Annotated in this window: 114 protein-coding genes (1 of these 114 running past the window's edge); 57 read left to right on the forward strand and 57 right to left on the reverse strand. The window is 44.1% G+C overall.

What is annotated here, in order from left to right; translation table 11 throughout:
• Positions 1–2,207: VCBS domain-containing protein (locus tag MMA19_RS10580; RefSeq protein WP_240206183.1), on the reverse strand; the 2,207-nt coding region annotated here is incomplete at its 3' end.
• 238 nt (positions 2,208–2,445) lie between these two features.
• A complete protein-coding gene (gene gltS / locus MMA19_RS10585; protein WP_006069707.1) occupies positions 2,446–3,672 on the reverse strand; it encodes a sodium/glutamate symporter in 1,227 nt (408 codons plus the stop codon).
• Between the two features lie 318 nt (positions 3,673–3,990).
• Here gltS and MMA19_RS10590 point away from each other — a divergent pair, with 318 nt between their 5' ends.
• Both MMA19_RS10590 and MMA19_RS10595 read left to right on the forward strand, forming a co-directional pair.
• The gene (locus MMA19_RS10590; RefSeq protein WP_240206184.1) at positions 3,991–4,764 is read left to right on the forward strand and encodes a DUF4344 domain-containing metallopeptidase; all 774 of its coding nucleotides are present in this window, start codon (positions 3,991–3,993) and stop codon (positions 4,762–4,764) included.
• 20 nt (positions 4,765–4,784) lie between these two features.
• Positions 4,785–5,171: a DUF393 domain-containing protein gene (locus MMA19_RS10595; protein ID WP_240206185.1), complete on the forward strand. Its 387-nt coding sequence runs from the start codon at positions 4,785–4,787 to the stop codon at positions 5,169–5,171.
• Between the two features lie 37 nt (positions 5,172–5,208).
• On the opposite strand, the gene MMA19_RS10600 is transcribed toward MMA19_RS10595, so the two are convergent.
• Together MMA19_RS10600 and MMA19_RS10605 are read right to left on the reverse strand one after the other, a co-directional pair.
• On the reverse strand, positions 5,209–6,084 hold the full coding sequence (locus MMA19_RS10600; RefSeq protein WP_198559322.1) for an NAD(P)-dependent oxidoreductase: 876 nt from the start codon (positions 6,082–6,084) through the stop codon (positions 5,209–5,211).
• Between the two features lie 10 nt (positions 6,085–6,094).
• Positions 6,095–7,003 (reverse strand): LysR family transcriptional regulator, encoded by a 909-nt coding sequence (locus MMA19_RS10605; protein WP_124941611.1) that lies wholly within the window; start codon positions 7,001–7,003, stop codon positions 6,095–6,097.
• Between the two features lie 77 nt (positions 7,004–7,080).
• Here MMA19_RS10605 and MMA19_RS10610 point away from each other — a divergent pair, with 77 nt between their 5' ends.
• Positions 7,081–7,323: a DUF2798 domain-containing protein gene (locus MMA19_RS10610; protein WP_006069712.1), complete on the forward strand. Its 243-nt coding sequence runs from the start codon at positions 7,081–7,083 to the stop codon at positions 7,321–7,323.
• A 121-nt stretch (positions 7,324–7,444) separates the two neighbouring features.
• Here MMA19_RS10610 and MMA19_RS10615 read toward each other — a convergent pair whose 3' ends face one another.
• The 4 genes from MMA19_RS10615 to MMA19_RS10630 all read right to left on the reverse strand — a co-directional run bounded on the left by MMA19_RS10615 (position 7,445) and on the right by MMA19_RS10630 (position 11,257).
• Entirely contained in the window at positions 7,445–8,161 is a 717-nt protein-coding gene (locus MMA19_RS10615) for a YebC/PmpR family DNA-binding transcriptional regulator (RefSeq protein ID WP_006069714.1), read from the reverse strand.
• An 85-nt stretch (positions 8,162–8,246) separates the two neighbouring features.
• A complete protein-coding gene (locus MMA19_RS10620; RefSeq protein ID WP_006069715.1) occupies positions 8,247–8,456 on the reverse strand; it encodes a DUF3283 family protein in 210 nt (69 codons plus the stop codon).
• A 137-nt stretch (positions 8,457–8,593) separates the two neighbouring features.
• On the reverse strand, positions 8,594–8,794 hold the full coding sequence (locus tag MMA19_RS10625) for a hypothetical protein (protein ID WP_006069716.1): 201 nt from the start codon (positions 8,792–8,794) through the stop codon (positions 8,594–8,596).
• Between the two features lie 492 nt (positions 8,795–9,286).
• The gene (locus MMA19_RS10630) at positions 9,287–11,257 is read right to left on the reverse strand and encodes a replication initiator protein RctB domain-containing protein (protein WP_006069717.1); all 1,971 of its coding nucleotides are present in this window, start codon (positions 11,255–11,257) and stop codon (positions 9,287–9,289) included.
• 1,210 nt (positions 11,258–12,467) lie between these two features.
• On the opposite strand from MMA19_RS10630, the gene MMA19_RS10635 reads away from it, so the two are divergent.
• The 4 genes from MMA19_RS10635 to MMA19_RS10650 all read left to right on the forward strand — a co-directional run bounded on the left by MMA19_RS10635 (position 12,468) and on the right by MMA19_RS10650 (position 18,759).
• Complete coding sequence (locus MMA19_RS10635) at positions 12,468–13,685, forward strand: AAA family ATPase (protein WP_006069718.1); 1,218 nt, start codon at positions 12,468–12,470, stop codon at positions 13,683–13,685.
• Positions 13,686–13,691: 6 nt separating this feature from the next.
• Entirely contained in the window at positions 13,692–14,663 is a 972-nt protein-coding gene (locus MMA19_RS10640) for a ParB/RepB/Spo0J family partition protein (protein ID WP_240206186.1), read from the forward strand.
• Between the two features lie 79 nt (positions 14,664–14,742).
• The gene (locus tag MMA19_RS10645) at positions 14,743–16,779 is read left to right on the forward strand and encodes a GNAT family N-acetyltransferase (protein WP_240206187.1); all 2,037 of its coding nucleotides are present in this window, start codon (positions 14,743–14,745) and stop codon (positions 16,777–16,779) included.
• Between the two features lie 306 nt (positions 16,780–17,085).
• Complete coding sequence (locus tag MMA19_RS10650) at positions 17,086–18,759, forward strand: FapA family protein (RefSeq protein ID WP_240206188.1); 1,674 nt, start codon at positions 17,086–17,088, stop codon at positions 18,757–18,759.
• Positions 18,760–18,789: 30 nt separating this feature from the next.
• Here MMA19_RS10650 and soxR read toward each other — a convergent pair whose 3' ends face one another.
• Complete coding sequence (gene soxR, locus MMA19_RS10655) at positions 18,790–19,224, reverse strand: redox-sensitive transcriptional activator SoxR (protein WP_038227613.1); 435 nt, start codon at positions 19,222–19,224, stop codon at positions 18,790–18,792.
• A gap of 89 nt (positions 19,225–19,313) precedes the next feature.
• On the opposite strand from soxR, the gene MMA19_RS10660 reads away from it, so the two are divergent.
• The gene (locus MMA19_RS10660; protein WP_240206189.1) at positions 19,314–20,510 is read left to right on the forward strand and encodes an MFS transporter; all 1,197 of its coding nucleotides are present in this window, start codon (positions 19,314–19,316) and stop codon (positions 20,508–20,510) included.
• On the opposite strand, the gene MMA19_RS10665 is transcribed toward MMA19_RS10660, so the two are convergent.
• A complete protein-coding gene (locus MMA19_RS10665) occupies positions 20,504–20,842 on the reverse strand; it encodes a hypothetical protein (protein WP_240206190.1) in 339 nt (112 codons plus the stop codon). The two genes, MMA19_RS10660 and MMA19_RS10665, sit on opposite strands and share 7 nt — an antisense overlap.
• Positions 20,843–21,036: 194 nt before the next feature.
• Between MMA19_RS10665 and lpdA the strand changes: the two genes are divergently transcribed.
• The gene (lpdA, locus tag MMA19_RS10670; protein WP_240206191.1) at positions 21,037–22,446 is read left to right on the forward strand and encodes a dihydrolipoyl dehydrogenase; all 1,410 of its coding nucleotides are present in this window, start codon (positions 21,037–21,039) and stop codon (positions 22,444–22,446) included.
• Positions 22,447–22,531: 85 nt separating this feature from the next.
• Here the strand turns inward: lpdA and MMA19_RS10675 are convergent, their stop codons facing one another.
• Positions 22,532–23,578, reverse strand: a complete 1,047-nt coding sequence (locus MMA19_RS10675; RefSeq protein ID WP_240206192.1) for an alcohol dehydrogenase family protein — start codon at positions 23,576–23,578, stop codon at positions 22,532–22,534.
• A gap of 15 nt (positions 23,579–23,593) precedes the next feature.
• Positions 23,594–24,121, reverse strand: a complete 528-nt coding sequence (locus MMA19_RS10680) for a TetR/AcrR family transcriptional regulator (protein WP_240206193.1) — start codon at positions 24,119–24,121, stop codon at positions 23,594–23,596.
• 204 nt (positions 24,122–24,325) lie between these two features.
• On the opposite strand from MMA19_RS10680, the gene MMA19_RS10685 reads away from it, so the two are divergent.
• On the forward strand, positions 24,326–25,126 hold the full coding sequence (locus MMA19_RS10685; RefSeq protein ID WP_171389349.1) for a thioesterase family protein: 801 nt from the start codon (positions 24,326–24,328) through the stop codon (positions 25,124–25,126).
• A gap of 41 nt (positions 25,127–25,167) precedes the next feature.
• Here MMA19_RS10685 and MMA19_RS10690 read toward each other — a convergent pair whose 3' ends face one another.
• The 4 genes from MMA19_RS10690 to ulaR form a co-directional block, all read right to left on the reverse strand.
• Positions 25,168–25,980 (reverse strand): Cof-type HAD-IIB family hydrolase, encoded by an 813-nt coding sequence (locus MMA19_RS10690; RefSeq protein WP_240206194.1) that lies wholly within the window; start codon positions 25,978–25,980, stop codon positions 25,168–25,170.
• Positions 25,970–26,215, reverse strand: coding sequence for a hypothetical protein (locus MMA19_RS10695; RefSeq protein ID WP_006069730.1), 246 nt, complete (start codon positions 26,213–26,215; stop codon positions 25,970–25,972). Before MMA19_RS10695 ends, MMA19_RS10690 begins: the two co-directional genes overlap by 11 nt.
• 55 nt (positions 26,216–26,270) lie before the next feature.
• On the reverse strand, positions 26,271–27,338 hold the full coding sequence (ulaG, locus tag MMA19_RS10700) for an L-ascorbate 6-phosphate lactonase (protein WP_006069731.1): 1,068 nt from the start codon (positions 27,336–27,338) through the stop codon (positions 26,271–26,273).
• Between the two features lie 112 nt (positions 27,339–27,450).
• Positions 27,451–28,206 carry an HTH-type transcriptional regulator UlaR gene (gene ulaR, locus MMA19_RS10705; protein WP_006069732.1) on the reverse strand — a complete coding sequence of 252 codons (756 nt, stop codon included), beginning with the start codon at positions 28,204–28,206 and terminating at the stop codon, positions 27,451–27,453.
• A 365-nt stretch (positions 28,207–28,571) separates the two neighbouring features.
• On the opposite strand from ulaR, the gene MMA19_RS10710 reads away from it, so the two are divergent.
• The 7 genes from MMA19_RS10710 to MMA19_RS10740 all read left to right on the forward strand — a co-directional run bounded on the left by MMA19_RS10710 (position 28,572) and on the right by MMA19_RS10740 (position 34,500).
• Positions 28,572–30,332, forward strand: a complete 1,761-nt coding sequence (locus MMA19_RS10710) for a PTS ascorbate-specific subunit IIBC (RefSeq protein WP_006069733.1) — start codon at positions 28,572–28,574, stop codon at positions 30,330–30,332.
• A gap of 56 nt (positions 30,333–30,388) precedes the next feature.
• Positions 30,389–30,868, forward strand: a complete 480-nt coding sequence (locus tag MMA19_RS10715; RefSeq protein ID WP_006069734.1) for a PTS sugar transporter subunit IIA — start codon at positions 30,389–30,391, stop codon at positions 30,866–30,868.
• A 10-nt stretch (positions 30,869–30,878) separates the two neighbouring features.
• On the forward strand, positions 30,879–31,571 hold the full coding sequence (locus MMA19_RS10720) for an L-ribulose-5-phosphate 4-epimerase (RefSeq protein WP_240206195.1): 693 nt from the start codon (positions 30,879–30,881) through the stop codon (positions 31,569–31,571).
• Positions 31,572–31,575: 4 nt separating this feature from the next.
• Positions 31,576–32,397 carry a Cof-type HAD-IIB family hydrolase gene (locus tag MMA19_RS10725; RefSeq protein ID WP_006069736.1) on the forward strand — a complete coding sequence of 274 codons (822 nt, stop codon included), beginning with the start codon at positions 31,576–31,578 and terminating at the stop codon, positions 32,395–32,397.
• Positions 32,398–32,402: 5 nt separating this feature from the next.
• On the forward strand, positions 32,403–33,050 hold the full coding sequence (locus MMA19_RS10730) for a 3-keto-L-gulonate-6-phosphate decarboxylase UlaD (protein ID WP_006069737.1): 648 nt from the start codon (positions 32,403–32,405) through the stop codon (positions 33,048–33,050).
• Positions 33,051–33,059: 9 nt separating this feature from the next.
• Positions 33,060–33,938: an L-ribulose-5-phosphate 3-epimerase gene (locus MMA19_RS10735; protein WP_198559312.1), complete on the forward strand. Its 879-nt coding sequence runs from the start codon at positions 33,060–33,062 to the stop codon at positions 33,936–33,938.
• A 136-nt stretch (positions 33,939–34,074) separates the two neighbouring features.
• Positions 34,075–34,500, forward strand: a complete 426-nt coding sequence (locus MMA19_RS10740; protein ID WP_031493570.1) for a hypothetical protein — start codon at positions 34,075–34,077, stop codon at positions 34,498–34,500.
• Between the two features lie 16 nt (positions 34,501–34,516).
• Here MMA19_RS10740 and MMA19_RS10745 read toward each other — a convergent pair whose 3' ends face one another.
• A complete protein-coding gene (locus MMA19_RS10745; protein WP_240206196.1) occupies positions 34,517–34,975 on the reverse strand; it encodes a GNAT family N-acetyltransferase in 459 nt (152 codons plus the stop codon).
• Positions 34,976–35,138: 163 nt separating this feature from the next.
• On the opposite strand from MMA19_RS10745, the gene yegD reads away from it, so the two are divergent.
• Positions 35,139–36,491: a molecular chaperone gene (gene yegD / locus MMA19_RS10750; RefSeq protein ID WP_240206197.1), complete on the forward strand. Its 1,353-nt coding sequence runs from the start codon at positions 35,139–35,141 to the stop codon at positions 36,489–36,491.
• Between the two features lie 55 nt (positions 36,492–36,546).
• On the opposite strand, the gene MMA19_RS10755 is transcribed toward yegD, so the two are convergent.
• Positions 36,547–38,565 (reverse strand): alkyl sulfatase dimerization domain-containing protein, encoded by a 2,019-nt coding sequence (locus MMA19_RS10755; protein WP_240206198.1) that lies wholly within the window; start codon positions 38,563–38,565, stop codon positions 36,547–36,549.
• 106 nt (positions 38,566–38,671) lie between these two features.
• Between MMA19_RS10755 and MMA19_RS10760 the strand changes: the two genes are divergently transcribed.
• Positions 38,672–39,586 (forward strand): LysR family transcriptional regulator, encoded by a 915-nt coding sequence (locus tag MMA19_RS10760; protein WP_240206199.1) that lies wholly within the window; start codon positions 38,672–38,674, stop codon positions 39,584–39,586.
• A gap of 44 nt (positions 39,587–39,630) precedes the next feature.
• Here the strand turns inward: MMA19_RS10760 and MMA19_RS10765 are convergent, their stop codons facing one another.
• The 5 genes from MMA19_RS10765 to MMA19_RS10785 form a co-directional block, all read right to left on the reverse strand.
• Positions 39,631–40,971, reverse strand: coding sequence for an MATE family efflux transporter (locus MMA19_RS10765; RefSeq protein WP_006069744.1), 1,341 nt, complete (start codon positions 40,969–40,971; stop codon positions 39,631–39,633).
• A 97-nt stretch (positions 40,972–41,068) separates the two neighbouring features.
• A complete protein-coding gene (locus MMA19_RS10770) occupies positions 41,069–41,905 on the reverse strand; it encodes a helix-turn-helix domain-containing protein (protein ID WP_062456449.1) in 837 nt (278 codons plus the stop codon).
• Positions 41,906–42,337: 432 nt separating this feature from the next.
• On the reverse strand, positions 42,338–44,080 hold the full coding sequence (locus MMA19_RS10775; protein WP_240206200.1) for a methyl-accepting chemotaxis protein: 1,743 nt from the start codon (positions 44,078–44,080) through the stop codon (positions 42,338–42,340).
• Between the two features lie 203 nt (positions 44,081–44,283).
• Positions 44,284–44,988, reverse strand: coding sequence for a hypothetical protein (locus MMA19_RS10780; protein WP_006069748.1), 705 nt, complete (start codon positions 44,986–44,988; stop codon positions 44,284–44,286).
• A 78-nt stretch (positions 44,989–45,066) separates the two neighbouring features.
• The gene (locus tag MMA19_RS10785) at positions 45,067–47,817 is read right to left on the reverse strand and encodes an ATP-binding protein (protein WP_240206201.1); all 2,751 of its coding nucleotides are present in this window, start codon (positions 47,815–47,817) and stop codon (positions 45,067–45,069) included.
• A 170-nt stretch (positions 47,818–47,987) separates the two neighbouring features.
• Between MMA19_RS10785 and MMA19_RS10790 the strand changes: the two genes are divergently transcribed.
• Together MMA19_RS10790 and MMA19_RS10795 are read left to right on the forward strand one after the other, a co-directional pair.
• The gene (locus MMA19_RS10790) at positions 47,988–48,398 is read left to right on the forward strand and encodes a hypothetical protein (RefSeq protein ID WP_231892910.1); all 411 of its coding nucleotides are present in this window, start codon (positions 47,988–47,990) and stop codon (positions 48,396–48,398) included.
• A gap of 3 nt (positions 48,399–48,401) precedes the next feature.
• Positions 48,402–49,487 carry a porin gene (locus MMA19_RS10795; RefSeq protein WP_171389356.1) on the forward strand — a complete coding sequence of 362 codons (1,086 nt, stop codon included), beginning with the start codon at positions 48,402–48,404 and terminating at the stop codon, positions 49,485–49,487.
• An 80-nt stretch (positions 49,488–49,567) separates the two neighbouring features.
• Here the strand turns inward: MMA19_RS10795 and MMA19_RS10800 are convergent, their stop codons facing one another.
• A complete protein-coding gene (locus MMA19_RS10800) occupies positions 49,568–50,491 on the reverse strand; it encodes a DUF368 domain-containing protein (protein WP_171389357.1) in 924 nt (307 codons plus the stop codon).
• Positions 50,492–50,859: 368 nt separating this feature from the next.
• Here MMA19_RS10800 and phnF point away from each other — a divergent pair, with 368 nt between their 5' ends.
• The 13 genes from phnF to MMA19_RS10865 all read left to right on the forward strand — a co-directional run bounded on the left by phnF (position 50,860) and on the right by MMA19_RS10865 (position 61,939).
• Positions 50,860–51,555 carry a phosphonate metabolism transcriptional regulator PhnF gene (gene phnF / locus MMA19_RS10805; RefSeq protein ID WP_038227594.1) on the forward strand — a complete coding sequence of 232 codons (696 nt, stop codon included), beginning with the start codon at positions 50,860–50,862 and terminating at the stop codon, positions 51,553–51,555.
• On the forward strand, positions 51,556–52,002 hold the full coding sequence (phnG, locus tag MMA19_RS10810; RefSeq protein ID WP_062456436.1) for a phosphonate C-P lyase system protein PhnG: 447 nt from the start codon (positions 51,556–51,558) through the stop codon (positions 52,000–52,002).
• A 55-nt stretch (positions 52,003–52,057) separates the two neighbouring features.
• Positions 52,058–52,690, forward strand: coding sequence for a phosphonate C-P lyase system protein PhnH (gene phnH / locus MMA19_RS10815; RefSeq protein WP_240206202.1), 633 nt, complete (start codon positions 52,058–52,060; stop codon positions 52,688–52,690).
• The gene (locus MMA19_RS10820) at positions 52,690–53,799 is read left to right on the forward strand and encodes a carbon-phosphorus lyase complex subunit PhnI (protein ID WP_062456428.1); all 1,110 of its coding nucleotides are present in this window, start codon (positions 52,690–52,692) and stop codon (positions 53,797–53,799) included. Before phnH ends, MMA19_RS10820 begins: the two co-directional genes overlap by 1 nt.
• On the forward strand, positions 53,796–54,695 hold the full coding sequence (locus MMA19_RS10825) for an alpha-D-ribose 1-methylphosphonate 5-phosphate C-P-lyase PhnJ (protein WP_240206203.1): 900 nt from the start codon (positions 53,796–53,798) through the stop codon (positions 54,693–54,695). The genes MMA19_RS10820 and MMA19_RS10825 overlap by 4 nt, the downstream gene beginning before the upstream one ends.
• Positions 54,692–55,534 (forward strand): phosphonate C-P lyase system protein PhnK, encoded by an 843-nt coding sequence (phnK, locus tag MMA19_RS10830; RefSeq protein ID WP_240206204.1) that lies wholly within the window; start codon positions 54,692–54,694, stop codon positions 55,532–55,534. Before MMA19_RS10825 ends, phnK begins: the two co-directional genes overlap by 4 nt.
• A gap of 24 nt (positions 55,535–55,558) precedes the next feature.
• The gene (phnL, locus tag MMA19_RS10835) at positions 55,559–56,314 is read left to right on the forward strand and encodes a phosphonate C-P lyase system protein PhnL (protein ID WP_240206205.1); all 756 of its coding nucleotides are present in this window, start codon (positions 55,559–55,561) and stop codon (positions 56,312–56,314) included.
• A gap of 14 nt (positions 56,315–56,328) precedes the next feature.
• Positions 56,329–57,462, forward strand: coding sequence for an alpha-D-ribose 1-methylphosphonate 5-triphosphate diphosphatase (gene phnM, locus MMA19_RS10840; RefSeq protein WP_240206206.1), 1,134 nt, complete (start codon positions 56,329–56,331; stop codon positions 57,460–57,462).
• Positions 57,463–57,465: 3 nt separating this feature from the next.
• Positions 57,466–58,104 (forward strand): ribose 1,5-bisphosphokinase, encoded by a 639-nt coding sequence (gene phnN, locus MMA19_RS10845; protein WP_124941591.1) that lies wholly within the window; start codon positions 57,466–57,468, stop codon positions 58,102–58,104.
• On the forward strand, positions 58,104–58,871 hold the full coding sequence (gene phnP, locus MMA19_RS10850) for a phosphonate metabolism protein PhnP (protein WP_240206207.1): 768 nt from the start codon (positions 58,104–58,106) through the stop codon (positions 58,869–58,871). Before phnN ends, phnP begins: the two co-directional genes overlap by 1 nt.
• A complete protein-coding gene (locus MMA19_RS10855; protein WP_038227585.1) occupies positions 58,868–59,512 on the forward strand; it encodes a DapH/DapD/GlmU-related protein in 645 nt (214 codons plus the stop codon). Before phnP ends, MMA19_RS10855 begins: the two co-directional genes overlap by 4 nt.
• A gap of 307 nt (positions 59,513–59,819) precedes the next feature.
• Positions 59,820–60,587: a hypothetical protein gene (locus tag MMA19_RS10860; protein WP_107306139.1), complete on the forward strand. Its 768-nt coding sequence runs from the start codon at positions 59,820–59,822 to the stop codon at positions 60,585–60,587.
• Positions 60,588–60,667: 80 nt separating this feature from the next.
• On the forward strand, positions 60,668–61,939 hold the full coding sequence (locus tag MMA19_RS10865) for a DUF1254 domain-containing protein (RefSeq protein WP_240206208.1): 1,272 nt from the start codon (positions 60,668–60,670) through the stop codon (positions 61,937–61,939).
• A gap of 84 nt (positions 61,940–62,023) precedes the next feature.
• On the opposite strand, the gene MMA19_RS10870 is transcribed toward MMA19_RS10865, so the two are convergent.
• The 5 genes from MMA19_RS10870 to MMA19_RS10890 form a co-directional block, all read right to left on the reverse strand.
• Positions 62,024–62,962, reverse strand: a complete 939-nt coding sequence (locus MMA19_RS10870) for a LysR family transcriptional regulator (protein ID WP_240206209.1) — start codon at positions 62,960–62,962, stop codon at positions 62,024–62,026.
• A gap of 117 nt (positions 62,963–63,079) precedes the next feature.
• On the reverse strand, positions 63,080–63,643 hold the full coding sequence (locus MMA19_RS10875) for a DUF308 domain-containing protein (protein ID WP_006069768.1): 564 nt from the start codon (positions 63,641–63,643) through the stop codon (positions 63,080–63,082).
• A 63-nt stretch (positions 63,644–63,706) separates the two neighbouring features.
• Positions 63,707–64,324 (reverse strand): protein-methionine-sulfoxide reductase heme-binding subunit MsrQ, encoded by a 618-nt coding sequence (gene msrQ / locus MMA19_RS10880; protein WP_240206210.1) that lies wholly within the window; start codon positions 64,322–64,324, stop codon positions 63,707–63,709.
• A complete protein-coding gene (msrP, locus tag MMA19_RS10885) occupies positions 64,321–65,325 on the reverse strand; it encodes a protein-methionine-sulfoxide reductase catalytic subunit MsrP (protein WP_006069770.1) in 1,005 nt (334 codons plus the stop codon). The genes msrQ and msrP overlap by 4 nt, the downstream gene beginning before the upstream one ends.
• Positions 65,326–65,486: 161 nt before the next feature.
• Complete coding sequence (locus MMA19_RS10890) at positions 65,487–65,984, reverse strand: heme-binding protein (protein ID WP_006069771.1); 498 nt, start codon at positions 65,982–65,984, stop codon at positions 65,487–65,489.
• A 164-nt stretch (positions 65,985–66,148) separates the two neighbouring features.
• Between MMA19_RS10890 and MMA19_RS10895 the strand changes: the two genes are divergently transcribed.
• Both MMA19_RS10895 and MMA19_RS10900 read left to right on the forward strand, forming a co-directional pair.
• Positions 66,149–66,823, forward strand: coding sequence for a response regulator transcription factor (locus MMA19_RS10895; protein WP_240206211.1), 675 nt, complete (start codon positions 66,149–66,151; stop codon positions 66,821–66,823).
• Entirely contained in the window at positions 66,807–68,189 is a 1,383-nt protein-coding gene (locus tag MMA19_RS10900; protein WP_240206212.1) for a HAMP domain-containing sensor histidine kinase, read from the forward strand. The genes MMA19_RS10895 and MMA19_RS10900 overlap by 17 nt, the downstream gene beginning before the upstream one ends.
• 143 nt (positions 68,190–68,332) lie before the next feature.
• On the opposite strand, the gene MMA19_RS10905 is transcribed toward MMA19_RS10900, so the two are convergent.
• Complete coding sequence (locus MMA19_RS10905; protein ID WP_006069774.1) at positions 68,333–68,764, reverse strand: GNAT family N-acetyltransferase; 432 nt, start codon at positions 68,762–68,764, stop codon at positions 68,333–68,335.
• A gap of 251 nt (positions 68,765–69,015) precedes the next feature.
• On the opposite strand from MMA19_RS10905, the gene ahpC (MMA19_RS10910) reads away from it, so the two are divergent.
• On the forward strand, positions 69,016–69,573 hold the full coding sequence (ahpC, locus tag MMA19_RS10910) for an alkyl hydroperoxide reductase subunit C (protein ID WP_006069782.1): 558 nt from the start codon (positions 69,016–69,018) through the stop codon (positions 69,571–69,573).
• A 114-nt stretch (positions 69,574–69,687) separates the two neighbouring features.
• Here ahpC (MMA19_RS10910) and MMA19_RS10915 read toward each other — a convergent pair whose 3' ends face one another.
• The gene (locus MMA19_RS10915; RefSeq protein WP_006069776.1) at positions 69,688–70,395 is read right to left on the reverse strand and encodes a winged helix-turn-helix domain-containing protein; all 708 of its coding nucleotides are present in this window, start codon (positions 70,393–70,395) and stop codon (positions 69,688–69,690) included.
• An 87-nt stretch (positions 70,396–70,482) separates the two neighbouring features.
• A complete protein-coding gene (locus tag MMA19_RS10920; protein WP_171389368.1) occupies positions 70,483–70,827 on the reverse strand; it encodes an antibiotic biosynthesis monooxygenase in 345 nt (114 codons plus the stop codon).
• 376 nt (positions 70,828–71,203) lie between these two features.
• Between MMA19_RS10920 and MMA19_RS10925 the strand changes: the two genes are divergently transcribed.
• Complete coding sequence (locus MMA19_RS10925; protein WP_240206213.1) at positions 71,204–72,406, forward strand: alpha/beta hydrolase; 1,203 nt, start codon at positions 71,204–71,206, stop codon at positions 72,404–72,406.
• Positions 72,407–72,622: 216 nt separating this feature from the next.
• On the opposite strand, the gene MMA19_RS10930 is transcribed toward MMA19_RS10925, so the two are convergent.
• Complete coding sequence (locus tag MMA19_RS10930) at positions 72,623–73,117, reverse strand: YcxB family protein (protein WP_240206214.1); 495 nt, start codon at positions 73,115–73,117, stop codon at positions 72,623–72,625.
• 268 nt (positions 73,118–73,385) lie between these two features.
• On the opposite strand from MMA19_RS10930, the gene ahpC (MMA19_RS10935) reads away from it, so the two are divergent.
• Both ahpC (MMA19_RS10935) and ahpF read left to right on the forward strand, forming a co-directional pair.
• Positions 73,386–73,949: an alkyl hydroperoxide reductase subunit C gene (gene ahpC, locus MMA19_RS10935; RefSeq protein ID WP_197498246.1), complete on the forward strand. Its 564-nt coding sequence runs from the start codon at positions 73,386–73,388 to the stop codon at positions 73,947–73,949.
• A gap of 210 nt (positions 73,950–74,159) precedes the next feature.
• Positions 74,160–75,752 carry an alkyl hydroperoxide reductase subunit F gene (gene ahpF, locus MMA19_RS10940; protein ID WP_107306130.1) on the forward strand — a complete coding sequence of 531 codons (1,593 nt, stop codon included), beginning with the start codon at positions 74,160–74,162 and terminating at the stop codon, positions 75,750–75,752.
• Between the two features lie 60 nt (positions 75,753–75,812).
• Here the strand turns inward: ahpF and MMA19_RS10945 are convergent, their stop codons facing one another.
• Both MMA19_RS10945 and MMA19_RS10950 read right to left on the reverse strand, forming a co-directional pair.
• A complete protein-coding gene (locus MMA19_RS10945; RefSeq protein ID WP_240206215.1) occupies positions 75,813–76,784 on the reverse strand; it encodes a chromosome partitioning protein ParA in 972 nt (323 codons plus the stop codon).
• Positions 76,781–78,109 carry a sphingomyelin phosphodiesterase gene (locus MMA19_RS10950; RefSeq protein ID WP_239921627.1) on the reverse strand — a complete coding sequence of 443 codons (1,329 nt, stop codon included), beginning with the start codon at positions 78,107–78,109 and terminating at the stop codon, positions 76,781–76,783. Before MMA19_RS10950 ends, MMA19_RS10945 begins: the two co-directional genes overlap by 4 nt.
• Before the next feature lie 310 nt (positions 78,110–78,419).
• On the opposite strand from MMA19_RS10950, the gene MMA19_RS10955 reads away from it, so the two are divergent.
• Positions 78,420–79,352, forward strand: a complete 933-nt coding sequence (locus tag MMA19_RS10955; protein WP_124941576.1) for a triacylglycerol lipase — start codon at positions 78,420–78,422, stop codon at positions 79,350–79,352.
• A gap of 3 nt (positions 79,353–79,355) precedes the next feature.
• Positions 79,356–80,210, forward strand: coding sequence for a lipase secretion chaperone (locus tag MMA19_RS10960; protein ID WP_240206216.1), 855 nt, complete (start codon positions 79,356–79,358; stop codon positions 80,208–80,210).
• Positions 80,211–80,510: 300 nt separating this feature from the next.
• On the opposite strand, the gene MMA19_RS10965 is transcribed toward MMA19_RS10960, so the two are convergent.
• The 12 genes from MMA19_RS10965 to MMA19_RS11020 all read right to left on the reverse strand — a co-directional run bounded on the left by MMA19_RS10965 (position 80,511) and on the right by MMA19_RS11020 (position 91,842).
• The gene (locus tag MMA19_RS10965; RefSeq protein ID WP_006069788.1) at positions 80,511–80,744 is read right to left on the reverse strand and encodes a PapB/FocB family fimbrial expression transcriptional regulator; all 234 of its coding nucleotides are present in this window, start codon (positions 80,742–80,744) and stop codon (positions 80,511–80,513) included.
• Between the two features lie 54 nt (positions 80,745–80,798).
• Positions 80,799–81,545, reverse strand: coding sequence for an FMN-binding protein (locus MMA19_RS10970; RefSeq protein ID WP_240206217.1), 747 nt, complete (start codon positions 81,543–81,545; stop codon positions 80,799–80,801).
• Between the two features lie 9 nt (positions 81,546–81,554).
• On the reverse strand, positions 81,555–82,016 hold the full coding sequence (locus MMA19_RS10975) for a copper chaperone PCu(A)C (RefSeq protein ID WP_006069790.1): 462 nt from the start codon (positions 82,014–82,016) through the stop codon (positions 81,555–81,557).
• Positions 82,017–82,033: 17 nt separating this feature from the next.
• The gene (locus MMA19_RS10980; RefSeq protein ID WP_038231483.1) at positions 82,034–82,516 is read right to left on the reverse strand and encodes a TlpA disulfide reductase family protein; all 483 of its coding nucleotides are present in this window, start codon (positions 82,514–82,516) and stop codon (positions 82,034–82,036) included.
• A complete protein-coding gene (locus MMA19_RS10985; protein WP_240206218.1) occupies positions 82,506–83,180 on the reverse strand; it encodes an ABC transporter ATP-binding protein in 675 nt (224 codons plus the stop codon). Before MMA19_RS10985 ends, MMA19_RS10980 begins: the two co-directional genes overlap by 11 nt.
• A gap of 1 nt (position 83,181) precedes the next feature.
• Positions 83,182–84,318 carry an FtsX-like permease family protein gene (locus MMA19_RS10990; RefSeq protein WP_240206219.1) on the reverse strand — a complete coding sequence of 379 codons (1,137 nt, stop codon included), beginning with the start codon at positions 84,316–84,318 and terminating at the stop codon, positions 83,182–83,184.
• Positions 84,305–85,591: an ABC transporter permease gene (locus tag MMA19_RS10995; RefSeq protein WP_031493521.1), complete on the reverse strand. Its 1,287-nt coding sequence runs from the start codon at positions 85,589–85,591 to the stop codon at positions 84,305–84,307. The genes MMA19_RS10990 and MMA19_RS10995 overlap by 14 nt, the downstream gene beginning before the upstream one ends.
• Positions 85,592–85,593: 2 nt before the next feature.
• The gene (locus MMA19_RS11000; RefSeq protein ID WP_240206220.1) at positions 85,594–86,910 is read right to left on the reverse strand and encodes a Fe-S-containing protein; all 1,317 of its coding nucleotides are present in this window, start codon (positions 86,908–86,910) and stop codon (positions 85,594–85,596) included.
• Between the two features lie 176 nt (positions 86,911–87,086).
• Complete coding sequence (locus MMA19_RS11005) at positions 87,087–87,620, reverse strand: iron transporter (RefSeq protein WP_006069796.1); 534 nt, start codon at positions 87,618–87,620, stop codon at positions 87,087–87,089.
• 44 nt (positions 87,621–87,664) lie between these two features.
• Positions 87,665–89,617, reverse strand: coding sequence for an FTR1 family protein (locus tag MMA19_RS11010; RefSeq protein ID WP_240206221.1), 1,953 nt, complete (start codon positions 89,615–89,617; stop codon positions 87,665–87,667).
• Between the two features lie 446 nt (positions 89,618–90,063).
• The gene (locus MMA19_RS11015; protein ID WP_006069798.1) at positions 90,064–90,828 is read right to left on the reverse strand and encodes a hypothetical protein; all 765 of its coding nucleotides are present in this window, start codon (positions 90,826–90,828) and stop codon (positions 90,064–90,066) included.
• Positions 90,829–90,927: 99 nt separating this feature from the next.
• On the reverse strand, positions 90,928–91,842 hold the full coding sequence (locus MMA19_RS11020) for a LysR family transcriptional regulator (RefSeq protein WP_006069799.1): 915 nt from the start codon (positions 91,840–91,842) through the stop codon (positions 90,928–90,930).
• 162 nt (positions 91,843–92,004) lie between these two features.
• Here MMA19_RS11020 and MMA19_RS11025 point away from each other — a divergent pair, with 162 nt between their 5' ends.
• Entirely contained in the window at positions 92,005–92,865 is an 861-nt protein-coding gene (locus MMA19_RS11025; protein ID WP_124941568.1) for an SDR family oxidoreductase, read from the forward strand.
• A gap of 72 nt (positions 92,866–92,937) precedes the next feature.
• Here the strand turns inward: MMA19_RS11025 and MMA19_RS11030 are convergent, their stop codons facing one another.
• The 4 genes from MMA19_RS11030 to MMA19_RS11045 all read right to left on the reverse strand — a co-directional run bounded on the left by MMA19_RS11030 (position 92,938) and on the right by MMA19_RS11045 (position 94,901).
• Entirely contained in the window at positions 92,938–93,456 is a 519-nt protein-coding gene (locus MMA19_RS11030; protein WP_240206222.1) for a phosphoribosyltransferase family protein, read from the reverse strand.
• A gap of 3 nt (positions 93,457–93,459) precedes the next feature.
• Entirely contained in the window at positions 93,460–94,026 is a 567-nt protein-coding gene (locus MMA19_RS11035; protein ID WP_031493768.1) for a sugar O-acetyltransferase, read from the reverse strand.
• Positions 94,027–94,050: 24 nt separating this feature from the next.
• Positions 94,051–94,647 carry a sugar O-acetyltransferase gene (locus MMA19_RS11040; protein WP_088877859.1) on the reverse strand — a complete coding sequence of 199 codons (597 nt, stop codon included), beginning with the start codon at positions 94,645–94,647 and terminating at the stop codon, positions 94,051–94,053.
• Positions 94,648–94,733: 86 nt separating this feature from the next.
• Entirely contained in the window at positions 94,734–94,901 is a 168-nt protein-coding gene (locus MMA19_RS11045; RefSeq protein WP_006069804.1) for a hypothetical protein, read from the reverse strand.
• 202 nt (positions 94,902–95,103) lie between these two features.
• Between MMA19_RS11045 and MMA19_RS11050 the strand changes: the two genes are divergently transcribed.
• Together MMA19_RS11050 and MMA19_RS11055 are read left to right on the forward strand one after the other, a co-directional pair.
• Positions 95,104–96,864: an SgrR family transcriptional regulator gene (locus MMA19_RS11050; RefSeq protein WP_240206223.1), complete on the forward strand. Its 1,761-nt coding sequence runs from the start codon at positions 95,104–95,106 to the stop codon at positions 96,862–96,864.
• 95 nt (positions 96,865–96,959) lie between these two features.
• Positions 96,960–97,433, forward strand: a complete 474-nt coding sequence (locus tag MMA19_RS11055) for a peptide-methionine (S)-S-oxide reductase (protein ID WP_240206429.1) — start codon at positions 96,960–96,962, stop codon at positions 97,431–97,433.
• Between the two features lie 13 nt (positions 97,434–97,446).
• On the opposite strand, the gene MMA19_RS11060 is transcribed toward MMA19_RS11055, so the two are convergent.
• From MMA19_RS11060 to MMA19_RS11070, 3 genes are all read right to left on the reverse strand, one after another.
• Positions 97,447–98,109 (reverse strand): NAD(P)H-dependent oxidoreductase, encoded by a 663-nt coding sequence (locus MMA19_RS11060; protein ID WP_038227562.1) that lies wholly within the window; start codon positions 98,107–98,109, stop codon positions 97,447–97,449.
• Between the two features lie 124 nt (positions 98,110–98,233).
• The gene (locus MMA19_RS11065; RefSeq protein WP_240206224.1) at positions 98,234–99,439 is read right to left on the reverse strand and encodes a multidrug effflux MFS transporter; all 1,206 of its coding nucleotides are present in this window, start codon (positions 99,437–99,439) and stop codon (positions 98,234–98,236) included.
• Between the two features lie 21 nt (positions 99,440–99,460).
• The gene (locus tag MMA19_RS11070) at positions 99,461–99,892 is read right to left on the reverse strand and encodes a MarR family transcriptional regulator (RefSeq protein WP_240206225.1); all 432 of its coding nucleotides are present in this window, start codon (positions 99,890–99,892) and stop codon (positions 99,461–99,463) included.
• A gap of 278 nt (positions 99,893–100,170) precedes the next feature.
• Between MMA19_RS11070 and phnC the strand changes: the two genes are divergently transcribed.
• From phnC to MMA19_RS11095, 5 genes are all read left to right on the forward strand, one after another.
• Entirely contained in the window at positions 100,171–101,010 is an 840-nt protein-coding gene (gene phnC / locus MMA19_RS11075; RefSeq protein ID WP_240206226.1) for a phosphonate ABC transporter ATP-binding protein, read from the forward strand.
• Positions 101,011–101,052: 42 nt separating this feature from the next.
• Positions 101,053–101,976: a phosphonate ABC transporter substrate-binding protein gene (gene phnD, locus MMA19_RS11080; RefSeq protein ID WP_006069811.1), complete on the forward strand. Its 924-nt coding sequence runs from the start codon at positions 101,053–101,055 to the stop codon at positions 101,974–101,976.
• A 60-nt stretch (positions 101,977–102,036) separates the two neighbouring features.
• Positions 102,037–102,912, forward strand: coding sequence for a phosphonate ABC transporter, permease protein PhnE (phnE, locus tag MMA19_RS11085; protein WP_240206227.1), 876 nt, complete (start codon positions 102,037–102,039; stop codon positions 102,910–102,912).
• The gene (gene phnE / locus MMA19_RS11090; RefSeq protein WP_006069813.1) at positions 102,909–103,775 is read left to right on the forward strand and encodes a phosphonate ABC transporter, permease protein PhnE; all 867 of its coding nucleotides are present in this window, start codon (positions 102,909–102,911) and stop codon (positions 103,773–103,775) included. Before phnE (MMA19_RS11085) ends, phnE (MMA19_RS11090) begins: the two co-directional genes overlap by 4 nt.
• Before the next feature lie 359 nt (positions 103,776–104,134).
• Entirely contained in the window at positions 104,135–104,791 is a 657-nt protein-coding gene (locus MMA19_RS11095; RefSeq protein WP_240206228.1) for a Qnr family pentapeptide repeat protein, read from the forward strand.
• Between the two features lie 32 nt (positions 104,792–104,823).
• Here MMA19_RS11095 and MMA19_RS11100 read toward each other — a convergent pair whose 3' ends face one another.
• The gene (locus MMA19_RS11100) at positions 104,824–105,612 is read right to left on the reverse strand and encodes an IclR family transcriptional regulator (protein ID WP_006069816.1); all 789 of its coding nucleotides are present in this window, start codon (positions 105,610–105,612) and stop codon (positions 104,824–104,826) included.
• Positions 105,613–105,768: 156 nt separating this feature from the next.
• Here MMA19_RS11100 and pta point away from each other — a divergent pair, with 156 nt between their 5' ends.
• Entirely contained in the window at positions 105,769–106,818 is a 1,050-nt protein-coding gene (pta, locus tag MMA19_RS11105; protein ID WP_240206229.1) for a phosphate acetyltransferase, read from the forward strand.
• An 8-nt stretch (positions 106,819–106,826) separates the two neighbouring features.
• Positions 106,827–107,585: a sulfite exporter TauE/SafE family protein gene (locus tag MMA19_RS11110; protein WP_240206230.1), complete on the forward strand. Its 759-nt coding sequence runs from the start codon at positions 106,827–106,829 to the stop codon at positions 107,583–107,585.
• A gap of 69 nt (positions 107,586–107,654) precedes the next feature.
• Here MMA19_RS11110 and MMA19_RS11115 read toward each other — a convergent pair whose 3' ends face one another.
• Positions 107,655–109,385 carry a cobalamin biosynthesis protein CobT gene (locus tag MMA19_RS11115; RefSeq protein ID WP_240206231.1) on the reverse strand — a complete coding sequence of 577 codons (1,731 nt, stop codon included), beginning with the start codon at positions 109,383–109,385 and terminating at the stop codon, positions 107,655–107,657.
• Positions 109,378–110,367 carry an AAA family ATPase gene (locus MMA19_RS11120; RefSeq protein ID WP_088877884.1) on the reverse strand — a complete coding sequence of 330 codons (990 nt, stop codon included), beginning with the start codon at positions 110,365–110,367 and terminating at the stop codon, positions 109,378–109,380. The genes MMA19_RS11115 and MMA19_RS11120 overlap by 8 nt, the downstream gene beginning before the upstream one ends.
• Positions 110,368–110,635: 268 nt before the next feature.
• On the opposite strand from MMA19_RS11120, the gene xsc reads away from it, so the two are divergent.
• The 5 genes from xsc to MMA19_RS11145 all read left to right on the forward strand — a co-directional run.
• A complete protein-coding gene (gene xsc / locus MMA19_RS11125; RefSeq protein ID WP_006069821.1) occupies positions 110,636–112,447 on the forward strand; it encodes a sulfoacetaldehyde acetyltransferase in 1,812 nt (603 codons plus the stop codon).
• A 65-nt stretch (positions 112,448–112,512) separates the two neighbouring features.
• Positions 112,513–113,547, forward strand: a complete 1,035-nt coding sequence (locus MMA19_RS11130) for a putative sulfate exporter family transporter (protein WP_063602948.1) — start codon at positions 112,513–112,515, stop codon at positions 113,545–113,547.
• A gap of 28 nt (positions 113,548–113,575) precedes the next feature.
• Positions 113,576–114,388 carry an FRG domain-containing protein gene (locus tag MMA19_RS11135; protein ID WP_240206232.1) on the forward strand — a complete coding sequence of 271 codons (813 nt, stop codon included), beginning with the start codon at positions 113,576–113,578 and terminating at the stop codon, positions 114,386–114,388.
• A gap of 267 nt (positions 114,389–114,655) precedes the next feature.
• Positions 114,656–115,081, forward strand: coding sequence for a nuclear transport factor 2 family protein (locus tag MMA19_RS11140; protein WP_006069824.1), 426 nt, complete (start codon positions 114,656–114,658; stop codon positions 115,079–115,081).
• A 49-nt stretch (positions 115,082–115,130) separates the two neighbouring features.
• On the forward strand, positions 115,131–115,343 hold the start of the coding sequence (locus tag MMA19_RS11145; RefSeq protein WP_006069825.1) for an FAD-binding oxidoreductase. The gene runs 1,239 nt beyond the window's last position; 213 of the gene's 1,452 nt are visible here — the first part of the coding sequence; its start codon is at positions 115,131–115,133; its stop codon lies beyond the right edge, outside the window.

Below are 115,343 nucleotides of genomic sequence, written 5' to 3' on the forward strand. Positions count from 1 at the left end.
ACAGAAATGGTTTGAGTAACCACAGCACCCTGTTCGTCTTCAACTTGAACGGTAAAGCTCAAAGGAACTTCATCACCTTCAGCTAATGCTTCAACTGCATCCGCTTCATTATCAATTACAAAGCTCCACAAGCCATCACTTGTGATATTAAATGTACCGTACTGACTGCTAACATCACCTACTGGACTCCACGTTAAGTTTGAGGAATCCACATCCGTCGCTGAAAGTTGACCACCTGTACTTGGTGCTCCGACATCCTCAGTACCATTGTCAAAATGTCCGGACTCCCTTACTTCACCTTCTGTAACGAGCTCAGAGTCCAATACTGGCTTATCATTGGTGCCTTTTACTGTGACAGAAATGGTTTGAGTAACCACAGCACCCTGTTCGTCTTCAACTTGAACGGTAAAGCTCAAAGGAACTTCATCACCTTCAGCTAATGCTTCAACTGCATCAGCTTCGTTATCAATTACAAAGCTCCACAAGCCATCACTTGTGATATTAAATGTACCGTACGGGTTGCTAACATCGCCTGCTGGACTCCACGTTAAGTTTGAGGAATCTACATCCGTCGCTGAAAGTTGACCACCTGTACTTGGTACTCCGGTATCCTCAGTACCATTGTCAAAATGTCCGGACTCCCTTACTTCACCTTCTGTAACGAGCTCAGAGTCCAAGACTGGCTTATCATTGGTGCCTTTTATGGTGACAGAAATGGTTTGAGTAACCACAGCACCCTGTTCGTCTTCAACTTGAACGGTAAAGCTCAAAGGAACTTCATCACCTTCAGCTAACGCTTCAACTGCATCAGCTTCGTTATCAATTACAAAGCTCCACAAGCCATCACTTGTGATATTGAATGTACCGTACGGGCTGCTAACATCCCCGACAGAGCTCCACGTTAAGTTTGAGGAATCCACATCCGTCGCTGAAAGTTGACCACCTGTACTTGGTGCTCCGGCATCCTCAGTACCATTATCAAAATGCCCAGACTCTCTTACTTCACCTTCTGTAACCAATTCTGAGTCAATTACTGGCTTATCGTTCGTACCTTGGATATTGATAACAATCGTTTGAAAGACATCGACACCTTGGTCGTCAGTGACTTTGACTTTGAATTCAAGAGAAGTTGATTGCCCTTCTCGTAAGGCTTGAACTTCATCTGCTGTGTTATCAAGTTCAAATGTCCAAAGGCCGGCTTCTGTAATCGAAAAATCACCATATGCTGAAGACACATCTCCGTCTTCTGACCAAATCAAACTTTCGGTTGGAGAGTCAACATCTGTGGCGTTCAACTGCCCGCTCACCGATGCTGTTCCTGTGTTCTCTGAACCGTCATCATTGTGTCCAGCTTCAACAATGTCGCCACTAATTTCGCTATTTGCACTGATTACTGGTTTATCGTTGGTGCCACTAATGGTGATTACAACTGGCTGCGAGGTAGAGGAGTTTAGGGGATCAGTGACTTGAACGGTAAAGGAGAGTGTTACGGTATCATTGACGTTTAAAGCTTGTGTGGCATCGGAATCATTATTTAAACGGAAGGTCCATTGCCCATTATCGGAGAGCTCGAATTCACCGTAGTCAGATAGATTGTCCGGAGTAGAAGTCACATTCCAGGTCAACGTTCCATCGTCAAATTCGAGGTCAGTAGCTAAAAGCTGACCTGTCAGCTCAGCAGTACCGTCAAAATCACTACCGTCGGAGTTATGGCCTGCTTCCACAGCGTTTCCAGCTAAGGCTTCACTAAGAATTTGCGGAGCTGAGTTGACGAGTACCTGAAGGAGAGTATTAGATTGTGTTGCGGTTAGACCTTGCGCTTCTAAGCCAGAGGTGTCGAACTGAGTTTGAGCGAGAGTTTGCGAACTATCACGTTCTATAGCGCCAGTGGTCGTTGGGCTTGATCCATTCGCTTCGCCTGCTGCAGTAGCTTGTTCTTCATTTTGAGTTGGGTCTTCTCCGGCCTCAATGGCAGCGATGATTTCTTCGGCATCTATATCAGATACATCGATCTCTTGGCTTTCACCCTCTTCTTGAATCAATACAAGGTCTAAGTCTTCGCCTACTTCTGCATCGTTCAAAACGTTGATCACAACGTCTCCCGGTCTTGGTTCCGTTCCTTCCGGAAGAATGGTGAGTTTTCCTTGAGCATCTATTACTAACGTACCAGACACTTTTGCCAACCCAAATAGAGACAACGCACTCATGATCTACTCCTTGAATTGCTTCCGACGCCAGGAAACAATATCTTTTATCAGTTCTAGCCAGCCTTGCTTGCGCGAATGGACATACTAGCCCAAGCTCGAAATTTTACTTTTATTTTACATTTAGATATCAGATTAGTTGACGAAATGAAACTTTTTGGGGAAGTATTTTTCGTTTGTCTCAAAAACGAAAAAAGTCTCGCAAATACGAGACTTTTTGATGAATGATTTAAGCTTAATCTTAGCCGATTACAGTGATAAATCCTTGTAAGATGATTAGGTTCACAATATCAATGAAAAACGCTCCCACAATAGGCACTACCATAAAGGCTTGAGGAGATGGACCGAATCGATTAACAATAGACCCCATATTCATAACCGCTGTCGGCGTAGCCCCTAAACCAAACCCACAGTGGCCACCGGCTATAACCGCTCCATCATAGTTTTTGCCCATCACTCTAAACGTAATGTAATAAGCAAACAGCCCCAAAATAACCGATTGAACAGACAGTATGATTAAGAAAGGAATAGCCAGATCAAAAATGTTCCACAGCTGAAGACTCATCAATGCCATTGCTAAGAAAAGCGATAATGACACCGTACCGAGAATATCGACCGTTTCTGCATCCACTTTATAACTTTTGGTCACTTCGCAGATATTGGTAATGAAAACACCGATAAATAACGCATAAACGAAGTCAGGAATCATTAACCAAGATATTTCAAATGTATTAACCCACGCATGTAAATACTTCGCTCCAGTCACACAGATGAGTAAGATAAACAGAACTTCAATAACCTTTTTAGCAGTCACGCGATCTCTTTCGTACTCGTTATAAGTTACCAATTCAGGGAAGCGCTCATGAGTATCATTGCCTCGGCCATACTCTGACTCAAAGTTATTCTTATCAATGAGTCGTTGTGCAACCGGACTACCAATAATACCGCCGATAATTAGACCAAAGGTTGCAGAAGCCATCGCAATTTCTAGTGTGTTGCTGATGCCGTAAGTCTCAGTAAAGGTTTGAGCCCAAGCAGCCCCAGTACCGTGTCCGCCCGACAAGGTAATAGAGCCCGCAATTAACCCCATTAACGGCTCTAAGCCGAGCATGGTGGCTAATCCAACTCCGACACTATTCTGGATAATAATATATACCGATGCGACCGCTAAAAAGACAAAGACTTTAGCGCCACCTTTCATTAGTTGGGTGTAGTTAGCCGCCAATCCTACGGTGCTAAAAAACATCAACATAAATGTTTTCTGCAAGGGCAACGAGAACTCAAGATTAACGTTGTTAAAGTGTAAAACCGTAATGATAAGGGCAACGATTAATCCACCAACGATGGGTTCAGGGATGTTGTATTTTTTTAGAACAGGGAGCTTACTATTAATGATGTGTCCCAGAAAAAGAACGCTGATAGCGATCAAAAAAGATTCTAACGTGCCAACAGAGATGGTGTTGTTCATATAACCTCTTTTTTTTGCTTTATCGCTCATCTTCCTTAATGAGGTTCGACTAAATTGTAAAGTGTAGTAGAAATAGAATAGATGGCGACTCGCTTTACGCAGACACCAAACGACCTTGTTTAGACTATCTATCACTTCTTAAGGTGCCGGGAAGAATCGGCAAATATGTGGCCATAGTTAATTAACAGAAACACTGTTAACCTGTTGGCTACATTGAGTTTATGAATATAAAAAGAAGAACTACACTAAATTAATCGCGCAGTGTACCACAGTCAGGCCATTGCGACTAATTGAACCATCGAATATATGGATAACGGAATGAAATCTATACTAACAAGGACTGTTTTTTCAGTCGCTCTATTGACACCATTCGCTGCGATAGGCGCTGTCAATATTAGCTATGGCGATACAAATACAACGTCAGAACAACAAGCGAAAACTGCAATCGCACAAAGCAAAATAAATGAGCTGGTGGTACAGCTCTCCGATGCTTACTTTCCATTTAACAACGACCTAACGATTCAATATGGCGGTGATGACGGACCACTTTACGATCCTCAAGCTCATGTCGTGCATATTCCGTATAAATTCTATACCGACTCACTCAACTACTTTTTAAACAACGATTACCAAAAGAAGTTTGGCAAACCAGCTAAAGATGGGGCGCTTGATACTCTACTTCATACATTGTTGCATGAAGCAGGACATGCTTACGTAGCAGATCATGGGATTCCTATTCTAGGCAAAGAAGAAGATGCCGTAGATAACTTTGCGGCAGTGTTAATGCTCAACTACGTAGAAAACGGTGCCGATGCCACTATCAGCGCTGCAGATATGTTCTCCTTTGAATCCGAAGACCGGCCCGACTATTACGATTTTGCCGAGTACATCGGTGAGCATAGTTTTGATCTACAACGTTATTTCAGCACACTTTGTTTGGTATATGGTAGTGACCCAGAGAACCATGCCACGATTCTGGATGAGATAGAAGAAGACTATAGAGACGAGCAAAAAGATAAATGTGAAATGACTTTCCAACAGATCGATATGAACTGGAAACAAGTATTAGGAATACAAGAAGAGCAAAGCTGAAAACAAAGAAAGGAGTTGATATGGCGACCCAGCTCATCGTATTTTTTGATGGTACGTGCCCACTTTGCGTCAAAGAAATGCAATCTCTAAAGCATCATGACAAAGCACTAGCCATTAAGCTTATCGACATTTTCTCTCCAGAGTTTGAGGCCTACCCTGATATCGTTCCTAAAGCGGCCTCAGAGCGCCTTCATGCCTACGATACAGAAGGAAAGTTGCTTCTCGGCTTGGACGTTACTCATAGAGCATGGAGCTTGGTAGGAAAACCACATCTTTACGGATTCACACGATGGCGAATCTTCAAGCCTGTTTGCGATTGGGCATACCTGAAATTTGCTCGTAATCGCTACCAAATATCGGGCTGGCTAACTGGAAATAAACAATGTGAGCGGTGTCGGCTTGATTAGTCGACTACCGCTCAACGCTTTATTTACACTGTAAACGTTACAATTCAGCGTCTTTGCGAACTGCTTTAAGTAAAACAGACGTATCTGAACGATTTTCACCTTGCGAAGAGAGTGCTTTATATCTTTCGACCGTCTGTTCCGTCAATGGAAGTCGAATGCCCTGACGAGCCCCTTCATCCAAACAAAAACCGAGATCTTTAATCATCCAATCGATGGCAAAACCAAAGTCATACTTATCTTCATCCATGGTTTTGGCACGGTTTTCCATCTGCCAAGAACCCGCCGCACCATTTTTCAAGCAATCAACTAATGAAGGAATATCTAAACCACTCTTTTGCGCGAGTATTAACCCTTCAGACAATCCAGTTAGAACTCCAGCGATACATACTTGGTTAACCATTTTAGCTCGTTGTCCTTGACCAACAGTCCCCATCAAGACTGATGACTTACCGTAAGCATCAAATACTGGCTGCAAAGCGGTAAAAGTTGCTTGTTCACCACCGCACATGATGGTCAGCACACCATTTTCTGCGCCAGCTTGTCCTCCAGATACGGGCGCGTCCATAAAACGGACATCCGCTTTATCACACGCAGCTCCAAGCTCTTCTGCCAACTGCGCTGATGTAGTCGTATGATCAACTAGAATAGCCCCTTTCTTCATGCTCGCAATGGCACCAGAAACGGATGTGGTCATCTGTCTAACGTCATCATCGTTGCCCACACATACCGCCACCACATCGGCGTCTCTAACACAATCCGCCACTGTTTCATGATATCGACCATTGTATTCTTCGGCCCAGCGTTTCGCTTTTTCTGTAGTGCGATTAAATACGCAAACCTCAAATCCTGCTTTAGCCAAATGACCAGCCATTGGGTATCCCATAACGCCTAATCCAATAAAACTAACTTTCATTTGTACTCCTTTAATTGCTGGTGGGGTTTACCGCGGCATCCATTGTATCTGCACTAGATAAAATCGCGTCTATTAGCGATTTGACGGCCTTTGGTTGGTATTTCCTATCTTTGTACACCAAAAACGCCTGTCGGTCACTACGATAGTGCTCAGGCAGCAGATGAACTAAATTTGAGTTGCCACGCACATGGCGTAAAGGTAGTGATGCAACTCCTAAGCCTCGCTCAACTGCATCGAGTAACGCTTGGATATCATTGACAACAAGCCTAGGTTTTATCGTCATGCTTTGCTCAAGAGCGTCATCACGGTAAATCGCCAGCTTCTGACTATTATCTATGGCAAGCCAATCTAGCTCTTGTAACTGCTCAATGTGGGTAATTTGGCTACATTTTGCTAAGTACTCAGCGCTAGCAAAAAAGCCGTGACGTGCAGTAAACAGTGGTCGAGCAATGAGATCATCCATCTCACTGATGTCAAACGTAATCAACAATTCTCGATTCGTTTGTGGTTTTAGCTGATCATGGTTTAAAGCGAGATCGATGTGAACTTTAGGGTATTGTTTTAAATACCCTTCAACCACAGGTGCTACGAAAGAATGATAGAAACTGTGAGGGGCGGACAAACGTACCGTACCAGCAACCTGCTCCGTTTGCTCCGTTACATTACCTAACCCTATTTCGATCTGCTCAATACCACTGCTCAGTTGATCGAAAACAAGCTTACCAATTTCAGTCGCAGCTAATTCCCTACCCTTCTTCTCTAGTAAACGTAGTCCTAAACGCTCCTCAAGCGATGAGATACGTCTTGATACCGTCGATTGAGGCACACCCAATAGATTAGCGGTTTTTAAAACTGAGCCGTGTTCCACGACCTTACAAAACAAGTAGACGTCGTCTATATACCCAAATATGGAATCCACAATTCTAAATTACCCAATATTATCTATTTATGAATAGGTTTATACTTCTTATAACAAAAATCAACAGGAGAATAACATTGAGCAGAAAACAATTTTGGATCTCAGCCCTACTTTCATCTCTCACTATGGGAATCATGATGTCCGGTATTATCTCTGGATACAAAATGGGCTTTAGTAGCGCATGGCCACCGATATGGCTACAGAGTTTTCTTATTGCTTGGCCATGTGCTCTGTTGTTGAACCTTACGGTCTTGCCTCAAGTGAGAAACTTCGCAGCATGGATATGCACTCCAAGAAAGATCAAGAGCAAGGAAGCATGATCATGGGAAAGTACCTTGATCATGCTTCTGGAGATATCATATTCAATCGCCGTTTAGAACCGAAAAAACGGCAATAAAAAAGAGCCGACTATGTCGACTCTTTTTCTTCATAACGAGCGTATTATTGCTCTGCGTTATGGTAAACCTGCTGAACATCATCGCAGTCATCTAGCATGTCGAGGAATTTTTGGAATTTCTCAGCATCTTCACCAGCAATTGCAGTATGAGTTTGCGGTACAAACGTAATTTCTTCTACATCAACCGTTAGGTCTGGGTATTCTGCATTCAATGCCGTTTTCGCTTTGAAGAACTCAGTATGTGGTGCAAATACCGTGATGACGCCATCTTCAAGCTCAATATCAGTTACATCAACATCTGCCATCATCAGAGCTTCAAGCACCGCTTCTTCGTCGTCACCTTTGAACTGGAACACCGCTTGGTGATCGAACATGTGAGCTACAGTACCAGGGCTACCAATCTTTGCGCCAGTCTTAACAAAGCATTGACGAACATCTTGGAAAGTACGGTTGCCGTTATCTGTTAGACAGTCAACGATGACACTAACGCCACCAGGACCAAACCCTTCGTAACGTGCAGGCTGGTAATCTTCACCACCACCACCGCTAGCTTTGTCTAGTGCTTTATCGATAACGTGAGCAGGAACTTGATCCTTTTTAGCTTTAGCAATCAGGTGCTTAAGTGAAAGGTTCATTTCTGGATCTGCACCACCGTTCTTAGCAGCTACATAGATCTCTTTACCATACTTGGAATAAACTTTAATTTTCGCGCCCTGAGTCTTGGCCATTGAGGCCTTGCGCACTTCAAAACTTCTTCCCATCGGGATGTTCTCTCTAATTCATTTTAACGCGGAGGATTTTATCAAATCGTCGGTACAATTCAATTGTGAACGCCGTGAATGGCGCTTACATCACTCCCATCATTCGTTTGTATTTGTCGACACACTGTTCAAACCATGCTTGTTCAGCCTCATCCGCTATCTTTTCGAGTTGCTCGCGTATAGCTTCAGGCCCCGCTTTGGCTTCTTTTAATTGCCACACAACAAAGGAAGCTTGTTTATCAAGTTCAACTTTATTCTTTTCAGAGGGTGGGAGAAGCGACAAATTATGGGACATGGTATTTAGTCAGTTGATGTTGGCAAGGGAGCAGAATATACCATTGATGAAGTATTAAACTCAAATGAAAGGGTGTGATTTGGGATAGATAGAAAATACAAAGGGTGGCCTTAGCCACCCTATCTGGTTATCCAATATTAGTGAATCAAGCCTAGCTCTCTTGCTTCTTCGAGAGTTAGACCACTTTCTCTGATTTCCCTCAACGCTTCAATGCGACGTCTAGCTTCTGCGGATTTTCCCTGTTTCGCAGGACGTATGTTTTCTTGGACTTCTTCAGAGTGATCCCACTTACTTGTCATGGATGTCATTTCGTCATGGTCGATTGAATTAATGGACATTGTTACCTCCTGATGAACCATGTCTGAACACCTAATCTGTAGCAAACGACAATTTTGTTGTTAAGAAAAACTGAGTCAGAATGTGATAGGGGCAATAGTTCTAAACAGAAGTTTTAGAAAGCGGTTTTTAAACTTTGAAATCCATCAGCGGTGGGATTACATTTAGGAGATTCCACCTCAGAAAATCAACTTGATCGAGATCTCCTTTTTTCTCCTCTAAGCCCACACCAGATATTAGTTGTACCTCACCCAGAAATGAGGGAATCGTCGAATTTCAGACAAAAAAAAGCGAGTCCAAATTGAACTCGCCAAAATATATCAGAATGAATGTAACAATATGAGCCAATCTACTTATTTCATTAGAAAGGACAAAAGGTTGTCTATTCGGAATAAATATTAGCCAACCACACTTGTTACTTTGTCAGCTTATTGTCAGCGTTATGTGTTATTCCTAACAAGTTAGTACTAAGTGTAACAAGGGGTTAATTAGCGCTAAATAGCGACCTCATCTAGCACGCGAAATACCGTTTCATCGATATGCCCTTCGTGCACTTGTTTACACACTTTTTTACGGACGGCCAACGCTGAAATCAGTCGTTCAATCGACAAATGCTTGTTTTCTTGTCGAGAGTTATATAACTCCACAACACGACTTAGCACTTCATAGGGAATGACCTGGTCATCAACACGCAACCAATCCAGCTTCTCCATAAGCTCTGAGCACTCTTGTTTGATTGAGGCGACCGAATGCCCTGTCATGGCAGACAATGCCGTTACACTGCGTTCTAGAGCTTCTGAAGAAGTATATTTAGATAAGATGATGGTTATTTCATCCGCATTGATTTCAACTAAGTGTTTTCTCTGCTTTACTCTACGGCCCAGGTTTCCTCTTGGAGACGGTGCTTTACGCTGAATTGGCTCAAACTCACCGTCAATGATTGTCGACAGCTCATCGAGTTGCTTACGAGTTACCAACTCGTTGCGTAACGGGTTAGGTAAGGTTGGTGCCATGTTTCGCTTACCTGCATTCGTGGTTCTTGCTCTTGAGTAACGCAATACTTCTTCCACATCACAACGAATATCAACCTGATAATCTGGTAGCTTAGCATCAGGATCTATGCATTGTAGTGTCAGATGATAGCCCCATAAGTTTACATCAAATTGATCATTGCTTGTGGATCCTTCCCCTAGTTTTCTAAGCTCTCGAAGAAGATCCATCGAGAAGCGTCGCCATTCTATGTTACGCGCAAGCTTTTGATTAAGCTCTGAAAGAAGAAGAGTATCGGTATGACGTCGGGCCATACGACTTCTGAAATACGAATACAACTGAAATACCAATGTATGCTGTTTTAGAATTTCAGGTGGGAACAAGAAAAAATAGTCTCTCGTCAATAACTCTTCGTAGAACGACGGCTCCCACACCAAGATATATAAATTAGGCTTGATCTTGATCTCACCATCCGCGCCTTCACGTGGTGCCTCTTCAGATGCAGTGATCGTTCTGGCTAGAAACCTAAAACGATCACTCTTGAATCCTTCAGGCATATTTTCGCTGAGCCAACGACCTGTAAGCTCGTGCAATTGGAAATCGGTAAATTCAATTCGATCAATACTGTCACGAATGGAATCACGTGCTGGGCCACTGTCTTTTTTACCTCGAAGGGAAAGGATGTCAGTGATATATAAAGGGGTCTTGTTAGGCACATGCTTAGCATCAAGGTGATACTCTTCGTGGTGATGATCATGGTATTGCACCGTTAGCGTAAACAATGCAAACAGCGTCATAAGATCATCAACAGTCATGATATTCTTAGATGATCGAGTTTCAATCACCGCTTTTGTACCTGAAATGGATACCATCGACTTCTGATAGCTTTTACGTGTACGTGGTGGAGCGAGTGCTTGATCGATAATGCCTGCCCAGTTTGTTGGAGATACTACAAACTGATCTGCTTCATCGCGCATCGCTGGTGGCGTATAAAGCCCATGTTCATTCAACAAGCGTTTATTCACTTGTGTTTGAGCCAATGCTTTTGATTTTTTTTGCTTTTCGGATTGCTTAACCGATTCGGTTACCAGGCTGGTTGCGCCCAAAACGGATACTAATTGATTGGGATTAATAAACCGATGAAGCATCGTTTTGCCAGCGAGGCCTTCCTCAAACTTAACACCATGTTGGCTAAACAAACCAATATTTACTGCGGCTCTCAAACGTTGCTGAATAGCTGCACGAGTTAGTTTACCGTCAGTGGCGTCGATTAACTCGGTAGTTGAAACGTAACCATCTTTAGAACTGAATCCGCGTAAAGAGATAAGATTCAGCAGTTCCAAAATGCTCTTGGTCACGCCTTTGAAGTGCTGATACTGCTCAATCCAATCGACAGACGTTTCTGTCACTTCAAAAAGATGTCCGCCTTTGTGATCTCGTGGAGATCGGATCAATAATTTTTCATCGTTGCTCATGACTGGATCTATATCACACTATCCGTAAATTCGATATTGTTCCATAGAATAAAGAATAATGTCGAATAAATAAAGATCTATTTTATTGCTCTTAATAAACTGATCTTTACTGATAATACTGATCTAATATGATTAACTGATCTTATGATCTGGCACTTTTATTGATTGTAACTCTATGTTTTTTAAGGTAAAAAGTTGACAAACATTCGGACGCATGATCATAGTAATTACGAAACGATGATCATTGTTTTTCGAATGCATGATCATAGAACTCTGGAGGCATGATCATCATCTGCCCGAAAATATGATCATTAAGCTTACGGATAGATGATCATGAGGTCACCACAACTTATCCACAGAAAAAGTAGAAAAGCTGTGAATAGCTTAATGTAAATATCTTTTAAATCATAAATTTACCCCGAAAGCATGATCAAGGTGGAAGAATTGTTCTTCGTTTTAGGTAATTGATGAAGGTCATTGTTCAAATGTTACTCGAATTGAACAAGGATAAACGAACAGATGCTTTTTCATCGTTAATGGCTTTAACCCTAATATATTAGGAAGCATGATCAAGTAAGTTCATTGAATCTGTTATTGCATTTTGAATTCTGTCGTTAACCACTGAATCTCGCCACTATCCCTTATTCTATCGGGCATAGGCCGTAATTTTGTCGGAGATTTACATGCTTCCGTAGTGATAAAGTACTTGATCATTCTTCCAAGATAAATGATCGATGTAACAGGCCAATAATCCAATGTCTGTTTCTAAAACTCCCCTTGATCATGCTTCTATATTCTCGGAACTATGATCATGAGTTTTGTCTTTTTGGCGCTCTAACGTTTCTTCACTGACCAATGAATAATTATTTGTGTGCCTAAAAAGATGCTTAATTTGAAATATCTGAGATAGAAACAACAAAGTCCGTAAGTTATCCAATATTTATAATCGTTCCGAGGTGTTTTCTATTTACATTGTAAATAGGTTACGTGGTAACACTTGAAATCTGATGAGGTTTCTGTGTCTTTCACTTCATTATAACTTGGATTATTTGATGTATTTTTCATCAGCTTTGTAGACAAAATCACGATTTGGCTTTTATGTGGTCAATTTATTGTAAAAAACAACACTAAGTGAGTGGACAGCTTTTTGATGTGAATGTACGATATAGCTGTACATTAATTCATTAGGTTACTTGGTTGGAACTTAGGTATGAAAAGAGAACAAACAATAGATAATCTCTACCAACTTGCAGAACAAACTCAGCAAGTACAAGCAGATCGCATCGAAATTGTATTAGAAGAACGAAGCGATGATCACTTTCCTGCAATGTCAAAAGCAATGATGGAAACTCGTTCTGGACTGACTCGTCGTAAACTGGATGATGCCATCAGTAAGATGGAAGCAAATGGTCATCAATTTACTAAAAATAATGCCAATCATTATTCTATTTCGTTGCAAGAAGCACACATGTTGATGGATGCGGCTGCGGTACCTAAATTTCACGAACGTAAACAAAGCGCCAATAATAAACCGTGGATTATTAACGTTCAAAACCAAAAGGGTGGTACTGGTAAGTCTATGAGTGCAGTTCATCTAGCTGCCTGCCTAGCGCTAAACTTGGACAAACGCTATCGTATCTGTCTAATTGACTTGGACCCTCAAGGTTCACTTCGTTTGTTCTTGAATCCACAAATCAGTATTTCCGAACATGAAAACATCTATTCTGCGGTAGATGTAATGCTAGAGAATGTACCGGAAGGGACTGATATTGATATTGATTTTTTACGCCGCAACGTTTTGCTACCAACTCAGTATCCTAACCTAAAAACGATTTCAGCCTTCCCTGAAGATGCGATGTTTAACGCGGAAGCATGGCAAAACCTTTCTCAAAACCAATCTCTCGATATTGTTAAACTGCTAAAAGAGAAGTTGATTGACAAAATCGCGGATGATTTCGACGTCATCATGATTGATACTGGCCCTCACGTTGATCCATTAGTTTGGAATGCTATGTATGCATCTAATGCGCTGCTTATTCCATGTGCAGCTAAACGTTTAGATTGGGCTTCAACAGTCAATTTCTTCCAGCACCTTCCGACTGTTTATGAGATGTTCCCAGAAGATTGGAAAGGATTAGAATTCGTTCGTCTGATGCCGACCATGTTTGAAGATGATAATAAAAAGCAAGTGTCTGTCTTAACAGAGATGAATTACCTACTTGGCGACCAAGTTATGATGGCGACAATTCCTCGTAGTAGGGCATTTGAAACTTGTGCAGATACCTACAGCACAGTATTTGATTTAACGGCTTCTGACTTTGAAGGTGGTAAAAAAACGCTGGCGACAGCACAAGACGCAGTACACAAAAGTGCACTAGAGTTAGAAAGAGTGCTTCACAGCAACTGGTCATCATTGAATCAAGGGTAACGTTATATGGCTATTAAAACTTCTGAACTTAACGCTAAGCTTTTCGGAAAAGCGAATAAGAGACGTGCAACTACCCCTCAGGAAGCGCAAACCGCAGCCAAGGAACAAGCCCAATACATTGAGTTATCAGTTGCAGGGGAGGAGCTAGTTTCATTTGAACTTGTGCGTATTCCTGCGAATGAAGTTGAATCGAAGACGTTCGTATTTGAAGAAAATGCACGTGAACAATCATTCTTAAACGAGCACGCACTCTCTGATGTGCTGGCAACTTTAAGAGACAAAGGGCAACAGTATCCAGCTGTTGGTCGCCGTCAAAAAGACGGAACCATTGAAGTTCTTGATGGTAGCCGTCGTCGTATGTCATGTATTCTGGCTCAAAAAGAGTTCTTGATTTACGTTGCTGAAAACATCAATGGCGACCATGCTAAATTCTTGTCTGATGTTGCGAACGCCCATAAGCCGCTGTCTCTATATGAAAAAGGTAAAGAGATGCTAGCTAAGCTTGAAAGCGGTGAAGCTGAAGACCAAAAAGCGCTAGCGAAAATGTTTCAATGTAGCGAAGCACTGGTAAGCGGAGCTCTAAAAGCTGCAGACTTGCCACTAGAACTTCTTCAAGCATACCCTAACGTGAGTGATTTAGGGCGTCCAACGATTGTGCGTCTACATAAACAATTTAGCGAGCTTGATGGTGACCAACAAAACCAATTGATTGAGCGTTGTCACCAGAATGAAGGTTACGTGTGGCAGAAAAGTCGTGCTCAAGGTGTTGCACGCATTACCAAAGATGTTTCGGAAACTCTAGAGAACTGGATGCACGAACTCGCGCCACCTAAGAGAGCTAAAGTCGCGAAAATTGATCTCGTTAAGGGACGGGCTAGTTACACTCGCAAAGGTCCAAATTTAGCACTCAACCTTAAAAAGGTCGATGACCAAACAATGGATGAAATCCTAGAGTTCATAAAAACTAAGATGAACTAAATAACTTTCAAAATACCTCGCCATAGCGAGGTATTTTTTTGTGTTAATATTGTGGTAAGTCCCCACAGCAATGATACCCATGACGGCTTTATTTTCCTCACAGCTTCATCTTCTCGAGCAACAACATGCAATAGCGGATGAGCGCTTTCAACGAAGTGCGCTCATTTTAGAAGGCTCACTGGCATGGCAGCATGAATTGATTGAGCAATTCTCGATGCGCTTTCCTAAAGACTCTAAGTTTCAGCTAGGAGAAGAATCTATCGGCTCTCTAGACGCTATTCCGGTTAAACAAGGAAAACGTCTACTAGGAAGGGAAGTTAAGCTACTCGTCGTGACGCTTAGCGATGATTTTGATGCTAATAGTTTTAATGCTGCACTTGGTGCGCTCGTAGGAGGCGGTGTACTCATTCTGCTAAGTAATGAAAGTGATGTACATCCTTGGTTAGAGCGACACCTCGCTTTGCTACCTCGACTGAAACAATCAAGCCGTAACCTGATTAATGATTTGGCTTATTGGCAAAATCAACACCAGGCGCGTGAGAGTAGCAATATTTATGTAGAGCAAAACGAAGCCATCGAGGCCATCGAGCGAGTCCTTACGGGACATAGAAAACGTCCTTTGGTTATTACTGCCGATCGAGGGCGTGGCAAAAGCAGTGCCCTCGGATTAGCGGCGGCAAGAATAGCCGATTCACGTCCGTGTCGAATCCTGGTCACTGCGCCAAGCAAAGCTGCTGTTCAGCCTGTATTTGATTTCAGTCAGATAGAACAAAGCGCTTCGTCATCTATTGAGTTTGTTTCGCCAGATGAACTGATAAAGTCAATGCCTGTCTGCGATTTATTGTTTGTCGACGAAGCCGCAGCGATTCCAGTTCCACTCTTGAAAACCATTGTTGCCCATTACCATCGTCTAGTTATCAGTTCGACTGTTCACGGTTATGAAGGATGTGGAAGAGGGTTTAGCCTTAAGTTCCTTCCTTGGCTCCAAAAGGAACGTAAAGGAACCAAACTACATCATATGCAGCAGCCGATTCGATGGGCCCAAAACGATGCTTTAGAGAAGTGGTGCGCCGGTGCGTTTCTATTACAAGCTGAGCTAACACAGTTGGCAAGTGACGTTAAGTTTGATTCGTTTGACTCAAAGCGTTGGTCTTTTTCTTCAGTGGCAACAAATGATTGTAGCAATAATGAATCAATATTGTCTGAAGCCTTTGCTTTACTCGTTAATGCGCACTACCAGACTTCTCCTAACGATCTGATGTTATTGCTCTCGTCAAAAACAATGACGCTTTATACCATGAGTTACGATGGTCAGGTTGTCGGCGCTGTTCTCTTAAATAGGGAAGGGGATTTGTCTCTTGATATCGTAGAGAGAGTCCAACTAGGGCAGTCTCGTCCGCCGGGTAACTTGGCGCCAGTTGAGCTAGCTAATCACCTTGCTCTATCAGAGCCAGCAACGCAACGTTGTGGCAGAGTGATGCGAATAGCGGTTCATCCTCTAGTACAATCCTCTGGTGTCGGTTCTGAGATGCTGCGTCGTTTGACACTACTAATAGGTGATCAGGTAGATTATCTTGCCACCAGCTTTGGAGTGACGACAGAGCTGTTTAGATTCTGGCAAAGCAACCAATTCGTTCCGCTTAAACTGGGTAGTGCTAAAGATAAAGCCAGTGGTACCTATAGCCTTACTTTGGTATTGCCAACATCTAAAAATAGTGAAGATTGGCTTTCTCAAGCTAAACAACAGTTCAGCCGAAATCTGGTTTATCAATTGAGATCGGTCAATCGGGATATTCATCCATCGCTTGCATGGTTATTGTTTTCTACCTCAATTATAGAGAGAAGCGCTGGGTTGCCATCGAAGCTCGCCATTCTGTACTCAAGAGGTGGCAACTCATTGGTTTCCAGCCGTAGCGATTTGTTCGACTTCATGGTGTCTCTCGCAAATGCCTCAGTAGATGTTGATAGTCCGATTGTCACGGCCGTCGTGTTGCAAGAATGGTCTTGGGAACACGTTGTCCATCAATTGAGTCTAGCGGGACGTAAACAAGCTGAAACTCAATTCAGGCTGGAACTCTGTTCACTCATCGAACGTTTACAGTGTAAATTGACTTAAACTTCTCTTGCCTTGGATTTACACTGTAAACAAAGCCACCGACGTTTACAGTGTAAATTGCCAGAATCCTGTTTTTACACTGTAAATCCTCTTCAAACTCAAATTCAGTTCTCTCTCACCTACCACACGTTCATAGTTGAATCAGAGTCAAAGAACCAACCGAATTACCGTGACGCCAACCGGAGTTTTCGATATTGAACATAGTCTCACTACTGAGACTACATTAAGATAATTAAAATTGTTGAAGCATGATCACATTGTTCAGTTTGAGCTTGTGTAATGAGCATAAGGAAGTGTCTAGCCATCATGTGGAAAAGTGTTCTCAAAATATCGTCAAATGGTAATGAAGTTATTGCCCAATTACCGAGTGAGTATGAGCAAGGTCTGGCATTAGAAGCCTCTTTGCTAAACAACATGTTGGGTGAGCTTAATGCTCAGCATTTCTTTCTTGACGAATCTGCTGTCAATCAATTCATAAAGTGTGCTGCAAGTGCAAAAGGTGAAGCCTTTTCCGGCATCACTATTGCCCAAATTAAAGATGCTAGCGCTGAAGTGATACTAACCGAGCAAGATATGATTGCTAGTATTAAAGTCACTGGAGCATACGGCGGTAATCCACTTCAGCCTAATGACATCATCAAATCACTCACAGAATCCAGAGTAGTTAAAGGGCTTAACAAAAAAGCGTTAAAGAAAGTACTGCTACTCAGTCGTCAACTTAAAGCTGGTGAGAGCTATACCCAACCTGTGGCGATAGGAAAAAGGCCGAAAGAAGGTAAAGATGCGCAGTTTATTCCGCTAGTAGCTGACCCTAAAAAGCGTGTACTCAAACCGCAAGCTACCGGCGATGGAGACAAAGTAGATATGCGTGATTTAGGAGCCATTGTTACGGTAGGTGAAAATGAGCAAGTGATGAAGCGAATACCGGCCATCAAAGGTGAGAATGGATTCACAGTCACTGGAGCCATCATCCCTCCTAAAGCAGTCAAAGACAATCCGCTTAAACCGGGAGCAGGGACCAAGTTCTCGGCTGATAACCCGAATACATTGTTGTCTACGATGTCAGGAATGCCGGTAATTAAATCATCGGGTGTCGAGATTGATGAAGCCCTTTGCTTGAGTAAAGTGGATATATCCACCGGACATATCAAATTTAAGGGCAGTGTGGTGATTTCTGGAAATATTGAACCCAATATGGAAGTGACAGCGACAGGGACTATTACTGTTGGGGGATTTGTTGAGTCGGCAATTTTGAAGTCGAAAGGGGATATCATCGTGAGCAAAGGTATCATCGGACATAATGTTGATGATGGCGAACCCAAATCTTGTCTCATTGAGTCTGGCGGCGATGTTGTCGCTAATTACGCTCAGTTTGCCAATATCAGCTCACAAGGAGATATTCACTTTACGGTGCATAGTTTAAACAACGACATCGTGTGTGGCGGTGATTTACTAGTGACTGGCGCAGGGAAGAAACAAGGGATTTTAAGTGGTGGAGAAGCGATAGTCGGTGGCAAAGTGGTTTGTAATCAACTCGGTGTGGAAGGTGATACTGCCACCTACATAAAAGCTTTTGCGCAGTTCCAAAATTACCAAGATGGACTAGAACAATTGCAACTACGTTATACCGAGCTTCAAGAAAGTAAAATGAAAGCAATCCGACGCGAAATAGAGCTTAAGAAGGTTCCTAAGTCAGCAAGAACGGAAGAACAGAATAAAGAGCTCGAAGCATTAAATAGTTCAAACACCGAAGCGTTAGATGAACTCAATGCTGAAAAAGAGAGATTGGAGCTGGAGCTGTTTGCTAAGTTAGAGCTCAATACGGTAGAGTCTTTGGTTCAAACTCACACACGTGTAACCGTCGCGTTTGACGAAGAAAAGGTGACGACAAAAAATACGCACGGCCCTGCATCATTCAGCTTTAATAAGCATATTATCCATTTTGCTCCAAAGCTAAAAGAAGAAGACCTTGCAGTTTAGAACCAAGTTTTTGTTAGCCTAGACTATGACTTAGGTGCTTTGCTTCCACAGCAAAGCACCATTTCCTTGCTGAGCCAATATATCGTCAGGATTTCTTAGCCGACAGCGACTTAGCGAGAGGCAACCACAACCAATGCACTCCCCAAGCTCGTCTCTAAGTTTGGTCATTAGCCAAATTTTCTCATCTAATATGCGCTTCCAGTTTTTTCCCATAGATTCCCACTCTTCTTGAGAGGGGGCTCTCTGAATAGGGAGCACCGACAATGCCTCTTTAATCTCTTCCAGACTTAGCCCGAGTTGCTGTCCTGTTTTAATAACTGCTATACGCCTCAAGACTGAGCTGTCATAGCGACGTTGATTCCCTTGGTTTCGCCAACTAGAAATCATTCCTTTCTGCTCATAAAAATGCAGTGCTGACACAGCAACTTCCGCACGCTTTGCTACCTGACCGACTGATAATTCCATTTTATTCTCCTTTACACTCAGTATAGCTTGACCTCAAGTAATGTTGAGGTTTTAGCATTGAAGCAACTCACAAACATAAAGGAATGATGATGAAAAGGACTTCGCTGCAACATCTCTCTGCACTGCTGTTCGATGGTATCGCTTCAGGGATGATGTTAATGGCGCTCCCATGGAGCATCTTGACGCAAGGAAACAACAGTACATTCTTGGCTATACTCACGTTATGTTGCACGGCGTTATCGTTCTTTGCGACCCCATTCTTTGCTACTGCTATTGACCGCTTTTCGCGAAAGCATATCTTAGCACTGGTCCAACTATTACAGGCGCTAGCTGCATTACTCGTTGTTTTTACTTGGTATATTGAACCGAATGCAGTTTGGTCCCTTGCTGTTGCTCAACTGGTTTTTTGGTTAACTAACGATCTTGCATGGGGGACAAACGGTGCATTCACACAAGAACTCTATAAAAAATCAGATTATGCAAAAATCTCTGGACAACAAGAGATCGTCCTACAGATGACCACCCTGACTGCAGGCGGCTTAGGCGTATTGTTATTGGAACTGTGGTCAATCGAGTACTTTGCCTTGCTGGCCATGTTACTTTCTGTCAGCGCTATGATTTGCTATGCCAGTATCCATTGCAAACCAAAGCAACGCGAGACCAAGCATGTATCTTTTACGACACAGCTGAGCGAATCTAAAGCCATATTTTCACGCTCACCGATGTTTTTCTTGTTTGTTGCTCTGTCCTGTCTGAGTTACCCAATGATGACTTACTTGGCTAAGTTGGTGCCTATCTATTTTTCCGAGCAAAACATTGAAGGTCATTGGTTTGCTTGGTGGCAAATAAATTATGGTTTAGGCGCGATGTTATGCGGAGTTATCATTACGCAGCTACTGATTCGTTTTCGACAAGAACAACTAATGATTGTCAGTGTTGTCGGGTTAGCGGTGTTATTGAGTGTACTAGCTAGCTCGATGTCAGCACTTAGTCTCGTTATTTTTGCGTTATTTATTGGCTTATTCAATGCGACCAATCGAATCGCTAGAGTAAATAAGCTGCATGAAACGATTGATAATAGAGTTCGAGGCAGAGTAGATGGTGGAATGAAGTTATTCTCTACTTTTGTTCAAAGTATGAGTTATGTTCTTATCGCCTATTTGACTCACTACGATCTTACGGAGCTTGGGTTTGCGGTGGCCGCCGTTGTGATGATGTTAGCCGCTTTGGGTATGTTGTTATTGTATAAAGATAAAAATAATACTCATACGTTACAAAGCTATTGAGGTTTTGCCGGTAATGGCGTTGGGACAGGCTGCGCTGCTTCTTCGGGTTTGGATATGGTAATACTACGGATGAATCGACTGAAGTAGAGTTCTTTTACCAGCTCGTCGCAGCGTTCAGTTGTTAGATTGCGTTTCCACTGCTCGCTGCTCACGGAGATGCGAGTTTGATTGGTTGCTCGATAGCCGTTGGCAACTTCGCATAGCTCTATTGTGTCCATGTTATTAGGGTAAGTATTAACTGATGAGGAGCGAAGGCCAAGCTGATTCATTTGATATGACGAACAGCCCGTCATGATGAGGAAGGCGAAAGATAACAGTGCTTTTATTCTCATAGCAGTTAGTGGTTTGTCCTAGGTTTGTGCGCAAGCGCTCATACTAAACACTATTTGAGACAGATAAAGAGAAGTTTTAAACACAGGTCACCTAACAGCAAAAATTAACACTCCTCAGACATTTAGACGATCTATACTGGACGGAATTTATCGTGTTGCGGTAGTGACGTTTCTGAAAAATGAGGAGAATAGGGATGATGGATTCTATCAGCGTAGATGTAGTTGTACTCGGTGGTGGACCTGGAGGTTATACCGCAGCTTTTCGCGCGGCTGATCTTGGACTGTCTGTATGTCTAGTAGAGAAGCAAGATACTTTGGGTGGCGTGTGTGTAAACGTAGGCTGTATACCATCCAAAACCTTATTGCATGCAGCGGCGTTAATTGAACATGCCCAGCATGGAAAGCAAATGGGTATCGCATTTGGTACTCCAAGCATAGACATTGACGGTTTACGATCTCACAAAGAAAACACGATATCAGAGCTGACGAAAGGAATTGCCAACCTAGCAAAAGCTCGCAAGATAACACGCGTTCAAGGTGTTGGTCAGTTTACCTCACACAATGCACTGTCAGTGGTTGGTGAATCAGAAACGCAAATCTTGTTTAAGCATGCCATTATCGCAACCGGATCACATTCAGTATCACTTCCTATCGCGCCTAATGATCCGAGGATTTGGGACTCTACCGACGCACTAGCGCTGACGACGATTCCTAACAAACTGCTGATCATTGGTGGCGGGATTATTGGTCTAGAAATGGCACAAGTGTATTCAGCACTGGGATCGCAGATCACTATTGTCGAGGCACAAGAGCAAGTGATTCCTGCAGCAGATAAAGACATTGTTCAACCTTTAGTTAAATCGGTTAAGAAGCGCTATCAAATGTTGACCAAGACGTTGGTGACTGGCATTGAAGCGGGTACTGATGCTATCACGGTATCTTTTGACGGTAAGAAAGCACCAGAAAGCGAGTGTTTTGATGCTGTATTAGTGGCTGTTGGGCGCAGGCCAAACACGTCCAACTTAGGGTTGGGTTTGCTAGGCATTGAGGTTGATAAACAGGGGCTTATTCCTGTGAACGACAAGATGCAAACCAGCGTCCCTAATATTTTTGCTATCGGTGACATCGTCAAAGGACCGATGTTGGCTCACAAGGCAACACACGAAGGCAAGGTGGCCTCAGAGGTTATCGCTGGTATGGATTCAACTTTTCATGCTGTAGCCATTCCATCGGTGGCATACACCAGTCCGGAGATCGCTTGGGTCGGTGTGACAGAGAAGGAAGCTAAGCAGCAAGGTATAGAATTTCAAACAGGCAAAGTGCCTTGGTTGGTCAGTGGTCGAGCTCAGAGTGTTGGGGCGACGAATGGCGTCACCAAAGCGCTTTTCTGTGCCGAAACAGGTACGCTTTTAGGTGCAGGGATTTGTGGAGAAAATGCTGGGGAACTCATTCACGAAGCAGCTGCGATGTTAGAGTTAGGGGGGCGTGCTAAAGATATCGCTCACACTGTTCATGCTCATCCTACATTAGCAGAAACCTTTGCCTTTGCTGCCGAATTGGTTGAAGGCTCTATGACCGATATGTTGCCTCCCCGCAAGAAATAACCAATATCGAACGTCTTGTTACCAAGAGATGATGCCCACTTGTTAAAGCAAGGGGGCATCATTGGAGAGTAGGTTGTTTTTAGTATTATCCTTGTGTCACTTGCAATACAATTTTCCCGATATGGCTTTTCTCTACAAATTCCCGTTGTGCCTGTTTGATATCTGATAATGCAAACACTTTCCCCACCAGTGGTTTTATTTGTGAGTGTTCGATTCGGCTGATTAGGTTTGGAAATACCTCATCTTCGAGCCCAGTACAGCCGAAAAAAGACAGATCTTTTAGATACAGTGTTCGAACGTCGAGTTCGACCATCGCGCCACCAATAGCACCAGAGACGGCATAGCGGCCTTTGGGTTGTATCACTTCAAGTAACTCTGGCCATTGAGGACCTGCAACGAGATCAACGACAACACTAACGCTGTTTCTACCCAATGTATCCACCAAGCTTTCACCACGTGATACCGTTTTATCGGCACCGATATCAAGTAAGGCTGATGCCTTCGATTCACTAGTTACTGCAATCACCTTAGCACCACGTGCTTTCGCCAACTGCACTGCAGCAGAACCTACACCGCCCGATGCGCCAGTGACTAAAACAGTATCATTAGCTGTGACTGATGCTCTGGTGAGCATGTTTTCTGCGGTTGAGTAAGAACACGGAAAAGAGGCGAGCTCAATGTCGCTGTAGCTTGAATTTACACTGTAAGCCTGGCGAGAATCCACTACGGTATATTCTGCAAAACCACCATCACACTCAGAGCCAAAGTACCAGAAGTGATCAAGGCGTTCTCCATCGGCGTACCGAAGGCAAGGATCAATGAGCACGCGTTCGCCAATTCGAGCATCGTCAATATGCTCTCCTACAGCGATAATATGACCACAAACGTCCGCACCTTGAATTCTTGGTAGAGAAAGAGCATTGCCAGACCAGCCTGCGTCTTCACTATCGTTATCGCCCTTGGAGTACCAGCCAATACGAGTGTTGATATCGGTGTTGTTTACGCCTGCGGCGCTGACTTTAATGAGAACTTCATTAGCAGCTGGTTTAGGAACCGCGATGTCTGATTTAACGACAAGTTGTTCTAAGTCACCGTGCCCAATGAGCTGAACGCCAGTCATAATTGAACTCATGTGTGGTTTCCTTTTTTAGTTGTTTGATGTTGTCGCTGTGAATAGTGCGTTGACTGCCGTTTTAGCTGCACTCACGGCAGCTTCTCCCAGGATAGGGTAAGCGGCCGTGATACCTTCATGAAGTACATATAACGCCTGACTTAGATCTTCACGACCACTTATCTGCGCCAATTGTTGAATTACCGCATGTTTATAGGTTTCAACAGCGGAGTGAATTTCTGCATTGTCAGGAAATGCCGCTAGAGCATTTGCAGAAAGACATCCTTTTGGTGCGTTCTGCCTCATCCAGTGACTAAGCGTATCAAACGCCGATAAGGTGGCCGCTAAGCCAGGGGCACTGCGGCAGCTTTCTAGTAACGATAGGTAACGTTGATGACGATAATCCAGCGCTCCCACGACCATATTTTCTTTAGAAGGGAAATATTTATAAAGCGTTCGCATACTGACACCAGAAAGTGCTTTTAGCTCAGCAACACTCGGTTCTGCAAACCCTTTTTGCGCAAAAGCACGTTCCAGGTTCTCGGCTATTTGTTGTTGGGGCATCGTAAAACCTATGGGTAGAATGTTTGTACTACCTATAGGGTAGAATAATTGTTCTACACCTGTCAATCATTATCACGCTTAACAAATAATGTTTATTTTTATAACAAACATGACTTTGGTTATAGAAAAATAAGGCTCGTGTTGATTTATCTTATCCGACCAGTTATCGTTTAACTAACAAGCTGTTAACATGAGGTGGTCGGCATGCATTTCGATGAATTATTAGAAAAAGCTAAGCAATGTGCTCAAACTGGAGAGCATATGGCCATTCCATCTTCTTGGGGTCAAGGCAGAACGGTGTTTGGTGGCTTATCCGCCTCTCTGTTGTATACCATCATGCAATCCCAAGTTAATGGTGAGCGTGTATTGCGTTCATTGAACACCAATTTTGTTGGTCCGCTGCTTGTCGATGTGCCTTTCACATTTGAAGTCGAAGTGTTACGTGAAGGAAAAAGCGTGTCTCAGATGAGTGCTCGATTGATTCAAAATGGTCAGGTTGCTGTTTTTCAGCAAGGGTGTTTTGGGGCAGATCGCGACTCGAATATTAGTGTTAACAACAACGATAACCACATCATGCCACTGCCGGATGAACTATCTAGATTTCCTGATGTGGCTCAAGGTGCCCCTAATTATACCTCCCATATCGATCTTGCTTTGGCTAGAGGTCACCTACCATTTACTGCAAGTAAAGACTCACATACTTGGGGTTGGATGCGATTCAAGCAAGCTCCAAAACAGATTACAGATGCACATCTTATTTGTTTGGTCGACGCATGGCCTCCAGGTGTACTGCAAATGATGTCAACGCCGGCGCCTGCCAGCAGCATGATGTGGAACTTGGAATTTATCCATCCTCACCAACCTGTTGAACCAGAAGATTGGTTTGCTTACCAATCTCATACTCGTCAGGCGGCTCAAGGGTACGCTCATGCTCAGGCCAATATATGGAACAATAGAGGTCAGTTGGTGGCAGTCAGTCGTCAGAGCATCGCAATCTTCGATTGATAACAAAAAGACATAACTAGGAGAGACACGCTCTCCTAGTGCTAATAAATTATCTTTATGGCTTCAACGATAGCGTTTTGGTCATTCGAGGCTTTGGTTACTATATCCGCACAGTTTTTAAGTTTCTCGGTCGCATTATTTACCGCAATGCCAAGTCCTGCACACTGCAACATAGATAGATCGTTGTCGTTATCGCCTATTGCCACAACATCTTCAAGCTTAATGCCTAACGAAGTGGCTAGGCGTGAAAGCATGGCGCCTTTACTATTGCCTTTTTTGTTAAAGCCAATCCGGTTAAACCAGGATTGTTCGTAGCTGAAATTTTCATAAATCAGCGGGTCAGAGATAAAGGCATCAATATCATTTGGACTACCTTCTGTTACGAACGTCCAGACATGCTTGCAATCGCTCAGCGCGCTCGCGAAATCAGTAACACGCTCTATTTTGGGCTGGATGTTTGGCTCGAGCGTGGCGCCCCATGACTCCAATTTTGAGATGTAATTAGCGGGATGTTGGTAACAAAGCAAGATTTTGTCGTCAGCATAAGCAATCAGATCGAGAGACTCAGACTGAGAAACAAAGTGCGCCGCTCGCTGTTTGTCTATAGGCTCAGCAAAAGTAATTTGTTGGTTTTCGAACTGGTAGACATAAGAGCCATTACAACAGATGGCCGGAGTGTTCAATTGCAGCAGTTGGTGATAATAGGCGACGGTGGTGTGGTGGCGACCTGTCGTTAAGATGATGTTTGTTGTTGAAGCTATGGAGCGGATTATTTGCTGGGTTTGGGTATCAATCTCCCCTTGTGAATTGAGTAGCGTTCCATCTAGATCAATGGCGATGAGCTTATACTTCATGTTGTACCTCAACTTGATGAGGTTGCAAACCAATCGCTGTTGCGGCATTGATTAGCGCGCTCATTGTCATGAACACGCGAGGGGTGAGATCGCGTCCTGTTTCTAAGAAGCTGTTGACTCCCCATTTTGAGCTCATAATCAGCAGATAGTAGCCCCTTGCCGTGCGAGGTTTAAGGGCTATTGCCCCTTCAATATCACCTCTTGCAAAATGATGTTTGAATTCCTTTAGCAGCATTCAGATGTTCCTTTCTTCAGATAAAAAAAGGGGCGAATATCGCCCCCGGTTCGCCTTATAGGAATGCTTTATATGGAAGCTCCGGCTCATTTTTGAAGATGTCTTTGAAGCCGCGGAAATGCTGGTAGTGCATGCGACCTTTATCTGTTGGATAGGTGTATTTACCACCGACTTGCCAGAAGAAAGGTGCAAAACTGTACTGCAGACGGTCTTTCTTCATATTCCAAAGTACTTCGATTTCTTTAGGATCGTTTTGGAAGTTAGCCCAAATATCGTGGTGGAACGGCATGACTACCTCACAGTCTAAAGATTCAGCTGCGCGAAGGATGTCAGATGACGTCATTTTATCGGTGACACCGCGAGGGTTTTCACCATAAGACAATAGGGCTACATCTATTTGGTACTCGTTACCGTGTGCTGCGTAGTAGTTTGAATAGTGTGAATCACCTGAGTGGTATACGCTACCGCCTGTGGTCTCAATCAAGTAGTTTACAGCGCGTTTATCCATACCATCTAGGATCTCTTTATCATACGAAGAAGTACCTTCTGGCAGAGTTACTAGAGCAGTGCGGTCAAATGAGTCCAAAACGCGAATCTTCATATCGCCCACTTCAAGAACGTCACCTACTTTTGCCACGATACAACGATCTTCTGGAACACCCCAGCCCATCCAAAGGTCAACACACGCTTGTGGGCCAATGAATTTTACATGATCGCCACAGTTCTGTAGTACCGCCGCGGCCACGTTAACGTCGATATGATCGGCGTGATCGTGAGAGGCCATAACTGCGTCGATATCTTTGATCGCAAAGGGATCAAGTGGGAAAATTGCTGTACGTAAGTTTGGTTGAAGTGCTTCAACACCACCCATACGCATCATTTGGTGCTGGTTTTTCATGAACTGGTTCTTTTGTGTTTTTTTACCAGTACCACACCAGAAATCGATAGTAACGTTAGTATTGCCTTCACTCTTAAGCCAAATACCCGTACAGCCTAACCACCACATTGAAAATGTGTTTGGCTCTACGACAGTATTTTCAATCTCTTCATTTAGCCAAGTACCCCACTCAGGGAAAGTGCTTAAAATCCATGATTCACGAGTAATTTCATTTACGTTGCTCATAACAATACCTTTTATTTCAATAAATTGGTCAAATTTTGGATGTAGGGTGCCTAGCACCTCTTTTTGCAAAGAGGTACTTGGGTATTTTTTCTGGACTTGGTTAGTTAATTATTTACACGAGAAGCACTTCGGTGCCGTTACTTCTTATTGCTTCTATCACTTCTGGGTTGGCATCTTTGCCAGTAATCAAGATATCTATTTTGTCTGCTGGGCAGAAAAGCATGCCAGTGCGATTACCTATTTTCGAGCTATCTACCACAACAACGAGTTTGTCGATCTGTTCTACCATTTGCTGCTCAGATACTGCGGTTAACATATCCGCTTTGTACAAACCGTTTTCAGTGAGCCCTTTACCACTGGTAAACATCCAGTGGCCGGCGTATCCGCCTAAAGAGTTTGGTGACGGATTAAGAAATATGTTCTGTGCTTTGTTGTATTGCCCGCCAATAATGATGACATCTTCATGATCCTCATTAATTAAATAGCTGGCGAGTGGAAAATAGTTTGTCACTATTTGCACATCTTGCTGGCATAGCTCTTGTCCTAATAAGAAAGCTGTTGAACCACAGTTAATCACAACGCTATCGCCTGGTTGACACAAGGAGGCTGCTTTCACTGCAATGCGTGATTTTTCGTGGTAATGATCGGTGGTATCAATATTGAGCGGGCTCCAAGCCTTACGCTTAATCTCAATACGTTCAGCACCATTTCTTACTTTTTTTAATTTACCTAGCTCATCTAGTTTTGCGATATCACGTCTGGCGGTTGCAGGCGAAACATCGAAGTTCTCGATGATGTGAGCCACATTGATGACTCGCTTTTCATCAAGTAGAGACAAGATTCCATCATGTCTTTGTAATTCATTCATGGTTATCACCTTAATTTGTCATCAAGTGATTACTTGGTGATTATTTTTGATTTGTAATGATTCTATTTTGCTCAGGGCTGACTGTCAAATTCTCTCGCCCTAAAAGTGCTAAGTAAATCACTAAAAATAGTTAAACTATTGATATTAAACAGTTTGTTGTTTTTGTGTGTGATCGTGTTGGCAAAAATACAGTTTATAGAACGCGAAAATTGATAAAAATCAAAATAATCATAAATGAGCATTGAATGATTACTTATGATTGGTAATGTTTGTGTTGTGAGCAACTACTGAACAGAACATCAGTGAACGACACGGACAATCTCTGACCTACACATAAATATAAAACATTACCAAGGGGCAAGAATATGGAGTTTCTATACGACATCTTCTACATATTTTACAGTCAAGTAATGACCAAAGCGCCGCTGCTACTGGGTCTGGTAACTTGTATTGGTTACTGGCTACTCAGACGTGACGGCACCACCATCATCAAAGGTACAATCAAAACTATTGTCGGCTTTATGCTGGTACAAGTCGGGGCGGGAACCTTAGTCGCAGGTTTCAAACCCGTAATTGAAAAACTCTCTGAGTTCCACGGACTCACCGGTTCGGTCATTGACCCATACACATCAATGATGGCTACCATGGAGACGATGGGTGATAACTACTCATGGGTAGGCTATGCCGTTCTTTTAGCACTCGGCATCAACATTCTACTAGTTCTTTTCCGCCGCTATACCGGTATTCGCACTATCATGCTTACTGGACATATCATGTTCCAACAAGCGGGTTTGATCGCAGTATTCTACTTCGTGCTTGGTGCTAGTATGTGGGAAACGATCATCTATTCAGCAATTCTGATGGCGCTGTATTGGGGTATCTCCGCCAATATCATGTTTAAGCCAACAGAAGCCGTCACCGGTGGCGCTGGGTTCTCAATTGGTCACCAACAACAGGTTGCTTCTTGGATTGCTACCAAAGTGGCACCAAAACTGGGTGACAAAAATGATAGCGTTGACCAATTAGAACTGCCTAAATGGTTGCACATATTCCACGATAGCATCGCGGCAACAGCGATCGTGATGACGGTTTTCTTCGGTATTATCCTTCTTTCATTTGGCCTCGATAACCTACAAACCATGGCTGGAAGCACGCACTGGACAATCTACATCCTTGAGACTGGTCTTAAGTTTGCGGTAGCGATTCAGGTTATTGTTGCCGGTGTTCGTATGTTTGTCGCTGAGCTGTCAGAAGCTTTCAAAGGTATTTCTGAGCGAGTAATTCCAAACGCGGTATTGGCAATTGACTGTGCGGCTATCTACGCATTCTCTCCAAACGCAATGGTATTTGGTTTCATGTGGGGTGCGATTGGTCAGTTCGTCGCGGTTCTTGCGATGTTAGCGTTTGATGCGCCAATCATGATCATTCCTGGATTCATTCCAATGTTCTTCTCTAACGCAACGATCGGTGTATTTGCTAACCACTTCGGTGGCTGGAAAGCGGTAATGAAGATCTGTTTCGTAATGGGCATCATCGAAGTTGTGGGTTCGGCTTGGGCTATCCACTTATTCACCCAACAAGGCACTGAGTTCAGCGGCTGGATGGGTATGGCGGACTGGGCGTTAATTTTCCCACCAATCATGCAAGGTCTATCTGCATCTAACTTGTTCTTCTTCGTTCTTGTCGCGCTATCTGGTGTGTACATGTTCTACGCATCACGTGCATTGCGTGCAGAAGAAGATGCTCAAGGTACGGTAACGGTTACAGAAGAACCAGAAGTGATTGAAGCTGTAGCTAAAGCGGTAGAAGCCAGCGACGGTGTACGTCCAGTAAGCATCCTTGCTGTGTGCGGTAACGGTCAAGGTTCATCAATGATGATGAAGATGAAGATTGGTAAGTATCTTGAGAAGAAAGGCATACCCCACGTGATGGATTCATGTGCCGTGTCTGACTACAAATCGAAACTCGCATCTACCGACATCATCGTGTCATCTAAGCACCTTTCTGCTGAGATGGATCCAGGCGATGGCAAGTTTGTGCTGGGTGTACAAAACATGCTTAACCCAAATTCATTTGGTGATGAGCTACTCGACATCATAAACACCAACTTCGCAACACAAAAATAATAACGACACACCAAAAAGGGCCAGCGTAATGGCTGGCCCGATGAAGGAGATAAATCATGGCTCTGAAGCAATCCCTAATCGAAAACAACTCTATCAAATTGCACGCTCATGCGGGTGATTGGCGTGAAGCGATTACCATTGGTACCGACATGCTTATTGCCTCTGGCGCTATCAAGCCCTCTTACCATGAGGCCATCATCAGTAGTGTAGAAAAATTAGGTCCTTACATCTGTATCGCTCCGAATCTTGCACTTCCTCATGCGAGACCAGAAGACGGTGTGATTAAAACCGCGTTTGCACTAGTGACTCTGAACACGCCAGTCTATTTCGAAGGTGAAGATGAGCCTGTCGATGTGTTGATTACTTTAGCGGGTAGTTCGTCTGATGAGCATATGGAAGGCTTAATGGAAGTTACCCAGGTACTCGATGATGAAGACAGTGAAACGGGCGTTGATCTCGATAAATTGCGCCGCTGCCAATCAAAAGAAGACATCTACCGCGTTATCGATGAAGCCTTAGCCGCTGAGATGGCTTAACGGAGGCGTTATGTATCAAGCACTAAAACAACGAGTTCTCGCTGCCAATCTCGCATTACCAAAATATGGACTAGTGACGTTTACTTGGGGCAATGTCTCTGAAATTGACCGCGAACGTGGCGTCATTGCGATTAAACCATCTGGCGTTGAATACGATGACATGAAGGTGGATGACATCGTAGTGATTGATCTTGATGGCAACCGAGTGGAAGGGTCGCTCAATCCATCCAGTGATACCGATACGCATGTTGAACTCTATAAAGCGTTTTCGGAAATTGGTGGCATCGTTCATACGCACTCACGCAGCGCTACTATTTGGGCTCAAGCGGGCATTGATATCCCGTCACTGGGTACGACCCATGCAGACTATTTTTACGGCGACATTCCTTGTACGCGTAAGCTAACTAAAGCGGAGATCGCAGGGGAGTACGAGCGCAATACTGGCTTGGTGATAGTGGAGGAATTTAACCAACGCAATATTAAACCGATGTCGATTCCAAGTGTGATTGTAGCTGGACACGCGCCATTTTCTTGGGGCAAAGATGGTCACGATGCGGTTCACAACGCTGTCGTGCTTGAAGAAATCTCGGCGATGGCATTAGCGACACGTTCTCTCAATAGCGGTATCAAGATTCAACCAGAACTGTCAGACAAGCATTACTTGCGTAAGCATGGTGAGAACGCCTATTACGGCCAGAGGTAAGCCTATGTATAAAGTACTGGCTCTTGATTTAGATGGCACGGTATTAACGGATGACCACACGATTCACCCGGAGGTGAAATCTGCTATCCACATGGCTCGAACGCAATGTCATGTCGTCATTGTTACTGGCCGACATCATACCGCAGCAAAGCCATTCTACGATGAGCTAGAGCTGACGACGCCAATCATATGTTGCAACGGTACCTATGTGTATGACTACCAACGAGATGAGGTAGTAGAGCATAACGCTATCGATAAAGACAATGCGTTGAAGTTCATTGAACTAGCCACTGAATTTCAAATGAAAATGGTGATGTACGTAACGCATGAGATGACGTACAGCCGAGCCAATCCTATTGCTTATATGCAAGCGCTGGAGTCTTGGGCAATGCAATTTCCGAAGCAGCATCAGCCACAAATACGCAAGATAGATTCGTTCAGCCAATTGGCACAACAGACTGATTATGTGTGGAAATTTGTGGTGGAGGGCGCGCCGAGTTCGGTTCAGCGTCTCTCAGAACACTCTTGGATAAAGCGCAATTTTAATGGTGAGCGCTCTTGGTCCAATCGTATTGATTTTGCCGCTCAAGGGAATAGCAAAGGTAAACGATTGGCTGATTATGTCAAAGGACTTGGCTACGAAGCACATCATGTCATTGCTGCTGGTGACAACCACAATGACATTTCCATGCTTGAGTATGCCGGGCTTGGCATCGCCATGAAAAATGCCGATGAGATGGTAAAACAAAGCGCCAAAATCACCTGCAAAACGAATAACAACGAAGACGGCCTTGCCCGTTTAATACGTGAAAAAATTAAAGGATAAGTAAGATGACTAAACCAATGATTCAAATCGCTCTAGATCAAACCAATCTATCTGCAGCGATTGAAGTAGCAAACAATGTAGAGAGCTTTGTGGATGTGATTGAAGTAGGCACCATTCTCGCGTTTGCAGAAGGAATGAATGCAGTAAAAACACTAAGAGCGAACCACCCTGAGCATGTACTTGTTTGCGACATGAAAACTACTGATGGTGGTGCAATTCTTTCTAAAATGGCATTTGAAGCTGGTGCAGACTGGATCACGGTGTCAGCTGCCGCTCATATTGCAACCATAGGCGCATGTAAGAAAGTTGCTGATGAGTTTAACGGTGAAATTCAAATTGAAATTTACGGCAACTGGACCATGGAAGATGCGCAAGCATGGGTAGATCTAGGTATCAAGCAAGCCATCTATCACCGCTCTCGCGATGCAGAACTTGCGGGTGTTGGTTGGACTGAAGAAGACTTAGTTAAAATGCGTCAATTGTCGGACTTAGGCATCGAGCTATCCATTACAGGTGGTATCGTGCCAGAAGATTTGTACTTATTTGAAGGCATTAAGGCAAAAACGTTTATCGCAGGTCGTGCACTCGCGGGCGAGAACGGAAAAGCGACCGCAGAAGCACTGCGTGCGCAAATTGACCGTTTCTGGAACTAAGGAGCCACTATGTTTCAGATGCTAGATAGACCGCGGATGGGACTGTATGAAAAGGCGTTGCCTAATGAACTGTCGTGGGAAGAAAAACTGCAACAAACCAAGCTGCTCGGTTTCGATTTCTTAGAAATCTCCGTCGATGAATCGGATGAAAGAAGAAGCCGCTTAGATTGGGATGACGAGACCATTTACGATCTGAAAAGGTTATGCGAACGCTACGAGATCCCTTTGCAATCAATGTGTCTTAGTGCTCACCGCAAGTACCCTTATGGCTCTTTGGATCCACAAGTACGTCAACAAGCACACCTACATATGGAAAAAGCGATTACGTTGGCGTTTAAATTGGGTATCCGAACCATCCAGCTCGCGGGCTATGATGTTTATTATGAGCCTGCTAACCAAGAGACGCATCAGAACTTTATCCAAGGGATGAAGCAAGCTGCAAAAATGGCAGAGCGAGCTGGTGTGATGCTAGCGGTCGAGATAATGGATACCTGTTACCTCAACTCATTAAGCAAATTTGAAGTGCTTAATCGTGAAGTAAACTCGCCATTTTTCACAGCCTATCCTGACGTGGGTAACATCTCAGGTTGGAATTATGACGTATCGACGGAACTGGCCTTGAGTATGCCGCACATTGTGCAAATTCACCTTAAAGACACTTATAAAGTTACCAACGATTACCAAGGTCAGTTTAGGGATTTGGTGATTGGTGATGGTGAAGTGGATTTTGAGGCAATTTTCGAGACACTTAAACGTACCGATTGTGTCGTACCAATGGTGATTGAAATGTGGGCGCAAGATGATAACTGGCGCGAAAATATTGAGATAGCCAAGCAACGATTAAACCAAGTTTGTCAGAGCGTGGAGGTACCTCTGCTGTTCAGCTAGTTGGCAAACATTGGTTAATATGAGCTCCTGAAGTAAGACGCAGCGATTTCCCTCCAAGCTGCGTCTTTTTTCATCTATTGACATCCCTCGTTGATTACCTCAGAGTTAGCCCTCCATTTTCGACACTAAGCCTGCTATGAAACTTCTGCATCTCCAATTATTTTGGCATCAAACACAGAATACGTTGCTAGAAATGGAAGATCTTCCAGTTTTGACTGAGCAACAGCAGCGAGATTTCAAACTGTGGATGAAAAAACGTAGGAAAATCCTAAGCTTTGAAGTACATCAACAATCATGGGTCAAGGTTAACCAAGATGGCTTTAGTTCGCTTATTGAGCTACGTCCTAATGGTAGTTTAGTTGAGCGTGATATGTTTGGCGGCCGGTCGTTATCGGGTTTGTGGAAAGTCATTGATGGGTTACTGTTTATTAAAGTGATCAGTGGCGAGTTCATCGTTGAATATCAAATCGCAGGTAGTTCTGAGCAGAATATTCACGATGGTGTAGAGTACATAAACGGTAAGGTCAGTACCTACAGTAAATTTGTTCAAGTCAAAGCATAGTAAAGAACGTTGTGAATTATTGCTCCTGCTCCCAACGAAATACTATATCTTCTAGCCCTTCTTCGTTATCGCTATTACCTTCGTGTTCGGTAAATCCAAGTCGACGATAAAACTCGATCGCGTTGTGATTGATTTGAAATGTTCTCAGTGATAACTCCCCTCCGCTGCGAGCTTGTGCTTCTTCGACTAACAAACGTCCGATGCCTTTTCTCTGAAACTCAGGTGCGACATACAGTTGGTTAATTTCATTCCGATCAATTGCCATAAACGCTACGGGTTGTTTCGATTCTAGAGTGAGTACCACCCAGATGTCATGACTGTGCGGCAAAATATTGGTTAAAAAATACAACTGAGATTCAACAGAATGAATAGGCTCTATGCCTAACGCCTGCACGAAAGCACGGCGCCAAAGCGTCACGATTTGCTTAGCGTGCTTAGGTTCGAAGTGCTCTAAAGTGAACGGCGGTTCATGCATCACACAACCTTTATTCTGCTTTACACTGTAAAAACGATGTCTACAGTGTAGCGCAAAACTTCTTTTGACCTGTCTACATGTGTAGGGTTTAAGGTTCTGCCCCTTGAACTTCATTGTGAGGCTGCTATTCTTTGCCGCCCTTTTTCTTATGTTGAGGTAACCCATGGCCATTGGTTTTGACTACGGAACCGCGAACTGTTCTGTCGCTCATCTTGTAAATAACGCCATCGAGCAGATCCCACTGGTGGGTGATAACTGTTATATCCCCTCAACGCTTTGTGCTCCGACGGCTGAAACTGTGTCTGAGTACTTGTTTCGTTGCTTGGATATTCGACCTTCCAACGAAGTAGGTGAAGCCGTGCTTCGACGTGCGGTAAAGCTCAATCGAGAAGAAGGGATTGAAGTGATTCCTACGGATGTACTGTTTGGTGAAGCAGCGCTGGATCTGTACCTCGAAGACCCTAAAGACGTCTATTACATTAAGTCGCCGAAATCTTTCTTGGGTGCGATGGGGCTTCGAGATATGCAGCTATCATTTTTTGAAGATTTGGTGTGCGCCATGATGAGCAATGTAAAACGTCAGGCGGAATTGCACTTGGGACAAAGCATCAGCCAAACGGTTATTGGTAGACCTGTTAACTTTTTAGGTCGTGGCGGTGATGCCTCTAACCGTCAGGCGGAAGGTATTTTATCGCGAGCGGCAACGCGTGCAGGCTTTAAAGATGTCGAGTTTCAGTTTGAACCTGTAGCAGCAGGGCTTGAGTACGAGTCATCGTTAACTGAAGATAAAAATGTGCTGGTGGTCGATATCGGTGGTGGTACGACGGACTGCTCATTTATTCAAATGGGACCAAGTTGGGTGGGGAAAGCAGATAGAGACTCTTCACTCATCGCCCATACCGGCCAACTTGTAGGCGGAAACGATCTGGACATTTACATCGCATTTCGCCGCTTTATGCATGCATTCGGAATGGGGACTAAGCGCCACTCAGGGTTAGACATTCCTGTGACGCAATTTTGGAACCCTATAGCGATTAATGATGTTCAAGCTCAACGTAAGTTCTACGCTCATGACAATCTAAAAGAGCTACAACTTCTTGCTAAAGAAGCCATTGAACAAGACAAAGTATCGAGACTGGTCACACTGCACAAAGACACGTTAGGTTATGCCGTTATTCGCGAAGCTGAGAAAGCAAAAATCGCACTTGAATCTTCAGCAGAATATCTCGCTATGATTGATTTGTTCTCTGAACAAGTTGGTATTGATATCAGCCATGCTCAAATGGCAGAAGCCATTGATAACCCGACCAGAAAAATCCAGGCGTTAGTCAAAGAAGCAGTAGAGCAATCTGCGACCTCACCTGATGTCATTTATATGACTGGCGGATCAGCACGCTCTTCAGTATTACGCAATGCGGTTCAAGAAGTGCTACCTAATATCCCTGTAGTATCTGGCAACTACTTTGGTTCGGTAACGGCAGGGTTAGCGCGTTGGGCGGACGTGTGTTTTAAATAGTGTGTGTTTTAGATTGAATAAAATAAGCCCAGAGCTTAGCTCTGGGCTTATGTGTCTATTTGGTTGGCATCGGAAGTATTTCAAACATTCCGTCAAATTCGTCCAAGGTGGCAGCAAGTTTTCCAATTAACTCGCCATCCCCTTTGATTCCTGCTTGTCCCGACTTCAACAAAGCTTCTAATGTCGTTTGACCCAATGCAATTCGTGTTAAATCTGCTTTGTGTACGATGAGCTCAACATCAGTTTTCGGTAGAGTGTCCACTTCGATGTTACTCATGTTGGCATTAGACACTTCACCGTAGTAACGCTCTGCCACATCTGGGTGATATAAACCGAAACTAAAGTCCAATTCAGCTTTTTCTGCTTTTTCTGCGTTGAGTTTAACTGCAATAAAATCAAGGAACATGCCTGTAGGAGTATTAGCAATTACGTCAGCTGATGCCAGCTTGATTGAAGGTGATATCTCGCCAGTTCTTAACTCCACTGCACCTTGTAAGTAGGAATTACGCCATGCCATAGTTTCTGATTGGTAGCCTTGTTGTTCAAAGCTGTCTGCTAGTGCAAAGCGATAGTCAATGTTATTCGGGTCACACTGCACTAAGTCATTGAGTAGTTGGGACGCCTCTTGATACTGACCATTGTTGAAATGTGCCAGTCCTGCTTGATAGAGAGTGTCTGCACCTGCTGCTTCTACGTAAACACAAGATTTCTCTTTAGATTTTAGTGGGTTGGTATTTACGGGGTTCATATCATGATAACCAAGATATAAGTTCACAACAGCTCGCGCGTTGTGGCTATAAGAGCCATGATACCCATTGGTGTGCCAGGTTTGCTTTTGTGATTCTGGTACTAGGCGTTCAATTTCTCTGCCCACATCATGGATGGTGACGCCGTGGTTAGCAAGACGCATTGCTTGGTTGTGGATGAAACCATAGTTGTCGCGTTGCAACGCCATATAGGCGGAAATCTCGTTACCTTCCGTGTTTGGATCGTTCCAAACCGGAGCTGAGTGCGCGGCGTGAATGTTATCGACTAAGCCAGAATCAACATAGCGTAGCTTCAGCTCGGTTAAATACTTAGTCCAAACCAAGGAATCACGTACTTTTGCACCGCGGAAGGTGTAGATATTGTGCATACCATCATAGGTTAGCTCTGCGGTATTAAGGGAGCGATACTGCGGAACATATAAGACGATTTCAGCTGGTGCCTCCGCGCCCGGCATATTGATAGCGTGGAATTCTAGGCCGTCAATGGTAATAACTTTTTCGCGTTCTTGGATTTCTGTTGTTGGAGCTACTAAGGTCACTTCACCGCGCGATGTGCCAAGACCTAACGCGTTATCAACGATCCCTTTCGCATCGTTCAACAGTGTCGTACCGTATTGGTAATTTGCTCTGCGTCCCATTGCTGTGCCGGCGATTACATTCTCATCTGCTAGCTCTTTGATAAAGTCTTTTGGCGCATAAATCTTTGCATTGTCAGCAAAATCTCCAGATTCAACAATGCCTCTTGAGCCACCAAAGTGGTCAGCGTGCATGTGCGAATAGATCATGCCGGTGATTTTGTGCTCGCCATTGATCTTTGGAAGGTGTTGCTTGGCAAAGTCCCAAGATGCTTCAGCGGCTTCGCGTGATAGCAATGGATCATGAATAACGTAGCCGTTGTCAGTGCGATAGATGGTCATATTGGACAGGTCGGCACCACGAATTTGGTAAATGCCATCGGTCACTTCGTACAGTCCACCAGCAGCGTAGTTCAACATACCTTGGCGCCAGATCGATGGATTTACCGTCGGTGGGATGTCTTCGACTGACATTTCAGCCATAAATTCGAAGCGATTTTTCAGCTCACCTGCAGCATGATTACCAAATTCAGCAATCAGCCCCTTTTGCGTGCGTTCAAAAGCAGAAGTATCTTCCCAAGGAAGAGTGGCGGCTAACGCTTGGTTAGCTTCAATAGTATGACTAGTCGCAGGTTTGCCTTGATAGTCTTCTAGGCCAACGTAATCAGCACTAGCGTTGAATGATGCAAGAATCGCAATGGTGATAGTAGATGGCACAAGTTTGCGGTACATAATTGACCTCACACGGTTAGAACAGGAATTAAGGTCAATATAGCGGCTTGACTCATAACTAAATATGCAATTTAATTTAGTTAATACATAACTAATGGTGATGTTTATGAATGCCTCTGATTTTGATCTTAACCTGATGCGCGTGTTCGTGACCGTATATCGTTATCAGTCGATAACCGTGGCGGCAGAGGTACTTAACTTGACCCAACCTGGTGTCAGTGGGGCTTTAAAGCGACTTCAAGCTCAACTCGGTGAGCAGCTTTTTGTTCGTGATGGTCGAGGCATTGCGCCGACGCATTTAGCTCACGAATTAGCTCGCCATATTGAGCCAGCTCTGGAAACCATAGAGAGCACCATTGATGGTGTTAAAGATTTCAGTGTGCAAGGAAAAAGGCGTTTTGCCGTTTACACGTCAGAACCAGTGATGCTGATGCTATTACCGAAAATTGAAGCGGATAAAACCTTGGGAGAACGTGAGATCGTACTTCATCCTACCTTAGCGACCGAAGAGGAGTTGCTCGATAAGCTCAATTTACGTCAAGCAGACCTAGCGATAGACTTTGCCAAACGTACACCTTCGCTGTGTTTTTCACAGCCGTTCTTTACTGACCAAATCTGTTTGATCGCCAGCAAATCACATCCACGAATCAGCGGCAATATCACGGTTGAGCAGTACTATCAGGAGAAGCACATCACTCTTAAGCTCAGACGAGAAAACGCCTTCTTAGCGGACTATTTTACTGAGGAGAATATTAGAGGGAGAAAGGTAGCTGCAGAAAGCGATTCTCTTTTGGTGTTGATGGCATTAGTGGCAAGTAGTGAGAGCATTGGAATGATGAGCCGTAGCGTGGCTACTTTGTTTGCGGAGCGTTTTGATATTCAGATTATCGAAGCACCGTTTCGCCCGATCCCTGTCGACTTTAAGTTGGTCGCTCATAGTCGAGAGCAGAGCAGCAAAGCCAATATATGGCTTCGGGAAAAGCTGCTCTCCTACCTGTCTGAGCTAAACCTCGGTCACTGAGAGTCGACAAAAGTGGCGACTCCCACTTTATTTAAGTACAAAATTTAAGTACGAATCGCCGCCATTTTTTGTGACTTTATAAAGGTTAATAACAGCCCCAAACTGATGATAGCTGTCATGGCCTCTGCAAATAGAATACTCGCCCAAATGCCATTATTAGGGAACAAGCTTGGCAAGATAATGACGCCTAGTGCAACAAATACAAACCCACGAGCAAGAGAGATTATGGTTGCCTGATTGGGTTTTGCAATGGCCTGAAACAGGTTGGCGACGACAAGGTTTAGTCCCATTAGCGGTGTCGCATAAAAGAAAAACAGTAGCGCAGTCGCGGATAGTTCAACGAGCTCGATATTATCGCCAAGGTAGAAACGTGCGACTGTCTCTGAGAACAATCCGATCACAGCGAGAAATAGTAAGCCACTGCCAATTGACGTAACAAGCCCAAGTTTGAGCGTAGCTTTCACTCGTTCTGGCAAGTTAGCACCATGGTTAAAACTGATAATAGGCTGACACGCCTGATTAATGCCAACGATAACAAATAACGCAAATACACCCACATTTGCGGTTAAGCCGTAAGCGATGATGTAGCTCTCTCCAAATTGGCTAAGCAGTACGTAGTTGAATAAGAGTATCGTCAGCGCAGAGGTGATCTCAATAAAGAAAGTGGGGGTGCCTATCTTTAGGATCTGTCCTACCTTATCCAGACCAAGCCCTTGTAAGGTCAGCCTTAGCTGACCTTTAGCTTGCCAAAAGTGGCTGAGAAGAATCAGTGCTATGACCGCTTGAGAAATCGCAGTCGCGTATGCCGCTCCCTTCATCCCCCAGCCAAACTGAAGCACAAAGAAGTAGTCCAAGACCAAGTTGGTGACTGCGCCTGCTGACATGGCGTACATAGCGAGTTTTGGGTTGGTATCATTACGTATAAAGCAAGACATAACCCAAGCAAGAGCATAAAGAACAAAGAACTTGAGCATCACACCCAAATAGTCATGCGCTAGTTGTGCCATGTATCCAGTAGCGCCCATCAAGCGGATAATATCGTCTAGGCAAAAGAGTGCGATTGATACAGCAATGGTCGAGATAATGGCTGTGGCAAGCATCGCCTGACTAAACAGCGTTTGGCCAACACTTAGATTGCCCTTTCCAAATTCAATCGACATGAGTGCTGCACCACCGATACCTATCATCATTGCAATCGCAGTGAACAAGGAAAAGGCAGGAATCGTCAAAGAGATAGCACCAAGACCTTCAGCGCCGACACCTTTCCCCACAAACCAAGCGTCACCCATAATGAAAATGGACTTAATGACCATGCCTGATAGCGCTGGTAGAAGATACTGAATGAACGATTTCTGGATTGGATCGGACTTGAGGTTTATGCTCATTGGAAACGACAATACCTATAAATTGATGAACAGAGATAATGGTATTATCGTTACGAAATTTGACATTAAAAAGGGATTATCTGCCTTTAATCTGGCACTATTTGGACGTTCTTCTTCGAAATTCAGCCGGAGATTCACCCATGTTCGTACGGTAAAACCTGCCAAAATAAGCGGGGTCTTCAAACCCAAGTTGCAGTGCTATGGCTTTAACGGTTTTCGTCGAAAAGATAAGTTCACGGTTCGCTTCCAGAAGTACTCTATCATGAAGCAACTTGGTAATGGTTTTACCTAGGTGTGCTTTACTTAGCTCATTAAGGCGCTTACTGGTAATGGAAAGTTTATCGGCATAAAACGCCACGTTTCGTTCGCTCTGATAGTGGGTTTCGATAAGCGTTATCACCTGTGAAATTCGTTCATCCCGCACAGTAATTGCTTCGGTTTTGTCCACCGAAAAGCGAACAAGATAGCGCAAAAAACAAGTAAGCAAGGATTCGATCAAATCCCAATCGGTGTCTTCACGTTGATACTCTTCCAGCAGCAAATCGAAAACGGCATCAAGTTGCGTCGCTCCTCTGCCCTGAGTATCGATATAAGGGTGCTGATTTTGGTGAGCAGAAAATATTGCGTCAAACATCAATTGATGGCGGTAGCGATTTTCGAAAAAATCGGTCGAGAAAATGAGCATTTTGACGTTACTACCTAGTGAGTTTGACTCATGAACTTGCCCTGGGGCGATTGTAAAAAACCGCCCTTTTACACTCTGATAATCGACAAAATCGATACGTTGAGAGCCGGAGTCATCCAAACACCAAATGACTTCAAAATAGTCGTGACGATGTGGTTCCAAGAAGACTTCTTCTGACTCCATACGGCAATCGACGACCTGACAAGGATGACCTTTGGGTAATGTTACCAAGTTAATTTTGTCTTTCATGATTCACATAGGCGGCAAGGAAAGATGTGTCTAGTATGACATTGATTGATAAGTGATTCGAGGTGACAAACTGATTACGAGTAGGAATTGACCTACCTTAGGTTGGGATGAGAGCAACACGGTTTTAACTATAAAGTGGTAATTAACTTGGGTTGGCGATAAGTTGAGCTGTGATGTAAATCCAATAGTACATAAATTGCTGATATAAATGGCAATTGTTGCTTGAATTTGTCTCGTTTATGAATCTAGAATGATTCGACCCTCTGATTTAAGGGTCACCTAGCCAACTGACGTTGTTAGTGAACACCTCTTGTTCACACGTTATATAGCCAATCGCCTTGTTTTCGCGATTGGCTTTTTTCTTGTCGTAAACTTGTCCTAGCATTAAAAAAGCTCACCGAAGTGAGCTTGCAACGATATATGGAGCCGGAGCTACACTTTGAACTGTTCAACGGTAGTGAGAAGCTCTTGGTTTCTGCTTTTTAAGTCATTGGCATTTTGTGTTGCCAGCTCTCCATTTTGGACCAATGTGCGCACCATATCTTGAATCGTCACCATGTTCTTATTGATCTCTTCAGATACAGTACTTTGCTCCTTCGCTGACGATGCAATTTGAGCAACGAGACCATTGATCTCATCAGTAAAGGTCATCATGGAGTCGAGAGAGTTAGTCACCCCGCTGGTTTGTTCTTCATACAGCTTACAACGATGCTTGGTGGAGTCCATATTGGCGACAACGGCTTCGTTGCCAGCATGAAGCTTAGATAGCATTTCATTGATTTCAGATGTGCTTTGTCGAGTGCGAGAAGCCAGAGCTCTCACTTCATCAGCGACGACGGCAAATCCGCGTCCTTGTTCACCTGCGCGTGCAGCTTCGATTGCAGCGTTAAGTGCAAGTAGGTTGGTTTGCTCTGCGATATCGCCGATTACTTCAAGTGTGTCACCAATCTTCTGTGTATCGGCACTCATAGCTACAACAGCTTGTGAGGTGTTTTCCACTTCTGCGACCAGAGCCTGCAAACTTGAGATAGCTTCTTCGACAATCAGCTTCGAGTCAGAGCTGGCTTGGTTAGCCGTTTCAGTATTATTTGATGCTAGTTGCGCATCATTGGCCACTGTATCGGAAGAGGCACTCATTTCATGAATAGAGGTAACAATCTGGTCCATCTCATTTTGGTGTGATTGGAACAGAGCCTGATTTTCTTTAGCTTGTTGCTCGATATGTAGGATTGAACGACTGGTTTCATTACAAGACTGAATAACATTGCCCACTAAGGTCTGCAATTGAGCGATAAAGGTATTGATGTCTTGGGAAATTTTACCAAACTCATCGTTAGAGTCGACCGTAAGTCTTTGAGTAAGGTCGCCTTTACCTGTTGCGAGGTTTCTCACCACGTTCTGAAGCAGTGTGATAGGTTTTAGTAAGAAGGCGATTATCATCATACTCAACGGAATAATGATAACAGCAGCTACGAGCAGTGCTTGGGTTATTTGCGTACTGATTGTGGCGGCATTAGCCTCTGTAACAGCACTATCTAAGTAAGCGGTCAATGTCCAAGTATCGTTTAATACAGGAATCGTTGAGTCAAACTCGATATGTTGACCCGGAGTCGTATTGGAGAATAGGACATTGCCAGCACCATCTTTGAGTGTCAGGTAGTCACCGTTGCCGCTGGTTTCTGCGAGCGGTTGAGTAATAAAGCTGAGATCGAGTTGGTAGAATGTCACTTCATTACTTTGAGCATTGGGTACCACTATATTCAGTAAGAGCTTATCATCATGTTTGACGATTTCGTTTGCAACGATCTGTCCGTTGGCTTTGGCTAATTCTGCCTCTAATGCCGCAACAATATTCTCATCTTCCACAATGCCGGATTTGTCGAAAACGAAACCAGAAGACATTTTAGTGATGTTATCAAACTCGGTTTTTTCGACAATATCTTTTACGTCGATAAAGCTGACATTAAGGGACTTGGCTTGTTGAAAACTGTAGTTAAGTTTGTCGGTAACACTTTGGTTCAAGAGGGTAAGCTTTTCTTGTGTTGTAGAAGAACCACTGCGCTCAATATAGGATTCCACAAAGCTATTAGCAGCAAAATAACTGGTGCCAATGGTAGTAAATATAATTGCTATGACTATTGAATAGAGTTTTAGTTTGAAGGAGAGGTTCTTCATTATTAGTAGGTCCATTTACCGAAGTTATTGATGTGTATAGTAATATTTTCATCATTTAGGTAACGTGACATAGGTAATAGTTATGAACCTAAGTTTATTTATGTCTAGTTTTGATTAAAGATGTCCATTTATATTGAGTAAGATACAAAAAAGCCAGCGAATATACCGCTGGCCCTGCATAGCAATTGTCAACACGACAAGTGCTAGACAAATAGTGAGGACAAAATACCAATAATCCCACCAAATACACCGCCCCAAACCACAAGCCAGCCTAGGTGCTCCTTTATCATCTTTTGAACGATTTCTTTAACCAGTTTTGGTGTTAATTCACTGAGTCGCTGGTCGATAATCGCTTCAACATTGTCTTTTACTTCGTTTAACATCTTCGGTGATTCGAGTTGTTCAACCAGAGCTTGTTTTACTGAATCGCTTTGGCTGATTTCAATCACCGACTGCTGCATCTTTTCAACGAAAGGCTGTTTCATTGGTTCCAATGCTTCGGTGCCGCCAAGCATCGCCAACATACCACCAAATTGAGAGTTCGCGATCACTTCAACCAGCGAATCAAAAGCAGGGTTAAAGTCGACCTTTTCTAATATTGGTTCTAAATCCAGTGGAATACCTGAGCTCATTTCTTTATTGAGGAAGCGATCGATGTTCTCATTGGTAAAGAACTGCTCCATCATTAAGTTTTTTATCGCTAATTTAAAATCTTCAAAGCGTGCTGGTATAACTCCAGAGCCATAAAGTCCCGGCACTTTCTCGAACAACATATGGATCGCGAGCCAGTTAGTCACCGCACCTGAAAAAGCGAACAGGCCAGCATATAGCACTAGGGTGTTGTCGAGTTGATAGCCCGCAGCGAGTAGCGCTAGGGCAATGAAATTAGTAATGAGACTCTTATTCATAATGTCTTGCTAGATTAATAACGTTGCGCTGATTCTATTGAAAAAACGTCGCTATAAAAAGCCACTTTTTGTCGACGATTAGTCAGCGTTGTCACGAATAGTTTTGATTTTTTCTAACAAGACGGTTTTATTAAAGGGCTTTGATACGTAATCGTCCATTCCACTCTCGGTACAGCGACGGATATCATCATCAAGCACACTGGCAGTAAGAGCAATAATTGGCGTTCGTGCTTTGTTGTATTGTTCCTCGTAAAGCCTGAATTCTTGCGAAGCGGTGAAGCCATCTTTTACTGGCATCATGCAGTCCATTAATATTACGTGGTAGTGGTTGGAGTCATCGCAAAGAAAATTCAACGCTTCCTGTCCATTATTGGCAATATCAACTTCGTAACCAGACTTCTTCAATAACAGGCTCGCGACCTTCTGATTCACTAGGTTGTCTTCGACCAGCAATATAGATTGGCTGTCTGGGTTGCTCACTATGTTAAGCAGCGACTTAGGCGCATTTTCTGAGTTTGTATTAGCAGCTTCGTCACCCACAATCTCAAGGGTATTTGCAGTGGGCTGTTGCAAGGATTGATGCTGACTTGGTGCATGTTTCAATGTATCAATCAACCGAGCGCCCAGCAGAGGGAAAGTGACTAAACCAGAAATGAGTTGTGGGTAGTGAGTGGAAGAAGAGTTTTGTGGCTGTACGAGCACAATTGGGCTGTCAGGTGATCGTTTAGCAATATCAATCAAGTCGGCCTCGCTATCATGCTCTTCGCTTGCACAATAAAGAATAATAGAGCGATCGTTTGGAGAGGCTTCCTCATAAGAAGTGCACATAGACAGATTTTCTAAACCAAACTGATGCAGTTCTTGGCTTACCTGTGCTGCATAAGTTTGTCCATTACTGATGATAACAAAATTGCTGCCGTCCAATTCATTGATATGCGGTGATGTGGCTTGATTTATACTAGATTCGATAGTGAAAAAGAATCGGCTTCCTTTACCTTTTTCTGAGTCAATTTCAATATTTCCTCCCATCAACTCAACTAATTGCGATGAAATAGCGAGTCCCAAGCCCGTACCGCCGTATTGTCGTGTCACAGAACTGTCTTCTTGCGTAAATGGTTTAAAAATTGAGTCTTGTTTATCTTTGTCGATACCTATACCAGTATCGACAATGGCAAAGTAAATACTGCAGCGCTGTTCATCGATCTCAGTCACGTTGATCTCCATTCTTACATGACCTTTGTTGGTAAATTTCACTGCATTCGACATTAAGTTCATCAAGATCTGACGCAAACGGTGATCGTCGATGATCAGCATATGTGGCATCTGAGGTGAGAAACTGACCTGCAGTTGGAGATCTTTTTCCTTCGCTTTTGACATTACGATCGCGATCGTGTCATAAGCGATCTCGCGCAAGTTCGAGCTATGCAAAGAAATCAATAGGTTACCTGACTCAATCTTAGAGATATCTAGGATGTCATTGATCAAGATAAGTAGGGTCTGCGATGAGGTGTCGATGGTGTTGAGATAATCGCGTTGAATCGGATCGAGATTAGATTCAGAGAGAATGCCAGACATGCCGATAATGCCGTTTAGAGGCGTTCTTATCTCATGAGACATATTGGCAAGGAAAGAGCTTTTCGCCACGTTGGCTCGTTCTGCTTCCTCTTTGGCTGCTAGCATTCTGTGTTCATTTTCTCGTCTTTCATGAATGAGCTTGTTCATTTTCTTACCAAAATGACTGAACTCATCTTGTCCCTCGGTTGAGGCTAGAGTATCTGATTCCTCTTGATTCTCGAGCCGCTCAAATGTTTCTAGTGTATTGTTTAGGAAAAAGATGATTCGACGAGTGATGTTTATACTCAAAATGAAGAGCGCTGCCATAATCGACACAGTGAGGCCAATGGTTAACCAAAGACGCTGTTCCAAGTCTTTGATGCTTTGAGCCATTTCATTGGTCAGCTGTTCATTGATTTGATCGGTCGCTTGCTGAATAAGCTTTAGCCTCTTATCTAGAGCAGCAATACCGGATGTAATCTCTTGCGTTGCCAGCTCCGGCTGGCTTTCATCTAGTACACGGTCCCTAAAAAGGATGCTCTCCACAAAAGACTCATCGGAAAACGTTTTTAGCAGTAAACTGACTTGAGATGCATCGGCACTGATATTAAGGAAGCGTTCTATAAGATACTGTTGGCGCTCAAATAAAGTCGAGAGTTGTTCATGAGCTGCATGAGAATCATGATGCTCTTCGGCGTGTCCTTCGACAATATCAATGTGGATTAACCAATTCTCTTCTGTTGCCCAGAGACGAATCCATTCGAGGGTAAATAAAGCATTTAAATGCGATTCCAGTTTAATCGTTCCGGTATCCACTTTAGTGCTTTCTAATTGCGCGATCAGTTGATTGATAAGGTCATTAGTCCATGAACTCCATTCTTCCAGTTCGTCCATTTCCGTGACGTATTGCAATTCACTCTGAGCGTCTCGAAGCTCTTCGAGAGTAGTATTTGCCATTGAGAGTGCGTCTGCAGAATAAATACTCTTCACGGTGTTGGCTATTTTGTCTAAGCATTCATTCAGCTCGCTAAATATGACATTTTTATTACTATCAAATGTGTTTTCGAGCTTTTCTAGACGAGATTTATGGAGTGATGTGCTATATCCGGAAATATAACCTAGAGCGGTCACTTCACTCGATAAAACAGACATTTGTTGCAGACTGTTTTGAGTTCTAAACGCTTCCCAAGCGGAAAATATTAAGATAACGGTCAAAGGTAAAATAGCTAGTAGTATGATCCTGCTCTTAATAGACATCTTATTTAGCAAATTCATATCACTATTCCTTGATAATAATCTTGAACATCGTTTTTGGTGAACTAATCTGTTTGTTAGTTTAGGAAAGGATTTCGCCTGAGTGTAATAAAATGACTCAAAACTTACTGACAAACATAGGCATACGGATAGGGCTATTTCGTGGCAGCGCCATAATAGCCTTGGGTTTGATGTTAGCTTTATCATTTGAAAGTAGAGCTTTTGCTGCGAATGAATATGCGGTGTTTACTTTAAATGACAATTTTGATGAATTAAGTCGGAGCAAAGCTAGGATGCTTTATCGAGGTAAGACTAAATCGTTGCAAGGGAAACGGATAGAGCTATCCGATTGGCCTGAAAGTTCATCTGAGCGTTCTGAGTTTTATCAATACTTGCTAGGGAAAGATGTCTCGCAAATGAATGCCTACTGGGCAAGTCTTTCGTTTTCTGGCAAAGCCCGACCGCCCAAAGAAATTGATGATGCCAATGTCAATGCGCTTATCACCTGGTTATCAGCAAAACCCAACCGAATCGGCTATGCCCCGTTAGACGCTTTGCCTAGTGACGCAAAAGTGCTCTACATCGTGAGTAAGGAGAAATAGCAAATGACGAATAAAACTTCATTACTCGCACTTCTTACTACGGCCATTAGTCTTCCTGCGGTTTCAGCTATCGATATTAACGACAACTTCTCAATCAGTGGTTTTGGCTCTACCTCTTGGGCTAAGTCTGATAATGAAACGCCACTACTTATCAACAGAGGCATTAGTGACGAAAACTGTTTTGATTGCGACACAACATTTGGGATTCAGCTGGACTACTTCTATGACGCATTTAAAGCTTCGGTGCAGGTGGTAAAACGTCCACAAGATAACTGGAGCGAACCTCAACTGGAGTGGGCGTATCTTGGTTATTCCATCGGTGATTTTGAAGGGCGTGCGGGTCGACTTCGTCTGCCTGTCTTTCTAGCATCTGAGTATTATTATGTTGGTCAAGCATACACGACAGCTAGGCCAAACGAAGAAGTGTACAACAGTATCTTAGGGGTAACTGCATTTAACGGGCTGAGTGTTACTTGGAACCATAGTCTTACTGATGAGCTACAATTGTCTCTCACACCATTTGTAGGTTTTAAAGACAATAATGAAGTGGAATTTAACCCTAGCTTAACGCTAGAGTTTGAGACGAAGAATATGTGGGGTGTCAATGCTCAGCTTATCGGCGATAACTTCCGAGTGAACTTTGCCTACCTTGATTCCAATTTTGACCAAACGATAAAGCAACCTCAGTTACCGCCTCCGTATAATGAGATCTTACTCGCTGACCAGAATATTAAGCTCTATTCATTAGGGGGAGAGTATGATTTTGGGCAATTGAAGCTAACGGCTGAAGGACAAAAGAATGATTTGGCCTCTTCTTGGTACGGCAGCGCGGCTTATCGTATTCAAAAATTCACGCCTTATGTCGTTTATGGCCAAACGTATAGTGAAGGTGGCGATAATCGATATGATGGAAAAACAGGGGATAGTTGGACCTTAGGGTTACGTTACGACGTGTTATACAACGTCTCATTGAATGCTGAGTGGCAAACTTTTAATAGCTTTGGTGGACAGACTGGACCATTTGTAAGTAACCCTGGTACAGATACCGATGCCAATATGTACACCGTCATGCTTAATTTTGTGTTCTAGTTCGTAGGTTCGCTTACCTAATATCAAAAAAGGGGCTCACAATGGTGAGCCCCTTTTGTCGTTTCAAGCGTAAGTCATCGTTACTTGTCGCTACTTTCTGCGATTTTCTCTAGTGCAAGCACTAAACCTACTGCGGCCAGCATCAGAACAATTGCGATAGCCAGTTGCGAAGGTTGGCCAGTTACAGACTCAAAGTTAAATGGTGATAGGTTCTCTTGAATAAGAGGTACTTGCTCGCCCTTTGAGTTGATGCGCCATGAGATAGTTTCTTTCCATGGCCATAGTTTTGGTAATGTACCTAGCATTAAGCCAGTCAGGAACACTAATGCGAAATCACGGTAGCGTTTTAGTAACCATGATAGAACATGGGAGAATGACAATAGACCAATCAAACAACCCATCGCAAATAACGCCATTACATCGATTTGTAGGCCCTTCACCGCGCCCAATACCGGCGTGTACATGCCTAGTAGCAATAGAATAAAGCTGCCCGAGATACCTGGAAGAATCATGGCACAAATTGCGATACAGCCAGCGAAAAAGATATTGATGCTGGTTGGATCCATTTGAAGTGGTTTCAATACAGTGATGCTGTAGGCAAATACGGCACCAAGTAATAAGAACACGAAACGCGATAGTGTCTTTTGTTCGACTTGCTTAATCATGTGATACACGGAGACCATGATAAGGCCGAAGAAGAAGGACCACACTGGCACTGGGTGAGTTTCTAGTGCCCAAGAAATGAATTTCGCTAGTGATAAGATAGAGGTCAGGATGCCACCAAACAGTGCGATTAAGAAAAAGCCGTTGATGTGGTCGAATGCTGCCTTGAATCCGTCACGTTTCCAGATCCCCAAAATACTTGGGTTAATACGACGGATGCTTTCCAAAAGTGTGTCGTAAATACCTGTAATAAAGGCGATCGTACCTCCCGATACCCCAGGTACAACGTCTGCTGCACCCATCGCCATTCCTTTTAAGAATGTAGTCAGATAGTTCTTCATGATTTCTTCTAGGTTTAAAAAGTTGATGCAGAGTATATATGCATGCTTGTTTTGATGCACTATTCAATTAGTGCCGTAAAGTTGTGATATCACGTATCAAGTTATTGTGAATTCGTGATGTATATATGTCCTCCAATTAGGGTGAAAAGTTCCATTTTACTTCAATTAATTCAATGCCTTCTGCTTGTCTAGATAAGTTGTAAGTGCCTTAGAAATGTTGCAATTCTGCAAACAAAGCGACACGTAACTTTCATCTTTCCCCGTCAAAGTACAGTTATCAGAGAAAACACATGTGACATGAACAGCAAGCGGATTGCTGTTTTTAAGTTGAGCACATGTCTAGATAACTCACTCGCTAGGGGATCACTATGCCAGTTTACTTAGACATTGCGTCGGTATTAGAACAAGAAGTTCGTGAACGTTATGTTCCGGGCGACTACCTGCCGCCAGAAGGACAACTTGCTCAGCGCTTTGATGTCAACCGCCACACGCTTCGTCGAGCTATTGATGAGCTCGTTAACACTGGCATGGTTCAACGTCATCAAGGTAAAGGCAATATGGTGATAAGGCAGCCTAGTGAGTATCACGTGCATTCGGGCGCGCACTTTACTAAGAATCTGATTGAACAAGGGGCAAGGCCACGCTGCGAAGTCATTCAACATCGAGTGTTTGTCGCTCCTATGGACATCGCCGCCAATCTTGGTGTCGTAGAGGGCAGTAAGATCATCCATATCCGCACACTGCGAAAAACCGAGGAGTGTCCTCGCACCATCATTGATCACTACCTAGCCAATATAGAGTGGTGGAGCATTTTGAAGAATTACCAAAGTGGTTCATTACACGAATTCATTAAACGTGGGCTTGATATAGAGCTGGAGCGCAAAGAGACCCGAGTAGGGGCCAAAACGCCAACAGGTGAAGAGTGCCGACTGCTGCAAATTACATCAAGCACACCAATTCTAAGAGTCAAAACCAAAAACGTTATCAAGGGGACCGACATGGTGGCCGAGTTTTCGACCTCCAATAGCCGTTCCGACGCAACTGAAATAGTAATGGAGCATTAAATGACTGCTGTGAGCGAAAGAGCAAGCTGGATGTCAACATTGGCACAAAGTCAGCAGAGCGAGTTAGAGCAACTGTGGCACTCAACCAAGATTGAAGCGAGTTATCAAATGGTACGTCAACCAGAGATAGGGTTGGCACAGGTACGTGCTCGAATGGGGGGGAGCGGTCGTGAGTTCAATATGGGGGATGCCACGATCACTCGAGCAGTCGTCAAATTGGACAGTGGGGAGATGGGCTACAGCTACTTGCGCGGTCGTAATAAAGCGCAAGCAGAGCTAGCTGCCGTTATTGATGGCCTACTGCAGACCCAATCGCACCATGAACAATTAATGCGCATGGTCATTGAACCCTTGGCAGCGATGAAGCAAGAACAGCAGCAACTCAGAGCAAAAGAAGTGGCGACCAGTAAGGTGGACTTTTTCACCATGGTACGCGGTGAAGATTGATTCAAGGAACATGAACAAGTTTGGTTTAACGAATTAACCAAGTAAGGCAACGATAATGACCACAATTACTACTGCATTCAAAGATGCAGTTCACGACAGCCAGCAGTGCTTCAGATTGCTGCTTAAGGCGATGTCTGAACCGGGTGAAATAGTCACTCTAGAGATGAGCGAAGGTTTTGGTGCGATGCATAAAGCAGCGACACAAACCTTGTTGAGCTTAAGCGACAATGCGACGCCGATATGGCTGTCAGAGTCACACTTAAAAGACGCTGCTATTCGTGAAAATATCCGCTTTCACTGTGGCAGTCCCGTAACTGAGCGACAAAACAGTGCCAGTTTTGCTGTGATTGCTGAACAAGATTTGGCTGACTTCGATTGGAATAACGCCACATTTAGCCTTGGCTGTGAAGAGTACCCAGATCAGTCTACGACGGTCATTGTTGAGCTAGGCAGCTTAACCAATGGCTCTGACGCGAGTCCATCTAAAGGTGGCCTAACGCTAACGCTATCTGGACCGGGAATCGAATCACAATCGGTGTTGAATATTGGCGTGGCCTCTAAGGCATTTCAGCACTTCTTACAAGGACGCCAAGAGCATTTCGCTTTTCCGCTTGGTATTGATTTGATCTTGGTAAACGATGAGAGCATTGCCTGCTTACCACGTACCACACTTGTTGAGGTGAACTAATGTATGTAGCAGTAAAAGGTGGCGAAAAAGCCATTAACAACGCGCACCAGCTGCAGGCTAAAAAGCGTCGTGGTAATCCTGAATTTGCTGAATTGACGGTGGCACAAATCAGTGAGCAGCTCTCTGGCAGCGTTGATCGCGTGATGACGGAAGGTGGCATTTATGACCGTGAATTGGCCGCACTGGCTGTCAAGCAAGCGAACGGCGATCTAGTAGAAGCTATCTTTTTGTTGCGTGCTTATCGTACCACGTTGCCGCGCCTTTCGGTTTCACAGGCTGTGAACACCAGTGAAATGCGCATTGAGCGCCGCATCTCTGCCACCTATAAAGATCTGCCTGGTGGACAAGTATTGGGGCCGACATATGACTATACCCATCGTTTACTGGACTTTAGTTTGATTGCTGAAGGTGAAGCACCGCGAGTCGACACCTTAGATGTTCAAGCGATGGAAGTGTGCCCTCAAGTGATGAGCATTCTTGAAAATCTCGACTTGATGACGACCGAAGAAGATAACCAACAAACCCCAGAAGATATCACTATGCATCCGGTGAACTATCCGTGTGATCGCAGTGCGCGATTACAGAACTTGGTTCGCGGCGATGAAGGATTCTTGCTGGCACTCGGCTATTCAACGCAGCGCGGCTATGGACGAAATCACCCATTTGCAGGCGAAATTCGTATCGGTTTCTGCGATTTAAGTTTGGTGCCAGAGGAGCTTGGCTTTGCTATTGATATCGGTGAAGTTGAGTTAACCGAGTGCCAAATGGTGAATGGTTTTGTTGGTAGCAAAACAGAAAAAGCCAAACTGACTCGCGGTTATGGTTTGACGTTTGGCTCCACCGAGCGCAAAGCGATGTCAATGGCGCTGGTGGATCGCTCACTGCAAGCGGCAGATTACGATGAAGCCATTGATGGGCCAGCTCAAGACGAAGAATTCGTGTTATCGCATTCAGATAACGTGGAAGCTGCAGGCTTCGTTTCTCACCTGAAACTGCCTCACTACGTGGATTTCCAAGCCGAGTTAGAACTGCTTCGTAAGATGCACAAAGAGCATGATGAATTCATTCAGTCTCAGGGTGAACAGAACCAACAGGAGAGCCAGTCATGAGCCAAGTACAAACTAACACTCATGCGCAAGGTGTGACCGGCTACAACTACGGTTACCTTGATGAACAAACCAAACGTATGATTCGTCGCGCTCTGCTCAAAGCGGTTGCGATTCCTGGTTATCAAGTGCCATTTGGTGGTCGTGAAATGCCGATGCCGTACGGTTGGGGAACCGGCGGTGTTCAGATTACCGCAGCGATCATTGGTCAAACTGACACGTTAAAAGTGATTGACCAAGGTGCCGACGATACGACGAATGCGGTTTCCATTCGAGTGTTTTTCAAGTCAGTAGCAAGCGCGAAAACTACCGAGAAAACGGTAGACGCCTCAATCATTCAAACGCGTCACCGCATTCCGGAAATCACTCTCGATAAAGACCAGATCTTAGTGTATCAAGTTCCGATTCCAGAGCCGTTGCGCTTTATTGAACCGCGAGAGACGGAAACGCGAAAAATGCACGCGCTGGAAGAGTACGGAATCATGCACGTCAAACTGTATGAAGACATCGCACGATTTGGTCATATTGCTACCTCTTACGCGTATCCGGTTTGCGTCAACGATCGCTATATCATGGACCCTTCTCCGATCCCTAAGTTTGACAACCCGAAAATGGACAAAATGGCGGCGCTTCAGCTGTTTGGTGCAGGACGTGAAAAACGAATCTATGCCATTCCGCCATTCACAAAAGTGAAGAGTTTAGATTTTGAAGATCATCCATTTGAAATCCAACAATGGGATGAGCCGTGTGCCATTTGTGGCGCAACGGACACCTTCCTAGATGAAGTGGTGATGGATGACAAAGGCACTCATATGTTTGTTTGTTCGGACACTGATTACTGCTCTCAGCAAGTCGAAAAACACACCATCCATACTAAGGAAACGGAGAGTTACGCATGAGCACGTTAGCGGTGAAACAGCCAACATTTGACACTAATACCTTTGATGTAAGTGAGCAGCCAATATTGTCGGTTCGTAATCTCACCAAACTTTACGCACCAGGGAAAGGCTTTACCAATGTCTCGTTTGATTTGTACCCCGGCGAAGTGCTAGGCATCGTGGGCGAGTCAGGTTCAGGTAAAAGTACCTTATTAAAATCACTGTCGGGTCGCCAAACGCCAGACAGCGGTGAGGTGCTTTACATCCGAGGTCGCGGAGAAGATCAGGTAACTCAACTCGAAGACCTCTATTTAATGGCAGAAAGTCAACGTCGTCAATTACTGCGCACTGAGTGGGGCGTTGTGCATCAGCATCCGATGGATGGATTGCGCGGCCGTGTTTCTGCGGGCGGTAATATTGGTGAGCGTTTAATGGCCGTAGGCGAGCGTTATTATGGTGATATTCGAACGGCATCAACCAAGTGGCTCACTGATGTAGAAATTCCTCAAGACCGAATTGATGACATGCCAACCACGTTTTCCGGCGGTATGCAGCAGCGCTTGCAGATTGCTCGCAACTTGGTGACTCATCCAAAACTGATTTTTATGGATGAACCAACAGGTGGATTGGATGTATCGGTGCAAGCAAAACTCCTCGACCTATTACGCCGCCTTGTCACAGAGCTGGAACTGGCTGTGGTTATTGTCACTCATGATCTAGCGGTGGCGCGTTTACTGGCTCATCGACTGATGGTGATGCGTCGCAGTGAAGTGGTAGAAACTGGGCTGACAGACCAAGTACTTGATGATCCGCAGCACCCTTACACCCAATTACTGGTTTCGTCCGTGTTGCAGAACTGATGGCTGAATAAAGGAATTACTATCATGACAACTGAAACAAAAATCATCGTTTCCGATGTAAGCAAAACCTTTGTTCTGCATAACCAAAATGGCATTACTTTGGATGTGCTGAGCAACGCTAATTTTAGCGTCGCAAGTGGCGAGTGTGTGGTGCTTAATGGCCGTTCCGGTTCAGGGAAATCCACTTTGCTACGGGCACTTTACGCCAATTACCTTGTGGATACAGGCAACATCGAAGTCGAGCATCAAGGGCGCCGGGTCAATATTGCTAAGGCTCAGCCGCGTGAAATCATCAATGTTCGCAAACATACCATCGGTTGGGTCAGCCAATTTTTGCGTGTCATTCCTCGTATTAGCGCTTTGGAAGTCGTGATGCAGCCGATGTTAGAAATGGGTGGCTGTCGTCATCAAGCCGAGCAAAAAGCGAAAACACTGCTGACTCGTCTTAATGTACCAGAGCACCTTTGGAATCTAGCGCCAGCCACGTTTTCTGGTGGTGAGCAGCAACGGGTGAATATCGCCCGAGGCTTTATCGTCGACTATCCCATTCTGCTGTTGGATGAGCCTACGGCGTCGTTAGATGCCACCAACAGCGCAGTTGTGGTGAATCTGATTCAAGAAGCGAAAGATCGCGGCGCCGCCATTGTGGGAATTTTCCACGATGAAGCGACTCGAGATCAGGTGGCTGACCGTTTGTATGACGTGAAGAAACAAAACGAAGCCACCCGACAGGCCGAGCAGGGCAGTGCTCAGGCAACCTCCATCTCAGCATGCGCATAACGGGAGAAAGCAGCATGATTATCACCAATGTAAATTTGGTTCTTGAGAACGAAGTAGTAAAAGGCTCATTAGAGCTCCGTGACGGCAAAATCGTTAGTATGTCAGATTCACAAAGTCAGGTGGCAGGTGCCTATGACGGAGAAGGTGACTTTCTCATGCCGGGCTTTATTGAACTGCATACCGACAACCTAGAGCAGTACTTTACTCCGAGACCAAAAGTGGATTGGCCGCCTTTCTCTGCGATGAGTGCGCATGATACTCAATTGATTGGCTCAGGCATTACCACGGTACTAGATGCCGTGGCGCTGGGTGATTTTCGAGATGAGAAACGTCAAACTAACTTGGACCTGTTCATCAATACGGTAGTGGATAGCCAAAAACGTAACCTGACTCGTGCTGAGCACCTACTGCACCTTCGCTGCGAAGTACCACATGAAAGCACAGTCGGAATGTTTGAGAAATATGTCGACTTACCGGAAGTCCAGTTGGTGTCGTTGATGGACCATGCACCGGGTCAGCGCCAGTTTGTGGATGTAGAAAAGTATCGCACTTACTATCAAGGCAAGCACAACTTAACGGACAGTGAGATGGCGGCGTTTGAGAACAAGCAAGTAGAGCTCTCTGAGCGCTGGTCGACACAAAACCGCAATGAAATTTGTCGTCAGTGCCGAGAACACAACATCCCAATGGCGAGTCACGATGATGCGACAAAGGCGCATGTTCAAGAGTCAAAAGACTTAGGAATGGTCATTGCAGAGTTCCCTACGACAGTGGAAGCGGCGAAACGCTCTCATGAGCTTGGACTGAAAGTGTTGATGGGCGCACCCAATGTGGTTCGCGGAGGGTCTCATTCAGGCAATGTCGCTGCGCACGAACTGGCCTCTCACGGTGTATTAGACATTTTATCATCAGACTATTACCCAATGAGCCTGCTAGAAGGTATCTACAAGTTATCGTGGGATGAGCGCAACACTTTAACGCTGCCGCAAGCTGTTCAACTGGTAACCAAGAACCCAGCGCAAGCACTGAGCCTAAATGATCGCGGTGTTATTGCAGAAGGGAAGCGTGCCGACCTCGTATTGGCAAAACAAGTGGATGGGCATCCTTTGGTCGCTCGTGTTTGGCGACAAGGTAAAAAGGTGTTTTAGCCGATGACTAATAACACATTATTAGAAGCATCTTCGGATGCTTCTTTTTCATCTACGGCGGACTACGCCGACGCCTCAACCAAACGCAAAGGTAAGCTCTACTACGTGATAGGCCCTTCAGGTGCGGGCAAAGATACCCTGATTGACGCCATTCGCGCCGATCATCCTGAAGATATTATTGTTGCTCATCGCTATATCACGCGTCCTTTTGGTGCTGGTGGTGAAAACCATGTAGCCGTTAGTGAGCAAGAGTATTTATCAAGACAGCAAAAAGGGCTATTTGCCATGAGTTGGCAGGCCCATGGGCTGTGCTACGGTGTGGGGTTAGAGGTGAAAGCATGGCTAGATAAAGGCTTTTCGGTTTTGCTGAATGGCTCGCGTGCGGAATTGCCTCAAGCGCAGCAGTGCTTTGGCTCAGATCTGGTTCCGGTTGTGGTCAATGTAGATTTGGACGTATTGCGGACTCGATTGCAAAACCGAGGACGTGAATCTCGCGAAGAGATTGAACGTAGGTTACAACGCGCCACCGAATTCACCCTATCGAAACAAGAGGGTTTTTACCCAATTGATAATAGCGGTGACGTGCAATCGAGCGCAAAACAGTTCCGCCACATTCGTTTTCAACTTGAAGGGAAGTCGTGATGAAGCTTGTCATGTTGGGCACGGGGAACAGTGCTATGGTGCCTGTTTGGGGCTGTGACTGCGAAATATGTGCTGAAGCAAGGCTGGATAGAACTCAGCGACGTGAGAAAAGCTCGGCTTATGTTGAACACAATGGTCGTAAGCTGCTGTTAGATGCCAATGCTCCCGATCTTCTGGATCGTTTCCCTCCTGGGTCGATCGATAAGATTCTGCTAACACATTTTCATATGGACCATGTGCACAGCTTGTTTGATCTTCGCTGGGGGAAGGGGGCGCTCATTCCAGTACATGCACCTGAGGACGAACAAGGGTGTGATGATTTGTACAAATACCCCGGCGTGTTGGATTTCTCGCAGCGTTCACTGCCGTTTCAATCCTTTATATGGCAAGACATCACCATAACGCCACTTCCCCTCAACCACTCTAGACCTTGTGTGGGCTATGCCTTTGAGCTGAATGGCCGTTGCATTGCTTACTTGACCGATACCAATGGGCTGCCAGAAGCGACGACGCAGTGGCTTAAACAGCGCACAGTGGACTGGATTGTGACCGATTGCAGTTTTCCCCCTATCGAGTGCGAACACACAAGACTTAGCAATAACCATAACGATATCTACCAAGTGCAGAACATCGCTGAGCAATGCCAACCTGAGCGTATTGGCCTGATTCATTTAGGTCACAACGTTTTGTTTTGGGCCAAGCGACATCCACAGTGTTTTTCTGACAGCTTTCAGCTTCTTCATGACGGACAGGAGATCCCACTATGAACCAGCCGCTATCACCAACTCTCTCTGCTGAGCCGAGCGTATCGCCGTGCAGCCAATTACATCGTACCGAATTAGGTCGTTGGACTGAGATTGCGCAGCGATGCGTGTTAAATAACGTCACCGTTGGTGATTACAGTTATATCCAAAATGATTGCAATTTGATGTTTACCGAGGTGGGAAAGTTCACGTCTATCGCCGCCGCCGTTCGCATTAATCCAAGCAATCATCCATGGTGGAGGCCAACTCTGCACCACTTCACTTATCGCCCAGGTAAATACGGTTTGGGAGATAACCCATCGGTATTAGATGACGAAGTGTTCAGTTGGCGTGAAGAAGACAAGGTAGTGATAGGTCATGATGTTTGGATTGGCCACGGCGCGATCATTTTGCCCGGAGTGACCGTAGGCAACGGCTCGATTATTGGAGCGGGGAGCGTAGTGACAAAAGATGTCCCAGCTTACTCAATTGTGGTCGGTAATCCGGCGCGAGTCCTTCGTCCCCGTTTTGATGATGACAGCTTCGGGCCCCGCTTAGAGGCTCTGGCATGGTGGAACTGGAGTGACGAGCAAATCGCCATGGCGCTGCCGCTGTTTCAAAAGGATACTCGAGAATTTTTAGCTTACTTTGAAAATATGCAGTAACCCACTTTCTTCCTACCTGATTATCTGTAGATGCTCGAATAAGCGCGACATCGTTGGTGTCGCTGCACATTATTCGCGGCATCTACCTATCCATTCTACGGTTAAATCTGAGATATTACTTTAGGTAATATTTTAAGTTTAATGAGTCATTTCAGACGCCAGTTAACTCTGTTTTATTATTCATTCTGTCAGGTGAAGGTATGGCTTGCCTGAGTTTGCTTGGAATTAATTACCTGAATTTAATAAGTAATTAAGTCCAATAATTTGTTTTTGCTAAGGAGGGCTTTTGAAATAAATCAGAGTAATTATGAATTTACAAACAGCAAAAAGTCCGCTGAGTTGGACGATTTTAACAGCATTGGTTTCTTTAACGTCAGTTTCAGTAACGGCAGACGAATATCAGGATATGTCTGACCCACTAGCCGTGTATTCGCAAGCGGGTATGGGCGTGACCAATAAAGGCATCAACTTTAAGTTTGGTCAGGCTTACGATACCAATAATGACTCAACCATGGCGATGCATGTACTAGAAGCGAAAGGGTTTGCTGCAGACAGCTTGGGGCTAAAGGGGGATGATAGTTTCGACTCACTACGCTATCGACATTTTAATGTCGACATCAATAGTGGGCTGGGCTCTCAAGTTGATCTTAGCTGGGACTTTGATAACAAATTAGGCTCAGCTTCCTATTCCTTGATTCAAGCGTTACCAAAAATGGGCGCCGTACAGTTTTATCCACTAGCGGGAATTGGCATTAATGTGGCGGATGTTCATTCGTCTTTGATTCAACCTAGCCCGGATTATGACGGTTCCATCGGTTACACCATCCCCTCGAGTTTTGCTCTAGTGGGTTTCTACTCAAAAATCGAAATTACCGATGATATCTGGCTGAACTACAACCCGATGTACACCACTCAACTTGGTGGAGTGGAGTCTTTCAGCAACTTTTATGGCTGGCAGCATGAAATTGCGGCGAGCTATCAGTTGAACAACCGAAGTAACCTGCGAGCATTCTGGAACTTTGGCGAAGTGCTACAAGGCACGGACTTTAGAGTGGAATACAACTACCAATTCTAACTCTGGCTTTCTTACCACCCATCAAGACGACAATCCAATGAATTGCTAAGGCAATCACAAACGGTTTTATAGGTACGACGATGAAAAAAACAACACTCTCTTTATTAGTAGCATCCTTGTCTTTCGGCTCTGTAGTCAGCGCCGCAGATACCACTCCTACGAACGCAGAACTTACGGGTCAACGTGTCTACCATCATATGGAAAATATGGTCGCGTTTATGGAGCAAAATGGAGTGAATACTTTTGAGTTCCCAGGGTTGGCAGACCACACATGGGATGTCATTACCCCTGCACTGGACCATATTTATGGCAAAGCGATGCTGGATGTAACAGCAGGTCCTGTGGAGTTGACGGTTCCCTCTCGTGAATCAGAGCGTTACGCATCTCTGCACTTGGTGGATGCGGAGCACTTCTCGGTTTATCACGAAGTGACACCAGAAGTTGGCGGTACTTATCTAATCGTACGAGAAGGCGCTGACTATACGATTCCACAAGGCGATTATATCGATACAATTACGGTGAAAGACGACCTTATTTTCTCTTTCATTCGTGTCCAGACATTGGAGTATCGCGATAGTGGTGTTGCCGATGCTTGGCGTAAACAGATTGAGGTTAACAACCTTGCGCCGAAGTCTGAGATTGCGTTGCCAGATCGCAACAATATTCATGCTGTAATTAAGTTTGCCGATGAGATTTCAGATGGTTGGGCACAAACGCACAGTAATATGCAAACCATTATTTCCGATGACAGCTTTGATAAACAAAGACTTAATGAGGTTCGCAATTACGTACACGAACTAGGAACATCTGGCTTGGTGGTGAATAACTTATCCGGTTTTGAGCACCCAGGACATGCTGATGACCTTGCTGATGAGCGACGTCGTTCGCTGTTGACTCATTTAGGTCACTTAGGCTTCCCTGCTGAGCACGCTTATTATGAGCTAATTCCAATGACGCCTGAAGGTAAGCAGTTGAATGGTTCAGAAGATTTTGTGTTGACTATGCCTCATGACCAAGCGGTGGGCAAGTTCTGGTCGGTGACGCGTTATTCTGATGAGACGCGCTTACCGCTGGACCCAGCGACGATAGGTGGGTCTGACCGTCAAGTATGGGCTGGTGGCAATACTACGCCAGACGATGAAGGAAATGTCACCATTACTTTCTCAAGCGACAACCCAGAAAATGGGACTTATTGGATGCCAGTAGTTGATGGGGAGGATTATTACTTTGTGGTCCGCTATTACCTGCCTCAAGCGGGTCTTGCAGGTAATACTGCGCAAAGTATTATCTACAAGGGAACCGAGCTGGAAAGTTTGATGGTTCCTAAAGCGACGTTTAACTATGGTAATTAACTGAGCGTACAACCACGTTGATACTTTTTGCCCCACTGTAAATGAGCTAGTTACGGAAACTAGTTCGCAGTGGGGTTTGTGGTATTAATGCTCTTGCTCAGTCTTTTCCTGCTGTTCAAATACGGTGCGAACTTCGCTGTATAACCATTTCACCAATGGCGCATTGGAGAGTTTGCTTGGAATCAAGGCACCAATATCACTGCCTAGTTGGTGTTCTTTATGAGCTGAGAAGAACTGAGTCCCTTGCGGTAAATCAGCATCAAAAATGTCGACACAAGGCAAGATCGAATCGGTTTGAGCAACGACATGTAGGCAGATACTGAGTTGGTCCGCTCTAAGCCCGACTTGCGGCGTAATTCCAACTTCTCGCAGTTTGGTTTCAATTAAGTTTTCTTTCTTATTGAAGTCAGGAAGCTGAAGCAATGCGAGTGGATATTGTCCAATATCTTGTGTGGTTCTTTGTGTTTCAAGGACTGGATGCCCGTCTCGACAAATTAGCTTGAAATAGCAATGAGTCAGTTTTTTCTGTATCACCTGTTTGGAGATATCTAGAGGTAAGTAATTGATGCCAATATGAAGGCGTGCAAGCTTAAGATCGTGCTCGGTATCTTGCCCCCAGTTGATGATTTTGAGCGTAGCGTTAGGCAGCAAAGGACGAAGGTGGTGATACAGACGCCTGGATACTGGTCTGTATAGAGTGGTATTGATGGCGATGCTAATGTCACCGGTATACAACGCTGGATTGAATTGTTGATTTCGAGAGAATAGATCTTCCAATAGCTCGAACAGAGCAGGCAGCTTTTCCAGCAGCTCCAAACAATAGGGTGTGGGTTCTAATCCATACTGCTTGCGGATAAACAGCTCATCGGCAAACTCTTCCCTGAGCTTTTTAAGCTGCTTGCTGACCGCAGGCTGTGATAAAAACATGCGCTCGGCAGTGCGTTTGGTGTTGCGTTCTTCACCAAGGACTTTCAGCAGCTTTAGTGTATTAAAGTCTAGCCTTCTTAATAGGTTATCATCCATCTGGGCTGGTATCCCGCGTCATGTGTATTCACTCAATACTACAATGTCATAAGTAACTCGACCAGCCTAACCTAGACCATGTAAAGCTATAATGCTCTCGCAATCTCGTTTCCAGTTTTAGTTGCTTAGCTGTTTTAACTTCATACCTAAAAAGACAAAACTGACTCCTTCAATTAGCAAAGAAATGCCAATGAAAGTACCCAGCAATGAAGTGGAGAAAGCGGGGTCTTCAAGTAACGTGAAGAAGTAACCACCTATGATGACGGACAGAAGTCCGCTGAAAATGATGAGGCCACTACTTGGAAGGCTGCGGTTGGCGAGCCCGAAGAAGATTCGTGTCAGTCCGTTTAATATCATCACCAACACCATCAACATAGTAATGGTGACCAGGCCTGCAAGTGGCTTAAATAAGATGAATAAACCGCCGATTATATAGAGTACCGCGCTTAAGACATACCACAGCTTTTGTCCCCACGCATTTATCGAAAAGGTGTGATAAGCCTGCACAAGCCCACTAAACAAGAGTACGGCACCGATAATGGTTGAGATGGTGACACCAGCAAATACAGGTAACGCCATTGCCCCAATACCCGCGAGGGAAACGACGATGCCTACAGTAACAAAATACTTCCATCCTTTTGAAAGGAACTGAGCTTGTGGGGATTGGTTTGAATCTACCATTGAGCGCCTCTTAGATTAATGCCTTGGTTGCATATTCAGCTTAGTCTAAGAATCATCAATCGCTCAACTGGATAGCATTTTTCGAAACACTCGTTGTTTCAATGTATTCCAACGGGCGAGAAGTAGACCTATAGCGATTACGATGTAGATAGTAGGTTCTGCCACTTCTGACTTTACCGACCAGTAAAAGTGAATCGGTGCCAAGATGGCAGCTAAATAGACCCAATTATGCAGTTTCTGCCATCTTGCGCCCATTTTACGTTGTATTGCTTGAGTGGATGTAACCGCTAGCAGCAACAAAATCACCCACACTGCCGCTCCGACGGTGAGATATGGACGTTTAACGATCTCAGAGGCCAATAAGCTCCAATCTAATCCTAAGTCTAGCGTCGCGAAGGCAACCAAATGGAGCACTGCCCAAAAGAAGCTGTACAGTCCCAATAGCCGTCTTACGCGAAGAAGCAAACCTTGTTTAGTCCATTTTGCCAAAGGAGAAACCAGCAGAGTAATAAACAAGGTATTCAACGCGCTAATACCAGTGTAATGGATGATGCCTTGTACCGGATCGCCACCTAAGTTATCGGTATTAATAGCAATGACAAGCAGTGCTAAAAATGCCAATGATATAGCGTGGATGACGACTTTTAGCGCGATGATCGTTTTTGGCGTTAGCTTTCTCAATAGAACTTCCTCAGATCCATATTTTTGTATAGATGCGCCACTTCTTCTTCATAGCCGTTGAACATTAGGGTTGGCTGCCTGCGTGTACTGAGGACACTACCTTCTCCGATGAAACGCTCACTGGCTTGACTCCAACGCGGGTGGTCGACATTAGGATTTACATTAGCGTAAAAACCATACTCATTAGGAGCCAGACGATTCCACGTTGTTGGTGGCTCTTGGTCGGTGAGACGAATACGAACAATCGATTTGATGCTCTTAAATCCATACTTCCATGGCACAACCAGTCGAAGCGGGGCGCCATTTTGTGGGGCGAGTGTTTTGCCATATAAACCAACCGAGATCAGAGTTAGAGGGTTCATGGCCTCATCAAGGCGTAGTCCTTCTACATAAGGATATTCAATGCTACTAAATGAACCTTGAGCCGGGAACTGTTTGGGGTCGTAGAGGGTTTCAAAAGCAACATATTTGGCACTACTTTTTGGGTCGGCCATTTTAATGATGTCTGCAAGTGGAAAACCAATCCAAGGAATGTTCATTGACCATGCTTCAACGCAGCGAAGGCGATAGATGCGTTCTTCTAACGTGAATTTACTAAATATGTCGTCATAGTCGAGTTTCATTGGGTTGTTGACCAGCCCGTCGATTTCTACGGTCCAAGGGTCTGCCACAAACTCCGACGAGTTCTTCGCAGGGTCGGATTTATCAGTACCAAACTCATAGAAGTTATTGTACTTCAGAACCTTACTTTCTGGCGTTAACGAAAGGTCGGCTTGGTATTGTTGTGGTTTAGTGGCTTTGAGATCAATTCGACTATCAGTGACGGGTTTCTCATCGGAAGAAAAGATATCCAGTATGCCCGCTTGGGCATTAGCCGCGATAGGCATGCCGACGACAGCAATACCGAGCTTCTTTAGTATGTCTCGACGCTCTTTGTAGACAGACTCTGGCGTTGCTTCGTTTTCAGACAGAGCCCAGCGATGATTCTTTTTGATCCACATAATCTTCCCCGAGTGTGATTCACGTTTTAGTAAACAGCAAATTGGTGATACGTTGATTAGAGCAGACCGTAGCAATGTCGATTCTCTTTCATAAAAATCAAAAAAACACGCATTCATAACAAAATGCGTGTTCTAAAGGCTGTGGTTATAACTGATTCTTTTTAGAAGAACTTTTTAATGGCTTTTTCGGCACATGCGACATCAAGGTGACCTCCTGGTGCGCCTCCAACACCGATCGCACCAATCATTGCGCTGTTAACTTGAACGGGTACACCGCCTGCTAAGAACAGCAGATTGTCGTCCATATTTTGTAGCGGTTGCATGATAGGTTTGTCGGCAATCAGCTTCATTAAGTTACCTGATGGTTGTTTCATACTCGCCACTGTGAAGGCTTTTTTACGTGAGCTATCCAGTGTGTGGATCCCTGCATCATCAGAACGAAGCTGAGCAATCACATTCCCTGATAGGTCGACAACAGTCGCGGAGACTTTATAGCCATCCGCTTCGCATTGATTTACCGCTTCATGAGCCAGTTCGAATGCCGCTTTTGATGAAATTTGAGTGATTGATACTGTTTGTGCATCTGAGGCCAGCGCGTTGCTAGAAAGGCTCAGAAAACCAAGGGTTGCAGCGAATACAGTCAGTGTTGTCGTTTTCATGTTTACTCCGTTAATAGCGTGTTTTTATTCAACGAGTTCATAGTAACCAACGGAGGATTGCGACAGGCTTTCTAGAACATTACAAAGTTGTAATCTTGGTTATATTCGAGAAAGGATATTGATAAAGTATATTCAGACCAAGGTTAAGAGGTACATGGACGTTAATGAAAATTCTACTGATCGAAGACGATAGCCATATCGCGAAATTTCTAGTGAATGGCTTCCAGCAAGAAGGAATCACGGTAACGCATTCAACAGATGGTGTAGACGGATTGCACGAAGCCGTTACCGCAGACTTTGATGTCATTATTCTCGACATTATGCTACCTAAAAAAGACGGCTTTGAAGTGTTGTCGGAGCTGCGAGGACAAGGACATGCTACCCCAGTCATCATATTGAGTGCCAAGCATTCTGTAGAAGAGCGGGTGCAAGGACTGCAATCGGGTGCGGATGATTACTTAGTTAAACCATTTGCTTTTCCTGAACTACTCGCTCGGTGTCAAACCTTGATGCGCCGGGGCAAGCCACCTTCGCCTCAAGCATTAGAACTGAATTATGGCCCTCTTAATTTGGATTTACTGAAGCATACTTTGCAAAGGGAACAGCAAAATATTGCCATCAATCAACGTGAGTTCATGTTGATGAAGTTACTGTTGGAAAACCCAGAAACCGTCATGTCGAAAACTGCAATTCTTGAGCATGTGTGGGGGCATCAATTTGACCCACAAACTAACGTTGTGGATGTGTTAGTTTGCCGATTGCGCAGCAAAGTGGATAAAGGCTTCGCGACACCATTAATACATACACTGAGAGGTGTCGGTTATGTCCTCAAGTCATAGTATTGAACAAGCTCTTGCTGGTACGCAGCGACATCTTTTAGTGCGCTTTATGGCGACCTTACTGCTGTGTTTATTACTGGTGGAGCTAATTGTAGGCGCGATATTTTTCTACGATCTGTTTCAAACAGAAAAGAAGATTCTAACGTCCATGTCGACCGAGTATCAGCGTATTTTGACCTACGATTCGAGTGACCGTTTAATTCATGTTTTAGAAGCCAACCCTCACCGACTGGTCGACAACAACATCGCTGCCTATTGGGCGCAAGACAATTCGTCTCGACCAACGTTTGTCGCGGGTGATAAAAATGTTGTGCTTAATCTGCCCTTTGCTGACTATCAGATTGATGAGAGTCGTTCTTGGTTTGACACCTTTATTGTCAATCCGTATATGACCTTAAGCATCAAAGGGGAGCAACAGCAGTTTTGGTTGGTTCTGGATAATCGTGCCAGAGACTATATCGCATACAATCAATGGTTAATGACATTCTATGCACTGATTGCATTGGTGATAGTGACGACTGTTTTCACTCGTAAAATCATCCAAAGTGCCATGTCGCCGTTAGTGACGTTTGGAGACCTGTTAGACAAGCTCAAAAAAGGGCAGTTAGAGTTCGCTGAACCAGAGCCAGAGATTGGCCAAGGACTTACGGTTATTAGCTCTAGTGTTCACTCTGCCGTGGCCAAATTACAGCATGTCACCACCACGTTAAACACGACGGTAGACGCTATCGCACACGATATACGTACGCCGCTATCGCGAATTACTCTCGCGTCTCAAAGTGCGTTGCTGAATAACGCTGATCCGCAAGCAATGTGTGATGCTTTGGCCGATTGTGCAGAGCATGCCATGCAGGCCAGCAATATGTTGACCGCATTAATGAAACTAAACGATGAAGTGACCGGAAAGCGCCAGCCACAAAAGGTGGATACTCAAGTGTCCGAAGTGATTTCCAAGGTAGTAAGCTGGTACGACGATGTGGCGGAAGATAAACAGATTCAGTTAGTCAGTGACGTTGCCGATGGGCTTATTATCCAGTCCGATCCGGATAAACTGACTCAAGTACTGGTTAACCTTGTTGACAATGCGATCAAGTATACCGAACCCGGTGGCCGTGTGACGATTAAAGCTGAACAAAGCTCGAACATCAAGGCGAAGATAAGTATTCAAGACACCGGTATTGGCATTGACCCCAAATACCAAGATCTTATTTTTGAGCGGCTTTATCGAGTGGATAGTAGCCGAAGCAACATCGAGGGTTATGGTCTTGGCTTATCGTTGGCACTTGCTATGGTGGAGAATCTTGAAGGACAGTTGATGGTGAAATCAGAATGTGGTGTAGGTAGTACGTTCACGATTTTGTTGTGATTTTCCCTGACCATGTAATATGCAAGCAACCCTGTGGGGAGCGAGATCATAAGAACCAATACGGAAATGCCCAAAGTTATTAGCTTTGGGCATTTCTTCTGGCATTTTGTCAATCACGGACAAGGTTTTACGTACCGAGATGATTACAACGTCATATGCAGAATTGGGAAAGGTTTTCCCGTCTCATCAAGAGGTGATCGAGAGCTGATCTTAAAGCCCATGTGTTGGTAAAAGCCAACAGCACTAGGGTTTTGTTCATTAACGTCTACTTTGTTTGCTCCTAGTTTTTCTATTGCGTATCGCAAGAGTACTGTGCCAGTACCTTGTCCACGCTGCTGGTCTAGGACAAACAACATTTCGATCTTATTCTCATGAACACCAACAAAACCAACAATTGCTCCTTTGGTATTCTTAACACATTTCAATGTTACCGCAGGGAATGCTTGCTCGATAATGATGGGTTTAAAAAACTCAATATCTTGTTCTGTTATAAAGTCATGAGTCGCTCGGACAGAATTTTCCCAAACATCAAGCAGTTCAGCGTAATCTTTGGGAAGCACATTTTCGACAATCATAGAGTTCTCTCTGATTAGATTGATTAATTGACTGATGAAGTGTGCAGCCGCTCGGGGATTGTAGCAGTTAATTCCTTATAAAACACACCGCTTTAAGCGAAGTTTTACCACCAAGCCAGTTTGATAGATTTTACCAATTGAATAGATAGGAAAGGACGAATTCTCAAATATGCTCTCGCATTGCAATATAAACCCATCAGCGCAGGACAGCGCCAATCCGAATTACAAGACCATATTGAGAGAGTAAAATTATGATCAACACGACTATTAAGCCATTTTCAGCAACTGCATTCAAACAGGGCGAATTCGTAGAAATAACAGAGCAAGACGTGAAAGGTAAGTGGGCTGTATTCTTCTTCTACCCAGCAGACTTTACTTTCGTTTGCCCAACAGAGCTTGGTGATCTTGCAGACCACTACGCAGAGCTTCAAGAGCGCGGTGTAGAAGTTTACTCAGTATCAACAGACACTCACTTCACTCACAAAGCATGGCACGACAGCTCAGATACTATTGGTAAAATCAACTACTACATGGTTGGCGATCAAACGGGTACTATCACTAATAACTTCGGTGTGATGCGTGAAGGTCAAGGTCTAGCAGACCGCGCGACTTTCCTAGTTGACCCAGAAGGCGTTATCCAAGCAATGGAAATCACTGCAGAAGGTATTGGTCGTGACGCAGAAGACCTAATGCGTAAAGTGAAAGCAGCACAATACGTAGCGGCTAACCCAGGTGAAGTTTGCCCAGCGAAATGGAAAGAAGGTGAAGAGACTCTAGCACCATCTCTAGACCTAGTTGGCAAGATCTAAGTCATACAAGCATTAGCTTAAACGGAATATCGGGTCCGTGTTGCATGCCCCAATATCGCATAGCGAATTGGGGCATGTTTTTATTTAGCTTTTATGATGAATACCAGCGCAGAGTTATGTGCTGATGGAAAAATGCCGTTTAAGTTCCTGACGGCCTTTAGGTGTAATTATCACCTCTCTGTATCCGGGAACTCTTTCAATCCAGTCATTGTTTTCTAAAAATTCAAGGACAGAGGCGCCTAAGTAGCCGCCTAGATGAAATGTCCTCTCACTCCAGTCTAAACATGGACAACATTTTTTCCGCTTAGTTTTGGCATCGACGGTAATACCAAGTTTCAGAAACTTTTCTTTACCTTGTAGGGTTAGGTCGCTTCCATCACTTTCGAGCCAATTGTTTGATATTAGGTAGTTGTAGAATCTTACTGCTATGTCTCCGGCTAAATGGTCATAACAGGTTCTTGCTTTCAAGAGCTCTTTTGGGATTTTCGAACGCGCAGGGTTGTTGGGTTGAAAAGTAATATTCATCATGCTTTCCAGTAATGAAGCAATGCCATTGCTATAAAGGCGAAAGTACCGGTGTCGACCTTGGGATAAACAAGTGACAACATTGGCTTTCATTAGACGAGCTAGATGTGAGCTGGTTGTAGATGGGGAAATGTCAGCGACGGCACTTAACTCTGTCGCAGTCCAAGCTCGCCCGTCCATAAGAGCACATAGAATCTTCATCCTTGAGACATCAGACATGGCAGCAGCTAACGCTGCCATGTTGGCCTCTTGGCTGTGGACTTTAGGTTCACTAATAAGCGGATTTTGTTTACTCACGTATGGGTTACCCACGCTGTTCTGACCTAGACGGTCACTGTATAGTGACTAAGAATGACTATCAAATGTTTAAGACCAAATATCGCGTTATCCATGAGTGTGAACGCTATCTGCAGGTGCTTCGGCGCGTTGATTCATGCCATAGTCTCTGATGACACCTGCCACTCTTAGTCGATAGTTTTCAAATATGGTGTTACGTCCTTCGGATTGCGCAAATCGGTGGGATTCTAAAGCACGCCACTCTTGAATAGACCCTTCATCTTTCCAAAATGACAAAGAAAGGACTTTTCCTTCATTGGTTAGGCTTTGAAAGCGTTCAACTGAAATAAACCCTTTCATTTCAGATAGTAATGGTTTTAGATTATTAGCAATATCTAAGTACTCGTCAGACTTGCCTTTGGCAATTTGAACTTCGAAGATCACAGCAATCATGGTTTATTCTCGTTAATCTGATTGGATTGATGCGTTTATTGTAACGACAAAATTTATGGATACTTCGTTGGGTGTCGAAATGTGATCGTCGTAACTGCCATGCTTCTATATCAAACAAGAACGCCGAGAGGGTACCCTTTAAGAGTTAGTGCTCTCAGAGACACCGTAAATGATCACTTCACTCTGCGTTTACCATGCTGGCAAGTATTTGAAGTTGCTTGTCATCGACTAATACAAGCGGTGATGTAAATTCAGTGGGTCTACAGTACTTTCCAAATACTGTTTGAATTGAGAGCCATATATCGACGTTTTTTCGACATCCATAGGAATACTCTACATGTATTGAATTAATCCACTGACATGAAAAGAGTATGGTATGAAAAAGAAACATCTCTCCCTAAGCGTATTACTAGGCCTAACGACATTGTCGACACTGGCTTTTGCAACTACTTCAAACAACATTGACGCACATAAGAAATTCCGAGGGGAACAAGCTCTTGAGGTGGACCAATCACAATGGTTTCGAGAGCTAAGAATGGAAAATTGGACTCACGTTGTACCCGAGCAAGACATACGAGATACGTTGGTTAAAATTGATTCGGGTGAACCGCTGCGCGATTTCATCAACACAAATGAAGCGGGTCACTGGACATATGAATTCGCTCAAGCTGCTGATGATTATGCAAACTCAGCGAGTGATTATGAGTCGTATCGTAAGGCATCCATGATGTACTTAATTGCTTCATACCCAAACCACATGACAGAGCACGAACACGAAGCCATCGAGCGATCGGTTGATATGTATCTTAAAGCAGAAGCATTGAGCCCTACTATTGATGTAGAGCGCGTGGAGATGCCGCTTACGACTAGAGGTTCGATCACGGGTTTATTACATATCCCAAAAGGTGCCGAGAAGCCCGGCGTTATCCTTTACACAGGTGGAGTCGATAAAATTCTGACTGAACACCGTGATGCAATTGATACCCTTTTGAGGCAAGGTTTTGCTGTACTGACTTTTGATATTCCCGGTGGCGGCTTGAACAACAACATCATTATTGAGCTGGGTAAAGAAGATCAGGCTCACCAATCGGCATTAGCGTACGTTAAATCTGATTCAAGGCTGGATAGCAATAATGTCGGAGCGCTGAGTTCATCGGGTGGTGGCGTTCCATTGATGACATTCATTCTCAACACTCCACAACTCAAAGCAGGTGTTGCTCGCTGTGCAGTAGTGACTGATGTACTGACAGATACGCAGGTATTTCACCACGCCCCTCTCATGTCATCGATGTCTTACGGTTATCGAATTGGTGTCAAAGACGTCAGTGATCTTAATTCTTACGGACAATGGACGATTCCATTAGCACTTATGACTAAAGGCTTTAAATCTAATGAAACCGATGTTCCTGTATTGGCGATTAATACCAAAGATGACATGGTGAACCCGCCGGAAGAAATGAGGTATACAGCAGGGCTTTCAACAAGAGGTGAAGTGGCGTACTTCGGTAACTCAGGTCACTGCCCGGATGGAGCAGAAGCTGAGTTGGCGATTACTAACTTTTTCCTTAGGTACATGTAAGATAACTAAACTTAGGCAGCTTTGTTGAGATTACAGCTTTGTTGAGACGACATAGTGCCTCAGTTCTATTGCTCTAAAGTTGCCGTCATCCAAACTCTCAGTGATACGATGCGGCCACTTTAACTAAATGACTGCCTGTCCTAACACGCTTAACTGACTGGAAATGACGCCCTTGTTCATTTCCATTGCATCGCACCTATCCTATGTACATCGATGCTAGTTCATTTTTGATTCTGAGTGTTGCTCGATCATAAAGTCAATCACTTCATCATTTAAGCAAGATTTACTGACGTATTGGCGTTGTTTGCCTATATGAAGGATAAAACCCAAATCGCTTTGTTCAAGCTGATCAATATCATTCCAAGTGATGTTTCGGGTGTTCTTACCGCTTTTATAACTCATACCGTCAGAGTTAATCTTAAGTTGCACTTTACCGCCAGAACTCGCACTGAGTGTTTGCCTCCACAACCACCAAGTTCTTTTAAAATAAACACTTAAAGCTTCAACAATACTCAAGACAATAAAGAACCAACCCACGTAACCACTTGGAAGCAGCTCAAATGTTACGAGTACTACACCAAAGATAAGAAAAAGCATCCCTTTATAATAAGCTTTTGGAAATGTAGCGGGGTGGCTAGTTTGATCAAAGCATTCCGTAAAAAAGGTCTTGTCGAGCGTGTATTCTGTAGTGAAATCATAATCTTTAGACATAGGCAGTTACTTTGGACTTTTCTGTGAGTGAGTATTTCATGCTACGACCGTGCAGCGAGAGTATTGTATAGCTTTACGGTGTGTTGTTTTAATTGTTTTTGCCCCTCTTCGTCTCTACCTACTTTTTACTCAAGAAAATGTTTTGATAGGAAACCCCTATCAAATAGATAGGAAAGGACGAATTTTAAAAAATACGCTCTCATTGCAATATACATACATCGGCGCAGGACAGTGCCAAAACAAACAACACGAACACTTTGAGAGAGTAATCACTATGATCAACACAACTATCAAGCCATTTTCAGCAACTGCATTCAAACAGGGCGAATTCGTAGAAATTACAGAGCAAGATGTAAAAGGTAAGTGGGCAGTATTTTTCTTCTATCCAGCAGATTTTACATTCGTATGCCCAACTGAGCTTGGTGATCTAGCTGACCATTACGCAGAGCTCCAAGAGCGTGGCGTAGAAGTTTACTCAGTATCAACAGATACCCACTTCACTCACAAAGCATGGCACGACAGCTCAGACACTATCGGTAAAATTAATTACTACATGGTCGGAGACCAAACGGGCACTATCACTAATAACTTCGGTGTGATGCGCGAAGGTCAAGGTCTAGCAGACCGCGCGACTTTCCTAGTTGATCCAGAAGGCGTTATCCAAGCAATGGAAATCACTGCAGAAGGTATCGGCCGTGACGCAGAAGACCTAATGCGTAAAGTGAAAGCAGCACAATACGTAGCGGCTAACCCAGGTGAAGTTTGCCCAGCGAAATGGAAAGAAGGTGAAGAAACACTAGCACCATCTCTAGACCTAGTTGGCAAAATCTAAGCTAATCACACACTAGCTCAGCGGAATATCGAGTCCGTGTTGCACGCCCCGTCGTCACTTTTATTGCTTCTACCATTGGCAGGTAAAAGTGGGGGCGTGCACCCTTAAACCATCATTTTAGTGAATAACCAAACATCAAAAGGGTCCCCTTTTATTTTTCCCTTTTTAATTCCTTCTGATGTTAAGCAGTCTTATAGAATAGGTATCAGTATGTTAGATCAAGCAATGAAGCAGCAGCTAAAAGCGTATTTAGAAAACGTAAAAACCCAAGTTCAATTAGTTCTCAGCCTTGATGACAGTGATACTGCGAGCAAGATCGAATCTCTTGCTAACGACATAGCATCACTTAGCAGCAAAATTGACGTCGTTCGCGACGACGCTGCAAGCCCTCGCAAGCCAGTCATGCGCGTTATTAACCCAGAGAAGGGCACCGCTATTGGTTTCGCCGGTCTGCCAATGGGTCACGAATTTACGTCACTTGTGCTAGCGCTACTGCACACAGGTGGCCACCCAATCAAGCTAGAAGCGGAAACCATTGAGCAAATCGCAGAGCTGAACTCACCGCTAGATGTCGAGATATTTATCTCTCTATCATGCCAGAACTGTCCAGAGGTAGTTCAAGCCTTCAACATGATGGCGGCAATTAACCCGCTGGTAAACGTCACTATGATCGACGGTGCAGCGTTCCAAGATGAAGTGAAGCAGCGCGACATCATGGCAGTACCAAGCGTGTTCATTAATGGTGAACTGTTCGGCCAAGGTCGTATGTCACTGAATGAAATCCTAAACAAAGTCGACACAGGTGCAGCGGAGAAAAAAGCTAATCAGTTAAATGAAACAGCACCGTTTGATGTCCTTGTCGTGGGCGGCGGCCCAGCGGGCTCTTCAGCGGCTATCTATGCAGCTCGTAAAGGTATTCGCACTGGTGTGGTTGCTGACCGTTTCGGTGGTCAGGTGATGGACACCATGGCAATCGAGAACTTTATTTCAGTGAAAGCGACCACAGGTCCTAAGCTGGTGGCAAGCCTTGAAGAGCACGTTAAAGAGTACGGCGTTGAAGTCATCACTGAGCAGCGTGCTGCAAACATCATCGATTCAGAAGATACCGATGACGGTTACACCCACGTAGTACTAGAAAGCGGCGCAGTACTAAAAGCTCGCTCTGTGATCACAAGTACTGGTGCTCGCTGGCGTGAAATGAACGTACCGGGTGAACAAGAATATCGTAACAAAGGTGTGGCGTACTGCCCTCACTGCGATGGCCCACTATTTAAAGGTAAACGTACCGCGGTTATCGGTGGTGGTAACTCTGGTATTGAAGCAGCCATTGATCTTGCGGGTATTGTGGAGCACGTAACGGTTCTGGAGTTTGCTGATACACTTCGTGCTGACCAAGTGCTTATCGACAAAGCGAATAGCATGGCGAATATCGACATCATCACAATGGCACAAACCACAGAAGTTCTGGGTGATGGTACGCGTGTTACTGGTCTTGAGTACAAAGATCGCAATACGGATGAAATCAAGCATATTGAACTTGCTGGCATCTTCGTACAAATCGGCCTAGTTCCTAACAGTGAATGGTTGAAAGGGACAAAAGTTGAGTTGTCACCTCGCGGAGAAATTGAAGTAGACGCTCATGGTGCGACCAGCATGAAGGGAGTCTTTGCGGCAGGTGATGTCACTACTGTTCCATACAAGCAAATCATCATTGCTATGGGTGAAGGGGCAAAAGCTAGTTTGGGAGCGTTTGATTTCTTGATTCGTAATCCAGCTCCTGTGAAGCAAGCTGAAACGGCTTAAGGTTAAATAACCTATTTTCATAGCGCTGTTCTCAACTGAGATCAGCGCTTTTTCGTTTTGTTACTGAGAAAAAAACGCCCGACGAAAATCAGCAACTTGCCGGGCATAGTAGTGTTGCCACTCATCCTGTGATAACCCCGAAAATTGCGTCACTCTTTGTTGTTCAAGGGAAGCTTCTAGGCGCTGTAGTTCACTCTGGTAGTTACTGACGACGGCTTGTTGTTGAGTGACCTGCTGCTGCCGAGTTGCGATCTCTGCACTCTGTTGGGGGGTCAGGAAATAGTGTTCTAGCTCGCTAATCAAAGCTTCACGCTCTGATTCACTGAGATTTTCAGGTACAAGAGCAACAGCCTGTTCAAACTTCGCTTGGTTGCTCACCAGTCCTAATGATTCTGCTCTTTCCTGCCATGCCTGCATCAGGTCTTCAAAATTCTGAATATAATCCTCTGCGGAAATGTACTCTGGAGCTTCCACCTCCAAATGCTTACTCTGAATGGTAAAATCATACAGCGCAAATTCATCTTCAAACATGACGTCAGCCAGTTGACCCCAGACTCTTCTCGCCTCTGCTTTTAATTGTTCGATACGTGCAGTTAATGATATTTGTTCATCAAACAATAAATTGCCGAGCGTTTGTTGCCATTGGTTGTTCAGTTGTTGATAGTTTTCAATAAGATAAAACCGTTCTGGTGTGAGAAATAGAGCCAGATTATCTAGTAACACATCGCAGTTATCAGCTAAGTTACATTGACGCCAAAACGACTCGATGTCAGCGATTAAATCGCGACCTCTCGCCTTATTGAAAGCTGCTGCGGTCGCTTGAATGTCGGATTCGCCTTGTTTATTTATGGATGGTGTAAACGATGTTTGTTCTACAGGTACTAGAATGTCGGCTGTCGTTGTTTTTGAAATCGTTGAGGTAATGTCAACGGATGCCGTAGCTTGTTTGACTTGTGGATGGTTGTTGTCGAATGACCACCAAACCGTGCCCACCAAGATGGCGGACACAATGATTAGCGTGAATTTGTTCATGGCTTTATAACAGCCGTAACGGGAAAGTGATCCGAGAGATTATAGTGTTTCCATAGACTCTCATCCGTTGTGCGAGGCACATCAACTCGGTTGTCGTTATACGATTTTGTACCATATTCATTGCTGACCATGACGTAATCGAGATATTCAACATTAGCACCACCTGACAGTGCCCCACCGGCGAAATCATTGATCCGAGGGTCGAATGTTGATGCGGTATAGCCAGAATATTGCGGTTCAGAGACGTTTAGGTTTGTCATCATTTGTTGATAATCATCTGGGAACTTGAGTTTGTTGACATTAAAGTCACCACTGTAGATTACCGCTTCATTTGCTGGGATATCGAGAGATTGGGCTAATGCACGTATTTGTTTGAACTGGCGCTGACGATAATCACGAGCGGTGTCGGTATCAAATGATGCGGTATGTGTTGCAAATACATGATAAGCCTGACCACCTTTAATGACTTCTGCGTAGTTTACTCCTTTATCGGCAAAACAATCGGTTCCGGAGCAATCTGGAAATACGTACTGAGCTTCATTAACGATGGGGTAGCGACTAACAATGATGACACCCCCGTCGTAAATATTGATCCCTTCCTTATCCAACATTTTCGTTTGATAAGGGTATTCTTTGGCAAGCTCTCTTAAGAATGCGTCGCGTCCACTAGCAAACACTTCTTGTAGCGCAAGTACGTCATAACCCTTCACATATTCTGGAATTAGCTCGTATCGGTCGCCAATATGAGAGGCGATAGCGGGAAGTGCCCAGATGTTATAGGTCATTAGCTTTAAGTTTTGTTCGTCGTTATCGACCTCTTCATCAACATGAGTAGGGGTAATGGTGTAGTACAAGTCATCGTAGCGTGCGGTCTTTGCTGATTTGAACGCCAATTCTGTATTGAGACTGCCAAATGAGTTTGTGTTTTGGCGATGAATATTTCGATCATCTTTTAAGGTTAAGTCGACATCGGCAGCGGACATTCCATACTCTATGGTTGAATTGTACCAGTGACCCTCCATCACTTGATTAAGCGATACGCTTTCACCTTGAGGATTCGAGACTATGGTTTCGAAGCGATAAGTCTGATTTGATTTCACACCTTCCCAACGATTAAAGCTCAGTATCGACTTTGTTTCCCAAGGTGCTAGAACTTGAACATGTTGCTGCCATTCCTCTCCCTCTTCCAGTAAATCAGTGCCTTCATGACTGATCTGGATTGTTAGCGGCTGATCTGAGTTATTGGTTAGGTACACATCAGTGTCTGCCAAGGCTGGCAAGGCGATTAAGCCACTGAGTAAAAGATTCCACTGTGAAAACTTCATCTTATTTATCCATGGTTTGAGTTAGAGTAATGATTCTGATTGATAAATGTTACTCAAGCGTTAAATTTGAATTAAGCAAATAAAACTTGCTCATTTTGTTATTTAATTGTGAACCTGATTCAAAATTGGTGTGATTCGCTAGAATAAACCACGCTATTTCTCCAATTCTTATCATCTTGGGTGTCGCTTTTGGTGTATCTACAGCATATTTTTTGGCATAACTTCACAATTTTGTAACACTAACTTGGCGGGCTAGAATTGTGCAATCTACGCTCAATTACTCATCGGAGGTCTGACAAGGAGGTGTTAAATGAAAGCGTTCTTCACATTCATTTTATGTAGCGTAATCGCATGGAATGCACAGGCGATAAGTTTTTGGTCGAGCAAAGGGTATACCGAAACCAAATACCCAATCGTATTGGTTCATGGCTTATTTGGTTTTGATTCACTAGCAGGGTTCGATTATTTCTATGGTATCCCTCAAACATTGAGCAAAAGCGGAGCAAAGGTTTATGTTGCCCAAATATCGGCGACCAACAGTTCGGAAGTACGGGGTGAACAGCTTCTAGCACAAGTGGAAAATGTCTTGGCGATCACGGGTGCCGACAAAGTAAATCTAATAGGTCATAGCCATGGTGCGCCGACGGCTAGATATGTTGCATCAGTTGCACCGCAAATGGTTGCTTCAGTTACCAGTATTGGAGGCGTGAATAAAGGGTCGAAAGTCGCGGATATAGTGCGAAATACCGTTCCGGAAGACTCAGTTTCTGAGGCAATCGCTGTTGAACTGGCTAGTGCACTTACGACGATCATTGGTGTGTTATCTGGAGGTAGTGACTTACCACAAGATGGTTTGAGCTCATTGCAGGCGCTCACCACAGAAGGGTCGTTGGCCTTTAATGAGCATTATCCAGAAGGCGTGCCAAAGTCGTCTTGTGGTGATGGTGAATGGCAAGCTGCAAATGGTGTGTACTACTACTCATGGACCGGGACTTCGACTTACACTAATGTGCTAGACCCGGCTGATCCCGCAATGTTTATCCTAGGTTTAACGTTTGATGAACCTAATGATGGATTAGTAGGAAGGTGCAGTACTCATTTAGGTCGAGTCATCCGAGATGATTACAAGATGAACCACCTAGATGAAATCAATGGTCTACTCGGTATCCATCATCTGTTTGAAACAGACCCTAAGACCTTGTATCGGCAGCATGCTAACCGTCTGCAGCAACAAGGACTTTAGGCCATGAACAGGTACTCCAAAACAACTGCAGTGATGGCCTTATTGGTGGTGATAGCTGTAGGATTGTTCTCTGTGTTCGACGCGGATGATCATGACTCGGTCAAAGTGAGCTCCCAGCTTGATACTCAAATCGACAACGCATCAGAGCGTGATACCTTCGAGTATTTTATCTCGGGGCTTGTCGACAACGATACCGATACGATAGAGCAGCGGTTTGAACACTACAGTCAGCAACGGGATGGCTCTGAACAGCTTGAGCCAGAGTTGTTCGAAAAATATATGCGATACAAAGCTGCACTAGCTGCGCTTAAACGAAACGGTGACGAAGCTACAGATTTTCAAGGTCTGCACCAGCAAATCCTACTAATGCAAAGTGAATTTTTCACTGCGGATGAGCAAGAGCGTTTATTTGGTGAAGAGAATCTACTGCGTGAACTCGCCCTGACTAAAAAAGCTATTAAAGAGTCAGCACAAACCCCAGAGGAGTATCAACAACGTTGGGAGAATGAACTTAGCCAACTGCCACCAGAGCTGCAAAACAGCTTTCGCAATGCCACTGTGTTGACGGCTCTCAATGATACCAATGCTATGGATACGCAAAGTCAGTACATAGCTCGAGAGGCACTGGTGGGTAGTGAAGCCGCAGAAAGGTTAATGACGCTGGATCAAAAACGTGCTGATTTTGACCAGCAGTTCGACTCTTATCTAGTAGCGAGAGCCGACATATTGAATAACGCATCATTTAATGATGCAGAAAAAGCTCAGGCTATTAACGACCTTAGAGAACCGCTGTTTGATAAGAATCAGTGGCGAAGGATTGAGGCGTTAGAGCGGATTCATGATGGGCAGGGTGAATAGTTGAACAATAAATTGAATGAAATAATGGTGCTTTTCTGTTAAAGCACCAAACTCAAAAGCAATTTTCTGATGGTTATGCCCCAGGAACCTGCTTCGTTCTGCCCTCATGGGCTGGCGTAGTTCGGTACATGGCTTTAAATGTTCTATCGACCCAAAAAGCGCACAGTTTTGGCAAGGGGAGGCTAAATCCCCCCTTTCGTTTAGGGCACCGATAATGTAGTTCCTCGGGTCCTTACCTATGGCCATTATGTCGAACCAAAAATGAGCTTCAGCACAGCCGCATCTCACTCGTAGATTTGGTCAAGAATAATGCTCTTGTAACTGTTCGACCACTCTATCAACGCTGCGTAGCGTATTTAGGCGGATACTCAGAAAACTTTGATTTATCCCTACTCGGCTGGTTGCTTCCTTTTGGGTTAAGCCCTCGACCAGATACATTTCTAATGCTGTGATGACTTTTCTTGAACTGATCTTCGTAAGTTTAAGTAACAGGCTTAACTGTTCTTCAGTTACTTTTCCACGCTCTAAAGCCATAATTTTCTCCAACTGGAAGGAAGGGGAAGCCTAATTCTTCGTTCCCCCTTAGTGCTATTGCGTTTGGGCCCTGAACTTTCTAAGAAATTTGCCAAATCCAAGGTCTCCAGTCCAAAAGTTAATGGCGTGCTCTACGCCTTTACTGGTGTAAGTGGCTCCGCTAATACCATCTACTCTATAGGGATCTTGAGAAAGGCTATGTTTTTGGCTTAGGGTTATTGATGGTTTATTGTCTTTAAAAATCAGTTTATTAGCGAAACGTGTTGACCAATCTGGGTTGTCGGTTATTTCCGCGCCAAGACCTTTACTCTCTTGGTGCTTGTAGAACTTAAGCCCCGCAATACTAAAGTCACGACTATTTAGACCTAAGTATCCGTAAATCAGCCCGAATTTCCCTTGAGCCCGAATAGGCATAACAAGACGATAAGTGACCCCGTTTTCGTCATGGATAAAATAAACAGGTAGCGCATTTTCGCGCATTTTTATGCCCGCTATATCATCCTTAGCTGATAAGGAAGTCGCGTTAGTGGCTGAGAGTGGATAATGGGTTAGTGACTCGTCGACATCGAACTTCGACGGTCGAAATTCGCCACTATTGAGGTCAACGGTTTTCACATCAACATACTTGTCGATGAGTGTCGAGACGGGTAACCGTTTTTGCATTAGTCCAGCAGATTCCAACAAAGTAAGGCGTTGGTCGAGTTCGGTTGGCTTAGGTGGCTGCTTTTTTAGGTCAGGTTCTGTACAGGCAACAAGAAGGGTTGCGCTGGCAGTGATAACAAGTGTAGTGACAAAACGCATGGTCTTAACCTATTTAAGCTTGCGAGGAACAACTTGTGCGATGACCTTAAATTGACCTTGGTTGGTATCGACAATCATGGTTAGAAACTCCCCCAGTTTTAAGGTGCGTTTAGGGCCGAACATCATAAAGTGGTGAGTGTTTGGGGTTAATGCGGTTTTTTTTCCTGCTGGAATGGTAATGTCTTTAACCATGAACATGACACGCTTCCCTGCTTCATATTTGGTGCTGTGAAGCATGGTTTTGTCAAACTCGTTGATATGAAACCCAGTAATAATCAGTGTTTGGTCGCTGTTATTGTAAATCGTCATTTTAGACCCAGTGCCTTTCGCTCCGCTGGCTAATTGGAAGATGACAGGAGAGTCTATTTGGACCTTGTCTTGAAGCGTTGGAGTGCTTGCATTAACTGCAGGCACGAGAGACAGTAGGCTGAATAACGCGACAAGGGGCAACAAGAATTTTCGCAGTGACATCTTAATATTCCTTATATTTACAATGTGTTAATAACTTTATCTAAATCTAGTTTTGCTGAGTAACCAATATGCATATCTACCAGTGTGCCTTTTTGGTTAATCAGATAAGTGGTAGGTGTGACGCCAATAGAGAATCGTTCTTTAGATATTCCTAGTTGGTCTTTGCCAATGGGAAAAGTGAACTGATATTTGTGACGAAATGCATCAAGGTCGACGTCGTACTGGTCAATATTAATAGCGATTATGGCGACTTCATCTGAGCGTCTTTGATAAATGTCTTGCCATTTTTTCATCATGGCTATGCAGGCACCACAGGTAGAAGACCAGAATTCGAGCACGACTTTCTTACCCTTATAATCATGAATACTGAGTTCAGTGTCGCGAGAATCTAGTGCCACGATGTCGGGACTTTCAGCCCCAATTTTGGCAACTTGCTCTTTACATCCTGTAACTATCACTACCGTACTGAGGAGTGGAATCAGTAAGTAGTTACGCCACATCTTGGATTTCCTCACCGATGTATTTACCGTGTTGTAAGCGAATAATGCGGTCAGTAAATTGCCCTAAACTCGGGTTATGGGTGACCATGATGATGGTTTTGTTTTGAGCATGAAGCTTTTTGAAAATCTCAAGGACGATATTCTCATTTTCTTCATCAAGATTTCCGGTGGGCTCATCGGCGAAGATGATTGGACTTTCATTTACAATCGCGCGAGCAATACATACACGTTGTTGCTCCCCGCCTGACAGTTGACTCGGAAGGTGATCAAAACGGTGACCCAATCCCACTTGTGTCAGCACCGCTTTCGCAGCGTCTTCGTCAGGAACGCTATGGTAATGTTGAGCCAACATGACGTTTTCCAACGCCGTCAAATAAGGAATTAGGTGGAATTGCTGAAACACCAAACCAATTTTCTCGGCGCGAAAGGCACGTCGTCCTTCTTCATTGAGAGAGCCAGCATCCTCACCATCCAAAATAACCGTTCCTGATGTTGCACTGTCTAGGCAGCTAAGAATGTTCATCAAGGTGGTTTTGCCTGAACCTGACGCCCCCATAATGGCGACAAACTCACCTTTTTTGACTTCAATACTGATATCGTCAAGTGCATGGACTTGATCGAATACTTTGCAAAGTCCCTCTGTTTTAATAGCGAATGTAGACATATTAATCTCCTTTCAGGACTTTGGCTGGGTCGATTCGTATCGCTCGAATTGTCGGAAGAGTGGCCGCGACCAAGGCGGCGCAAAATGAAAGTAAACTGGTAATCAATAGAACAGGTATTCGAATATCGATGGTTGCGCCGAATACGGACTGTCCGAGAAACTGAGCCAGTATGTAGCCGATCACCAAACCGTTAATGACAGCGGCGAGAGTAATGATTAAGGTTTCATGAACGATTTGGCGCTTAATGGATTGATTCGATGCGCCCAATGACTTTTGCAGCGCAAATTCATAACGACGCTCCGCGATCATAGAAGTCATCGTCGTATTTACGCACAACGTCGACAACACCAAAATCACCAAAGCAACGATGCCCATAAGCAGTTTTATTTTATCAAGCACCTTGCCTTCTGAGGCGGAGACTTTGCGAATAGGCCTGATCACAAGATCACTATAATGACGTTTCAACGTCTGCTCGAACTGAGCTACTTGTTGCTTGTCGTTGGTTAGGCTAAACATGGCGAAATTAATCTCATCACCTTTATTGAGCCACTTTTGCACAAACGGTAGATTTACGATTAAGTAATTGTCTTCGTCTGAACCTGACTCGACGATTCCTTTGATTCTAAAGCTGTAACTACCTTGTTTTCCGTATACAGTAAGTTCTGAGCCTATGCCCAGCTCTAGTTTCTCAGCGAGCTTTTTACCTATCATGACATTACGGTCATCAAAGGACACTCCGATCCATTGACCTTCAACTTGCCAGTAAGGTACGAGCTTCTTCAGTTGTGAAAAGTCGATACCCATCAATACGACCTTCTCTAGTTCGGCTTGAACCATGCCATATAGGTAAGGACTAGATGCAATTAGGCTATCTTTAGGGGCAAGTGATTTTATTTCTTGGTATTGCTGCGTTGTGAGCTTTTTAGTGGCTTCAGGGCCAACAAAGAAGTTAGCGCCATAGTTACGAAGCTCATGACTCATTTTTTCATTGATATCGAAATATACGCCTGCCATTGCGGTAATGATTGCCGCGCCAACGGTGAGTGCGAGAAAAACCACCAGGACGCGCTGTGCACGCAGTTTTAGCGACCGCCATACTAGTGTTGATAACATTGAACGAGGTTTATTTGCGGCCATATAACACCTCTATTGGGTACAGTGATGCGATTCTGCGAGATGGGAAATAGGTTCCAAGAACAGTAATCAAAGTAGAGATAAGTAGAACGACAGGAACAATGATCCAGTCAAATGAAATAGAAGAACCAAACAAGGCGTAGCCGATGACTTTGGATAACCCCCAACCAGACAAACAGCCCAACAATCCACCTAAAATGCCACACAATATGGACTCGGAGTAGAACAAGGCATAAACCTGCCAATTATGCGCTCCTAGTGATTTCATTAACCCGATTTCTTTGGCTCGTTGCAGGATCGCATTGGTCATTAGAGATGCGATACCCATTGCTGAAGCAATCAGTGCAGCAAAAGTTACAACAAACAATAGCGCCTGAATCTTACTGATAACGGCACCCTCAGATGCAGCTACTTGCCAAAGCGGTTTTACTAAGGCGTTGTTCATCGCCCCTTCTAGTTGGAACGAAATAGAAGAAACAAACGCAGTGCAAAACCACAAGTCATATTCATCAGAGTCGAGAGACTCTAGATCTTCGCGTGCTTTTTTAGACAGAGCATTTTCCGGAACGGTCAGAGCAGACACTTTTACGCTTTGGACTTTGCCTTCTAAACCTAGGAGTTGCTGCCCTTTATTTAACGGCATCACAACGGAGCTTTCATCGCTGGTACCGTTAGTGAGAATGCCAGTGATTTTGAAGTCGTTTTTAACATTACTCTCACCAGCGAGGGAGAGGGTATCTCCAACCGACAATGACAGCTGCTTGGCTAATGTTTTACCAATCAGTACTTCGTTTTTCTCGTCGCTGGGCCATTGCCCATCAATATGCCAATAGGTAGAAATGACTTTGTTACCGGTACGATATTCGTGGTCGTCGGCAACTGGGAGGTTTTTGTCAAAAAAAGTACCGATGATGCGAATGGTGCGATTCGACTCTACATCTTTAACCTGACCTTTCACGAATGGAGCAAAGCCAATTATGTTATTGCGCCAGAATATATCCATGATGTTAGGTAACTCGCTTTCGGCAAGCAGATCGTCTTTTTCCAGTTTATTGACGTTATGAGCGAGGAGTTCGGGCAGCTTTACTTGCCCTTCAGGTGATATCTCAATATTCGCACCGTAGCTTTTCATCTCCATAGACATTTTGTTGCCAATATTGATTGATATTGCTAATAAGGCCGAAATTAGACTTGCTGCTAAGAATACAGTAATGACAGCCAGTCTTTTTCTGTTGGAGTCATGACGCCATGATTGACGTAGCATTCGAATTAACATTGCTAATCTCCGAGTGGGTTAACAGGTTTAACATCGGAATACTTCCAGGGGTCGTCTCTAAATGTCTCGTATGAGTCTTCCGAGGTGAAGAAGTACGTTTTTCCGGAGAATGAATAGCTGTGCTCAGCATCCATATTGCTGATTTGTTTACCGTTAACGGGATCGGTTGCCATAACTTCTACTACTTCACTGAAGTACTTTAGTCCGCTTTCTAGTGTCGCCTGGGTTACAACAATCTCGTTGTTTTCAACCCGCCAGTCAGGCATTGGAATAGGGTTACATCCACCTGGCTTGCCAATAGATGGAATAAAAATATGCACCCCACATGCAAGACAAACGACTTGGTCGCCTACTTGAGCGTAACCTGCGTCGCCACATAACATGCAGGCATCAAACACAACACCAAATTTCTTTTCACCTGCAAATCGGTCAATAACGAAAAAGCGAACGACCTTGCCGTCACTGGCTACCCAGTCAAAACGATGTAACTTACCGTCTATTAAGTGTTCATCAATCGGGATATGAACCCGACCATCCGTTGCCATCTCCATTCTTTGTGCTTCTGAACGATGAATGGGTTGTGAAGCGACAAGATCCCAATAGAGTAGGGCGATAAGTACAGCAGCAAGAGTGGCGAGATTAAATGTGACCTTGTGTTTTGCCGAGTTCAGCCGTGCTTGTTGTTTGCGTCGTTCAATGGCAAGAGAGGTATGAGATATTTGTGTTTTTAGCGGTTGGATTTGAGAACGATAGAAATAGCACAAACACAACGATGAAATGATTAAAACCGCATAAGACGTCACCCAAGAAAAGTTAGTGACTTTCGAAACATATGCCAATAAGCCTCTATCTAAGCCAACAATACTTAGCTTCATACTGGCGAGAATGATTTCACCAGATAATGGTAGGGCGGCAATCACCAATAGCAGCACAATCAAAAATCGTCGCGCACCTTTGCTTAATGCTGTGACAGTCAAACTCGACGTAACATGAATAAACGCAATGGCCAAAAAACCTAAGATGATAGCTGTAACATTGAGGATAAGCTCAGTGTTGATTACGTTTGTCGTACTTAGCATGGTCAGCTTAGCTACTTTCGCCCACATAAAGCTGGCAAGCAGAGTTGTTAGGCTCTGTAAAGCAATCAGTATTCGCGGTGATATTGAGAACAGAAGGCTAACAATAGCGGTGAGTAATAAGATCGCTAAGTAGCTAGTAGAGACGGCTAATATGTTGACCTGGCTAAAAGGTAACAGGAAGAACAGTAATGCTCCGGAAAGTAGCGATAGCAAAAACCATCCGATTTGATGCTTATACATGTGGGTACTGTGTGTTGCCCAAATGGCACCAAATAGGAGTGCGGGTAGTAAATAGACAAGTAAGACTTGGGAAAGATAGAAACTCATACTGTAATCTGACCGGCAGAGAAAACTTAAACAACCAAACAAGATCAGCTCAGGCTCTAATGCAATCGCCTGAGCTGATATAGCAATGGTTAGTTGATACCTACGTATTTAAATTCATAACTCGCATCGAACGGTTTGAACCAACGACCTACACCTGTTTCTTCGTCTGTATGGCGCAGTAGTCCTGCTTTTGATGGCGGGTCAATATGGAAAGTGAGTTTGTAGTTACCAACACCCAACATATTGATATTCGAACCATAGTGAGGACCATCCGCTGCAACCATTGGCATGAATGTGCCTTCTTGAGTCTTACCTGTATCCATGTTTTTCAGTGTGTAGCTGATGGTTAGGTACGGGATCCATTCCCCTGCCGCAAATCCATTCTTGTTGCCTTTTAAGGCGTGAATGTCTGCTTCAAGATGAACCTCCGATTTTGATGCTGCGCGCATCATGCCTTGTGGCTCCATGGTCACTGGTTTTAAGTAAACTGCGGCAATTTCCATTCCGTTCATTTCAACAGGTTCACCTGCTGGATGTTCCACGAATGGTAGGTCGTTAGCCATAGCTATGCCTGAAATTGCTTGTACAGCCACTGCTGCGGCGATGAGTTTTTTGTTAAACATAGTAATGTCCTTTACTTGTTTGATTTTACGAAGTTTTAATTGAACTATGAGTTCGCGTTGATAGTCATGTCTTGCCTATTTTTGAGCTTTAAGAGCACGAGCGCGAACAGTGCTGCCAGCACCAAGATGAGCTGAGGTAACAAGGTTTCTAAGTATGGATAGATTCCAAACGCTGCGAATTCTGGCGCGCCAGCAATAAGTGTTGGGTCGAATAATTTACCTTCGATAAGCTCCAACACGCCTTTACCTGCGAATACAAATGCCATTAAGTACATAAATCCGCCGGTGAAAATAAAGAATGGCTTAAGTGGGAGTTTGACTACGCTATATCGCATGATGAAGAAGATGACAGCAAGTACAACGACGCCAACAAGGAAGCCCGCAACTAACGCCGTCATAGTTTGTGCAGTGGCATCGCTCGCCAATGCAAAATAGAACAGCACGGTTTCAGCCCCTTCGCGATAAACCGCTAGAAAACTTGCTAACCAAAGTCCTATTAGGGAGCCTGTCGTAATTGAGTTTGAAAGTTTGCTTTGTAAATAGCGCTTCCACTGAACAGCCTCTACTTTTGAAAGAAGCCAATAACTCATTGAAAATAGGATCATTACGGCAATCAGCATGGTGATGCCTTCCAATAGCTCTCTACTTGCGCCCGCATTCTCGAACAACCATTGAAATAGCGCGGCCGTAATGGCACTGGCGATAAGACCTACCACGACTGAGTTTTTAACGACATGAAGCTTATCGGATGCGTCATTCTTGATTAGGTATGCTGTAATTGCTGCCACAATAAGCATAGCTTCAAGCCCTTCTCTGAAGATGATGGTGAAGCTTGCAAGTAACATGGCCCACCATCCTAAATCTCCTTCAGAAAGCGTGTCAGAGGCGTCCATCAATCCTTGTTTCAAGAGCTTCACTTGCACTTGTATATCATCAACCTTTTGATTTGCCTTTAACATGCTGACGATTCGAGTGAAATAGCCTTCTAACTCTGACTTATAGTTACTGTCTCTAGAGCCAACGGCATTCTCCATTCCTGAGGCTTCAAAGTGGTCGAAATAGGCATCTTGCATTGCCAACATTGCACCGTTGGTATCGCCATTTTTATAGATCTCTATAGCACCGTCGACAGCTTGAATAATGCTACTGACAACAGGCCGCCAATCTTTTGATTGAACTGATGATGCTTCGGAAGAGGAGTCTGAGACAGACTGAAAATCGCGAGTTGGGGGAAGACCAGGTAACTCATCCTTTAGATCTTGTACTAAGGTTGCCAGTTCATAGCTAAATTGAATGAGATGTTTTTGGCTATATTCTTGTTTGGCTATTTTCGCTAATGAACGAAATGCTGCATTATATTCAGCCGCTTTTTCCGCTGAACGGTTCAATCTTATTGTGATTTCGAGCTCGGTATTTTTAAAGCCTTTGAATTGCGCTTGCTGAACCAACTCGAAAGCTCGTTGCTGTTTTTTCGTTGATTCATCAGGTTGTTCGGCAGATTCTCGATACTCAGTTAGTGCCTCATTCAGTTGTGTATCAATAGAGGTTACGGCATCTCGCCAAAAAGGAAGAATATCATCCGTATGAAGGTTGGTATTTTCGGCGATGAGCTTATGCCCAGAAGCTAGAATACTCGGTAAGTTAGCTACCTCTTGCTTTAACCAATCAATTTCACTTTGAACGTTTTCAATAGATTCTTTAGCGACGATCATTTTTCGTATCTCGCCAAATTTAGATTCTAATTGGTACGCGTATTTCCGTGAATAATTAATGCGGACGGGACCTTCCAAGCTTTCAAATACTTCGAAGTAAGCCATTTGAACTGTAGTTTTAGCTTCGTTTTGTTGCCCCTCTCGATATAGTTCTTCTGCTTTGTCGAGTCGAGAGATTATTTCATTTGCTGCAGATTTGTAATCTATGGCATAAGAGATTTGCGGCATAATAAGTAAGAAGAATACTAGAAAATAACGACGGTAATTGTTAATTGCCTTTAACATATGACATCCGTGAACAAGAGGTGTTCCTGTACGCTAATGGAAGTCATTCTCATTATCAATATTAGAGATTATAAAGGTGAAGGGTGATAAATGAGTTGATATTAAACTTCGATTTTGATGGTCTTTGTTTAAATTATTGAATAACAATGGAATTTAAACCACTTGGTTGATGTGGTTAAATTTCACTCATGTTGTAATCGGTCATTTCAAGCAAAAACTAAGTTCTCACAAATGGTAATGAAAATTGATATCATTATCACCTGTGTTGAAATATTGTTGATTTTAGTGATTTATAATGTACTAAAAAAATAAAAAATCTGTTGTTATATCTATCTCGGTTATTTCTCAATACAGAGTTAAGTGGAGTTTAATTAAATGAAAAATCAAAAGGGATATATAAAAAGTTATAGCGAAAATTATTTAATCGCTATAACTTTATGCCGTCACTAATTCTTCTCAGTAAATAGAACGTTATATTCACCTAAACCATCATATTTTATTGCTGTGAGGACTCCAAAGTCTACTTCGACAACACCACAGTAAGATCCAGTAATAATTGCTTCACCCGCTTTAAACTCAATACCACGACGAGTCATTGCATTAATGAGCCAGTAGATCGGAGTCTGTGCTAGCTTGTTTGGATGTTTTCCAGCGAACGTCTGCACATTGTTATCTTGAGATACGGTGATTTGGATGGTTGCAGCATCAAAAGCTTGTTCACGAGCAATTTCTGGCCCAATAAACAATCCTTGGTTAACCAAACAGTCTGCTAATTTCTCATAAAACTCAGCGCCACTATCGTCGGCATAGCGAGATTGCATAAGTTCCAATGCCATATGGCAAGAGCCAATGGCATCATTGATCTGTTCTTCACTATAGCCATCAGGTTTTGCGGGTAACGATTTTGACAGGAGGAATGCGATCTCAGGCTCTATCCGAGCGGTATTATTGTCGGCAAAGAGCTCACAGATTTCTCCTTTTTGCACGCTATTAGAGAAAATTGGTGCAACGATAAATTGGTCATCGGATAGAGGCAGGAGACACTTCCATCCTCCAACTTCATCGCTATGCATATCGATCATTGAAGATTGGATTTGTAGTGCGTCATCCAAGGTATTTGGACGTTGCAGTTCATTCAGTCGTGGTGCTTTGGTTCCCGCTACACGGCGGCTTAGCAGCTCAGAGGCAGCTTGCTGAAAAACATTTGTCATATAATATCACCTGTGTTGTATCTTTTAATCATATAGCAAATTTTTCCAGCAAAATAGGTGATGAGATCATGAAGTCACGAGTTTTTCGCAACTGAGTTTCTAATCTGTTGTCCCCGCCAACTTTTTACTAAATTCGCTGCGCTTGTTACGTATAAATTCAATAAAAAGCTGAGACTTAAGTGGCAAATGACGCTTGTCAGGGTACACCAACAACATGGTTCGATCTTGTGGAACCCAAGGTTCAAGAAGTGTTTTTATAGCACCGCATTGGATCTCTTGGCGCAGCAGCGAGTAGGGTAAGTAACAGATCCCAGCATGGTGAAGGGCGAGTTCTTTTGTGACGTTGAAGTCATCGGATATCAACTCTGAGTTGTGGGCGATTTCTATTTCTTCGCTATTGCGAGCAAAACGCCAAGGGAGAAAATAGCCTTCGACGTGATTCTTAATACACGGTTTTTGATATAGCTCTAACGGGTGTTTGGGTTCTCCATATTTATCTATGTATTGCGTTGAAGCGGCTAATACGTATTTCACAGGAGACAAAGTTAACGCCACGAGACTGGAATCATGCAATGGACCAAGCCGAAAAGCGAAGTCGATACTTTGCTTGGTAAGGTCTTGATAGCGATTTGATGATGCCAAGTTGATGCGAATGGTTGGATATAGCGCTCTGAACTCAGCAAACATAGGAGCAAGTAAATCTTGGCTCAGAGCTTTCGGTGCGGTGATGGTCAATGTACCAATAGGCTGATTGGCCATGTCTTCTGCATCGCTATATAGTTCGGCGACCGTGTCGGCGATAAGCTGAGCTTTTGGAAGAACTTGAATACCCAATTCGGTCAAAGACAGGGAGCGGGTGGAACGATTCAACAGCTTGCCACCAAGATCATGTTCAAGTTGCTGTATTTTGCGGCTGACTGTTGTAGTGGGCACATTGAGCTGTCGTGCTGCTTCAGCGAAGCTACTGAGTTCTACAACTTTGGCAAACAATGGTAAAGCCGAGAGTTCTTTCATTGTATTGATTATCTATTCATCCCATATATGGGATAGTAAAGTTCATTTTAACCTTCTAATCAATGTTTTTGGTATTGGCTATAGTTACGACATACCGACGCGGCACTCTCAAACTATGCTGCACTATAAGGTTCAATAGATAAGACGATTAAGGGGTTCACGATGGAAATTCTAGTACTAGGCGCAACAGGTAACACAGGTTCAGAAGTGGTTCGTCAACTTAAACAGGTTGGTGCAAACTTTGGTGTTATGGCACGAAATCTCGACGCTGCTACCAAGTTAGATCTCAACCCAGATCAAGTTCGCGTGAGCAACTACGACGATGTCGATACCATGACTGAGGCAATGAAAGGCATCAAAAAGATCTATGTAGCAATGCCAGCCCATCCAAACAATCAGCAGTGGATGAAAAATACGGTTGCGGCAGCCAAGGCAGCAGGTGTTGAGCTTATTGTAAAACTATCTGGTATGGGAGCAAAAGCTGACGCGGGGTCAGACATTATTCGCACGCATGTTGTAACAGACGATATTGTAAAAGCATCGGGCATTGCTTATACCATCGTGCAACCTAACTCCTTTTTCCAAAACCTATATGGCAGTCTTGGGACGATCAACGCAATGGGACAATTTTTCTTACCGATTGCGCAAGCAAAACAGAGTGTGATTGATATTCGTGATGTGGCGGCTGTTGTGGTTGCGGCATTAACTCAACCTGGACATGAGAATCAGACTTATCTTATTTCCGGTCCTGAGGCCTTAACGTTTGCCGAGCAAGCAGAGATATTAACGCAAGTATCCGGAAAGCAAATTGACTACGTTGCTGTGCCACAAGAAGCAGCAGAAGCGGCAATGAAAGAGGCGGGGATGGATGACTGGAGTGCTGAAAAACTTGCGGAGATAATGGCGTGGTTTGGTGAGGGTCATTACGCAGAAGTTACAACTACCGTCGAGCAAGTTACCGGCAAAAAGCCAAGAACCTTCCGTGCTTTTGCTGAAGAATTTGCATCGGTTATTGAGAAATAATCTAATTTTGATCTATCAATAGAGGAGAGCCTTAGCTCTCCTCTACCTGTTGTAATTTAGTAAGGAGTTAGGCTATTTCACCAACTTAGAAACATAAGGCATATTTCTGAGTTTATCTTGCCACGGTAAGCCATAACCAACGAGCAAGTCGTCGTTTTCCATTTCATAGGCGTAAAACTGTTGGAATGGGATATCCACTCGACCGGGTTTTACGAACAGAGTGGCAATAGAGACCGACTTCGGGGCAAAATTCTCAGCAAGATACTGGACCAGTCGCTTCATCGTCCCTCCTGATTCAATCGCATCGTCGATAACAATGACGTCTTGACCCTCAATGCTTATGTTCTGATGATAAACAATTTCTGAAGAGTTGTTGCTATCGCCAGGAGTATGAGGACAGGAAATATAGTCCATTTTTATGTCAAAGGTGAGGTGACGGACGAGATCGGCAGTAAACAGTATGCCTCCCGGAACAACACTGATGATGACCGCAGATTCAAAATCGTTATTAAGCACGTCCGCAATCGCAATCACGCCGTCTTGTATCTGCTCTGTACTGAGAACCAACTCTCCAATATGTTTACTCTTCATTGGCTACGCCTCTTCTATTTCGAGATGTTTAATGATGTGTGCTGGGTTTCCACCAATCACGACATTATCTGCAAAGCTTTTTGTAACGACTGCACCTGAGGCAACGACAACATTATTACCAATGATAACGCCAGGATTAATTGTTGCGTGCCCTCCTATCCAACAGTTATCTCCAATCGTAATGGGTTTAGCGAACTCAATACCCGTGTTCCGAGTTGTAGGGTCCAGTGGATGGCATGCGGTATATAGCCCTACTTGAGGGCCAATAAAACAGTTATCGCCGATTCGTACTTCGGCACAATCGAGAATGACACAGCCAAAGTTCATGTAAAAATTGGTGCCAACATGAATGTTCTTGCCATAGTCGCAATGAAAGTTTGGTTCAATTTTAATCTCACCACCAATAGTGCCAAACAACTGCTGGAGCAATTGCTTCCTATCATTATTTTGGTGACGAGAAGTACGGTTGTATTGTTCGGTTAGATCGCGCGCTGCAGTGCGCAGCGTCGCCAAGGTGTGCTCACTTGGGTCATAGTGAAGTCCCGCAAGCATTTTCTCTCTTTCAGTCATAAGGTCACTCAAGTGTTTTAAGCTCTACTCATCAAAGCGACGATCTTTGTAAAAGTAGGTTTTATCGCGGTCATTAATCTCTCTGAGTACTCGACAAGGGTTACCAACTGCCACCACATTGGCAGGAATATCTTTCGTCACCACACTGCCAGCGCCAATGACACTGTTTTCTCCAATAGTCACGCCCGGAAGCACGACAGTATTAGCACCAATCCACACGTTATTTTTAATGTGAACGGGTATATTGAATTGAGCTAGAACCTTGCGCTGCTCAGGCTCAATAGGGTGTCCAGCCGTTGCAATGGTTACGTTAGGCCCAATCATTACATGGTCACCAATGTAAATGTGGGTATCGTCAACCAGCGTGAGATTGAAGTTAGCGTAGACGTTATTACCAAAATGGGTATGGATACCCCAATTAGCATGTACTGGAGGCTCTAAATAACAATCTTCACCAACTTCTGCGAACAGAATATGCATTATTTGTTCACGTTTTTTGGTCTCGCTAGGGCGGGTATGATTAAAGTCATACAGTGTTTCTAAACACTCAGTTTGACGTTCAGCAAGCGCTTCATCATAAACATAGACATTTTGACTGTGCAGTTTTGACATTGGATTCATGTAGGTATTCACTATTAAGCTGGTATTGGATAATGATCGATATCCTAGCACTGCGATTTATCCATAAGCCACAGACTTCGAAAGGTTTAATTCGAATCTGACAGCCGCTTCTCATTGGTGTTTTCTTCCCACTCATATAGAGCCATTAATGAATTTGTGTATTCGCTGACGGCTTGCTCAATACAGACTATCGCTTCATCGAGATCGGTTTCAGAAAGATTGAATGTGAGTGCGTTTTTGATGGCTTTCAACATAATTTAGTCCTCATTAATCGTGGCACAGTCATGTGGTGTGGAGCTGTTGGTGTTCAAGACTCGAGATAGATTATGAACAATTAATAGGAGGGCAAAAACTGAGTAATTGCTATTGTTTAGTTCCACATTTAACGTTAATTTGTCTGAATGAGGTTATGTTTGCCTGATTTTTGGTCTTATGTGGAACTAAAGTGATATAGAAATGCCGGAAATAAGTAACGATAGAGCACTGTTGTATTATCAACGTCTAGCGGTATTAGGAACGAATAAAGACATCAGTACCACAATAGATAAGCTTGCGGAGCTGATGTTTACCAGTACGCGGCATAGTCGAACCTTACTTAAACAGCTTGACGAGAAAGGGTGGATCGATTGGCAACCCAAAGTGGGACGGAATCAACGCTCGATACTTCATCTCAACCATTCTGAGAGCACGTTGGTCGTCAATGTTGCGTCAGAGCATATCTCGCAAGGTCACTATGAAAAAGCACTGCAATTGTTAGGTGGGGATAAAGCGTTATTCGGACAAGTGTTACAACAAACTGCCGGTCCGCAAGTAAGAGAAGGCGTAGTTCATATTCAGCTTATTTATGACCGCTTATTGTCACCGTTGGATACCACCAACTCGTTACGAAATAGTGAGCGATTCCTAACCCGACAAGTATTCTCTTGTTTGACGCGCTGTGACGGTGAGGGAAATGTCAAACCCGATCTGGCTCATCATTGGCGCTATGACTCGCAGGCGCTAACTTGGCGATTTTATCTAAGACCTCATCTTAGATTTCATGACGAAGCACCAATAGATGCAGAGACCATTGCTGAACTCTTCATGCGTCTTAAACAGCACCCTAATTATTGTTCTTTGTTAGCTAATGTTGTGACGATCTGCGCCGTGGGGCGATTGTGTATTGAGTTCACTCTGTCTCAGCCAGAGCCAAGCTTTGCTGCACTGCTAGCGGATTACCGATTCTCTGTATTACCGAGCGCTCAATTAGAAAATAATTCCGTTCGTATTGGTAGTGGTCCCTTTAAGCTAGTCGAGCATTCTCAGGAACAGCTTGATTTACAGGCGTTTGAACATTATCACGGCCTTTGTGCACTATCAGACAGCGTGACGATCTGGCAACTCCCAAAAGCAGGAACAAGCAGTTGTTCTACCTCACTTGTTACTCATGATTTACCTACACCCTATGATGCTGTTTGTAGTCATTTGGTCTCAACTGAAAGCGGCACTGAGCCATCAACTCAGGCGACTCCTCAGAGCCGGATTGAGGATGGCTGCTTACTGGCAATGTTCAACCACACTGCAGCTCTGGATAGCACGCAGCGTCACTATCTTGGTCAGTTGATGAATTCAAGGTCGGTGTTGCAACTGTTGTCCAATAACGACGCAGCTAGAGTTCAGGGCATTGCGGCATACAACCTTTTGCCAAGCTGGATGAAAGTATTGATTCCTCCAGCAGAGATATCTCCTTTGCCGAAGAAGCTAGATATCGCCATCTACCAACATCATGCTTTACGCGAAAGCGCCCAAGTAGTTGCCGATTTGTTGGAGCGGGTTGGCGTGAGCTGTCAGATTAACGAATACAGCCATGCCGACTTTTATGAACTGTGTGCGCGTCATAAGCTTGAGGAAGAGATTATCCTCATCAGTATGAGTTTGGATGACAACCGACCGTCTTCGGCGTTTATTTGGCTTGCGACGGATAGAGTGTTAAGACAGTGCCTAACACCGTCCACGGAGCAATGGCTGCAACATGAGCTTGAACAAGTGAAACAACAGAATCAATCTACGGAATACATGACGGCCCTTGAACCGATCGCATCGACGTTAGTCTCTGATAGATGGATAATCCCGCTGTTTCACCATAAGCAAACTCTGAATTTTGCTGACCAGTTGCAAGGCGTGTCCATGACTATCTGGGGCTGGCCGGATATTAAGAGCGTCTGGGTCGAGGAGTAGAGTTTCTGTATTACTTTAACAACAGGTTGGAGTTGATGTTGGCATAATTCTGCTAAAGTAGCCGACAGTTTGAGACGTGGATGACTGAATTTACGATGGAAGAGATAGTTTTCGCTGGTGGCTGCCTTTGGGGCGTCCAAGAGTTTATGCGACATTTACCTGGGGTCATAAATACCGAAGCGGGTAGAGCCAATGGCAGTGCGAGTACCACACAGTGTGATTACGATGGATACGCTGAGTGTGTTCGAACTCAATTTGATGCGAACCAAGTGTCAATTGAGGAGCTTATGGATTTCTTTTTTGAAATCATTGACCCCTATAGCGTCAACAAGCAAGGGGTAGATGTAGGAGAGAAGTATCGCACTGGAGTTTATAGTGTAAATCCAGAACATCTTGAGCGAGCGAAACGCTACATTGCCAAGCGTTCCGATGCAGATAAAATCGTGGTAGAGGTGTTGCCACTTAGTAACTATGTAAAGAGTGATGACGAGCATCAAGATCGGCTCACGCTGCACCCCAATGATTATTGCCATATACCCAAGGCGATTTTGCATAAGTACAAAAAATAGCTTCAAGTGCTGACTATTTTGGCGCGTTCCTCTGTGAAGGATCGCGTTGAAACGCATGAATAAGTTCGGCTGGATCGCTGGCACTGCGCTGAACTTTGGCACCTTCCGCCCACCAAATAAGTTGAGCAAGCGTTCGATTCATATAGCTATCCCACTCTTGTTGAGATGCTTCGTTTAGCACCTCACCTTTTTCATTGAATACGCTAGCAGCATTGGGAATGTGAATCATGGCAGATACTGGCAAACAGCCTAGCTCGGAGAGAAAAGTTCGCATTGAAACGGCTGCTCTAGCGCCGCCCCATTGTCCTGCAGAGTAGGTCACAATTGCACTGGGTTTATAAGAAAACAGAGAGCTGCCAAAGTGGTTAAGAAGGTGAGCAAGTGCTGGACTCATAGAGTGATTGTACTCAGGTGAGACCATCACATAGCCATCAGCTTGTTCAATCTTCGCTGCCAGCTGCTTTAAGTCTTCTGGTACTTTACTTCGGCTGTAAGCAAATTCAGGTTTAAAAACTGCATCAAAACTCAAAGTAAGAGGATCGATGATTTCCACGTCAATCTCGGGATAAAAGCGTGTTAGCAGAGACTGACAGGCATCACTGACTCTTGCGCCCAGTCGTGCGGGGCGAGGTGGGGTACTTTCTCTTACAGAGCCGAGAAAAATCAATAACTTCACTATCTAGTACTTCCCTAATGTTTTCTGATGTTGTTCGTTTTAGCTTAAAGGGTCTGGATTTTGTTGCAATGAGAAGTCACAAAAAAAGGAGCGCTTGCCCCTTTTCTGATTTTTAGGAGTCTAATTAGACACTTTTGACCAGCTTGTCAGTGACAAATGCTCGGTTGCGAACCACAAACCATAGTAGACCGCCCACAATGCCGATTGAGAGTTGAATCATACCTAAATTAGCGATGAGTGCGTCGGGACGCATGGAAACCAATAACATGCCCGCTGAGCCACAAATCATGGCAAAAAACTGAATCAATGCCACAGCGGAGCCGGTGTCTTTGTCTTGCTGATCAAGCATCAAGTTGGTACCAGGCACTCGCATCATAATAACCATTAGCGTCGCTGGAGCGGCTATTAATGCGAAGACCAAAGGCGCGGTAGAACCAATACTGAGCGTTAACACACCCATCAGTGCCAAAATAAAAAAGCACAAAGTAATCACTTTTTGTACTGAAATATGGCGGGATAACTTCATGTAAATAGAAGGGCCTAAAGAGGCGCACATCGCATTGAATGCGAAATAGTAACTGAACTCTTGCTCAGTCAGGCCAAAACCATTGATGTAAATGTACGAACCTGCCGCTAAGAAGGCCATAAGGGCCATGGGTGCGATTGAGAAAATACACAGCAGCATCACGAATCTTGGATTCGTCATTACCACGCCAAGTCGAGTCCAAGAGCGAGCCAAAGAGCCTGTATACTGACTTTGCAGTGTTTCGCGGTAACACATGGCTAAGATGGAGGCAAACGCGCCAAATACTGCCAAGGTCACGAACATCATTCTCCATGAAGCGACTTTGAGAAGAAACGCACCGAGTACGGGAGCGACCATTGGCGCAATAATCACGAGCGACATGATAGTGGCCATGATTTTCTCGCGCTCACGTCCTTCGAACATATCTTTGACGATGGCGGTAGAGACTACAGTAATGGCACTGCCAGCAAACGCTTGTAGTACCCTTGAGCCAATGAGGTGCTCAATGCTTCCTGCCATCGCACAAGCAATACTAGCAAGCATGTAAGCACCGATACCTATCAATAAAATTGGCTTGCGACCAAATTTCTCACTTAGCGGCCCCCAGAATAGAAGACCAATCGCGTAAGTAACGAAATAGCTACTTAACGTGAGGTTTACCATTGATTCAGTGGTACTAAATATATCGACCATAGTAGGCAAAGCTGGCAGATAAAGGTCAATCGTTAATGGTGGAAATGCACTGATAATAACGAGAAAAAATAGAGTGCCTTTTTGCCCAAGGATGGGTTGTGTTGATTTCAAATGATTCTCCTGTGGGTGAAATTAGTAACTCAAGTTGTCGTTAACGCGTTCTAATAGCTGCTTCAGTGTGCTTGCTTCGGTCTGAGAAAACCCAGTTAGCATTTCCGTTATCATTTCCATTTCGACTTGGTCGAGGCGTTCTAGCAGCTTTTCCCCTTTTTGGCTGAGGTATAGTGCAACGGAGCGTCGGTCGTTAGGACAACTTTGTTTGATGATGAGATCTTGACGATGAAGCCTTGCGATAATTCTCGCAATTTGGGCTTTATCTCGGTTCATTGACTCGACTAACTTCTGCTGAGAGACGCCGCCGAAGGCACGAATATCACTCATAGCTTTATGCTCAAGGGGGGAAAACTCGACTTTTTGACGGGTGATCTCCGCCACCATCTTGCCGCGGGTTTTCATTCGAATTTCACGTAAGGCGTGATTAATTGCTCGATAGTCTATTGTCATCAATGAAGGCCAATTAGTTGATCTAGTCAACCATTTTAGCTAATTAGTTGATTAGATCAACTAATTAGTCACAGTTTTGAGTTTTTGTTCTAAGAACAAAAATCATAGATGCTCAGTTTTTGCTCTTTAATATATTGAATTAAAAGTAGTTATTGGTGTGGTTCTATTGAATGGTGCACTTTGTTTGTTCATAAATTAGTCACAAAACTATCCCGAATTCGTCAAAAATCCACGCTCTAATATTCAATCAATAACTACTATTGACTGGAATGAAACTTATGGCCATGACCATGCCTGAACTGACGGTTGTATCGGATGCAGAAGAGTTTGCATCGCCGCAACTGGGTAGAAAAGTTCTTGAAACTCGCGCTTTGACTAAGTCTTACCAACAAGGAAAAGTGGTTCTAGATGGAATCAGCTTTGATCTTCACGCTGGTGAATTTGTTGCGGTGGTAGGCCGTTCTGGAGCAGGAAAGTCTACGTTGCTGCATACGTTGAATGGCACCATACCCGCGACCAGCGGCGAAATTCTTAATGTGCATAAAGACTTATCGACTGACAATGTACTATCGATGTCGAGAAAAGAAATCCGTGAGTGGCGTACTCACTGTGGCATGATTTTCCAAGATTTTTGCTTAGTGCCTCGTTTGGATGTGATTTCCAATGTCTTGCTTGGACGTTTGAGCCATACCTCGACGCTTAAATCGCTGCTTAAAATCTTCAGCGACCAAGACAAAGCTCAAGCTATCCAACTGCTTAAATGGCTCAACATGTTGCCGTACGCACTACAACGAGCAGAAAATCTCTCTGGGGGACAACAACAACGTGTGGCGATTTGCCGTGCGATGATGCAAAACCCCAAGATCCTGCTTGCCGACGAGCCAGTGGCCTCGTTAGACCCAAAAAATACCGTTCGCATTATGGAAGCGCTGCAAAAAGTTAGCCGTGATGGTGTGGCGGTAATGGTAAATCTTCACTCAATCGAACTGGTTCAGGAGTATTGTTCCCGCGTAATCAGTCTTGCCAAAGGTAAGGTGATTTACGACGGACATCCTTCTGGCCTCAATGATGATGTTTTACATCGTCTCTATGGCGATGAGATCGACCAAATCAACTAATCCAATCGGAAAACTGGACACAATAAATTTTAAGGACAAGTGATGAAAAAGCTTCTATCTATTGGTATCGCTGTTGCGTCTGCTATGACTTTTAACGCAAGTGCGGCTGCTCCAAGTGAAATCAATCTAGGTATTCTAGGTGGTCAAAATGCAGCAGACCAAATTGGTGATAACCAGTGCGTTGCTGATTTTCTCAATGCCGAGCTTGGTGTAAAAACTAATATCCGCAACTCAAGTGACTACAATGCTGTGATTCAAGGTTTGTTAGGTGAGAAGATTGATCTGGTTATCAACATGTCACCAAAATCTTATGCTGAAATATATTTGAGCGACCCTAAAGCGGTAGATTTGGTAGGTATCACAGTAGATAACACTGACAACTCTCGCGGCTATCATTCGGTTATTTTGGTTAAGGAAGATAGCCCTTATCAGTCCATTGAAGATTTGAAAGGTAAAGTGTTCTCCTTCGCTGATCCAAATTCAACGTCAGGTTTCCTTATTCCAAACAACCAGTTAGAAAACACTCTGGGTGGAAATATGGATAATCAATTTGATGGTTTTTTCAAATCGGTCAACTTCTCTGGTGGACATGAGCAAGATATCGTTGGTGTTCTTAACGGTCAGTTTGATGCTGCGGTAACTTGGTCATCAATGGTGGGCGATGCAGATAAAGGGTATAGCGCTGGGGCGTTGCTACGTTATATGGACCACGACGCTGACCTAATGAAAAAAATCCGCATTATTTGGGAATCGCCACTTATCGCTAATGGCCCAACTATTGTTAGCAACCGCCTAGACCCCGATTTCAAAGATAAGCTTGTTGCTGCTGTGAAGAAACTGGACCGTGAAGACAACGCTTGCTTTAGCAAAGCGGCGGGTGGATCGCTTCACCTAGAAGAGACCAGTGTTGCTGAATACCAGTCAATCATCGACTTAGTTAAAGCGACCAAATTCGCTCAGCGTTAATCCCCCCTCCAATTAAAAGCTGGCAGGCGCTGCCAGCTTATTACTTCTACGGTCAATTTCATGCAGTTTGAACAATATTACCAACAGGCTCGTCGTAAGCAGAAGATGGATGCACTTATGTGGTCATCCATGTTTATGCTGCTTTATTTGCTTTCTGGGCACTATGCAGAGTTTAGCCTTTCAACCATTTTACATAACGCGCCTGCACTTTTTGATTATATCTACGACACACTTCCTCAGTTGTCATGGGATGTCTTATTCGCCAGTCGTGATGAGACTGGCCGTGCGGTTCCGGGTTCACTCATCTATTGGGGCTACCGACTACCGATTCAAATCCCTCTATTGTGGGAAACCATTAATGTTGCGATCGCCGCGACTCTAGTCTCATCAGTTATTGCGATTATCTTGGCATTTTTAGCCGCCAGTAATGGTTATGCGCCTGCATCTGTCAGAGTGGTAGTGCGTTCTTTTGTTGCCTTCTTGCGCACCATGCCGGAGCTTGCCTGGGCGGTGATGTTTGTGATGGCTTATGGTGTCGGAACGTTCCCAGGGTTCGTGGCACTGACACTGCATACGATAGGTAGCTTGACCAAGCTGTTTTATGAATCTATCGAGACCATTTCTGATAAGCCAGTTCGAGGTTTAACGGCGTGTGGTTCAACACCAGTCCAACGACTACGTTTTGCCTTTTGGCCGCAGATTAAGCCAACAGTTCTGTCGTATATATTTCTTCGATTTGAAATCAATTTTCGCTCATCGACCATTCTTGGCTTAGTTGGGGCTGGTGGTATTGGTCAAGAGTTGATGACGAACATTAGCTTGGGTCGACATGATCAGGTCAGCATCACGCTGTTGTTAATCATCATTGTCGTCGCGCTCATAGACATGACGTCTGGTGTGCTACGCAAAAAAGTCATCAGTGGAGATGTAAAATGACGGAACTAACGTTAGAGCAAATCAAACAAGAAAATAAAGCGATTTTCTCGCAACAAAAACGTTATTTAACCATTGTTGCAGTGCTTGCGAGCAGCGTTTTGGTGTATTACTTCTTGTTCTTTACGTTTTTTGGCGTGTCTTCAAAGCAGTTTGAAATGGGCAATAGCAAAATTATGAGCTATTTCCTGCATATGTTTGTATGGAGAGACTTTTGGGATTGGCCGTTTGCCTATTACTTTAAGCAAATAGCGATAACACTGGCGATTGTATTTGGCGGGACGTTAACTGCATCTCTTGTGGCGTTGCCTTTGTCATTTATGGCTGCTCGTAACGTGATGACAGGACCATTTCGCTTTATTGCTACCTTCATGCGCCGTGTGTTCGATGTTTTACGCGGAATTGATATGGCGATTTGGGGCATGATCTTTGTGCGTGCCGTGGGGTTAGGGCCTCTTGCTGGTGTAATGGCGGTATTCGTTCAAGATCTAGGGCTATTCGGGAAACTGTATGCAGAGAGTCACGAGTCAGCAGATAAGAAACCGTCACGAGGACTTACTGCGTTGGGAGCGAATAATCTGCAGAAACATCGCTTTGCCATCTTTACTCAGTCATTTCCGACTTTTCTTGCATTAACCTTGTATCAACTGGAATCAAATACTCGTTCTGCAGCGGTATTAGGTTTTGTTGGTGCTGGCGGTATCGGCTTAGTTTATGCGGAGAACATGCGCTTGTGGAATTGGGATGTAGTGACGTTTATTACGCTAGTTCTTGTCGCCATCATCATGGGTCTGGATAAGGTATCGAGTATTCTGAGACAGAAATACATTGTGGGAGAGAATGTCCCGCTGTATGAAAAGCGTTAGCAGAATAGTGAAGGGCTAGTCAGTCTAAGCTAGCCTTATAACTATGCCTCACATCTTTTATCTCATTCTTTATCCTTATATTTATTGATCATATTCATATTTGAACATCCGTTCATTTATTAATTGAACGACTGTTCAAATATGATTATGAGTGATGCTCCTGTGTGTCTCGATATATCTCAAAACTTTTTTCAACACCTGAGCGTTCTCAAGAGAATTTATTCGCTCTCCTGATGCTTCCTAGGTGCCTTAAAATAGCGATTTTGGCATGTTTTAACATGTTGTTTTTAATGGAGTTATTATTCTCGAATAATAGCGTTATCGATGTTAGTCTTTCGGCTCTACGAAGGAGTAACAGTATGAATATAAAAGATAAAGTCTACCGTCACCATGACTTTTCTCGGCAAGATCTTTCTGGAGCCGTTTTTGAAAACTGTCAGTTTTTTCACTGTGACTTTGCTCGGGCAGATCTCACGGATGCAAGGTTTGAGCGTTGTAAATTCATCGAAACCTCGGACCTAGAAGGATGTCATTTTGACTATGCCAATCTGAAGGATGCCAGTTTTAATAATTGCCAGTTAGCCATGTGTAATTTTGAAGGAGCTGATTGTTTTGGCATAGAGCTACGTGAATGTGACTTGAAAGGGGCGAATTTCCAGCGTGCAAGATTTGCCAATAAAGTCAGTCACACTATGTATTTTTGTTCTGCGTATATCACGGGTTGTAACTTGTCTTATGCCAACCTAGAGCGACAGGTTTTAGAAAAGTGCGAGCTGTTTGAGAACCGTTGGATTGGGGCTAACTTAATGGGAGCGTCATTAAAAGAATCAGATCTCAGCCGTGGGGTATTCTCAGTGGACGCTTGGTCGCAGTTTCGGTTTCAAGGAGCGGATTTGTGTCATGTAGATCTTGAGGGGCTGGACCCCAGAAGAGTGGATCTCACCGGGGTAAAAATTTGCGACTGGCAACAAGAGCAGCTTTTAGAGCCACTGGGTTTGGTAGTTCTACCGGGCTAAGTGCTCTCGGTGCCTTTTCATCAGGTTTGGGGTTAATCATTACCCCAATTATCGGCTTCTATTTTTGCCAGTGCCTTCGCTGCTTTTTGTAGTGCAGGCAAGAACTTGATGGCTTCATCCGGTTTAACGCGAATAACCGGAGCCTGTATCGCTAAACCGAGGTTAGATTGCCCGGTTGGAGAGGGTACCAGAACCGCAATACACACCAAGCCAGGTAAGAATTCCTCATCATCGATAGCGAAACCTTGAATCTTTGCTTCCTCAATGTCTTTTTCCAATTCTGAGTATTCGGTGATGGTGTTCACGGTATATTGAGTAAGCGGAACGTTTTCAATCAGGCGTCTACGCTGTGACTTCGACATATGTGCGAGAAACAGTTTGCCTGTTGCAGAGCAGTGAACAGGAACACGCGAACCTGGATGTAAGTGGAAGCGAAGCGGGGCTTCTGTCTCTGCTCTATCGAGGTAAATGATTTCGCCACTGGAGAGCGCTGTCAGGTTACAGCTTTCGCCCACTTCGGCTCGTAGGTTCTCAAGAATCGTGCGGCGGGCACTGTGCATGGTGCTATTTAGCAACAAATTCTCGGCTAGCTTTCTCAAACGAATTCCGGAGCTATAGTGCTTTTCATCCCCATCTTTTTGAATGATGCCTGCGGCCTCTAACTGCTGCAGCATACGATGTAGGGTTGGCTTTGGTAATCCTGTTTCTTCTACTAATCCTTGAAGAGATATGAACTCGTCTTTTTGCGCTATCACCTCTAATAGTGCAAAAAGTCTGAGCGTAGGAGTATCTCCTTGAACTTGTGGTGTTTCTGTTGGCATAGAGTCATTCATCCTTGCGATACGTCGAAGTCTAAGATTGTACATTCCAATTTAGTATATATCCATTTTCTGAATAAAATTTGATCTTTTGTATTAGTGTCATTAACATGAAATAAAATTATGGAACAATATGTCTCGATAAATGGAGTTTGTTATATGAAGGCGATAGAAAGGATTGTCAACAAAGCTCACTTAGATCGTAAGAGGGTGGTGTTGAGTGAAGCAGAAGACCCTCGTGTGCTTACCGCTGCTCGCATGGCTGTCGATAAGCAATTGGCATACGTTACCTTAGTTGGTGACGAACAAACCATTGCAGAGGCTGCGGAGCGGTATCATGTGACTCTCGCTGGTATTCATATTGTTTCACCACAGAGTTCACCGCTTAAAGAAGTGTTAGCAGAGCGGTTATATCTGCTGCGTAAAGCAAAAGGTATGTCTTACAACGACGCGCTCGAACAAGTGCAAAACCCACTTATTTTCGCCAACCTAATGGTCAGAGAAGGGCTAGGCGACGGTACTGTGAATGGTGCTGTGTACACTACTTCTGATGTGGTTCGTGCAGCGCTTCAAATCATCGGTCCTGCTCCAGATAGCGAGCTAGTATCGAGTTTCTTTTTAATGATGTTGTGCGAGCCTTTTCATAACCTCAAAGGTGGTTTGATTTTTAGTGATTGCGGATTAGTCATTGATCCGAATGAAGCAGAGCTGGCGTCTATTGCGATTTCAGCTTCAGCCAGCGCCAAATCGCTATTAATGGAAGAACCTAAAGTTGCCATGTTGTCGTTTTCCACCAACGGCAGCGCTAAACATGAGTCCGTTGACAAAGTTCGCAATGCCGCACAACTTGTAAAGCAGCGCTGCCCTGACATCGCTGTTGACCAAGATGTACAGTTGGATGCGGCAATTGTTACTGAAATTGCTGCAAAGAAGCTGCCTGACTCACAAGTCAAGGGCAAATCAAATGTACTGATATTCCCCAATTTGGAAGCGGGAAACATAGGTTACAAGTTGGCGGAGCGATTAGGTGGTGCAGTAGCTATAGGACCGTTGTTGCAAGGGTTAAATCAGCCTGCGAATGACCTATCTAGGGGATGCAGCGCCGAGGATATTCTTCATGTTATTGCGGTTACTGCAGTGCAAGCCCAACAAGATCGAAACATCAAACACACTCCACCCGCTTCAATAAAAGAAGGGATAACCAACTAGGGAAACAAATGGAATTACCGACGTTACTCGCCATTCTTGCCACCATAGTCATTGGCACCTATTTTCAGACAGTAACTGGCTTTGGCCTTGGCATCATTGTCATTGGTTTGACGGTGAGCTTAAATCTGGTCGCTTTACCTGTGATTGCGGCGGTGGTGAGTATTGTTACCTTGTTCAATTGTTTGGTGGCACTGGTCGGTAAACCATTATCTGGTGATCTTAAAACCATGTTGGTTCTGGTAATTGGCATCATACCAGGTGTCGTTGCTGGAGTATTTTTGCTTGATCAACTCAGTGAATCGGCAACCAATATGTTGCGCGGTCTTCTTGGTGTCATGATTTTAGCGGCTGGGCTCAATTTCATGTTTAAACCGAAAACGTTAACACGGCGTTCTGCTTCTGCGTCTTTTCTATTTTCTGGCTTTGGTTCGGGGCTTACTGGTGGCCTATTTGGTATGGCGGGCCCACCGATTGTTTACCACCTTTATCGCCAGCCTTTTTCTATTGAATTAGTGCGCAGCACGCTGTTGATGGTCTTCGCTTGTACCTCGGCTTCGCGCACCGCTTACGTGTATTTCGACGGTAGCTTGAGTGTCAGTATCCTTTGGTTATCTGTCATTGCCGTTCCGCTGGTGGCTTTGGTCACGCTAATCGCTAGGCGTTATCCGCCTCCATTATCAAACGATCAGTTGAGAAAGACGGTGTTCGGTGTCTTGATGGTTATTGGAGGGTATTTAATGGGGGTATCTGCTTCGGCGTTGGTATGAAAAGTCCCCCATCTAGTTACAGTCCCATAAACCCTCAAATAAGCTATGTTTAGTTGCCACAGTGTTACTCTAACCTGTGTGCTTTCTCAACATCCCAAACACCTCTCGGCATAAACTAAACAAACAACTTTCTTGCACATCTAGGGTGATGTTGTTGCGATAGTAGGGGCTCAGGTCGACGCCCATGCCGACGCCGTAGATCTCAATGTTATTACGGTGGGATTCGCGCTCTATGGTTTGCTTTAGGTGGTTGTCTAGATAAAACTGATCGTTGGCGGTGCTGGTGGCGGTGTCCATAGGGCAACCATCTGAGAAGATGATGAGGATTTTTCGTTGTGCCCCTTGTGAGGTTAAACGTTGGGCGGCGAACTGGACGGCTTCTCCATCGATGCCCTCTTTAAAAATATCAGCCTTTCGCAAGCTGGCGATGCCGAGTCGAGCGCGTCGCCAATGTGTCTCAAAGTCTTTGAATACGATATGTTTAAGCTCGTTCAGACGGCCAGGGTGTTTTGGCTGGCTTTGCTGAAGCCATTGTCGATATACTTTTCCACCATTCCAGTTACCGGTCGTAAAACCAAGGATTTCGAAAGGGATATCGGCTAACCCTACCGATTTAAGCAAAGTATCCATCAACAAGCTCATTTTGTGACTGTGCTTTTGCATAGAACCAGAGCAGTCCATTAGAAAGGTAATTGCACATTGGTGGGAGGTGCCTAATTCTGGCTGTGAAAAGATGTTGCGTTCAAGGGGGGACGTAACCAGCTTCGTGAGAGTGTTGGCATTGACAACTCCCTCTTCGAGATGGTTTTGACGTTTAGTGTACTGAGGAATTTGTACAATACTAGATAAGATAGCGGCCAACCGGCGAGTATTCACTTGCCTAGCCATCATATCATCTGTGAGTTTTTGCCGTAGATCCAATAGTAATGCTCGTCTAACCAAAGTGTCGGCTCTAACCTCTTTGTCAAACTCCCGACTAAACACTTGGTAATTTGATCCAGCCAATTGAAAAGCTTTACTGTTGCCAGTGATGTCTGTTTCGACTTCATGATCTTCAATATCGCCGTCTACAATCAAGGCAAGTTGCGCGAGGATTTTTATGTCTTCCTCTACTGTTGGTGTGGGCTGGTTGTTGGATTGTTCCTGCTCTTGCTTTATGAGTTCACTGGCTAGCGCGGCAAGCTCCTTAGCGTAAGCAGCATATAGTTGTTGATCGCAACGGTCTTTTTTAAGCTGAACTAAACAGGTGCCGATTATCGGCACGATCCCTGCGCGAGTAGATTCTATCGCTTCGGCGATAGGCTCTGAAACCGGCACGCCAATCATACGCGTGTGAATGACTTGCATAAGAGTGAAAAGAAGCATCCCGAGACGAGACTCGGTAAAGCCGTTTTGATGATACTGCTCACTCCAATAACTGAAATTAAATCGAGTGCTGGTCTGAATACCAGCTAAGTAAAGCGGGATTTGCGACTCGATACGCACTTGTTCGCAAAAGTCGAATAGGAGCCGTTCTACTTCATGACTTGGACGCAGTGAGTAATGCAATTTTGCGTCAGAAATCAATAGTCGGAATGCTGAAGAGTCTATCTTTCCCTGCATCGCCATTTTACTTTTTGTTAACTCATGTCGAGAAACAAACGTGAGATCGTTAGTATGTGCCGAGAGAAAGTAGCAAGGTTGGTCGCCTTTATACAATCGCTCACCACGGTAGTTTAGCGTGGCATCACCGCTGATTGCGCGGGCAACAGAAACGCTTAGGTCGAGAATCTTCTTCTGTCGAGACGACACATTAGCCATGGCTTGTCTGCTCCATAGTCGAGGAGGAAGTGCTCGCAATCAAAGGTTCGCCGAAGCATCGGAAGTAGTACTCGCTAACAAGTTGCTTTTCTTCTTCTTCACATCGATTTAGGAAGGACAGCCGGAACGCTGTTGCGACATCATTAAAGATTCGAATGTTCTCTGCCCAAGTCAGCACGGTCCTTGGGGACATAACGGTAGAAAGATCGCCTGCCATAAATCCATTGCGTGTCATTCCTGCTGTCGCAATCATTTGCTCGATGAGTGCTAAGCCAAGCTCATTATTAAGTTCCGGATTCTTGGATAACACGATATTAGCTTCGTGTTTAGGGTCGAGATAGTTCAGAGTCGCAATGATATTCCATCGGTCTAGTTGGCTATGATTGAGTACTTGAGTACCGGAATACAAACCAGAGAAGTTGCCAAGACCTAGGGTGTTACAGGTCGCGAACAACCGGAAATAAGGATGCGGAGTGATGACACGGTTTTGTTCTAGAGACGTGTATTTGCCATCTTGCTCTAGTAATTGCTGAATCACGAACATCACGTCTGGTCGCCCTGCATCGTATTCGTCCAATACCAAAGCGATAGGTTGTTGGATACTTTGTGGCAGAATCCCTTCTTTAAATTCGGTCACTTGCATTCCATCTTTTATAACTATGCTGTCTTTGCCGATGAAATCTAATCGACTTAGATGACCGTCAAGGTTGATCCTCAAACAAGGCCAATTGAGTCGGGCAGCAACTTGTTCTATATGCGAAGACTTACCGGTACCGTGCGTACCTTGAATCAAAGTTCGGCGATTAGATGAGAAGCCAGCTAGGATGGCCAACGTTACTTCGGGATCAAAACAGTAGTTGGGGTCGATTTGTGGAACGTATTCTCCAGCTTCCTCAAATGCCCACACGGTTAAGTCACTATCAATACCGAAGTACTCTCTAACGCTAACCTGTTTCGTCGGTACCCATTCCTTTTCTTTCATTGCTCATTCCCTCTATATAGCGTGCAAATTTCCGGTAACGGTTGGTGATGTTCATCGATTATGAACAGCGTAGCTTGAGTTAACGATACTTTTTGTACAAAAAACTATCAATAATGTGATCTAGTTTTATTAATTGGAATGAATTATTCCAATTTAAGATAAAAAATTGACGCGCAAAAATTCTACTACTAAGGTGAATGTGAATTTAAAAAAGAGACAATTCATTCCGAAAAATGAAATTTTAGTTCAACTCAAGGAGAAGGGAAGGATGAGCGAGCAAGAAAAACGCACGGTTGTTTCCGGCAATACAACGATGACACCATCAGAAGCGTTTGTTGAAACTATGGTCGCCAATGATGTTACTGACATGTTCGGCATCATGGGGTCAGCATTTATGGACGCAATGGACATCTTTGCTCCTGCTGGCATTCGATTAATTCCAGTGGTTCACGAGCAGGGCGCTGCTCATATGGCGGATGGTTACTCACGAGTATCTGGTCGTCATGGCGTGGTTATCGGACAAAACGGTCCGGGTATCAGTAACTGTGTTACTGCGATTGCAGCAGCTTATTGGGCACATAGCCCAGTGGTTATCGTCACGCCAGAAACCGGAACAAAAACAATGGGACTGGGTGGTTTCCAAGAGTGTAACCAACTTCCTATGTTCCAAGAGTTCACTAAATATCAAGGTCATGTGACGCACCCCGATCGTATGGCGGAATACACGGGGCGTTGTTTTGACCGTGCGATGAGTGAGATGGGTCCAACGCAATTGAACATTCCGCGTGACTACTTTTATGGTGAGATTCAAACGGAAATTCCAAAACCCGCTCGTTTAGATAGAGGGCCAGGTGGCGAAAAATCTCTGAATGAAGCTGCAGACCTTATTGCTGAAGCGAAGTTCCCAGTCATCATTTCTGGTGGTGGTGTGGTGATGGCAGATGCTGTCGAAGAATGTGCTGCATTAGCAGAAAGACTTGGCGCACCAGTTGTAAACAGCTACCTGCACAACGATTCCTTCCCAGCAAGCCACCCATTATGGTGTGGTCCTCTTGGATATCAAGGTTCAAAAGCAGCAATGAAGTTGATGGCGCAAGCAGACGTTGTTATTGCTCTTGGTACTCGTCTCGGTCCATTTGGTACTTTACCTCAGCATGGTATGGATTACTGGCCGAAAAACGCGAAGATCATCCAAATCGATGCAGACAACAAGATGCTTGGCTTGGTTAAGAAAATTTCCGTGGGCATCTGTGGTGATGCTAAAGCGGCGGCAGTTGCACTAACAGAGCGTTTGGAAGGTCGCGAACTGCTATGTGACGAAAATAAAGCGTCTCGCCAAGACACAGTCGCAACAGAAAAAGCACTCTGGGAGAAGGAACTGGATGAGTGGACGCACGAACGTGACCCATTCAGCCTAGATATGATTGAAGAAAACGCGCAAGAAACGCCGTTCTCCGGTGGTGAGTATCTCCACCCTCGCCAAGTGCTTCGTGAGTTGGAAAAGGCGATGCCAGAAGATGTCATGGTCTCTACCGACATTGGTAACATCAACTCGGTTGCTAACAGCTATCTGCGTTTTGAAAAGCCACGTAGCTTCTTTGCAGCAATGAGTTTTGGTAACTGTGGTTACGCATTCCCAACCATTATTGGTGCGAAGGCTGCTGCACCACATCGTCCAGCTATTTCTTATGCCGGTGACGGTGCGTGGGGAATGAGCCTGATGGAAACCATGACATGTGTTCGTCACAACATTCCTGTGACTGCAGTAGTATTCCACAACCGTCAGTGGGGCGCAGAGAAGAAAAACCAAGTGGATTTCTACAACCGCCGATTCGTTGCAGGCGAGTTAGATAACCAAAGCTTCGCGGAAATTGCACGTGCGATGGGCGCTGAAGGGATCACGGTTGATAAACTAGAAGATGTCGGCCCAACTCTTCAAAAAGCCATCGATATGCAGATGAACGAAGGCAAAACGACGGTTATTGAAATCATGTGTACACAAGAACTGGGCGACCCGTTCCGTCGTGATGCGCTATCAAAACCGGTTCGCTTCCTAGATAAATACAAAGATTACGTATAGGTCACGGGAAGACTGTCCGGCCAATGTTTGGCCGGACAATACGAACACACGGAAAGGTGAGCGCGATGATTTCGAAAACCATGAAAATGCCGAGAACGCTGTATGGAGAAGCGACGGGTATCGCACCTGGCTTATTACTCAGCATAGTAATAGCTGCGGCCGCGACGTTCGTCTCCGACCATTATGGTGGTCCCAAATTTCTTTATGCATTGTTGCTTGGTATTTCTCTGCATTTTCTTTCTGACCATGAAAAATGTGGTGCAGGTATCGAGTTTGCAGCTAAAAAATTGGTGCGCATAGGTGTTGCTTTATTAGGGGTACGCATTGCATACAGCGATGTCAGTACTATCGGATTAGATGGCGTTGGTATTCTTGCTGGAGCGGTGGTGTTGACAATCATGTTCAGCCTACTTTTTGCCAAGCTGTTGAATGTTTCTGGCACATTTGGATTACTTGCAGGTGGCGCAACGGGAATCTGTGGTATTTCTGCGGCGATGGCCATTTCATCTACGATACCGCAAAACAAAGAGAATGAGCAGTACACGTTAATGACTGCCATTGGTGTGGCTGCGTTTTCAACGATTGCTATGGTGCTTTACCCATTAGTGGTGACCTCATTGCAGTTGTCATCCAGTGAAGCAGGCATGTTCTTAGGTGGTTCAATTCATGATGTCGCTCAGGTTGTTGGGGCAGGTTTTATGTTGTCGACAGAGATCGGTGATGCATCAACGTTGGCGAAAATGTTCCGAGTAGCCATGCTAATGCCAGTGATACTGCTAATCGCATTGTCATTTCGAGCGCAAAAACAAAGTGACGGAAAGGAAAACCATATTAATGCGCCAATAATCCCTTTTTTCCTATTGGTGTTTATTGCTCTGATTGTTGTCAATAGCTTTAATCTTGTCCCTGATTCTGTCTCGGAAGGCATGTCAGAAATATCTAAGTGGTGCTTGGTTATTTCAATTGCAGCCTTAGGCGTAAAGACATCATTTGAGAAGCTTTTCTCATTAGGGTGGAAACCAATCATATTGCTTTTACTAAATGCAATGTTCATTGCTGGGTATATGTTGGCGGTAATTTACACCCAGAGAATGATTTAATTAGCTAATTCATATTTCGGTAGTAAGAGTGTTCATTATGAATGATAAGCATTATATAAATACAATAGAAGAACTATATGAAATAGTGAATTTATTTTCTGAATGCAATAATAATGACCCTTTGATATATCGAGCGGAAGAATGTTCAAAAGGCGGACTAATTCCAAGCTTGGGTAAAGTAAATAGTAATAATCTAAGGCGAGTAGAACAAGAGCTTCTTTCAACTATGAAAGTTTACGGTGTGCCGATGTTGGACTCTCGTGACATCAATGAATGGCTATTAATGTGTTTATCCAATCAGCAAGGGTTTCCAACGCGTTTACTTGAATGGACTGACAGTCTGTTTAACGTAATGTGGTCGGTTTGTAATAGCTCAACAGCGGACTGTGTAAATATCCTTAAGGTCCGGGACTGTCACAAGGTGAATTTTGTAAAATCTCCCCATGACATTGAAAATACGAAAATATTTAAAGCGACCGACTGCGATTTTAGAACGACGAAAAACGATGAATGGTACTCAATTCATCCATTTGAAAAGGAAAGAAATGGCAGCCTTCTTTCTCTTTATGATGATCAGCAATATGTAACGGATTTGATATCTATTTACATATCGCCATCGGTAAAAAATAACTTATTAAAGGAGCTAATATCTATGAGTGCATTAAAAAAAACTTCAATAACAGTTGAAGAAAAAATGGCGAATATAGATTCCAAACATAATTTAGATAATAACGGTAAGACTAATAAGGGTGAAATAAGTAACGACCTTGAAGTAATTGTTCATGATAGAAAACTGGAACAATATGGACGTAAGTATCATCAAGATTTTGATTTCGACTAGAAAGAATTAGCAGAGAAAGCAAACAAGCGTTTGAATTATCAGTGAGTGATAAATGCTTTTAAATCTAACGAGGTCAATAATTAAATTATAAAAAAAACTAAATCTGTGAGCTTAAAGTTTGTACATACCATAACTCAAAGTTAGAGTTGGAGTTGTGTTATAAATTTGTTAACTTGCTGTATTTCTAGTTTAAATACTCTAATAAAACGGCAGTCTAAAACTGCTTTGTATTAAATCAATAACGAAAACATAAAAGGACCCTGGAATATGAATATGCAAACCAATGCCGCGACATTAGTGCAGGAAAACCAAGTCGATACGACATTTTTACAGTCCTTTAGTGATGCGTGGAATAACCACGATATCGAAGCCTTAATGTCATTTATGACCGATGATTGTGTGTTCCACACTGTTGCAGGTGATGGCTTGCTAGGAAACACCATTGAAGGGTACGAAGCGGTTCGCAACAGTTTTGAGTTGGTATGGCAAAACTTTCCAGACGCAGCTTGGAGCGACCCTGTGCACTTTGTTTGCGGCGATCGGGCAGTAACAGAATCTACATTCTCCGCAACTAACCCAGATGGCACTGTTATCGAAGCTCGTATGGTGGACGTTTTCACGCTACGTGAAGGGAAGATCAGTGTTAAGAACGCCTTTAGAAAAACTCGACCAGTAATCACTCCCAATAAGTAAACGCGGCAACCACTGTTCGTTCACGTGTTATGACTAGGAGAGTCGAATTATGAGTTTAGTAATGGAACAACCAGCAGTAGATGCTGTAGAAGCTAAAGCGAAAAGTACCCAAGCCAAAGACAAATACGACCCGAAATATGATCCTCTAAAAGACAAAACGCCAGGTCACGGTAAAGAGTATGCGCCAACATACTGGGTTGATACGGCAGGTGCACCACCAGAAGATGATGGGCCAATAATGTCCGATATGGACGTTGATGTT

Origin of the sequence: Vibrio sp. CyArs1 (assembly GCF_022432925.1) — a bacterium.
GTDB lineage: Bacteria > Pseudomonadota > Gammaproteobacteria > Enterobacterales > Vibrionaceae > Vibrio > Vibrio mediterranei.

Bases quoted from the DNA above. Each gene is read 5' to 3' on its own strand.
- phnN (WP_124941591.1), top strand. From the start codon at position 57,466: ATGACTAATAACACATTATTAGAAGCATCTTCGGATGCTTCTTTTTCA.
- MMA19_RS11110 (WP_240206230.1), top strand. From the start codon at position 106,827: ATGGAATTACCGACGTTACTCGCCATTCTTGCCACCATAGTCATTGGC.
- MMA19_RS10630 (WP_006069717.1), bottom strand. From the start codon at position 11,257: ATGAGCAACGATGAAAAATTATTGATCCGATCTCCACGAGATCACAAA.
- MMA19_RS10945 (WP_240206215.1), bottom strand. From the start codon at position 76,784: ATGAACAAATTCACGCTAATCATTGTGTCCGCCATCTTGGTGGGCACG.
- phnE (WP_240206227.1), top strand. From the start codon at position 102,037: ATGCAGTTTGAACAATATTACCAACAGGCTCGTCGTAAGCAGAAGATG.
- MMA19_RS10855 (WP_038227585.1), top strand. From the start codon at position 58,868: ATGAACCAGCCGCTATCACCAACTCTCTCTGCTGAGCCGAGCGTATCG.
- MMA19_RS11040 (WP_088877859.1), bottom strand. From the start codon at position 94,647: ATGAATCCAATGTCAAAACTGCACAGTCAAAATGTCTATGTTTATGAT.
- yegD (WP_240206197.1), top strand. From the start codon at position 35,139: ATGGCCATTGGTTTTGACTACGGAACCGCGAACTGTTCTGTCGCTCAT.
- MMA19_RS10780 (WP_006069748.1), bottom strand. From the start codon at position 44,988: ATGAATAAGAGTCTCATTACTAATTTCATTGCCCTAGCGCTACTCGCT.
- MMA19_RS10770 (WP_062456449.1), bottom strand. From the start codon at position 41,905: ATGAAAGACAAAATTAACTTGGTAACATTACCCAAAGGTCATCCTTGT.
- MMA19_RS10925 (WP_240206213.1), top strand. From the start codon at position 71,204: ATGAAAAAGAAACATCTCTCCCTAAGCGTATTACTAGGCCTAACGACA.
- MMA19_RS10735 (WP_198559312.1), top strand. From the start codon at position 33,060: ATGTTTCAGATGCTAGATAGACCGCGGATGGGACTGTATGAAAAGGCG.
- MMA19_RS10720 (WP_240206195.1), top strand. From the start codon at position 30,879: ATGTATCAAGCACTAAAACAACGAGTTCTCGCTGCCAATCTCGCATTA.
- MMA19_RS11050 (WP_240206223.1), top strand. From the start codon at position 95,104: ATGCCGGAAATAAGTAACGATAGAGCACTGTTGTATTATCAACGTCTA.
- MMA19_RS10660 (WP_240206189.1), top strand. From the start codon at position 19,314: ATGAAAAGGACTTCGCTGCAACATCTCTCTGCACTGCTGTTCGATGGT.
- lpdA (WP_240206191.1), top strand. From the start codon at position 21,037: ATGATGGATTCTATCAGCGTAGATGTAGTTGTACTCGGTGGTGGACCT.
- MMA19_RS10790 (WP_231892910.1), top strand. From the start codon at position 47,988: ATGTTAGCTTTATCATTTGAAAGTAGAGCTTTTGCTGCGAATGAATAT.
- MMA19_RS11025 (WP_124941568.1), top strand. From the start codon at position 92,005: ATGGAAATTCTAGTACTAGGCGCAACAGGTAACACAGGTTCAGAAGTG.
- msrP (WP_006069770.1), bottom strand. From the start codon at position 65,325: ATGTGGATCAAAAAGAATCATCGCTGGGCTCTGTCTGAAAACGAAGCA.
- MMA19_RS11020 (WP_006069799.1), bottom strand. From the start codon at position 91,842: ATGAAAGAACTCTCGGCTTTACCATTGTTTGCCAAAGTTGTAGAACTC.
- MMA19_RS10895 (WP_240206211.1), top strand. From the start codon at position 66,149: ATGAAAATTCTACTGATCGAAGACGATAGCCATATCGCGAAATTTCTA.
- MMA19_RS11000 (WP_240206220.1), bottom strand. From the start codon at position 86,910: ATGTATAAGCATCAAATCGGATGGTTTTTGCTATCGCTACTTTCCGGA.
- gltS (WP_006069707.1), bottom strand. From the start codon at position 3,672: ATGAACAACACCATCTCTGTTGGCACGTTAGAATCTTTTTTGATCGCT.
- MMA19_RS10740 (WP_031493570.1), top strand. From the start codon at position 34,075: ATGAAACTTCTGCATCTCCAATTATTTTGGCATCAAACACAGAATACG.
- phnK (WP_240206204.1), top strand. From the start codon at position 54,692: ATGAGCACGTTAGCGGTGAAACAGCCAACATTTGACACTAATACCTTT.
- MMA19_RS10970 (WP_240206217.1), bottom strand. From the start codon at position 81,545: ATGCGTTTTGTCACTACACTTGTTATCACTGCCAGCGCAACCCTTCTT.
- MMA19_RS11070 (WP_240206225.1), bottom strand. From the start codon at position 99,892: ATGACAATAGACTATCGAGCAATTAATCACGCCTTACGTGAAATTCGA.
- MMA19_RS10875 (WP_006069768.1), bottom strand. From the start codon at position 63,643: ATGGTAGATTCAAACCAATCCCCACAAGCTCAGTTCCTTTCAAAAGGA.
- phnC (WP_240206226.1), top strand. From the start codon at position 100,171: ATGGCCATGACCATGCCTGAACTGACGGTTGTATCGGATGCAGAAGAG.
- MMA19_RS10975 (WP_006069790.1), bottom strand. From the start codon at position 82,016: ATGTCACTGCGAAAATTCTTGTTGCCCCTTGTCGCGTTATTCAGCCTA.
- MMA19_RS10955 (WP_124941576.1), top strand. From the start codon at position 78,420: ATGAAAGCGTTCTTCACATTCATTTTATGTAGCGTAATCGCATGGAAT.
- phnL (WP_240206205.1), top strand. From the start codon at position 55,559: ATGACAACTGAAACAAAAATCATCGTTTCCGATGTAAGCAAAACCTTT.
- MMA19_RS11015 (WP_006069798.1), bottom strand. From the start codon at position 90,828: ATGACAAATGTTTTTCAGCAAGCTGCCTCTGAGCTGCTAAGCCGCCGT.
- ulaR (WP_006069732.1), bottom strand. From the start codon at position 28,206: ATGAATGAATTACAAAGACATGATGGAATCTTGTCTCTACTTGATGAA.
- MMA19_RS11005 (WP_006069796.1), bottom strand. From the start codon at position 87,620: ATGTTTAACAAAAAACTCATCGCCGCAGCAGTGGCTGTACAAGCAATT.
- MMA19_RS10615 (WP_006069714.1), bottom strand. From the start codon at position 8,161: ATGGGAAGAAGTTTTGAAGTGCGCAAGGCCTCAATGGCCAAGACTCAG.
- MMA19_RS11030 (WP_240206222.1), bottom strand. From the start codon at position 93,456: ATGAAGAGTAAACATATTGGAGAGTTGGTTCTCAGTACAGAGCAGATA.
- MMA19_RS11115 (WP_240206231.1), bottom strand. From the start codon at position 109,385: ATGGCTAATGTGTCGTCTCGACAGAAGAAGATTCTCGACCTAAGCGTT.
- MMA19_RS10920 (WP_171389368.1), bottom strand. From the start codon at position 70,827: ATGATTGCTGTGATCTTCGAAGTTCAAATTGCCAAAGGCAAGTCTGAC.
- MMA19_RS11035 (WP_031493768.1), bottom strand. From the start codon at position 94,026: ATGACTGAAAGAGAGAAAATGCTTGCGGGACTTCACTATGACCCAAGT.
- MMA19_RS10665 (WP_240206190.1), bottom strand. From the start codon at position 20,842: ATGAGAATAAAAGCACTGTTATCTTTCGCCTTCCTCATCATGACGGGC.
- MMA19_RS10645 (WP_240206187.1), top strand. From the start codon at position 14,743: ATGACGGCTTTATTTTCCTCACAGCTTCATCTTCTCGAGCAACAACAT.
- phnF (WP_038227594.1), top strand. From the start codon at position 50,860: ATGCCAGTTTACTTAGACATTGCGTCGGTATTAGAACAAGAAGTTCGT.
- MMA19_RS11095 (WP_240206228.1), top strand. From the start codon at position 104,135: ATGAATATAAAAGATAAAGTCTACCGTCACCATGACTTTTCTCGGCAA.
- MMA19_RS11010 (WP_240206221.1), bottom strand. From the start codon at position 89,617: ATGTTAAAGGCAATTAACAATTACCGTCGTTATTTTCTAGTATTCTTC.
- phnP (WP_240206207.1), top strand. From the start codon at position 58,104: ATGAAGCTTGTCATGTTGGGCACGGGGAACAGTGCTATGGTGCCTGTT.
- phnM (WP_240206206.1), top strand. From the start codon at position 56,329: ATGATTATCACCAATGTAAATTTGGTTCTTGAGAACGAAGTAGTAAAA.
- soxR (WP_038227613.1), bottom strand. From the start codon at position 19,224: ATGGAATTATCAGTCGGTCAGGTAGCAAAGCGTGCGGAAGTTGCTGTG.
- MMA19_RS10785 (WP_240206201.1), bottom strand. From the start codon at position 47,817: ATGAATTTGCTAAATAAGATGTCTATTAAGAGCAGGATCATACTACTA.
- MMA19_RS10870 (WP_240206209.1), bottom strand. From the start codon at position 62,962: ATGGATGATAACCTATTAAGAAGGCTAGACTTTAATACACTAAAGCTG.
- MMA19_RS10995 (WP_031493521.1), bottom strand. From the start codon at position 85,591: ATGTTAATTCGAATGCTACGTCAATCATGGCGTCATGACTCCAACAGA.
- MMA19_RS10725 (WP_006069736.1), top strand. From the start codon at position 31,576: ATGTATAAAGTACTGGCTCTTGATTTAGATGGCACGGTATTAACGGAT.
- MMA19_RS10820 (WP_062456428.1), top strand. From the start codon at position 52,690: ATGTATGTAGCAGTAAAAGGTGGCGAAAAAGCCATTAACAACGCGCAC.
- MMA19_RS10590 (WP_240206184.1), top strand. From the start codon at position 3,991: ATGAAATCTATACTAACAAGGACTGTTTTTTCAGTCGCTCTATTGACA.
- MMA19_RS10950 (WP_239921627.1), bottom strand. From the start codon at position 78,109: ATGAAGTTTTCACAGTGGAATCTTTTACTCAGTGGCTTAATCGCCTTG.
- MMA19_RS10985 (WP_240206218.1), bottom strand. From the start codon at position 83,180: ATGTCTACATTCGCTATTAAAACAGAGGGACTTTGCAAAGTATTCGAT.
- MMA19_RS10635 (WP_006069718.1), top strand. From the start codon at position 12,468: ATGAAAAGAGAACAAACAATAGATAATCTCTACCAACTTGCAGAACAA.
- MMA19_RS11045 (WP_006069804.1), bottom strand. From the start codon at position 94,901: ATGTTGAAAGCCATCAAAAACGCACTCACATTCAATCTTTCTGAAACC.
- MMA19_RS10865 (WP_240206208.1), top strand. From the start codon at position 60,668: ATGAAAAAAACAACACTCTCTTTATTAGTAGCATCCTTGTCTTTCGGC.
- MMA19_RS10755 (WP_240206198.1), bottom strand. From the start codon at position 38,565: ATGTACCGCAAACTTGTGCCATCTACTATCACCATTGCGATTCTTGCA.
- MMA19_RS10640 (WP_240206186.1), top strand. From the start codon at position 13,692: ATGGCTATTAAAACTTCTGAACTTAACGCTAAGCTTTTCGGAAAAGCG.
- MMA19_RS10745 (WP_240206196.1), bottom strand. From the start codon at position 34,975: ATGCATGAACCGCCGTTCACTTTAGAGCACTTCGAACCTAAGCACGCT.
- MMA19_RS10675 (WP_240206192.1), bottom strand. From the start codon at position 23,578: ATGAGTTCAATTATGACTGGCGTTCAGCTCATTGGGCACGGTGACTTA.
- xsc (WP_006069821.1), top strand. From the start codon at position 110,636: ATGAGCGAGCAAGAAAAACGCACGGTTGTTTCCGGCAATACAACGATG.
- MMA19_RS10710 (WP_006069733.1), top strand. From the start codon at position 28,572: ATGGAGTTTCTATACGACATCTTCTACATATTTTACAGTCAAGTAATG.
- MMA19_RS10680 (WP_240206193.1), bottom strand. From the start codon at position 24,121: ATGCCCCAACAACAAATAGCCGAGAACCTGGAACGTGCTTTTGCGCAA.
- ulaG (WP_006069731.1), bottom strand. From the start codon at position 27,338: ATGAGCAACGTAAATGAAATTACTCGTGAATCATGGATTTTAAGCACT.
- MMA19_RS11120 (WP_088877884.1), bottom strand. From the start codon at position 110,367: ATGAAAGAAAAGGAATGGGTACCGACGAAACAGGTTAGCGTTAGAGAG.
- MMA19_RS10900 (WP_240206212.1), top strand. From the start codon at position 66,807: ATGTCCTCAAGTCATAGTATTGAACAAGCTCTTGCTGGTACGCAGCGA.
- MMA19_RS10715 (WP_006069734.1), top strand. From the start codon at position 30,389: ATGGCTCTGAAGCAATCCCTAATCGAAAACAACTCTATCAAATTGCAC.
- MMA19_RS11130 (WP_063602948.1), top strand. From the start codon at position 112,513: ATGATTTCGAAAACCATGAAAATGCCGAGAACGCTGTATGGAGAAGCG.
- MMA19_RS10775 (WP_240206200.1), bottom strand. From the start codon at position 44,080: ATGAAGAACCTCTCCTTCAAACTAAAACTCTATTCAATAGTCATAGCA.
- MMA19_RS10990 (WP_240206219.1), bottom strand. From the start codon at position 84,318: ATGGCCGCAAATAAACCTCGTTCAATGTTATCAACACTAGTATGGCGG.
- MMA19_RS10620 (WP_006069715.1), bottom strand. From the start codon at position 8,456: ATGTCCCATAATTTGTCGCTTCTCCCACCCTCTGAAAAGAATAAAGTT.
- MMA19_RS10685 (WP_171389349.1), top strand. From the start codon at position 24,326: ATGCATTTCGATGAATTATTAGAAAAAGCTAAGCAATGTGCTCAAACT.
- MMA19_RS10625 (WP_006069716.1), bottom strand. From the start codon at position 8,794: ATGTCCATTAATTCAATCGACCATGACGAAATGACATCCATGACAAGT.
- MMA19_RS10930 (WP_240206214.1), bottom strand. From the start codon at position 73,117: ATGTCTAAAGATTATGATTTCACTACAGAATACACGCTCGACAAGACC.
- MMA19_RS10960 (WP_240206216.1), top strand. From the start codon at position 79,356: ATGAACAGGTACTCCAAAACAACTGCAGTGATGGCCTTATTGGTGGTG.
- MMA19_RS10965 (WP_006069788.1), bottom strand. From the start codon at position 80,744: ATGGCTTTAGAGCGTGGAAAAGTAACTGAAGAACAGTTAAGCCTGTTA.
- MMA19_RS10650 (WP_240206188.1), top strand. From the start codon at position 17,086: ATGTGGAAAAGTGTTCTCAAAATATCGTCAAATGGTAATGAAGTTATT.
- MMA19_RS10890 (WP_006069771.1), bottom strand. From the start codon at position 65,984: ATGAAAACGACAACACTGACTGTATTCGCTGCAACCCTTGGTTTTCTG.
- MMA19_RS10730 (WP_006069737.1), top strand. From the start codon at position 32,403: ATGACTAAACCAATGATTCAAATCGCTCTAGATCAAACCAATCTATCT.
- phnG (WP_062456436.1), top strand. From the start codon at position 51,556: ATGACTGCTGTGAGCGAAAGAGCAAGCTGGATGTCAACATTGGCACAA.
- phnD (WP_006069811.1), top strand. From the start codon at position 101,053: ATGAAAAAGCTTCTATCTATTGGTATCGCTGTTGCGTCTGCTATGACT.
- MMA19_RS10600 (WP_198559322.1), bottom strand. From the start codon at position 6,084: ATGAAAGTTAGTTTTATTGGATTAGGCGTTATGGGATACCCAATGGCT.
- ahpC (WP_006069782.1), top strand. From the start codon at position 69,016: ATGATCAACACGACTATTAAGCCATTTTCAGCAACTGCATTCAAACAG.
- MMA19_RS10690 (WP_240206194.1), bottom strand. From the start codon at position 25,980: ATGAAGTATAAGCTCATCGCCATTGATCTAGATGGAACGCTACTCAAT.
- MMA19_RS10905 (WP_006069774.1), bottom strand. From the start codon at position 68,764: ATGATTGTCGAAAATGTGCTTCCCAAAGATTACGCTGAACTGCTTGAT.
- MMA19_RS10760 (WP_240206199.1), top strand. From the start codon at position 38,672: ATGAATGCCTCTGATTTTGATCTTAACCTGATGCGCGTGTTCGTGACC.
- MMA19_RS11055 (WP_240206429.1), top strand. From the start codon at position 96,960: ATGGAAGAGATAGTTTTCGCTGGTGGCTGCCTTTGGGGCGTCCAAGAG.
- MMA19_RS10980 (WP_038231483.1), bottom strand. From the start codon at position 82,516: ATGTGGCGTAACTACTTACTGATTCCACTCCTCAGTACGGTAGTGATA.
- MMA19_RS10825 (WP_240206203.1), top strand. From the start codon at position 53,796: ATGAGCCAAGTACAAACTAACACTCATGCGCAAGGTGTGACCGGCTAC.
- pta (WP_240206229.1), top strand. From the start codon at position 105,769: ATGAAGGCGATAGAAAGGATTGTCAACAAAGCTCACTTAGATCGTAAG.
- MMA19_RS10695 (WP_006069730.1), bottom strand. From the start codon at position 26,215: ATGCTGCTAAAGGAATTCAAACATCATTTTGCAAGAGGTGATATTGAA.
- MMA19_RS10795 (WP_171389356.1), top strand. From the start codon at position 48,402: ATGACGAATAAAACTTCATTACTCGCACTTCTTACTACGGCCATTAGT.
- MMA19_RS10765 (WP_006069744.1), bottom strand. From the start codon at position 40,971: ATGAGCATAAACCTCAAGTCCGATCCAATCCAGAAATCGTTCATTCAG.
- MMA19_RS11100 (WP_006069816.1), bottom strand. From the start codon at position 105,612: ATGCCAACAGAAACACCACAAGTTCAAGGAGATACTCCTACGCTCAGA.
- MMA19_RS10595 (WP_240206185.1), top strand. From the start codon at position 4,785: ATGGCGACCCAGCTCATCGTATTTTTTGATGGTACGTGCCCACTTTGC.
- phnE (WP_006069813.1), top strand. From the start codon at position 102,909: ATGACGGAACTAACGTTAGAGCAAATCAAACAAGAAAATAAAGCGATT.
- MMA19_RS10860 (WP_107306139.1), top strand. From the start codon at position 59,820: ATGAATTTACAAACAGCAAAAAGTCCGCTGAGTTGGACGATTTTAACA.
- ahpF (WP_107306130.1), top strand. From the start codon at position 74,160: ATGTTAGATCAAGCAATGAAGCAGCAGCTAAAAGCGTATTTAGAAAAC.
- MMA19_RS11140 (WP_006069824.1), top strand. From the start codon at position 114,656: ATGAATATGCAAACCAATGCCGCGACATTAGTGCAGGAAAACCAAGTC.
- phnH (WP_240206202.1), top strand. From the start codon at position 52,058: ATGACCACAATTACTACTGCATTCAAAGATGCAGTTCACGACAGCCAG.
- MMA19_RS10800 (WP_171389357.1), bottom strand. From the start codon at position 50,491: ATGAAGAACTATCTGACTACATTCTTAAAAGGAATGGCGATGGGTGCA.